Source organism: Bacillus sp. Bvel1 (genome assembly GCF_014872755.1).
GTDB classification, from domain to species: domain Bacteria; phylum Bacillota; class Bacilli; order Bacillales; family Bacillaceae; genus Bacillus; species Bacillus velezensis.
This window is the reverse complement of record NZ_JAAOBZ010000004.1, coordinates 173,015-288,357: the sequence shown is the minus strand read 5'-3', so window position 1 is coordinate 288,357 and position 115,343 is coordinate 173,015. Positions and strand designations below refer to the sequence as shown.

The 115,343-nt window shown below is 49.3% G+C and carries 95 protein-coding genes and 1 pseudogene (1 of these 96 cut by a window edge); 30 read left to right on the top strand and 66 right to left on the bottom strand.

Annotated elements, in window-relative coordinates; all coding sequences use genetic code 11:
* Positions 1 to 11: 11 nt before the first annotated feature.
* From HAP68_RS01990 to HAP68_RS01965, 6 genes are all read right to left on the bottom strand, one after another.
* A complete protein-coding gene (locus HAP68_RS01990) occupies positions 12 to 515 on the bottom strand; it encodes a D-lyxose/D-mannose family sugar isomerase (RefSeq protein WP_003156273.1) in 504 nt (167 codons plus the stop codon).
* 12 nt (positions 516 to 527) lie between these two features.
* On the bottom strand, positions 528 to 1,388 hold the full coding sequence (locus HAP68_RS01985; protein ID WP_015388697.1) for an SDR family oxidoreductase: 861 nt from the start codon (positions 1,386 to 1,388) through the stop codon (positions 528 to 530).
* Between the two features lie 158 nt (positions 1,389 to 1,546).
* Positions 1,547 to 3,061, bottom strand: coding sequence for a class I adenylate-forming enzyme family protein (locus HAP68_RS01980; RefSeq protein WP_024084895.1), 1,515 nt, complete (start codon positions 3,059 to 3,061; stop codon positions 1,547 to 1,549).
* 221 nt (positions 3,062 to 3,282) lie between these two features.
* Positions 3,283 to 5,367 carry a BglG family transcription antiterminator gene (locus HAP68_RS01975; RefSeq protein WP_003156277.1) on the bottom strand — a complete coding sequence of 695 codons (2,085 nt, stop codon included), beginning with the start codon at positions 5,365 to 5,367 and terminating at the stop codon, positions 3,283 to 3,285.
* 299 nt (positions 5,368 to 5,666) lie between these two features.
* Entirely contained in the window at positions 5,667 to 6,569 is a 903-nt protein-coding gene (locus HAP68_RS01970; protein ID WP_014304356.1) for an aldo/keto reductase, read from the bottom strand.
* A gap of 113 nt (positions 6,570 to 6,682) precedes the next feature.
* A complete protein-coding gene (locus HAP68_RS01965) occupies positions 6,683 to 8,686 on the bottom strand; it encodes a penicillin-binding transpeptidase domain-containing protein (protein ID WP_003156281.1) in 2,004 nt (667 codons plus the stop codon).
* A gap of 156 nt (positions 8,687 to 8,842) precedes the next feature.
* On the opposite strand from HAP68_RS01965, the gene HAP68_RS01960 reads away from it, so the two are divergent.
* A complete protein-coding gene (locus tag HAP68_RS01960; protein WP_003156282.1) occupies positions 8,843 to 9,163 on the top strand; it encodes an antibiotic biosynthesis monooxygenase family protein in 321 nt (106 codons plus the stop codon).
* Here HAP68_RS01960 and HAP68_RS01955 read toward each other — a convergent pair.
* The 9 genes from HAP68_RS01955 to HAP68_RS01915 all read right to left on the bottom strand — a co-directional run bounded on the left by HAP68_RS01955 (position 9,134) and on the right by HAP68_RS01915 (position 16,542).
* A complete protein-coding gene (locus HAP68_RS01955; RefSeq protein WP_369719110.1) occupies positions 9,134 to 9,349 on the bottom strand; it encodes a YczI family protein in 216 nt (71 codons plus the stop codon). The two genes, HAP68_RS01960 and HAP68_RS01955, sit on opposite strands and share 30 nt — an antisense overlap.
* Before the next feature lie 196 nt (positions 9,350 to 9,545).
* The gene (lipC, locus tag HAP68_RS01950; protein ID WP_003156284.1) at positions 9,546 to 10,187 is read right to left on the bottom strand and encodes a spore germination lipase LipC; all 642 of its coding nucleotides are present in this window, start codon (positions 10,185 to 10,187) and stop codon (positions 9,546 to 9,548) included.
* A 64-nt stretch (positions 10,188 to 10,251) separates the two neighbouring features.
* Entirely contained in the window at positions 10,252 to 11,001 is a 750-nt protein-coding gene (locus tag HAP68_RS01945; protein WP_003156285.1) for an IclR family transcriptional regulator, read from the bottom strand.
* Between the two features lie 17 nt (positions 11,002 to 11,018).
* Entirely contained in the window at positions 11,019 to 12,026 is a 1,008-nt protein-coding gene (locus tag HAP68_RS01940) for a 5-oxoprolinase subunit C family protein (protein WP_088005481.1), read from the bottom strand.
* A 2-nt stretch (positions 12,027 to 12,028) separates the two neighbouring features.
* Complete coding sequence (gene pxpB, locus HAP68_RS01935) at positions 12,029 to 12,760, bottom strand: 5-oxoprolinase subunit PxpB (protein WP_024084894.1); 732 nt, start codon at positions 12,758 to 12,760, stop codon at positions 12,029 to 12,031.
* A gap of 29 nt (positions 12,761 to 12,789) precedes the next feature.
* Entirely contained in the window at positions 12,790 to 13,584 is a 795-nt protein-coding gene (locus HAP68_RS01930) for a putative hydro-lyase (protein ID WP_024084893.1), read from the bottom strand.
* 4 nt (positions 13,585 to 13,588) lie between these two features.
* On the bottom strand, positions 13,589 to 14,803 hold the full coding sequence (locus HAP68_RS01925) for an NRAMP family divalent metal transporter (RefSeq protein ID WP_003156289.1): 1,215 nt from the start codon (positions 14,801 to 14,803) through the stop codon (positions 13,589 to 13,591).
* A 22-nt stretch (positions 14,804 to 14,825) separates the two neighbouring features.
* Positions 14,826 to 15,590, bottom strand: a complete 765-nt coding sequence (locus tag HAP68_RS01920; RefSeq protein WP_024084892.1) for a 5-oxoprolinase subunit PxpA — start codon at positions 15,588 to 15,590, stop codon at positions 14,826 to 14,828.
* A 202-nt stretch (positions 15,591 to 15,792) separates the two neighbouring features.
* Positions 15,793 to 16,542: a Cof-type HAD-IIB family hydrolase gene (locus tag HAP68_RS01915; protein WP_003156292.1), complete on the bottom strand. Its 750-nt coding sequence runs from the start codon at positions 16,540 to 16,542 to the stop codon at positions 15,793 to 15,795.
* 127 nt (positions 16,543 to 16,669) lie between these two features.
* On the opposite strand from HAP68_RS01915, the gene HAP68_RS01910 reads away from it, so the two are divergent.
* Positions 16,670 to 16,834, top strand: coding sequence for a hypothetical protein (locus tag HAP68_RS01910; RefSeq protein ID WP_003156294.1), 165 nt, complete (start codon positions 16,670 to 16,672; stop codon positions 16,832 to 16,834).
* Between the two features lie 38 nt (positions 16,835 to 16,872).
* Here HAP68_RS01910 and HAP68_RS01905 read toward each other — a convergent pair whose 3' ends face one another.
* The 5 genes from HAP68_RS01905 to HAP68_RS01885 form a co-directional block, all read right to left on the bottom strand.
* A complete protein-coding gene (locus tag HAP68_RS01905) occupies positions 16,873 to 17,268 on the bottom strand; it encodes a 3-hydroxyacyl-ACP dehydratase FabZ family protein (protein WP_003156298.1) in 396 nt (131 codons plus the stop codon).
* A 69-nt stretch (positions 17,269 to 17,337) separates the two neighbouring features.
* Positions 17,338 to 18,459: a mannitol-1-phosphate 5-dehydrogenase gene (locus HAP68_RS01900; protein WP_024084891.1), complete on the bottom strand. Its 1,122-nt coding sequence runs from the start codon at positions 18,457 to 18,459 to the stop codon at positions 17,338 to 17,340.
* A gap of 1 nt (position 18,460) precedes the next feature.
* Positions 18,461 to 18,892 (bottom strand): PTS mannitol transporter subunit IIA, encoded by a 432-nt coding sequence (locus HAP68_RS01895; RefSeq protein WP_012116817.1) that lies wholly within the window; start codon positions 18,890 to 18,892, stop codon positions 18,461 to 18,463.
* Between the two features lie 25 nt (positions 18,893 to 18,917).
* Entirely contained in the window at positions 18,918 to 20,357 is a 1,440-nt protein-coding gene (locus HAP68_RS01890; protein WP_024084890.1) for a PTS mannitol transporter subunit IIBC, read from the bottom strand.
* A 175-nt stretch (positions 20,358 to 20,532) separates the two neighbouring features.
* Positions 20,533 to 20,874 carry a hypothetical protein gene (locus HAP68_RS01885; protein WP_003156306.1) on the bottom strand — a complete coding sequence of 114 codons (342 nt, stop codon included), beginning with the start codon at positions 20,872 to 20,874 and terminating at the stop codon, positions 20,533 to 20,535.
* 176 nt (positions 20,875 to 21,050) lie between these two features.
* Here HAP68_RS01885 and HAP68_RS01880 point away from each other — a divergent pair, with 176 nt between their 5' ends.
* From HAP68_RS01880 to HAP68_RS01870, 3 genes are read left to right on the top strand one after another with little or no spacing between them, the layout of a single operon-like run.
* The gene (locus tag HAP68_RS01880) at positions 21,051 to 21,623 is read left to right on the top strand and encodes a DeoR family transcriptional regulator (protein ID WP_024084889.1); all 573 of its coding nucleotides are present in this window, start codon (positions 21,051 to 21,053) and stop codon (positions 21,621 to 21,623) included.
* Positions 21,624 to 21,655: 32 nt separating this feature from the next.
* A complete protein-coding gene (locus tag HAP68_RS01875; RefSeq protein ID WP_003156310.1) occupies positions 21,656 to 23,284 on the top strand; it encodes a copper resistance CopC/CopD family protein in 1,629 nt (542 codons plus the stop codon).
* A 12-nt stretch (positions 23,285 to 23,296) separates the two neighbouring features.
* The gene (locus tag HAP68_RS01870; RefSeq protein WP_024084888.1) at positions 23,297 to 23,908 is read left to right on the top strand and encodes a YcnI family copper-binding membrane protein; all 612 of its coding nucleotides are present in this window, start codon (positions 23,297 to 23,299) and stop codon (positions 23,906 to 23,908) included.
* Positions 23,909 to 23,953: 45 nt separating this feature from the next.
* Here HAP68_RS01870 and gdh read toward each other — a convergent pair whose 3' ends face one another.
* The 4 genes from gdh to gabT form a co-directional block, all read right to left on the bottom strand.
* On the bottom strand, positions 23,954 to 24,739 hold the full coding sequence (gene gdh, locus HAP68_RS01865; protein ID WP_003156315.1) for a glucose 1-dehydrogenase: 786 nt from the start codon (positions 24,737 to 24,739) through the stop codon (positions 23,954 to 23,956).
* A gap of 20 nt (positions 24,740 to 24,759) precedes the next feature.
* Positions 24,760 to 25,623, bottom strand: a complete 864-nt coding sequence (locus HAP68_RS01860) for a RhaT/GlcU family sugar-proton symporter (protein ID WP_003156317.1) — start codon at positions 25,621 to 25,623, stop codon at positions 24,760 to 24,762.
* Between the two features lie 154 nt (positions 25,624 to 25,777).
* Positions 25,778 to 27,166, bottom strand: a complete 1,389-nt coding sequence (gene gabD, locus HAP68_RS01855; RefSeq protein ID WP_003156319.1) for a succinate-semialdehyde dehydrogenase — start codon at positions 27,164 to 27,166, stop codon at positions 25,778 to 25,780.
* 105 nt (positions 27,167 to 27,271) lie between these two features.
* Positions 27,272 to 28,579 carry a 4-aminobutyrate--2-oxoglutarate transaminase gene (gene gabT, locus HAP68_RS01850; protein WP_003156320.1) on the bottom strand — a complete coding sequence of 436 codons (1,308 nt, stop codon included), beginning with the start codon at positions 28,577 to 28,579 and terminating at the stop codon, positions 27,272 to 27,274.
* 107 nt (positions 28,580 to 28,686) lie between these two features.
* On the opposite strand from gabT, the gene gabR reads away from it, so the two are divergent.
* On the top strand, positions 28,687 to 30,096 hold the full coding sequence (gene gabR / locus HAP68_RS01845; RefSeq protein WP_024084887.1) for a MocR-like transcriptional regulator GabR: 1,410 nt from the start codon (positions 28,687 to 28,689) through the stop codon (positions 30,094 to 30,096).
* A gap of 27 nt (positions 30,097 to 30,123) precedes the next feature.
* Here the strand turns inward: gabR and HAP68_RS01840 are convergent, their stop codons facing one another.
* A complete protein-coding gene (locus HAP68_RS01840) occupies positions 30,124 to 30,438 on the bottom strand; it encodes an ArsR/SmtB family transcription factor (protein WP_003156322.1) in 315 nt (104 codons plus the stop codon).
* A gap of 141 nt (positions 30,439 to 30,579) precedes the next feature.
* On the opposite strand from HAP68_RS01840, the gene HAP68_RS01835 reads away from it, so the two are divergent.
* The 4 genes from HAP68_RS01835 to HAP68_RS01820 all read left to right on the top strand — a co-directional run bounded on the left by HAP68_RS01835 (position 30,580) and on the right by HAP68_RS01820 (position 34,105).
* Positions 30,580 to 30,867: a putative quinol monooxygenase gene (locus HAP68_RS01835; RefSeq protein ID WP_003156323.1), complete on the top strand. Its 288-nt coding sequence runs from the start codon at positions 30,580 to 30,582 to the stop codon at positions 30,865 to 30,867.
* Between the two features lie 16 nt (positions 30,868 to 30,883).
* Positions 30,884 to 31,630: an oxygen-insensitive NADPH nitroreductase gene (gene nfsA, locus HAP68_RS01830; protein WP_003156324.1), complete on the top strand. Its 747-nt coding sequence runs from the start codon at positions 30,884 to 30,886 to the stop codon at positions 31,628 to 31,630.
* 160 nt (positions 31,631 to 31,790) lie between these two features.
* Positions 31,791 to 32,666, top strand: coding sequence for a TetR/AcrR family transcriptional regulator (locus HAP68_RS01825; protein ID WP_024084886.1), 876 nt, complete (start codon positions 31,791 to 31,793; stop codon positions 32,664 to 32,666).
* A 17-nt stretch (positions 32,667 to 32,683) separates the two neighbouring features.
* Positions 32,684 to 34,105: an MDR family MFS transporter gene (locus HAP68_RS01820; RefSeq protein WP_014304342.1), complete on the top strand. Its 1,422-nt coding sequence runs from the start codon at positions 32,684 to 32,686 to the stop codon at positions 34,103 to 34,105.
* A gap of 41 nt (positions 34,106 to 34,146) precedes the next feature.
* Here the strand turns inward: HAP68_RS01820 and HAP68_RS01815 are convergent, their stop codons facing one another.
* From HAP68_RS01815 to HAP68_RS01800, 4 genes are read right to left on the bottom strand one after another with little or no spacing between them, the layout of a single operon-like run.
* Positions 34,147 to 35,091 carry a siderophore ABC transporter substrate-binding protein gene (locus tag HAP68_RS01815; RefSeq protein ID WP_003156329.1) on the bottom strand — a complete coding sequence of 315 codons (945 nt, stop codon included), beginning with the start codon at positions 35,089 to 35,091 and terminating at the stop codon, positions 34,147 to 34,149.
* Positions 35,092 to 35,112: 21 nt separating this feature from the next.
* Positions 35,113 to 35,871 carry an iron ABC transporter ATP-binding protein gene (locus HAP68_RS01810; protein WP_003156330.1) on the bottom strand — a complete coding sequence of 253 codons (759 nt, stop codon included), beginning with the start codon at positions 35,869 to 35,871 and terminating at the stop codon, positions 35,113 to 35,115.
* On the bottom strand, positions 35,865 to 36,812 hold the full coding sequence (locus tag HAP68_RS01805) for an iron chelate uptake ABC transporter family permease subunit (RefSeq protein ID WP_003156331.1): 948 nt from the start codon (positions 36,810 to 36,812) through the stop codon (positions 35,865 to 35,867). Before HAP68_RS01805 ends, HAP68_RS01810 begins: the two co-directional genes overlap by 7 nt.
* Positions 36,802 to 37,755: an ABC transporter permease gene (locus tag HAP68_RS01800; protein ID WP_003156332.1), complete on the bottom strand. Its 954-nt coding sequence runs from the start codon at positions 37,753 to 37,755 to the stop codon at positions 36,802 to 36,804. Before HAP68_RS01800 ends, HAP68_RS01805 begins: the two co-directional genes overlap by 11 nt.
* Positions 37,756 to 38,169: 414 nt before the next feature.
* On the opposite strand from HAP68_RS01800, the gene HAP68_RS01795 reads away from it, so the two are divergent.
* Both HAP68_RS01795 and HAP68_RS01790 read left to right on the top strand, forming a co-directional pair.
* Entirely contained in the window at positions 38,170 to 39,534 is a 1,365-nt protein-coding gene (locus tag HAP68_RS01795; protein WP_003156333.1) for an aspartate kinase, read from the top strand.
* A gap of 79 nt (positions 39,535 to 39,613) precedes the next feature.
* Positions 39,614 to 39,724 carry a YjcZ family sporulation protein gene (locus HAP68_RS01790; protein WP_369719092.1) on the top strand — a complete coding sequence of 37 codons (111 nt, stop codon included), beginning with the start codon at positions 39,614 to 39,616 and terminating at the stop codon, positions 39,722 to 39,724.
* A gap of 149 nt (positions 39,725 to 39,873) precedes the next feature.
* Here the strand turns inward: HAP68_RS01790 and phrC are convergent, their stop codons facing one another.
* The 4 genes from phrC to yclJ all read right to left on the bottom strand — a co-directional run bounded on the left by phrC (position 39,874) and on the right by yclJ (position 43,381).
* On the bottom strand, positions 39,874 to 39,993 hold the full coding sequence (gene phrC, locus HAP68_RS01785) for a phosphatase RapC inhibitor PhrC (protein WP_003156334.1): 120 nt from the start codon (positions 39,991 to 39,993) through the stop codon (positions 39,874 to 39,876).
* Positions 39,977 to 41,125, bottom strand: coding sequence for a Rap family tetratricopeptide repeat protein (locus HAP68_RS01780; RefSeq protein WP_003156336.1), 1,149 nt, complete (start codon positions 41,123 to 41,125; stop codon positions 39,977 to 39,979). Before HAP68_RS01780 ends, phrC begins: the two co-directional genes overlap by 17 nt.
* A gap of 152 nt (positions 41,126 to 41,277) precedes the next feature.
* Positions 41,278 to 42,711 carry a two-component system sensor histidine kinase YclK gene (gene yclK / locus HAP68_RS01775; RefSeq protein ID WP_161625271.1) on the bottom strand — a complete coding sequence of 478 codons (1,434 nt, stop codon included), beginning with the start codon at positions 42,709 to 42,711 and terminating at the stop codon, positions 41,278 to 41,280.
* Positions 42,698 to 43,381 carry a two-component system response regulator YclJ gene (gene yclJ, locus HAP68_RS01770; protein ID WP_024084885.1) on the bottom strand — a complete coding sequence of 228 codons (684 nt, stop codon included), beginning with the start codon at positions 43,379 to 43,381 and terminating at the stop codon, positions 42,698 to 42,700. The genes yclK and yclJ overlap by 14 nt, the downstream gene beginning before the upstream one ends.
* A 212-nt stretch (positions 43,382 to 43,593) precedes the next feature.
* On the opposite strand from yclJ, the gene HAP68_RS01765 reads away from it, so the two are divergent.
* On the top strand, positions 43,594 to 45,030 hold the full coding sequence (locus tag HAP68_RS01765; RefSeq protein ID WP_024084884.1) for an ABC transporter permease: 1,437 nt from the start codon (positions 43,594 to 43,596) through the stop codon (positions 45,028 to 45,030).
* Between the two features lie 14 nt (positions 45,031 to 45,044).
* Positions 45,045 to 45,728: an ABC transporter ATP-binding protein gene (locus HAP68_RS01760; protein ID WP_015388709.1), complete on the top strand. Its 684-nt coding sequence runs from the start codon at positions 45,045 to 45,047 to the stop codon at positions 45,726 to 45,728.
* Positions 45,729 to 45,831: 103 nt separating this feature from the next.
* Here the strand turns inward: HAP68_RS01760 and HAP68_RS01755 are convergent, their stop codons facing one another.
* From HAP68_RS01755 to gerKA, 10 genes are all read right to left on the bottom strand, one after another.
* Positions 45,832 to 47,178 (bottom strand): MmgE/PrpD family protein, encoded by a 1,347-nt coding sequence (locus HAP68_RS01755; RefSeq protein ID WP_014304336.1) that lies wholly within the window; start codon positions 47,176 to 47,178, stop codon positions 45,832 to 45,834.
* Positions 47,175 to 48,326: a M20 peptidase aminoacylase family protein gene (locus tag HAP68_RS01750; RefSeq protein WP_024084883.1), complete on the bottom strand. Its 1,152-nt coding sequence runs from the start codon at positions 48,324 to 48,326 to the stop codon at positions 47,175 to 47,177. Before HAP68_RS01750 ends, HAP68_RS01755 begins: the two co-directional genes overlap by 4 nt.
* A gap of 17 nt (positions 48,327 to 48,343) precedes the next feature.
* Entirely contained in the window at positions 48,344 to 49,093 is a 750-nt protein-coding gene (locus HAP68_RS01745) for an amino acid ABC transporter ATP-binding protein (RefSeq protein ID WP_003156349.1), read from the bottom strand.
* Positions 49,094 to 49,106: 13 nt separating this feature from the next.
* Positions 49,107 to 49,781 (bottom strand): amino acid ABC transporter permease, encoded by a 675-nt coding sequence (locus HAP68_RS01740; RefSeq protein WP_003156350.1) that lies wholly within the window; start codon positions 49,779 to 49,781, stop codon positions 49,107 to 49,109.
* A 22-nt stretch (positions 49,782 to 49,803) separates the two neighbouring features.
* The gene (locus HAP68_RS01735) at positions 49,804 to 50,595 is read right to left on the bottom strand and encodes an amino acid ABC transporter substrate-binding protein (RefSeq protein WP_024084882.1); all 792 of its coding nucleotides are present in this window, start codon (positions 50,593 to 50,595) and stop codon (positions 49,804 to 49,806) included.
* A gap of 28 nt (positions 50,596 to 50,623) precedes the next feature.
* Entirely contained in the window at positions 50,624 to 51,115 is a 492-nt protein-coding gene (locus HAP68_RS01730; protein WP_015388710.1) for a GNAT family N-acetyltransferase, read from the bottom strand.
* A gap of 13 nt (positions 51,116 to 51,128) precedes the next feature.
* Positions 51,129 to 52,454 (bottom strand): LLM class flavin-dependent oxidoreductase, encoded by a 1,326-nt coding sequence (locus tag HAP68_RS01725; RefSeq protein ID WP_029326230.1) that lies wholly within the window; start codon positions 52,452 to 52,454, stop codon positions 51,129 to 51,131.
* Between the two features lie 168 nt (positions 52,455 to 52,622).
* Positions 52,623 to 53,741 carry a GerAB/ArcD/ProY family transporter gene (locus HAP68_RS01720; RefSeq protein WP_024084881.1) on the bottom strand — a complete coding sequence of 373 codons (1,119 nt, stop codon included), beginning with the start codon at positions 53,739 to 53,741 and terminating at the stop codon, positions 52,623 to 52,625.
* 24 nt (positions 53,742 to 53,765) lie between these two features.
* A complete protein-coding gene (locus HAP68_RS01715) occupies positions 53,766 to 54,992 on the bottom strand; it encodes a Ger(x)C family spore germination protein (RefSeq protein WP_003156359.1) in 1,227 nt (408 codons plus the stop codon).
* Positions 54,979 to 56,619 (bottom strand): spore germination protein GerKA, encoded by a 1,641-nt coding sequence (gene gerKA, locus HAP68_RS01710; protein ID WP_003156360.1) that lies wholly within the window; start codon positions 56,617 to 56,619, stop codon positions 54,979 to 54,981. The genes HAP68_RS01715 and gerKA overlap by 14 nt, the downstream gene beginning before the upstream one ends.
* A 121-nt stretch (positions 56,620 to 56,740) precedes the next feature.
* On the opposite strand from gerKA, the gene HAP68_RS01705 reads away from it, so the two are divergent.
* Positions 56,741 to 56,962 carry a YczF family membrane protein gene (locus tag HAP68_RS01705; RefSeq protein ID WP_003156362.1) on the top strand — a complete coding sequence of 74 codons (222 nt, stop codon included), beginning with the start codon at positions 56,741 to 56,743 and terminating at the stop codon, positions 56,960 to 56,962.
* A 92-nt stretch (positions 56,963 to 57,054) separates the two neighbouring features.
* On the opposite strand, the gene HAP68_RS01700 is transcribed toward HAP68_RS01705, so the two are convergent.
* A complete protein-coding gene (locus tag HAP68_RS01700) occupies positions 57,055 to 58,800 on the bottom strand; it encodes a right-handed parallel beta-helix repeat-containing protein (RefSeq protein ID WP_024084880.1) in 1,746 nt (581 codons plus the stop codon).
* A gap of 278 nt (positions 58,801 to 59,078) precedes the next feature.
* Here HAP68_RS01700 and HAP68_RS01695 point away from each other — a divergent pair, with 278 nt between their 5' ends.
* A complete protein-coding gene (locus tag HAP68_RS01695) occupies positions 59,079 to 60,557 on the top strand; it encodes a peptide MFS transporter (protein ID WP_003156366.1) in 1,479 nt (492 codons plus the stop codon).
* 42 nt (positions 60,558 to 60,599) lie between these two features.
* Here HAP68_RS01695 and HAP68_RS01690 read toward each other — a convergent pair whose 3' ends face one another.
* Genes HAP68_RS01690 through HAP68_RS01675 form a run of 4 tightly spaced genes read right to left on the bottom strand, consistent with a single transcriptional unit; the run spans position 60,600 to position 63,344 of the window.
* On the bottom strand, positions 60,600 to 61,061 hold the full coding sequence (locus tag HAP68_RS01690) for a hypothetical protein (RefSeq protein WP_014304330.1): 462 nt from the start codon (positions 61,059 to 61,061) through the stop codon (positions 60,600 to 60,602).
* Complete coding sequence (locus HAP68_RS01685; RefSeq protein WP_003156368.1) at positions 61,061 to 61,288, bottom strand: non-oxidative hydroxyarylic acid decarboxylases subunit D; 228 nt, start codon at positions 61,286 to 61,288, stop codon at positions 61,061 to 61,063. The genes HAP68_RS01690 and HAP68_RS01685 overlap by 1 nt, the downstream gene beginning before the upstream one ends.
* A gap of 17 nt (positions 61,289 to 61,305) precedes the next feature.
* Entirely contained in the window at positions 61,306 to 62,727 is a 1,422-nt protein-coding gene (gene bsdC / locus HAP68_RS01680; RefSeq protein WP_003156369.1) for a phenolic acid decarboxylase BsdC, read from the bottom strand.
* A gap of 2 nt (positions 62,728 to 62,729) precedes the next feature.
* Positions 62,730 to 63,344 carry a non-oxidative hydroxyarylic acid decarboxylases subunit B gene (locus HAP68_RS01675; RefSeq protein WP_088005476.1) on the bottom strand — a complete coding sequence of 205 codons (615 nt, stop codon included), beginning with the start codon at positions 63,342 to 63,344 and terminating at the stop codon, positions 62,730 to 62,732.
* A 93-nt stretch (positions 63,345 to 63,437) separates the two neighbouring features.
* On the opposite strand from HAP68_RS01675, the gene HAP68_RS01670 reads away from it, so the two are divergent.
* The 6 genes from HAP68_RS01670 to HAP68_RS01645 all read left to right on the top strand — a co-directional run bounded on the left by HAP68_RS01670 (position 63,438) and on the right by HAP68_RS01645 (position 68,184).
* Positions 63,438 to 64,310 carry a transcriptional regulator BsdA gene (locus tag HAP68_RS01670; RefSeq protein WP_003156371.1) on the top strand — a complete coding sequence of 291 codons (873 nt, stop codon included), beginning with the start codon at positions 63,438 to 63,440 and terminating at the stop codon, positions 64,308 to 64,310.
* A gap of 128 nt (positions 64,311 to 64,438) precedes the next feature.
* On the top strand, positions 64,439 to 65,236 hold the full coding sequence (gene tcyA, locus HAP68_RS01665; protein WP_024084878.1) for a cystine ABC transporter substrate-binding lipoprotein TcyA: 798 nt from the start codon (positions 64,439 to 64,441) through the stop codon (positions 65,234 to 65,236).
* Positions 65,223 to 65,927 (top strand): amino acid ABC transporter permease, encoded by a 705-nt coding sequence (locus tag HAP68_RS01660; RefSeq protein ID WP_003156375.1) that lies wholly within the window; start codon positions 65,223 to 65,225, stop codon positions 65,925 to 65,927. Before tcyA ends, HAP68_RS01660 begins: the two co-directional genes overlap by 14 nt.
* 12 nt (positions 65,928 to 65,939) lie before the next feature.
* Complete coding sequence (gene tcyC / locus HAP68_RS01655; RefSeq protein ID WP_024084877.1) at positions 65,940 to 66,683, top strand: cystine ABC transporter ATP-binding protein TcyC; 744 nt, start codon at positions 65,940 to 65,942, stop codon at positions 66,681 to 66,683.
* A gap of 116 nt (positions 66,684 to 66,799) precedes the next feature.
* A complete protein-coding gene (locus HAP68_RS01650) occupies positions 66,800 to 67,411 on the top strand; it encodes a YczE/YyaS/YitT family protein (RefSeq protein WP_440100094.1) in 612 nt (203 codons plus the stop codon).
* 98 nt (positions 67,412 to 67,509) lie between these two features.
* Positions 67,510 to 68,184, top strand: a complete 675-nt coding sequence (locus HAP68_RS01645; RefSeq protein ID WP_024084876.1) for a 4'-phosphopantetheinyl transferase family protein — start codon at positions 67,510 to 67,512, stop codon at positions 68,182 to 68,184.
* Positions 68,185 to 68,220: 36 nt separating this feature from the next.
* Here the strand turns inward: HAP68_RS01645 and HAP68_RS01640 are convergent, their stop codons facing one another.
* The 6 genes from HAP68_RS01640 to hxlR form a co-directional block, all read right to left on the bottom strand.
* The gene (locus tag HAP68_RS01640; RefSeq protein WP_024084875.1) at positions 68,221 to 69,531 is read right to left on the bottom strand and encodes an aminotransferase class I/II-fold pyridoxal phosphate-dependent enzyme; all 1,311 of its coding nucleotides are present in this window, start codon (positions 69,529 to 69,531) and stop codon (positions 68,221 to 68,223) included.
* Positions 69,532 to 69,652: 121 nt separating this feature from the next.
* Positions 69,653 to 70,384 carry a surfactin biosynthesis thioesterase SrfAD gene (gene srfAD / locus HAP68_RS01635; RefSeq protein ID WP_014304324.1) on the bottom strand — a complete coding sequence of 244 codons (732 nt, stop codon included), beginning with the start codon at positions 70,382 to 70,384 and terminating at the stop codon, positions 69,653 to 69,655.
* A 19-nt stretch (positions 70,385 to 70,403) separates the two neighbouring features.
* On the bottom strand, positions 70,404 to 74,240 hold the full coding sequence (srfAC, locus tag HAP68_RS01630; protein ID WP_024084874.1) for a surfactin non-ribosomal peptide synthetase SrfAC: 3,837 nt from the start codon (positions 74,238 to 74,240) through the stop codon (positions 70,404 to 70,406).
* A 34-nt stretch (positions 74,241 to 74,274) separates the two neighbouring features.
* Complete coding sequence (gene srfAB / locus HAP68_RS19455; protein WP_046341126.1) at positions 74,275 to 85,035, bottom strand: surfactin non-ribosomal peptide synthetase SrfAB; 10,761 nt, start codon at positions 85,033 to 85,035, stop codon at positions 74,275 to 74,277.
* A gap of 21 nt (positions 85,036 to 85,056) precedes the next feature.
* Positions 85,057 to 95,811 carry a surfactin non-ribosomal peptide synthetase SrfAA gene (gene srfAA, locus HAP68_RS01620; RefSeq protein ID WP_131241996.1) on the bottom strand — a complete coding sequence of 3,585 codons (10,755 nt, stop codon included), beginning with the start codon at positions 95,809 to 95,811 and terminating at the stop codon, positions 85,057 to 85,059.
* A 588-nt stretch (positions 95,812 to 96,399) separates the two neighbouring features.
* On the bottom strand, positions 96,400 to 96,762 hold the full coding sequence (gene hxlR, locus HAP68_RS01615) for a transcriptional activator HxlR (protein WP_014304320.1): 363 nt from the start codon (positions 96,760 to 96,762) through the stop codon (positions 96,400 to 96,402).
* A gap of 231 nt (positions 96,763 to 96,993) precedes the next feature.
* Here hxlR and hxlA point away from each other — a divergent pair, with 231 nt between their 5' ends.
* The 4 genes from hxlA to comJ all read left to right on the top strand — a co-directional run bounded on the left by hxlA (position 96,994) and on the right by comJ (position 99,399).
* Entirely contained in the window at positions 96,994 to 97,629 is a 636-nt protein-coding gene (gene hxlA, locus HAP68_RS01610) for a 3-hexulose-6-phosphate synthase (protein WP_024084873.1), read from the top strand.
* The gene (gene hxlB, locus HAP68_RS01605; RefSeq protein ID WP_003156587.1) at positions 97,626 to 98,183 is read left to right on the top strand and encodes a 6-phospho-3-hexuloisomerase; all 558 of its coding nucleotides are present in this window, start codon (positions 97,626 to 97,628) and stop codon (positions 98,181 to 98,183) included. The genes hxlA and hxlB overlap by 4 nt, the downstream gene beginning before the upstream one ends.
* 358 nt (positions 98,184 to 98,541) lie before the next feature.
* The gene (locus HAP68_RS01600; protein WP_003156588.1) at positions 98,542 to 98,979 is read left to right on the top strand and encodes a NucA/NucB deoxyribonuclease domain-containing protein; all 438 of its coding nucleotides are present in this window, start codon (positions 98,542 to 98,544) and stop codon (positions 98,977 to 98,979) included.
* Between the two features lie 21 nt (positions 98,980 to 99,000).
* On the top strand, positions 99,001 to 99,399 hold the full coding sequence (gene comJ / locus HAP68_RS01595) for a competence protein ComJ (protein WP_014304317.1): 399 nt from the start codon (positions 99,001 to 99,003) through the stop codon (positions 99,397 to 99,399).
* A gap of 40 nt (positions 99,400 to 99,439) precedes the next feature.
* Here the strand turns inward: comJ and HAP68_RS01590 are convergent.
* The 6 genes and pseudogenes from HAP68_RS01590 to HAP68_RS01565 form a co-directional block, all read right to left on the bottom strand.
* Positions 99,440 to 99,658: pseudogene (locus HAP68_RS01590) on the bottom strand (family 1 glycosylhydrolase); the annotation flags it as partial.
* 31 nt (positions 99,659 to 99,689) lie between these two features.
* Complete coding sequence (locus HAP68_RS19735; RefSeq protein ID WP_223151977.1) at positions 99,690 to 99,773, bottom strand: family 1 glycosylhydrolase; 84 nt, start codon at positions 99,771 to 99,773, stop codon at positions 99,690 to 99,692.
* Between the two features lie 103 nt (positions 99,774 to 99,876).
* On the bottom strand, positions 99,877 to 100,152 hold the full coding sequence (locus HAP68_RS01580) for a YckD family protein (protein ID WP_369719109.1): 276 nt from the start codon (positions 100,150 to 100,152) through the stop codon (positions 99,877 to 99,879).
* Between the two features lie 116 nt (positions 100,153 to 100,268).
* Entirely contained in the window at positions 100,269 to 100,703 is a 435-nt protein-coding gene (locus HAP68_RS01575) for an RDD family protein (protein WP_021494203.1), read from the bottom strand.
* A 14-nt stretch (positions 100,704 to 100,717) separates the two neighbouring features.
* Entirely contained in the window at positions 100,718 to 101,854 is a 1,137-nt protein-coding gene (locus tag HAP68_RS01570) for a zinc-dependent alcohol dehydrogenase (RefSeq protein WP_003156594.1), read from the bottom strand.
* 64 nt (positions 101,855 to 101,918) lie between these two features.
* A complete protein-coding gene (locus tag HAP68_RS01565; protein WP_024084872.1) occupies positions 101,919 to 103,121 on the bottom strand; it encodes a GTP-binding protein in 1,203 nt (400 codons plus the stop codon).
* A gap of 113 nt (positions 103,122 to 103,234) precedes the next feature.
* Between HAP68_RS01565 and HAP68_RS19440 the strand changes: the two genes are divergently transcribed.
* From HAP68_RS19440 to cobA, 4 genes are all read left to right on the top strand, one after another.
* Positions 103,235 to 103,399, top strand: coding sequence for a molybdopterin dinucleotide binding domain-containing protein (locus tag HAP68_RS19440; RefSeq protein WP_370648487.1), 165 nt, complete (start codon positions 103,235 to 103,237; stop codon positions 103,397 to 103,399).
* A gap of 118 nt (positions 103,400 to 103,517) precedes the next feature.
* Entirely contained in the window at positions 103,518 to 105,935 is a 2,418-nt protein-coding gene (gene nasD, locus HAP68_RS01560) for an NADPH-nitrite reductase (RefSeq protein WP_024084871.1), read from the top strand.
* Positions 105,936 to 105,955: 20 nt separating this feature from the next.
* Positions 105,956 to 106,276, top strand: coding sequence for a nitrite reductase small subunit NirD (nirD, locus tag HAP68_RS01555; protein ID WP_003156597.1), 321 nt, complete (start codon positions 105,956 to 105,958; stop codon positions 106,274 to 106,276).
* Positions 106,277 to 106,342: 66 nt separating this feature from the next.
* Positions 106,343 to 107,782: a uroporphyrinogen-III C-methyltransferase gene (gene cobA, locus HAP68_RS01550; RefSeq protein ID WP_024084870.1), complete on the top strand. Its 1,440-nt coding sequence runs from the start codon at positions 106,343 to 106,345 to the stop codon at positions 107,780 to 107,782.
* 54 nt (positions 107,783 to 107,836) lie between these two features.
* On the opposite strand, the gene HAP68_RS01545 is transcribed toward cobA, so the two are convergent.
* The 6 genes from HAP68_RS01545 to HAP68_RS01520 form a co-directional block, all read right to left on the bottom strand.
* On the bottom strand, positions 107,837 to 108,847 hold the full coding sequence (locus HAP68_RS01545; RefSeq protein WP_014304310.1) for an NAD(P)/FAD-dependent oxidoreductase: 1,011 nt from the start codon (positions 108,845 to 108,847) through the stop codon (positions 107,837 to 107,839).
* Between the two features lie 198 nt (positions 108,848 to 109,045).
* Positions 109,046 to 110,281: a proline utilization transcriptional regulator PutR gene (putR, locus tag HAP68_RS01540; protein WP_003156600.1), complete on the bottom strand. Its 1,236-nt coding sequence runs from the start codon at positions 110,279 to 110,281 to the stop codon at positions 109,046 to 109,048.
* 157 nt (positions 110,282 to 110,438) lie between these two features.
* The gene (gene putP, locus HAP68_RS01535) at positions 110,439 to 111,893 is read right to left on the bottom strand and encodes a sodium/proline symporter PutP (RefSeq protein WP_024084869.1); all 1,455 of its coding nucleotides are present in this window, start codon (positions 111,891 to 111,893) and stop codon (positions 110,439 to 110,441) included.
* 91 nt (positions 111,894 to 111,984) lie between these two features.
* On the bottom strand, positions 111,985 to 113,532 hold the full coding sequence (gene pruA / locus HAP68_RS01530; RefSeq protein WP_003156602.1) for an L-glutamate gamma-semialdehyde dehydrogenase: 1,548 nt from the start codon (positions 113,530 to 113,532) through the stop codon (positions 111,985 to 111,987).
* Between the two features lie 17 nt (positions 113,533 to 113,549).
* Positions 113,550 to 114,461, bottom strand: coding sequence for a proline dehydrogenase family protein (locus tag HAP68_RS01525; RefSeq protein ID WP_088037528.1), 912 nt, complete (start codon positions 114,459 to 114,461; stop codon positions 113,550 to 113,552).
* Between the two features lie 187 nt (positions 114,462 to 114,648).
* Positions 114,649 to 115,343, bottom strand: partial view of a nucleotidyltransferase domain-containing protein gene (locus HAP68_RS01520; protein WP_003156605.1) — the 3' portion only. Its footprint extends 91 nt past the window's final position; 695 of the gene's 786 nt are visible here — the last part of the coding sequence; its start codon lies beyond the right edge, outside the window; its stop codon occupies positions 114,649 to 114,651.

Sequence of the window (115,343 nt, the reverse complement as noted above, 5' to 3'; positions counted from 1 at the left end):
CAGCCTCATCCTTAAATGCGCGGGTCGGTGAAAACATCGTGATCATCCGTGCTTGTCGATGACATTTCCGTAACGACCGCCCCTTCTTCTCCCGCTTGAAACCAATGCTTCGTATCCGGCGGAATGGTGTATTGTCCGCCCGGCTCAAGCAAAATCTCATGCCAGACGGTGTAATATTCCTTGTCTTCTTCCGGCGGAAGGACGCTTGGGTTCTCTGCCTTTTCACCTTCCAAGTAGAGATACACCTTCCCCCAGCGGCAGCGGAATGTCTCTTGTTTTCCCTTCTCGCCGCCGACCGGCGGATGGCGGTGTTCCGGACACGTCTGGCGCGGGAAGAGCACCAATTCTTTCGAACAGTAGCGGTCGGTATTCACGTAAATAAACAGCTGAAGCCCGGTTTCCTCAAGCTTGCCTAAGCCGTAATCCATGATTTGAATGTCTTCGACTTCATCATCAGTCAGAACGATTCCCGCTTTTTGATAGTATGCATTCACGTCATGCTTCGATATCGTCATCGGTCAGCCTCCTTATGTGGTCACAAATCTGCCGCCGTTGACATGCAGCGTCTGTCCGGTCATATAAGAGGATTCGTCTGAGGCCAAGAGCACATAGCAGCCGACATGCTCAACAGGCTGGCCTGCCCGGCCCATCGGCGTATCCTGACCGAAGGAAGCGACTGTTTCTTCTGAGAATGTCGCCGGAATAAGCGGTGTCCAGATCGGCCCCGGCGCCACGGCGTTGACACGGATACCATCGTTGACGAGCGCTTGCGCCATGGATCTCGTAAAACCGTTAATCGCGCCTTTCGTAGCCGTGTAGTCAATCAGCTGCGGGTTGCCTGTGTAAGGATTAATGGATGTCGTATTGATGATCGCGCTGCCCGGCTTCATGTAATCAATCGCTTTTTTAGTCAAATAAAATTGTGAGTAAAAGTTTGTCTTAAAGGTTCTGTGAAGCTGCTCGCTTGTGATGTCTTTAATGCTTTCTTTCGGATGCTGTTCCGCAGCGTTATTCACGAGAATATCAAGACGCCCGAATTCTTCAACCGTTTTTTCAACGGCTTCATTGCAAAAGTCTTCCTCACCGACATCGCCGGGGATTAACAGACATTTTACGCCTTCTTCTTCCACTCGTTTTTTTGTATCTTCCGCATCATCGTGTTCATCAAAATAGACGATCGCGACATTTGCGCCTTCCTTCGCGTAAGCAACCGCAACGGCGCGTCCGATACCGCTGTCGCCCCCTGTGATGAGCGCGGTTTTCCCTTTTAATTTGTCAGCGCCTTTATATTCTTTGTATTCGTAAACAGGCGCCGGATTCATTTCGCTTTCAATGCCCGGCTGGCGGTTTTGTGATTCCGCCGGGAATTCCTTCGGATAGTTTTCCATGTCAAGTTCCTCCTTCTGGTTCGTTGTCATATTTCTTGTCTACCTCTGCTGTCTTCCGGATAAACATGATTGAGACAGTTCAAAATGTTTTCGGAGAAAAATGTTTCACATGGAACGCAAGAAAAAAACCCGGCTGGCAGCCGGGTTTTTGTTCTCTATTATGAACGTACCGCTTGTTTGCGGAGCACGTCTTTTCTCACTTTTCCAAGGTTGTTTTTCGGAAGTTCGCTGACGAACTCAATGTCCGGAATTTTAAAGGCAGCAAGACGTTCTTGAAGGAATCGGGTCACTTCTTCTTCTGTCAGGTCTTCTCTGCCGTTTGTCACGATGAACGCTTTCGGCTTTTCGCCGTAGAGCGGATCAGGGATACCGACAACCGCTGTTTCGAGAATTCCCGGCACTTGCTGAATGACTTCTTCAATCTGGTCAGGATAAATATTATCGCCGCCGTAGATGATGACATCTTTATAACGTCCGGTGATAAAGATAAATCCGTCTTCATCCACATAGCCGGAATCGCCGGTATGGAACCAGCCGTCTTTCAGCACTTTTCGTGTCGCTTCTTCGTTACCTTCGTAGCCTTTGAATAAAAACGGACTTGTCACAACGACTTCTCCGATTGAGCCTTGCGGAAGGACTTCACCTGTTTCCGGATCTACAACGCGGACGTCCACTTCTTCCATCGGTTTACCCGCGGAAGCGGCTTTATCCATTCCCATTTGCGGATTCCAAGAGCTGATGCCCCACGCTTCCGTGCTTCCGTATCCGTGCATGAGCGGGATGCCGATGTCGAGATACTGCTGGATCAGGCTGCTTGGCACCTTTGTGCCTCCCGTCATCATATAAACGATAGAAGACATGTCAGTCTGGTGCGTTTCCCATGCTTTCAGCAGGTATGTGAAATAGACTGGCAGCGCCATGATGGTTTGAATTTTTTCTTTTTCGATGAGCTTCAAGTTTTCCACAGGGTCCTGATTGTCTGTCATAATGAATGTCGTTCCGCTCATCGTGCCGACCATCTGGCAGATAATCGCGCTCGTATGGTAATTCGGATGGCATGCTAAGAAGCGGACATGCTGCATTCTCCCCGTGTAAGCCAATGTCGCGTTTACGTAGTTGTATATGCCGCCGTGAGTGATCATGCAGCGTTTCGGATTGCCGGTTGTACCTGAGGTAAACATCAGCAATGCCGTATCGTTTTCAGACACCGTTTCGACATCCGGTGTATCACCGGAGCCTGTCAATAAAGCGTCAAACTCAGGCGTTGTCTCCGCAGCTGTTCCTGTCTCGACCTTCAGTTTAAGAGAAGATACCAGCGCAGGAAGAACTTCTTCCATAATCTCTTTAAATTCAGTGCCGAAAAAGACAGCTTTCGGTTCACAGGCTGCTAAAATGCCTTTCATTTCGTAAGGTGTTAATTGCCAGCTGACCGGCACAACAACCGCGCCGATTTCGAGTGCCGCAAACATGACAATGGATGACGCGTGGCCGTTTTTGCAAAGCATCGCCACTCTGTCGCCTTTTTTTATTCCTTTATCAAGAAGCGCTTGTGCAAGCTGGTTGATTCGTTTTCGATATTCCGCGTAGGTCAGGGTATGCGCACCGCTTTTTACAGCTTCGATCTCTTCGCTATTTGAAATGTCATGCAGAATCATATGCTGTAATGTCTCCATATTTTCATCTCCCATAATCATAAATCACAAAAAACTCTGTCAGATTTTCTTCCTCACGCAACCCATTTTAAACCAAAAAATATAACTTGTAAAACAATTTTGTTTTAGAACTATTCCATTCGTGAATGATACAATAGTCCCATGTTTTTAGTTTCTTCCCTTCCCCTTACCCTCATACATGCAGAAAAAAACACACCCCATATGAGGTGTGCGCTTTCTGTTTACCGCTGTCCTTTCTCCTGAATGAAATGATAAAACAGCTTGTTTAAACGTTTGTATAAATCGGCTTCATCCTCCGTCTGGAAGGCTTTTATACTGTCTTCGGACTCGATGATGGCGGAGCTGACCGCACTTAGTATTTCCGACCCTTCAGCGGGCATATCAGCCGGCGCCATCATCACCAAAGCGCGGCCGACGGTCAGGGAATTTCCGTCCATGCCTTTGACACTGCATGGAGCTGTCAAATCATAAATTTTGAAAAAAGGCGTGACAATTTCTTCATTTTTGAGATGGTACAGCGCCATCGCCGTTCCCGGAATGCCGAGTCCGCCCTGTCGTTCACGCTCTGCAAGGCGCTGTGCGGTTTGTTTGGCATTACGGACAAATCCTTCTTGCTCAAGCATGGCAAACAAACGATTCAAAAACAGTTCGTACGCCGTGTTTGACTCAATGGATTTGATCGAAAAGTTCCGCAGCACGCTTTGGATAACCGCCGCATAATGTGCCATACGGCCGGCCGCTTCCAGCATATCAGGCGTCTCCGGCTGCTTCTCTTCTCTTTTACCGTTTCTTTTTTTGTCAAGAATCAGCGGAATTTTTCTTTTGATGTACTGCTTCACCTGATCAGCGTCTTCTTCGTTTAAAAGCGGACTGACCATGACGTAATCAATGTTTCCATACGGGATCGGAACGGTGGATACGATCATGTCATACGCGGTGATGTCTCGGTCCTTCAGTTCGATGAGGGAAGACATATCAAAGGAACGGATTTCCGGAAGCTCCTTTTTCAGTCTGGATGCGAGCATTTTGGACGACCCGATGCCGCTGGAACAGACGATCAGCGCTTTGATCTTCGCTTCTTCCCGTTTGATTTCCAGAGCGGAGCCGAAGTGAAGAACGATGAAAGCGATCTCATCATCAGAGAAAAGAAGCCCCGGAAAGAATTTTTCCATTCCTTCTTCTACGGCCATGTACAGCAGAAAGTAGTCGCGTTTAATTTGCTCGGTCATCGGGTTGTACATGTCGATATTTTCTTTCACCCGGTTGATCGCAGGCTCCAGATGGGCGATTAAACCGTCGTATAAAGAACCGTTTTCCGTCAGATCAATTTTGATTTTTTCAGAAATGAAGCCGATCAGCTGCTTCGTTTGCAAGGCCGTTTCAACTTCAATGTTTTCCGGTTTGAATTCCGTTTTGTATTGGCGGTTGGCGCTCCGCAAATGAATGGTGATATAACCGATCTCAGCTTCCGGAATTGAAACGCCGAACGCTTTTTCAAGCTCTTTTGCCATTTCCATCGCAGAGCCGTACTCCTTCGTCTGCTGCAGCGCTTTTAGTTCCGAAGCCTCCATCGTGATGGTTTCTCCGAGTCTGATTCGGTCCATCGCAAAGGTTAAATGAACCGCAAGCGCCATGTATGAGCTGTCAGATAAGGCGATCGCGATTTTTTCCTTGAGCTGAATCAAGAGCCGGTCCATTTTCAAAAGTTCCGCTTTATTTACGACCCCGAACATTTTTTCAGCATCGTCAGGTTTTCCTTTAATATTGAATTCAACCGCTTCCAAAAAGCTCTGAATATCAAGCCGGTTGACGATGAGATTGCCGACGATTTTCCGTTTCGCATTTTCCGGACCCGTCAGCTGTATGCCGAAGCCCCTTTTTCGGATCAGCGTCAAGCCGAAGGGCGCGATCCAGGTCTCCAGCTCATCCAGATCATAACTGATTGTCGCGTTTGTCACTTGCAGTTCGTTCGCCAGACTGTAGAGCTTGATCGGCTCTTGCGACTCTAATAGTGAACATAGAATTAAAAGTTTCCGCTCCTCAGCGCTGTATTCATGCTGTTCATAGGACAGGTCTGACAGGAGTTTTTGTTTGTCCTCCGGGTTTCCTACCGCTTTCAGTCCTTTGCCGGGCTGTTTATCAAGTGCCAGACCGAATGATTCCATCATCGGTTTGATTGTTTTTAACTCGCGGTGAACGGTTCTTGTGCTGACTTGTAAAGCTTCTGCCAGTTCATGCACTGTCTCGTAACGGTTCTGCAGTAATAGATGTTTCATTAATTTTTGTTCTCTCGCTGTCATATACATGAAACGCGCCTCCAGATTTTCTAGTTGTGAGAAGTATGGCATATGGGGAGTGCTGCCGGGGAAAGTGATGTAAATTATAATATAAAACGCTTTCAATGATTATTCAACCATTTTCAAATGGCAATTTGGCACTGGGCCGTGTGACAGTATTGAAAAAGAAAAATGTGTCAGATAATATGCCATGACGCTTGTTACTCTTGATCCGCACGGCTATACTTCAAAGTGACCTTACTTGTTTTTAGACATTGCACACCACATAAACAAACGCCCGGAAGATACCTTCCGGGCGTTTGTTCTGTTTATGGAATATCGCAGCCTTGGACACCGGTATAAATCCTGAACCACTGATCATGGCTGAGTTTGTACGCGGATGCACGCACCGCGGCGGAAATGCGGTTCTCTTTTCCGCTGCCGACAATCGGCATGATGTCTGCCGGGTGGGTGAACAGCCATGCGTACATGACTTCGTCAATGGAAGCGGCGCCGATTTCTTCCTGTACGGAACGAAGCGCGGCACGGATTCGGAGGTCCTTATCTGATTGTCCTGTAAAGACGCTCCCGCCCGCAAGCGGTGACCACGCCATCGGCGGAATGCGTTTTTCCAGACAGAAATCCAGCGTGCCGTCATGAATATTTTCCAGCTCGTACGCCGAGATTTCAATTTGGTTTGTGATGAGCGGATCATCCAAATAGGATTCGAGCATTCTGTACTGGTGCGCTTTAAAGTTCGATACCCCGAAATATCTGACCTTGCCCGAGCTTTTCAGCGCGTGAAACGCTTCAGCCACAGCCTCCGGGTCCATAAGCGGGTCCGGTCTGTGAATGAGCAGCACATCCAGATAATCCGTATTCAGATTCAAAAGCGACTGCTCCGCCGACGCTAAGATGTGAGACTTCGACGTATTATAATGATGCGACTTGTTTCCTGGCCGCTCCGGTGATTCAATGACAATCCCGCATTTTGTGACGATTTCGATTCGCTCCCTTATTGAAGGCGAAAGGGACAAAGCGCCGCCGAACAGCTTTTCACACGTATAACCGCCGTATATATCGGCATGATCGAAGGTGGTGATGCCTTGGCTGATACACCATTCAATCAGATTCAGCAGCTCTCCGTCTGAAACATTCCATTCGTTCAGACGCCAAAGCCCGTGTATCACTCTTGAAAATTCCAGGTCTTCAGCCAATTGAATGCGCTGCATGTGAAATCCCCCTTTTTCTTAGAGCCTCTTGTATCTCTGTTTTCAGGAATTGCCCATGCTGTTTCATTCTGCTTCGGCGGCCGATTTTCCTTTCAGCCCGCAAAAATCGTCATTTAATGATTCTGAAACTGCTTTTTCGCTTTTTCAACGACGTAATGGCTTCCGCCGCGTTTTTTGACGTCTTGAATCATCATCGCAATCAAGAGGTCTTTCTTTTTATAATCGTAACCGACAAACCAGCCGTTTTCTTTGCCGTCTTTATCTTCTTTAGACGTTTTCAGCTCGGCTGTACCGGTTTTTCCGGCTACGGTAATGCCGCTTACGGCCGGCTGATATGCAGAGCCGCGCGGATCTTCAACGACGCCTCTCAGCCCTTTCGTGATTTCTTCGGCATTGGCTTTCGACACCACTTGCTTATGCCAGATTTGCGGTGTTTTTTCTCCGTCTTTGATCAATGTCGGTTTGACGAGATTTCCGTCTGTTACAAATGCGGTATAGTCAGCCGCTAAGTGCAGCGGAGACATCAGCATCTGCCCCTGGCCGTAGCCCGTATCTCCGAGAAGGATCTCGGAATCAAGCTTGCCGTTAGCGATTGAGGACTTTTCAATCGGAAATTGGTACGGAATCTCTTCATCAAAGCCAAATGTTTTTAATCCTTTTGTAAACGCGTCCGCTCCGGCATCTATGGCATTTTGCGCAAAGTAGATGTTGTCCGATGTGATCAGCGCGTTTTCGAGATCCACTTCATTCAGGCGCTCTGATACGCGTGTGACATGGTAACCGCCCCAGCTCGAATCTTTCTGCCACTCTTTTCCGGTGATTTTTTTCTTTTCCGATGCTTTCAATGTGCCGTTTGTCAGGCCGACTGCCGCGGCAATCGGTTTAATCGTTGATCCCGGCGCATAAAGTTTGTTGAATTTCGCTGAAAACGGATTGTTTTTATCTTCATTCAGCTTTTTCCACTCTTTTCCGCTCCAGCCGAAAAGAAAGCCGTTCGGGTCATAAGACGGTGCGCTGACGAGCGCGAGTGTCTCTCCCGTTTGCGGTTCGAGGGCGACTGCCGCTCCGCTGTCATCTTTCATAGAATCATACAGCTTCGTCTGCGTTTTCATGTCAATCGTTACATGAATATCCTGCCCGCTTTCGGCTTTCTTTTCAGCAATGACCTCACCTGTTTGCGGGACGTAAATTTTCCAGCCGGTCTTGCCGCGCAGCTTGTCTTCATATACATTCTCAAGGCCGGCGATGCCGATTTTGGAAGTATCGCTGTATTGGCCGTCTTTCGCTTTTTTCAGCTGCTCCGCTGTGATGGTTTTAATATAGCCGGTCAGATGGGCCGTTTTTTCGCCGTACGGATAGTAGCGGGAGCTGACTTTCGTTTTCGTCACGCCGTCTAATGCAAGCAGGCTTTTGACCTTGCTTTCATCATCCGGTCTGATTTTTTGAATCGGGACATAGGAGTCGTCTTTTACCCAGCCCTGGTTCAGTTTGCTTTTGATATCGTCTTCAGAAAGGTCCAGTTTTTCAGACAGTTTTTTGATCACGCTGTCTTTATCCTTGCCGAGTTTTCCAGGGATAATGCCGATTTCCGGCACCTCGGTATTCACGGCGAGACCTTTTCCGTCTTTGTCGTAAATTTGTCCGCGCTTCGGTTCCTCATTTGCGATCTGCACGGTTTTGTCATCGGAAAGCTGTTTGAAAATAAAAGAAGGATTCCAGTCAATGTTCCATGATTCTCCATCGTCTGTTTTCTCTTTTTTCAGGACGGCCGTGTTTTCAAAAGCGACCTTCCCTGCTTTTGTATCCATGCTGACTTTATAATCGATGTGCTGGAGGTCATCTTTTTTCTTATCGTCTTCGTCCTGTTTTTCGGCAGTGACTTTCAGATTTTTGACCCCTGCTTGTTCATAAATGGTTTCATATCGTTTTACAAAATCCTTTTTGGATCGTTTTTTCTTTTCATCCTGGGTGAGGCTTTGGTACATCTTATCGTAATGACCGCCGTTCCAGTCTTTTACGAAATCTTTCATTCTGTCTTCGGCCGATTCCGTTTTCGAGCAGCCGATCAAACCTATGATTCCTGCGAGTAAAAGTAATAGGTATAACCCTTTTTTCACTGTCTATTCCCCTGCCTTCCAACTGTTATTTTCTCCTAAACCAAATCAGGCTGGCAAGGATTTTTTTCTCATAGCGTTTAAAATTTTTTTGTTTTTCCGGCCGTCACGGCCCATATTTTTATACAATGTATCTATTAAAAAAAGGAGGAATTTCAGATGATCAGAGAAGCAGCCATGCTGTATGTAAAAGAAGGTCTTGAGGGGGAATTCGAAGAGGCATTCCGCCGGGCGGAGCCGATTATCGCGGGCATGAAAGGTTATCTGTCCCATTCCTTGTCCAAATGTATGGAAAAGACGCATAAATATTTGCTGCTTGTGGAATGGGAGACATTAGAAGATCATACAAAAGGCTTTCGCGGATCGCCGGAATATCAGGAGTGGAAAGCCTTACTGCACCGTTTTTATTCACCATTTCCCGTTGTGGAGCATTTTCAGGATCTATCAGACTCAGATCGCGTGAAGCGTAAAACCGATTAAGGAGATCGACCATACAAAAACGGCGGTATAGATATTGAATTTCCCGGAGCCGTCGTTTTCTTTCCGTTTTTCCTCCAGCCCCTGAATGAACATGACCGCACCGAGAAATACGAGCATAACCGGCTGTATGACGGAGGTATGTTCCGCATACGTAAATGCGGCGGCCGCAAGTATAATAATCAGCATCGCGAGCGACAGTTTTAAGGCGCGCAGCAAAGCAATCCATCCTTTCTGTTATCATTTTTTGAACACAATTCTATTTCTGTCTTTATCCCCCATTATTCTAGCGTACTTTTTGCGCGGATAGAACGAAAGTCGGACAATTTTAAGTTTGTTTTAAGGAGCACGAAAAGCGCGCTCCCCATGAAAAGGAGCGCGCGGTTTATGAGCGGGCGAGGCTTCCGTATCCGAGCCCCCGCAGGACGCATGCCATGACTTCATACCCCTTGCTGTTGGGGTGTACGCGGTCATAAGAAAGATATTCATTCATTTTTCCTTTGAAAGCGCTGTGGACGTCGGCAATTTTGACGTGCGGCGCCGATGCGAGTGTGCTGAGGTGCGCATTATAAGAGGATATCCATTTTTCTGCAATGGAGATGCCCGGGAAAGGATTGTATAAATTGAAGACGCGGATCTCATAAGGAGACGGGTGCGGCCCTTTTAAGGCAGCAATCTTGGCTATCATCTTTTCAAAGTTCTCATGGCAGTGACTGGACACGCTGGTGAATACCGAAGCGTCCGATGTTTGCTGATATGCCTGAACCGAATCGATCAAATCGTTGCCGCAGCCTGTAATCGTAATCATATCAGCAGCCTGAATCCGCCTCTGAATGTACGGGAAGGACATAAGCCCGAGAATTTCTCCCGTCTCAAGGCCTGATTTGGCAAAGATGGATACGTCGGTTCTTGTCTGTAAATCTTCTGCCATCATGCGCCCGAACCGCTGGACAAAACCGGCGGAAAACGGCCCGGATCCCCTCCCCGTCGTCAAAGAATCCCCCAGCGCCGTATAAACAAGTCCCATTTACTTTCCTCCACTCGTTACTATCGATATTGTAATGTACGCGAGTGAAGAAAAATTGGCTCGGTCAATAACCTAATTTCTCAGAAATATGCTGTGCGGCGTTTTTGACCTTTTCGGTTAAATACGGCAGCCTGTCCTCTGAAAACCGGGCTTCGAAGCCGGCGATGCTGATTCCGGCAGCCACCTTACCTTCGTGATTGAAAATCGGCGCCCCGATCGCCGCCGTATAATCTTCTAATTCCGAATAGCTGATCGTATAACCTGATTGCAAGGATCTTTCAATGGAGTGAAGCAGTTCAGCCCGATCCGTCATCGTGCCTGAGGCGATTGCGGCAAGCTTTGTCTTCTGAATGTATGTGTCAATCTCCTCTTCCGGCAGAAACGATAAAATGCTTCTGGCGCACGCTCCCGCGTACAGCGGCGACCGGCGGCCGATTGCCGTATACAGGCGGACGGTTTGGGTGCCTTCAATTTTTTCGACGTAAATGGCTTCATCCCCGTCCCTCATGATCAGCTGAACGGCCTCATCCACTTCGCTGCACAGCTCTTCCATAATCGGTTTGGCTATTTTCCTGATATCCAGACGTTCAGAGACGAGCTGGCCGAATTGTAAAAAGATCAGACCAAGCTGATAACGGCCGTCCGCCGCCCGGGTGAGAAACCCTGTTTCCTCCAGTGAGCTTGCCATCCGGTGAACCGAAGTCTTCGGCATTTCCGATAGAGAAACCAGCTCATTTAAGCTCAGGCTCGGTTCAGTGAGAAACAAATGAAGCAGTTCCATTGATTTGATGACGGTTTTGTTTTTGTTTTCCATGGTCTTTAGCCCCTTTGTCAGATCAGCCATTCCATTTTGAGCCTTGCTTTCAGCTCCTTCAGCTGCTGTTCCTTCTCCAAAAGCAGCATTTCCGCTTCCTCCAGCGAAACGGCCCGGAACGTAATATGTTCCCCCGGCATCGTTTGGGCGACGAGGGGAAGATCGGCGGATATGATATGCGCCATTCGCGGATAGCCCCCCGTCGTCTGTCTGTCAGCCAGCAGAATAATCGGATTGCCGTCCGGCGGCACCTGCACCGTTCCGAACGTCACAGCCTCAGATACCATTTCCAGCGGCTCCCGCAATTCAAGCGGAGCGCCCTTCAGCCGGTAGCCCATTCGGTCGGATTGAGGCGTGACCGTATATGACTCTTGATAAAAACGTAATTTTGCTTCTTCTGTAAAAGCGTGAAATTGAGCGCCTTCAAGCACTCGTATGACCGGATTTTTTTTCAGCGGCAGAAACCCTCTGCTGCTGACAGACCAATCAGGCGCTGAGAAACCATACTGTCCGAAAGAATCGCTCAGACGGTACGCGATTGATTCCGAACATGGCGTCATACGGCCGAGCGGCAGCTCATCATCTTTTTGCAGCGCTCTTCCGCAAAAGCCGCCGATCCCCGCTCTGACATACGTGCTTTTGCTTTCCATGACGGCGGGCACGTCAAATCCCCCCGCGACGGCGAGATAAGCTCGGCTCCCCATCTTGCACGGCCCGAATGAAACGACGCTGTTTTCCTTTATCAAAACCGGTTTCCACAGAGGGGCGGGCTCCCCATTAATATGAAAGGCGAAATCCGCCCCCGTAACGGCAATAACCGCGGGTTCTGAGAACTCAAAGGAAGGCCCTGGCCCCATAAGCGTAACTTCAAGCCCCGCCTCTTTTTCTTGATTTCCGGCAAGAAGATTGGCGATGCGCAGAGAGATCGTATCCATTGCGCCGCTTCCCAGCACACCGTATTTCTGATATCCCGTCCGCCCCGTGTCCTGAACCGTCGTCAAGAGACCGGGTTTTACCACTTTCATACTCATTCGGCTCCCTCCTTGATGCGGCTGTACTCCTCTGCTGTGATCCGGACGAATTTCACCGTATCGCCCGCTCTCAATAGACTCGGCGGATGTTCTTCCGGTCTGAAAAGCCGGAGCGGGGTGCTGCCGATCAGCTGCCAGCCGCCGGGAGTGGATATCGGATACACACCGGTCTGCATTCCCGCGATTCCTACTGAACCGGCCGGGATGGACGGCCTTGGCGACGCCTTTCTCGGCGCTCTGATCCGCTCAGACATTCCTCCTAAAAACGGAAATCCCGGCGCAAATCCGAGCATATAAACGAGATATTCGCCTTCAGTATGAATGCGGATGACGTCTTCCGGGGTCAGATCGTTCATTTCAGCGACCTCTTCTAAATCGGGACCGAAATCTCCGCCGTAGCAAACGGGGATTTCCATCACCCGGCGCTCTTTTTTGCGGCCGGTCATTATATGGCTGAGACGTTCTGTCACTTCTTTCTTGACCAGGGCAAAAGGAGAGACGCCTTTTTTTATGTTTGAGACGGCAGACACGTCATAAAAGACCGTTAAGCTTGTGAATGCCGGAATACATTCAACGAAGCCCGGAAACGGCCGTTCTTCCATACAGGCTGCCGCCGCCTGCACCCGGCTGTTGACCTCTTCGCTGATGTGCCCGCCAAAGCGGATGATAACGGCGGAATCACCGTACGGCTGTATATCAAGCGCTGTATTTCCGCTATACTGCATCATTGTCATCACCTCGTTGTATTCTTTCTCACTTACAGGACAGTAAGCGATTCATTTTGTATATCGGTGATTAGCATGTGCCCCGGTGAATGTGTTATTACGATATCAGGCTTTGCTTCCATGATCACCGCCTGGGGTGTAACGCCGCAAGCCCAGAATACGGGAACCTCACCTTCCCGCACCGTTACGGCATCTCCGAAATCCGGCTGATGCAAATCGCTGATGCCGATGCTTTGCGGATTTCCGATGCGGACGGGGGCGCCGTGCACGGCGGGAAAACGTGACGTGACCTGCGCCGCGCGGACTGCCAGCCTTTCCGGAATCGGTCTCATGCTGACGACCATCTTTCCTGAAAACGGGCCCGCCGGAACACAGTCAATATTTGTTTTATACATGGGAACGTTCACGCCTTCATCGATGTGCCTGATCGGGATGTGCTGATTAATAAGGGCCTGCTCGAATGAAAAACTGCAGCCGATCAAAAACCCGACATAATTATCCTTCCAATACGGCGTAATATCCGTTACCTCTTCAGTAAGCACGCCATGCCGATAAATCCTGTATTTCGGAAAGTCCGTCCGGATATCAGCTCCCGGCGCCGCTATTGCCGGAACGGGTGAACCCGCATCCGTCACATCAAGCACCGGACAAGGCTTTTGATTGCGCTGACAGAATAAGAGAAAATCAAAGGCAAGATCCTTTTGCAAAACGACGAGATTGGCTTGTGCGTAAGAAGCGGCCAACCCCGCCGTCGGCCCGGTCATCTGCCCTTTCCTGATAAGCTGTCTGACTTCTTCGGGACTCATATCACTCATATGGTTTTTCATATCATCAGCTCCATAGCTGCGGCATTTGCGAGAATAATGTATAGATGCCCATAACCGCCATGACAACCACTACGATCGCCCCTGCAATCGTGAGCCAGATCGGATGCTTGTAATCGCCGACGATTTTTTTCTTATAGGCGCCCAACAGAATCATCGCTAATGCAAGCGGCAGAATTAAGCCGTTAAGCGAACCGACCGCGACCAGAATTTTGGCAGGCTGGCCGATCGTGACAAAAATAAGAGTGGATACGATGATAAAACCGATAATTACGCCATGTGAGTGCTTTTCGATTTTTGCCGAAAACGATTTGAAGAATGACACCGATGTATAGGCGGCGCCGATGACAGACGTGATAGCGGCAGACCACATGATGACGCCGAAAATTTTATAGCCGACATTTCCCGCCGCAAGCCGGAATACAGAAGCCGCGGGATTATCAGGATCAATGCGCAGACCCTTTGAAACGACGCCGAGCACGGCGAGAAACAGGGCAATCCGCATAACAGATGTAATCAAGACGCCTGTGACAGAGCTTTTCGTCACCTGAGGAATGACTTCCTTCCCCTGGATGCCTGAATCAAGCAAGCGATGGCCTCCGGCAAATGTAATGTATCCGCCGACCGTGCCGCCGACAAGCGTCACGATTGCCAGCACACTGATATGATCAGGCATAAAAGTTTTTACAACGGCGTGTCCGACCGGCGGACCCGTCGTTACGGCAACATACACCGTCAATACGATCATGACGATTCCGGCGATCTGCATAAAACGGTCCATGACTTTTCCGGCTTCCTTTATGACGAAAATCAGAACCGCGACCGCTGCGCTGATTAAAGCGCCGATCTCCGGTTTGATTCCGAATAATACTTGAAGACCGAGACCCGCGCCGCCGATGTTTCCGATATTAAACGCAAGTCCGCCGAGCACGACCAGAAACGCAATGGCATAACCGGCGCCCGGAAGCACCATATTGGCAATCTCTTGGCCGCGCTTTCCGGAAACCGCGATAATCCGCCATACATTGGTTTGCGCGAAAATGTCCAAAATAATAGAAATTAAAATGATAAAGCCGAAGCTTGCCGCCAATGTATTGGTAAACGTGGCCGTTTGCGTCAGAAAGCCGGGCCCGATTGATGATGTCGCCATCAAAAATGTCGCGCCTAAAAGAAGCGACCATTTGCCGGAAGCCTTTCCGGCTGTTTTTTTCTTTTGCTCCATGCTGTCTTCCTCCCTCTGCTGCTCAGTCTTTTGCAAGCGCGCTGATTTGAATGTCTGCCGCTTTTAATTCTTTTTTGATTGTTTTTGCGAATGTCAGCGCGTGGGCGCCGTCTCCGTGAATGCAGACCGTGTCCGCTTTCAGGTTTACAGCTTGTCCCTTACGTGATGTCACCGTGCTGTCTTTCACCATTTGAATCACTTGACCGACCGCTTTTTTGTCATCCTGAATCAGCGCATCCCGCTCTGAACGCGGCGTCAGCGTGCCGTCTTCCTGATAGGTGCGGTCCGCAAACACTTCGCTTGCCGTCCTCAGTCCGATTCGATCTCCCGCTTTAATCAGCTCGCTTCCGGAAAGCCCGAAAAGAATAAGCCCGGGATCAAAATGACAGACCGCCTGAGCGATGGCTTCTGACAGGCCGGGATTGACAGCGGCCATATTATATAAAGCGCCGTGCGGCTTCACATGCTGCATCTCGACACCTTCCGCTTTTAAAAACCCTGACAGCGCGCCGATTTGATACAGCGTCAGATCATACGCTTCCTCGGGCGTAATCGCGATCTGCCGCCGCCCGAATCCCTGCAGATCGAACAGCCCGGGATGAGCGCCGATTTTCACGCCTTTTTCCGCCGCAAGCGCAACCGTTTTGCGCATCACGCTGGGATCACCCGCATGAAAGCCGCAGGCGATGTTTGCAGATGTCACATAATCCAAAATCTCTTCATCCAGTCCGATTTTATAAGCACCGAAACTCTCTCCTAAATCACAATTGATGTCAATCTGAAACATAAGCTCCCTCCTGTATTGTAAACGTTTTATTTTATTATTCCGATATTTGGAACGACTATTCCGAATTGTTGGATTTCTCTTCATTATATTTAATTCTGACAAGTTTGAACATCCTTTTGTCAGAAAACCTACCATGGACCTAGTCACAAATCTGACAAAACAAAAAAAGAGAGCCTCATGCTGAGACTCTCTCTTTTTTCTATTATAACACCCAGTGGCGGATCGCTTTGGCGACCCCGTTTTCCGTGTTGACATCAGTCACCCAGTCAGCTGTTTCTTTCACGATGTCCTGCGCGTTCCCCATGGCGACGCCGACACCCGCTTTTTCGATCATGGCAATGTCATTCAGACTGTCACCCATGGCCATCACATTTTCCATCGTGAAGCCGAGTTTTTCCGATACCTTCGCCAGCGCAGCCGCTTTGTTGATACCGAGGGCATTGACTTCGATGTTGATCGGACTTGAGTTTGTGATTTCGAGCTCCTTGTATTCCTTGAGCTCTTTCAGCACCTCATTCCGCACTTCATCATCCTCGATTTCGAACCCGAACTTGAGCCACTGATGATCCGTAATCGTTTCCGGGAATTCCCCTCTCCACACTCTATCGACGGTAGAGGCCCAGAAATTCGTGTTGTGCTTATTCCTCAGATCCCATAATTTTTGAATATGATCGGTATGAAGAAGCTTGCGCTCAACCAGCTCAAAGTTGGAATCCCAGATTTCGCTGCCGTTTGCCGTGATTAAAAAGGATGACAGCTCGAGAGACTCAGCCAGTTCGCGGCAGGTCATCAGCGTGCGTCCTGTGCTGATGACGACGTGAATTCCTTTCGCCTCCGCTTCCTTGATCGCCCGCCGGTTTTCCTCCGGGATGAGCTGCTCGTCATTGAGCAGGGTTCCGTCCATATCAATCGCGATCAGTTTAATATCTGCGTCTTCTCTTTGTATCGGCATATATGTACCTCACTTTTTATATTGTAGTCGTCTCTATTTTAATACATATGACCCACAGGAACAAAAAACCGCTTCCTGCGTTTGGCGGGGCGAGCGTTGAGGAAAAGAAATATTGAGGTGATGGAGGATGAAAGAAAGAAAACAAAAGAACAAACCGAATGAAAATCCTGAACATCATGATTTAACGGATCCGATTCCGCTGGAAGAGCTGAAGGAAAACGCCAATGACGAAAAACACAAACATGACCAGAGGGACAATTCACAAAGTGAGAGAGATTATGATACAAAATAACACGCTTGTCCGAAAGCCGCCGGTGGAGGCGGCTTTTTTTACGATGGCTGGATAAATATGCTGAGCTCCGCTTCCGCCACAGGCTTCCCGGCAACGGATGCTTTCGCCCGGCCGAACACAAAACCGCGTCTGATTCGCGTGACCTCAAAAAAAAGATCCAGACGGTCTCCCGGCAAAGCGGCACCTAACCTTTCCGCTTTCTTCACCGCGGATAAGAGACCGAGACCGTCACCGCCGGTAATTCCCGCGCAAGCCGCCGTTTGGGCCATTGCTTCAACGACGAGCGAAAATGGCATCTCTCTTTGGGATTCAGTTATAAACCAGTCATTTTCACTGATGTTTTTGTAAGCAGCCGCCCATTTTCCGGCTTCACTGTTCGTCGTGCCGTCAATCAAAAGAAACGGAAAACGATGGGGCAATAGCTTCTGATTCATCACGCAGCCTCCCTTCCCTCTCATTATAACGCAAGAAAAAACCCGCGTCCCCCCGACGCGGGTTCATTTTTATTGATTGAGCTTTTTGAGCACGATGCCGTGCAGCGGTTCATGCGGCTGAATACCGCAAATGTCTTGAAGAACGCCGCTCGTGCCTTTTTCCGCGATAAGCTTTTGCAGCTCAACCGCTTCCGGATCATCCTGATAGTCAAAGCGCAGGGCGGCGGCGATACCTTCCGCCAGCGCATTCGGTTCTTTTATTTTTTTGGCCGGCCCTACTAATCTGTCATTCGCTCCGAGTTTTCTGAGCGGTGATCTGGCGACTCTTGTCACATCATCCGTGATGTATTCATTATCAAAGCGGCTGATGATTTTTTTCATGTACTGCTCGTGTTCGGATTGCTTAAAGCCGTATGCTTTCACCAAGTACTCGCCCGTTTCTGAAAGTGCATCGTACACGACACGCCGGATTTCCGGATGGCCGATGGCCTCTTTGACGGTTTTTAATCCGCGCTGATAGCCGACATACGCCGTGACGGCATGCCCGGTATTGACGGTAAACAGCTTTCTCTCAATGAAAGGCGTAAGATCATCCGTAAACAACGCGCCTTTAAGTACCGGCTGATCGCCGGCAAAGCCGGTTCTGTCTATGACCCATTCAAAAAACGGTTCTACGGATACTTTCAGCGGATCTTCATGGTGCTGAATCGGCACGATCCGATCTACCGCAGAATCCGGGAAGCCGACTGTCCGGTTCATGAGTTCCCGCTCCGCTTCCGTCAAATGTCCGAAAACTTCTTTTTTCAGAAAACTGCTGCCGCCGATCATATTTTCACAGGCAATGATATTGAGAGGCTCAGAGGACGTTCTGCGCTTCAGACCTTCCGCGATGGACGGGGCGATGAGTCTGAGAACGTTCGGGCCCACCGCCGTCGTAATGATCGACGCTTCATTAATCAGCCCGTACAGCTCTTGTTCTTGCACCGCGCTGTTGATGGCTGAAACGGGGCCGATGATTTCTGTCTGCCTGCTGCCGTCGGCAAGCTCCACGGTATATTCCTTCTTTTCATTGAGAAGGCTGACCATCGTTTCATTCACATCAGCGAAAACTACCTCATAGCCGGAATGATGGAGCAGGGCGCCGATAAAGCCCCGCCCGATGTTTCCCGCTCCGAAATGAAGGGCAATCATGTCAGTTCACCTCGCTGAAAATAGCGGCCAGTTCTTCTTCCGTCTTTGCACTGATCAGCCGTTCGATGTTTTCTTCCTCAGAGCAGATGATGGCGATGTTTGACAGGATGTCTAAGTGTTCATTGTTTTTTCCGGCAATACCGAAAACGACCTTTGCCGTATTGCCTTCACCGTATTCAACACCGTCCGGAATCTGGATGACGGAAATGCCTGAATGAAGCACCTCATCCTTTGCATCTTCCGTGCCGTGCGGGATCGCGATGAAATTCCCCATAAACGTCGATGATGTTTCTTCACGTTCGAACATTTTTTCCACATAGCCGTTCTTCACGTAGCCGTTATCAATCAATGTCTGTCCCGCGAGGCGGATGGCATCCTCCTTTGAGTTCACTGTCTGGTTCAGTTTGATGTTCGCTTTAGCCAATACTTCCATGATGAAGATCCCTCTTTCTGTTTGATTAGTTTTTAAGCTTTTCAATCAGTTCATCGTATTTCGGGCTGTTTAAGAAATTATCAACCGAAATGTGCACCGCCTGCGGCAGCTTCGCTTTCGCGCGGTCAGTCAGGTCCTTATGCGTAATGACGATATCCGCGTCATTCGGAAGATTATTGATCGACGTATTTGTCACATCAATATCCAGGTCTGCTTTTTTCACTTTGTTTCTTAAAATTGAGGCGCCCATTGCGCTCGATCCCATACCCGCGTCACATGCGAAGATAATGCGGCTGACTTGGTCAGCGGAAATATCAGCGGCGCTGTTTTCCGGCTCTTCCTCTTTGTCTGCCAATGCGGCCGCCGCTTCACTTTTCCTGCCTTTCATTTCCTGCATTTTTTCCGCCGCGGCTGTCAAATCTTCTTCGCCCGCTTTAGACGATTTCAGAATAAGCGCCGAGACGATAAACGATACGGCCGCGGCAACGATGACGCCCGCCAGCACGCCGAGATAGCTTCCTTTCGGCGTCAGCGCCAAAATGGCGATGATGCTTCCCGGAGATGATGCGGCGACAAGACCCGCGTTAAAGATCGAGAATGTGAGCAGTCCGCTCGCTCCCCCGGCGATCGCCGCGAGGATCAGCATCGGTTTCATTAAAATGTAAGGGAAATAGATTTCATGAATCCCCCCGAAGAAATGAATGATCGCCGCTCCCGGAGCTGTCGATCTTGAAGAGCCTTTCCCAAAGAACATATAGGCCAGTAAAATACCGAGTCCCGGTCCGGGGTTCGCTTCCACTAAGAACAGAATGGATTTTCCCGCTTTGGCGGCCTGCTCGATTCCGATCGGGCTTAAAATGCCGTGGTTGATCGCGTTATTCAGGAACAGGACTTTCGCCGGCTCTACGAAAACGCTTGCAATCGGCAGCAAATTCGCGTGAACAATGACTTCCACACCCGCCGCCAGCAATTTGTTAAGAGACAGGACGACCGGGCCGATCGCATAAAACGCGATAATCGTCAGCACCGCGCCGATAATTCCCGCCGTGAAGTTGTTGATCAGCATTTCAAAACCCTGTCTGACTTTATCTTTAAACAGACGGTCTAATTGTTTAATGAGATAACCGCCCAAAGGTCCCATAATCATTGCCCCTAAGAACATCGGAATGTCCGCTCCGACAATGACTCCGATGGCGGCCGTCGCTCCGACGACTCCCCCGCGGTGATCATAGATCATTTTTCCGCCCGTATATGCGATTAAAAGCGGCAGAAGATACGTAATCATCGGGCTTACCAATGTATTCAGCTGCGGATTCGGAAACCATCCCGCCGGAATAAACAGCGCGGTGATAATTCCCCATGCGATAAATGCGCCGATATTCGGCATGATCATACCGCTTAAATAACTGCCGAACCGCTGTATCTTCACTTTCATGCCAGCTTGCTGTTCTTGCTGCATGTTCATTCCCTCCCTGTTTGCCTGCCTTCAGATGAAAATAAATAAGACACGGGGTTTCTCTCTCCCCTGTGTCTTCATCATAAAACGCTTACAATCCCCATTCAATGAAAAGTAAAGAGGAGTTTGGCACAGAGACTGTGACAAATCCTTAACAAAAAAAAGACACCTCATCAAAGGTGTCTTACCGCTTTCTGTATATAATGTGTCCTTTTGTGACGACGAGCTTGGCAATGAGCCGCTCACTGACAATAAACACCGGATACGCACATACGAGCGCGAAAATGGCGGCCGGCACATACCGCGCTGCCGGAAACATCGGCATGACGGCGGTTCTGGCCATCTGCACAAGATAAATCAAAAGCACCGTGATCGCAATGGCCGCAGCCATAATCGGAGCTGATACTTTATATTCACGCAATTTCACATGGCAATGCCCGCACTGAAACTGGCACGGGATCATCGATGATCTGACCATGTCGCCTGTAATCGGCTTGCCGCAGTTCGGGCAGGTCGTTTCTTTCATGTTTATTCCTCCATTCAACTCTTCTATTATAACAGAGTCTGACTGCGTGTTTTACATTTGTGATTGTTCAACATTTTTTCACATATTTTATCATCAGGCTCTTGTGTGCATTTGTGAAAACATCTACTCTTAGAGGGAGGTTCATCACTCATTCGCATAAAAAGGAGGATGCAGAATTGCTTCCGATTCACAGACAGCAAACCTTGCTTGAATGGCTGAAAGAAGAGGGCGCGCTGAAAATCTCTGACATAAGCGAGAGATTCGGCGTCTCCGAGATGACCGTGTACAGAGACGTCAATCAGCTGGCGGATGCAAACCGGATTATCCGGACACCCGGCGGCATTACGCTCCCTCCCGCTTCAGAACGAAGCGCCAATCAATGCGGCTATTGCCTGCGGCCGATTCAGCATTCGTATTCTGTTCAGCTTATTACCGTTTCACAAACCGTTGAGCAGATGTGCTGCATTCATTGCGCGATTTTGCGGTATGAGGATAAAAAGGAAGAAGTGTCCCACGTCATTTGTAAGGATTTTCTTCTTCAGACGACGCTGACGGCCGCTTCCGCATACTTTTTAGTCCATGCCGATATTGACCTTCACTGCTGCCGGCCTCAGGCGATTCCCTTCTCAACGCTTGATTACGCAGAACGGTTTCAAAAAGGATTCGGCGGGGTCATTTGCACCTTTGACGAGGCGGCGGACATCATCTTACACGACAGGCAGAAGGGATGCACCTGCAGCAAGACATAACAACAACCAACCGGAAGGCGGTGTCATCATCCATGAGACAGAACAAACGCTGGCTCGTCTTTTTGCTGTTCCTTGTTTTGATTCCGAAAACAAGCTTCGCCCACGCCTACATCACAAACTCAAATCCGGGTGAGAACAGCGAATTAAAACAAGCGCCGAAGCAGATTGAAATTGAGTTTAATGAACAGATTGAAGAAGGCTTCCACTCCATTAAGGTCTATAATTCATCCGGCGAACGGGTTGACGCGGGCAAAACGGTGATTCAAAAAAATAATGCCCGCATCATGACCGCGGCATTGAAAAAAAATCTGCCGCATGATATTTACAGAGCGGAATGGAACGCGGTATCGGCCGACGGACATCCGGTATCCGGCGTCATCCCTTTCAGCATCGGAAAAGCCGGCGGAGAACTTCAGGAGCAGACATCATCGCAAGCGGCGCTTCATCCCGAAGCGGCCATCGACCGCGGTATTTTGTACACCGCTCTCTCCCTGTTTATCGGCACGGCTTTTTTCCATCTGTTTTGGTACAGAAATAATGAAGATTCATCAAAAGCAAAACGAACTGTAAAGCTGCTCGTGATTTCTTTATGTTTAACGGGGCTCGCGCTCGTGTGCCAGCTCCCGATCCAGACGAAAGAAAACGCGGGCGGGGCTTGGAGCGCCGCGTTTCAGCCGGACTATGTAAAAGAAACGCTTCTGAAAACGGCAGGCGGGTACGTCTGGATGATCCAGATCAGCTTATTTATCCTGCTCGCCCTGTCCATGATCCCGATGCTGAAGAAGAAAGCATTCCGGTCATTTGCGTACTGGACGGCGCCGCTGTTATTCTTCTTCGCTTCGCTTTTGGCAAAAGCATTCGCCGGGCATGCGGCCGTTATCGACGAAAAAGCGGTCGGCATCGCAATGGACTTTCTCCATTTATCGGCTGCGTCTGTATGGATGGGCGGTATCGCCGCGCTTGTGCTGCTTCTTTCATCAGAGTGGAGAAAACCCGATAAAACCATCGCTTGGGAAACGGTCAGACGGTTTTCTCCTTGGGCGTTCGCCTCTGTCGGCGTCCTGTTATTTTCAGGAGTGCTGAACGGATTTTTCATTATCCGCTCGTTCGATTCACTCTTTCACACCGCTTACGGCAAGACGCTCCTTTTGAAAATCGGACTGTTTGTCATCATGCTTGCGCTCGGCGCCGTTCACGTATGGATGACGAAGTTCAGCAGAAAAAGGAGCATCAGCGCAACGATAAAGGCCGAATGGGCACTAGGCATTGCGGTGTTATTCACAACCGCCGTCTTCACAAGCCTGCCCAGTCCGCCTCCGCCCGCGCCATTGCCTTTTAACGGCTCAGAAACGATCGGAAACGGGGAGACCCTATCCTTGCACATTACGCCGAACCAGCCGGGTAAAAATGAATTTCAAGTCATTGTCACCGATCATAACGGCAGCTTAGTAAAAGACATTCAGCAATTTACGGTCACTGTTTACCAGACGGGCTTCAGCGGCAAACAGCATGAAAGCACCTTTGATTTGAAGAAGACGAAGGAAGGCACATTCGAAGCCGCCAACCTGTCCATCACCGAAAAGGGAAACTGGAAGATCAAAGTCCACGGACTGACAAACGATTTTAACGAAATCAACCAAATATTCTCAACGACAAACTAAGGAGTGTATCTCATGTTGAAAAAAAAGGCTTTAATATTCATATCCGCCGTGACCCTGTCACTCGTCGGTTTTACGACTGCAGCAAGCGCCCACGTCTCAGTCAAACCCGCGGAATCCGCGGCCGGTTCTTGGGAAACGTACACGATGAAAGTGCCTGTGGAAAAGAATGAGCCGACAACGAAAGTCGTGCTGAAAATGCCCGCCGGCGTTGAATTTCAGCAGTATCAGCCGATTCCGGGCTGGAAAACATCCGTATCCAAACATGATGACAAAGCGGTCTCCGTCACTTGGGAAGCAAAGGACGGCGGCATTCAGCCCGGCCAATTCCAGCAGTTCACGTTCGTTGCGAAAAATCCTGAAAAGAGCGGAGATGCCGCTTGGGACGCTTACCAATATTACAAAGACGGCAGCATTGTAGAATGGACGGGTGATGAGAAAGCCGACACGCCTCACTCGATTACGAAAATCACGAAATCGGCGAGCGTGACGGATGCGCACGGAGCTGAACAGTCAAACGAAGAAAGCAAATCCGGCGTATCAGCGCTTGATATTGCAGCCATCGTTCTGTCAGCTGCGGCGATTATCCTTTCCATCGCGGCGCTTGTAAAGAAAAAACGCGTGTAAGCAAAAAGCGATCCGGCTCTAAAGAGCCTGCGATCGCTTTTTTTCTTATCCGCGGCCTGCCTGGAAAGACGGATATTTGGTCATTCCCCCGTCAGCAAACAGCGTAATCCCGGTCACATAGCTTGATTCCTTTGAAGCAAGCCAGACGGCGACAGCCGCGATTTCTTCCGGCTCACCGATATATCCCATCGGAATCATGCTTTCCACATCTTTTTTCTGAACGGGATCGGCAAATTTTTCCGCGTTGATCGGCGTATTGATGGCGCCCGGTCCGATATTGTTAACACGGATGCGCTTCGGCGCGTACTCAAGCGCCAGCGTTTCCGTCATCAATTTGATGCCGCCTTTACTCGCCGCGTAGTGGACAAACAGCGGCCACGGAATCATTTCATGTACGCTTGACATGTTAATGACGTTTCCTTGAATATCATTCTCTACGTAATATTTTATGGCTTCGCGGCTTCCTAAGAAAGCGCCGGTCAGATTGGTATTGATAACTTTGTTCCAGTCTTTAAGCGGCATTTCATGCGACTGAACCGGATTTTCCATGCCGGCGTTATTGATCATGACATCCAATGTGCCGAATTCCTTCACTGCGGTCTGCACGATGTTTTTGACATCTTCTTCTTTTGTGACGTCTCCTTGAACGATGACAGCTTCGCCTCCCGCTTTTTGAATCTCTTCTTTAACGGTTTGGGCGTCTTTTTCATTACTATAGTAGTTAACCACGACTTTCGCCTGCTCCTGTCCGAAGCGGATCGCCATCGCTTTTCCTAATCCTGATGAAGCTCCCGTAATGGCAACGACTTTTCCTTTTAAATCCGTGTACATGTTCAAACCTCCTGCATATGTTATGAATTTGATTTCGCAACGCCTAAGAATACCGCGGCTACAATGATCAGGATAATCCCGATGGCAATGGCGACCAGCTGACGCTTCGTTTTGCTCTCACGGAGAATGAAGATTCCGCCGAGCGTGCTGATGACGATCCCCATTTGAGAGAGGGAAAAACTTGTCGCAACTCCGACGCGCGGCTGTGAGATGAACAGAAACATGTTCCCGAGCGCCCAGATGATTCCCGGCAGAATGTTCTTGAGGGCGTACTTATTAAACGGTTTATGCTTGTACGTCAGGAGCAGTCCGCCGATGACCATCCCGATCGCCTGCGGCAGAAGCGCTGACCATCCGGATACACCGAACAGCCGGGCGACGACGACATAGACCAAATAGCCGAGCGTGGAGATCAGCAGGATGACAATGCCTTTTTTTAAGTTTCCCGGTTCTCCGTCCGCCCGCCCCTTTTTATCTTCTAAAGATGTGAGCACAATCCCGATGATGATAAAAATAAGGGCGAGAATACCCAGCGTAATCGCGATCGGGGTTGACCATTCTTTGAATACGATCACACCGAACAAAGAAGTCGAGACGAGCTGCATTCCCGTTGATATCGGCATCGTTTTTGAAACGCCCATCAGCTGTATGCTTTTAAGCTGATTGCTTTGGCCGAGCGACCAAAACAGCCCCGAGATGATGCCGACAATAAAAATGCGCCCGGACAGCACCGGATGGACAAACAGATACAGCACAAACGAAACGATGAGCGCCCCGATTGTCGTTCCCAGCGTCTGGCTGTAAGGCCCGCCGCCTAATTTGACGTTAAATAACACGATGCTCCCCCAAAATAAAGCCGGGAGAAGAGCCAGTAATATATCCATGATGGCGACCTTCTTTCAATCGTATTTGCTGTTATTTTGTCTGGAATCGAACCGATTATTCCCGCAATATCAAAAAAGCCTGCCGGCGATATTCACCGGCAGACCGCTCAATAAAAAAAGCCCCGCTTAGAAGCGGGGCTTTCTTTTCGGCTCATTAAAGTCCGATAGACATGTATTTGGTTTCCAGGTACGGTTCAATGCCTTCCGTACCGCCTTCACGGCCGATGCCGCTTTCTTTCATTCCTCCGAACGGCGCTTGAACCGCGGACGGACCGCCGTCATTCCAGCCGATGATGCCGTATTCAAGCTGTTCAGAAATATAGATGCCGCGGCGGTAGTTTTCTGTGAAGAAATAAGCCGCAAGCCCGAACGGCGTATCGTTCGCAAGCTTGATCGCTTCATCAATATCTGAGAACGTAACGATCGGCGCAACCGGGCCGAATGTTTCTTCATGCATGATGTTCATGGATGTATCTACATTTGAAAGCACGGTCGGCGTCACGAAATAGCATCCTTTTTCGTCGTTTTGGTCATACGTTCCGCCCGTCAGCACTTCTGCACCTTTTTCCACGGCGTCATTAATTTGGCCGACGATTTTATCGAAGCCTTTTTTGTTGATGACAGGGCCGACGTTTACGCCTTTTTCAAGACCGTTTCCGACTTTGAGTTTCGCAGCTTCTTCACTCAGTTTTTTCGCAAACTCGTCTTTCACGGATTCGTGTACGATCAGCCGGTTCGCACAGACGCAGGTTTGGCCGGCATTTCTGAATTTAGAGGCCATTGTTTGGGCTACCGCCAGATCAAGATCAGCGTCTTCATCCACGATCAGCGGCGCATGTCCGCCAAGCTCCATTGACATATGTTTTACGGTGTCGGCGCTGTTTTTCATCAGGATTTTGCCGACAGGCGTTGAGCCGGTAAAGGTAATTTTACGGATTTTCGGGCTGCTGGTGAAGACGTTTCCGATTTCGGCTCCGTCACCGATCACCACTTGCAGCACGTCCTTCGGAATTCCCGCTTCATATGCGAGACGCGCAAGGGCGTAAGCGGAAAGCGGCGTATCCTCCGCCGGTTTGATGATGAACGTACAGCCTGCCGCCAAAGCGGGCGCGGCTTTTCTTGTAATCATCGCATTCGGGAAATTCCACGGCGTGATCGCGGCTACCGGGCCGACCGCCTGACGGGTGACGACAATCCGTTTGCCCGTTGTCGGCGCAGGTACGGTTCTGCCGTAAATCCGTTTTGCTTCTTCGGCGAACCATTCAATATAGCCGGCGCCGTATAAAACTTCTCCGACCGCTTCTTCGTACGGTTTGCCGTTTTCTTTCGTAATTAATTCCGCAAGTTCTTCTTTATTTTCAACAATCAGCTCATACCATTTTCTCAAAAGTGAGGCACGTTCTCCCGCTGATGTTTTGGACCATGATTGAAACGCTTGATGTGAACGTTCAATCGCTTTTTCAACATCTTCGGCCGTCTGCTGGGGGATGCTTTCGATCGCCTCTCCCGTTGCCGGGTTGTACACTGTTAATTGTTCTGGCATATTGAACATTCCTTTCTTTCCTATAGTAAAACCATTGAATGCTTGTTGATGTATCTCACACTTTCATGATAGCAGACACATCCGGCGGGATTCCAATAATTGAACTCACAGAGCTGCTTCGATAATGGAAAGGCCTTCTTTGAGCTGCTCATCCGTCACGACAAGCGGCGTCAGGAATCGGATAATGTTGCCGTTAATGCCGGCCGTCAGCAGCAGCAGTCCGTTCTCGTTCGCCGTTTTAGCGATCGCCGCGGCTTTTGCTTTATCCGGTTCCCGCGTGTGCGGATCTTTGACAATTTCGATGGCCGCCATCGCGCCGAGTCTGCGCACTTCTCCGATGCAGGCATGCTCTTTTTTCCACTCGAGCGCTTGACGCTCGATGATCCGGCCGATCTCTTCGGAACGCTGATTCAGCCCTTCTTCTTCAATAATATCCAGGACCGCGAGCGCAGCCGCACAGCCGAGCGGGCTTCCCGCATATGTGCCACCGAGTTCCCCCGGCGCGGCGGCATCAAGCATTTCCGCCCGGCCGATGACACCGCTCAGAGGTAATCCGGCCGCAAGTGATTTGGATACGGTGATCAAATCCGGAACGGCTTCGAAATGCTCAATCGCAAAATACGTTCCCGTTCTGGCAAAACCGGTCTGAATCTCATCCGCTACAAAAACGATACCGTGTTTTTTACAAAAAGCGGCGACGTGCTGCACGAAACGTTTTGACGGAATGATGAAGCCGCCTTCTCCCTGAACCGGCTCCATTACGACACAGGCGACGGTTTCCGGTGCGACTGCGGCGATAAAGAAATCCTCGAAAGCGCTGATGATAAAGTCGTCATACTGCTCGTCGCTCATGCCGGCCGGCTTTTGATAATAGTAAGGAAACGGCGCTTGATACACCTCTGAGGCAAACGGGCCGAAACCGTATTTATAAGGCTTCACCTTGCTCGTCATGCTCATCGTCATGTTCGTGCGGCCGTGGAACCCTCTTGTAAATGACACGACAGCCTGGCGCTTCGTATATTTTCTGGCGATTTTCACGGCGTTTTCCACCGCTTCCGCCCCCGAATTGAGAAAAATCGCTTTTTTCGCATGATCTCCCGGCGCAAGGGCGCAAAGTTTTTCGGCCAGCTCAATATAAGACGGATACATCATGACGTTAAATCCCGGGTGAATCAGATCCTCCGCCTGTTTCTTCACGGCCTCCACCACTTTCGGATGAGAATGGCCGACATTCAGCGTTCCGATCGCTCCGGCAAAATCAATGAATCGTCTGCCGTCCAAATCGTACAAAAGCGCCCCTTCCCCTTTTACCGCCATGCTGCGGTTTCCGTTGCCGACCCCCTTGGAAACGAATTGATCCCGTTTTTGCTGCCACTGGGCAGTTGTCACTTCCGATGATGCTGTTCGACTCATAGATTCCATCCCCCTATATTGTTTTCTTATCATTCTGTCTTCTTTTTGGTATGATGAAAAGTACCAAAATCAATTTATCCATGGTATCAGAAAGGAGCAGGGTCTGGATGCTGACGATTTCCATTGATCATTCGGAAACGGCGGATTATATCTATCAGCAGATCTATCAGCACATAAAAGCGGCCGTTTTGAAACGCAGCCTGATGCCTCATACAAAGGTGCCGTCTAAACGGGAGCTTGCCGAGACGCTGAAGGTCAGCGTGAATTCAGTGAATTCAGCTTATCAGCAGCTGCTTTCGGAAGGTTATTTATATGCAGTCGAAAGAAAAGGCTTTTTCGTGGAGGAAATTGATACGGTTTATCATGAAGAAACCCCTTCGCTCTCATTGCCTGAAGATTTAAAAGAGCGGGAGCCGGATAAGAGCGGCTGGATTTCGTTTTCTCATATGAGCGTGGATACGGCGCATTTTCCCTTGAAAAGCTGGTTCCGCTGTGAGCATAAAGCAGCCGCCCGTTCATTTCATACACTCGGAGAACTCGTCCATCCGCAAGGCTTATATGAAGTCCGTGAAACCATTTCGCGGCTTATTTCCCTGACAAGAGGCGTTACATGCCGCCCGGAACAAATCGTGCTCGGGGCGGGCACGCAAATGCTGACGCAGCTGCTGACGGAACTGCTGCCAAAAGACGCGCTGTACGCCATGGAGAACCCGGGATATATGAGGATGTACCGGCTGCTGCAAAACCTCGGGAAAAAGGTTGCGACGATCAGCCTTGATGAAAAAGGCATGTCCATGGCTGAAATTGAAAAACGCCGGCCCTGTGTATTGATCACCACGCCTTCCCATCAATTCCCCTCAGGCGTGATCATGCCCGCTTCCCGGCGGATTCAGCTTTTAAACTGGGCAGCCGAACAGAACGGCCGCTTCATCATTGAAGATGATTATGACAGTGAATTTAAATATGACGCCGATACGATACCGGCGCTTCAAAGCCTTGACCGGTTTCAAAATGTCATCTACATGGGGACCTTTTCAAAATCCCTTTTCCCAGGTCTGCGCATCAGCTATATGGTTCTGCCGCCCGGGCTTTTGCGGACGTTCAAAGAGAGAACGTATGACCTGCATACGTGCAGCACGCTTGCCCAGCTCGCGCTGAAAGAATTTATCGACTCAGGTGAATATCAGAAACATATTAAAAAGATGAAGCAGCATTATAAGAACATGCGGGAACGCCTCATTTCGGCTTTGGAAGAAACATTCGGAGAAAGAATCAGTGTAAAGGGCGCCAATGCGGGGCTTCATTTTGTCACTGAGTTTGACTGCGCCCGTTCAGAAAAAGAGATATTGGCACGGGCGGATGCAGAACAGCTCGATCTGTTTGCGATGAGCCGGTTCCGTCTGAAAGCGGGAGGCGATTCAAATAAGCCGCAGCTCATTCTGGGGTTCGCCCGCCTGAAGGAGAGCGATATTCAAGAAGGCGTCCTCAGGCTTTACCGGGCGGTTTTCGGCGCATAAAAAAACCCCCGGAATTCGGGGACTTATTTACCAGCGGTCCGGTTCTGTCTGCAAAATCGCCTCCAGCAGGCCGGGAAACGCCGCTTGTAAATCATCTTTGCGCAGGGAATAATAACGGTGCTTCCCGTCTATGCGCACTTGGGCGATCCCCGCTTCCCGCAGCACTTTGAAGTGATGGGACAGCGTTGATTTGGCGACCCGGACATCAGCGCAGGTACCGCACGTTTTTTCTGTTGTTTCCGCCAATTGTTTGACCAGCTCTAAGCGGAGCGGATCACTCAGAGCATGAAGAACCTTTGTCAGCTGTAAGCGGTCGGTTTCAGGATGGTTTGGAATGTTCATGAGTCAAATGTAACACATAAAAGCGGCGGGTGACAATTTAGGCGGTGAGGGTTTTTCCTTTACCATTCACTGCGAAACATGTTACAGTTAGTTCGATAATATTCGAACTATAACAAATAAACCCAATCAGGAGGAATAACAATGATCGTCTTACAGGCTTACATGAAAGTAAAAGCGGATAAACGCGAGGAATTTTTAGGAGAAGCGCAATCACTTGTTCAGCATTCACGCGCGGAAGAAGGAAATGTGCAATACGATCTTTTCGAAAAAGTCGGTGAGGAAAATACATTCGTTATGCTTGAGCAATGGAAAGATGAAGAAGCGATGAAATTCCACAACGCAACTGACCATTTCCAAGGATTCGTGGCAAAAGCAAAAGAAGTGCTGAGTGCGCCGCTTGACGTCGTCCGCACAGAACTGTCAGAGTAACGAAAGGATGAATGACATGAACGAAGTCCTTCAAATATTAACAGACCACCGTTCCATCCGCAGCTACACAGATGAACCCGTATCGGATGAGCAGCTGGACCTTATCATCCAAGCAACTCAGGCAGCGCCGACTTCCATTAACGGCCAGCAATTTACCGTTATTGCGGTGAAAGATAAGGAGCGGAAGAAAAAAATATCCGAATTGGCCGGCGGCCAGCCGTGGATTGACCAAGCGCCTGTTTTCCTTTTATTCTGCGCTGATTTTAACCGCGCCAAAATTGCGCTTGAAGAATATAATGATACACCGCTTGAGATCACGAACGGTTTAGAGTCCGTTCTAGTCGGAGCCGTAGATGTCGGGATTGCGCTGGGTACGGCAACGGCTGCGGCTGAATCAATGGGACTCGGCACTGTGCCGATCGGCGCCGTGCGCGGCAAGCCTGACGAAATCATTGAATTGCTGAAACTTCCGAAATACGTTTTCCCGATTTCCGGTCTCGTCATCGGCCATCCGGCAGACCGCTCCGCGAAAAAACCGCGTCTGCCGCAAGCAGCCGTTCTGCATCATGAAACGTATCAAGAAGAAGATTTAAGAACCCATATCGAGGCCTATGACAAGCAGATGTCCGAATACATGAAAAAACGCACCGACGGACAGGAAACAAGAAACTGGTCACAAGGCATCACTTCCTACTATAAGCAGGTTTATTATCCTCACATTCGTGAAATGCTTGAAAAACAAGGATTTAAGACGGATAAATAAACGTGTCAGCCTGCCGGAACACTCCGGCAGGTTTTTTCTATTTCTCAAACAAAAGCGTTGACACTATGTAAAAATTTTTGTTAATATTTTCATCATATACTCATTGGTTTTCTGTGAACCGGTGGGTTTTCTATTGTGACGAAAGAAGGAATCTGGGCTTATGAATGATAAGAAAACGGATATTCTGCTGGCGGCAAGGAAGCTTTTTTCCGGGAAAAGCTTTTCGTCGGTCTCGATGCAGGCGATCGCAGAGGAGTGCAAAGTCTCCAAAGCATCTTTGTATAAGCTGTTTGAATCAAAGGAAGACCTGCTCCTGGAGCTGCTCGATTTTAACCAGAAACAGATGGTAGCGGCCGCTTCATTATTAAATGAAGAAACGAGCCTCTCCCCTGAGGAACGGTTTTCCAAAAAACTGATGGCTGAGCTTGAAGGCTTCAGGCGCAACCAGCAGTTTTTTAATATGCTGATGTACGGAAGCCCCTCTTCCATTAATGAGCGGGTAAAACGGCATATTCACAGGGCCCGCTCCACCTTTATCTGCTGGCATCGCGATTCACTGATTCAGACGTACGGCGAAGACATTATTCCTTATGTATGGGAGCTGGTGATCGTCCTGCAGGGGCTCCTGAGAGAATGCATCACGCTGATTAAGCTGGAAAAAGAACCGCTCGCCCTGGAGCCGCTCACGGACTTTATCATCCGCCATCTCAATCTCATCGTCGAAAACAGGAAAACCGAAACCGCTTTGCCTCAGGAGATGATTGACCTTTATACCGCCTCCGCTTCCTCATTTGAGCCGAAAGACAAAACCGTATTGCTGGCTGAAAGCCTGAAGGAACTGAAAGAAGCCGTCTCAGCCCTTCCGGAGGAAAAATATGATGCCGCAGGACTCGCTTCCGCGGCGGTTATGCTGGAGAAAGAATCAGCGGACAAACAGCCGCGGGATTTTCTTATAAAAGCGCTCATCGGTTATTTGGAGCAGGCCGGACCGCTGCACCAGCCGCTTGCAGCCGTTAAAACATTGCTCAAACTATAAAGAAAGAAGGAATCAGCTTGAATAAGAGTATTAAAACTGCACCATACAACCGCTCTGTCATTGTCGGGATTCTTTTGGCGGGAGCGTTCGTCGCCATTTTGAACCAGACACTGCTTATCACGGCGCTGCCGCACATTATGAATGACTTCAATATAGATGCCAACAAAGCGCAATGGCTGACAACGTCGTTTATGCTGACAAACGGGATTTTGATTCCGATTACCGCATTTTTAATAGAGAAATTTACGAGCCGCACCCTCCTGATTTCCGCTATGAGTATTTTCACGGCGGGCACCATTGTCGGCGCATTCGCCCCGAACTTTCCGGTGCTCTTAACGGCCCGGATTATTCAGGCGGCCGGCGCCGGAATTATGCTGCCGCTCATGCAGACGGTATTTCTCACGATTTTCCCGATGGAAAAGCGCGGCCGCGCCATGGGTATGGTCGGCTTGGTTATTTCGTTCGCGCCGGCGATCGGCCCGACGCTTTCCGGATGGGCGGTCGAAGCATTCTCTTGGCGGTCTTTGTTTTATATCATCTTCCCGATCGCAGTCATCGATTTGCTTTTAGCAATTATTCTGATGAAAAACGTCACGACATTACGAGAAACACAGATTGATATTTTATCCGTGATCTTATCGACCCTCGGATTCGGCGGGCTGCTTTACGGCTTCTCAAGCGCCGGTTCCTCAGGATGGACCAGTACTGAAGTGCTGACTTCGCTGCTTGTCGGAGCGGCCGCGCTGATTTTCTTTATCGCAAGACAGATGAAGCTCAAAAAACCGATGCTGGAATTCCGTGTGTTTTCTTTCGGGATTTTCAGCCTGACCACCCTGCTCGGAACGCTTGTTTTCGCGCTGCTGATCGGAACGGAAACCATTCTCCCGCTTTACACGCAAAAAGTCCGGGGCGTCTCCGCGTTTGATACCGGATTAATGCTTTTGCCGGGCGCGATTGTGATGGGGATGATGTCTCCGTTTATCGGCCGGGTGTTTGACAGAATCGGCGGAAAAGGCCTTGCGATGACCGGATTCTTCATCATCCTGCTCACGTCCCTGCCGTTTATGAATCTGACGGACTCGACGTCTCTCATTTGGATTGTCGTCGTTTATACCGCGCGGCTTTTGGGAACAGCCATGATTATGATGCCGGTGACGACAGCGGGAATCAACGCCCTGCCGCGCCACTTAATTCCGCACGGCACAGCCATGAACAATACCGTCCGCCAAGTCGGCGGTTCTATCGGTACGGCGCTGCTGGTTTCCGTGATGAGCAGCCAGGCCGCGCACGCCAATGCGTCAACTCCGGCAAACGCCGCCCTGCACGGCATGAATGCGGCCTTTGTCGTAGCCGCCTGCATCGCGCTGGCCGGCTTCCTCCTATCTTTTACATTGAAGAAAAAACCGCGTCAGCCCGAGCAGCAGGCCGTTACGCGGTAAACCAAAAAGAACCCGATCACGTATGTGACCGGGTTCTTTTTTTACTTCTCGATTCCGTCTTTTACTTCTTTCACCATTTGCGCCATGGATTCCAGGCCGCCTCCTGATAAATACCATGTAGCTGAATCAAGGTAGACAACATGGTTGTTTTTCACGGCTTTCACCGATTTTACATAATCATTTTCAACCACTTGTTTTGTTGAAGATTTTGTGCCGATCGCTGTTCCGCGGTCAACGACAAACATGTAATCAGGGTTTGTTTTGGCGATATATTCATAGGAAATGCTTTGTCCGTGCAGTGAGGCTTCGATGTTTTTGTCAGCCGGTTTGACGCCGAACACATCATGAATGAAGCCGTATCTTGATTTAGATCCGAACGCGCTGATTTTGCCGTCGTTCGCCATCACCACTAACCCGTTTTTATCCGTGCTGCTTGTTTTTTTCTTCAGATCGGCAATGGATTTGTCAATTTTCGCAAGCTTATCTTTCACTTCATTTTCTTTGTTGAAGATTTTGCCGATCACTTCGGTGTTTTGCTTGAATCTGTCAACGTAGTTTGTATAGTCATCATCAAGATAAATCGTCGGCGCGATTTTTGAGAACTCTTTATAAGAATCAGATTGTCTGTGGGCGATAATGATTAAATCGGGATCAATATCCGCGACTTTTTCAAAATCCGGTTCTTTTAAACCGCCGGTATTGGCGTATTTATCACTATTATATGAAGATAAGTATTTTGGAAGGTTTTGTTTCGGAAGTCCCGCCACGTGATCCTGTAAACCGAGTTCATCCATCGTATCCAGCATTCCGAAGTTGAATACGACGACTTTTTTCGGATTCTTCGGCACTTTGACTCCTTCTTTGTTCAGATCATCTTTGATTGTGATTGTTTCTTTTGATTTGCCTGATGTTTTGTCCCCGTTTCCGCATGCAGAAACAACAAAAATCGTAACTAGCGCAATGAATAGCAATGCGAATTTTTTCATGACTTTCACCTCATCTGGTTTTTAAGAAAAGTACACACCGATCCGCTGACTGTCAATCTCTTGAATCGGGATGGTCATATCATAAATATCTTCAAGCACGGAGGTTTCTATGATCTCCTCCGCCGGCCCTTCTTTGACGATCCGTCCGTTTTTCAGTGCGACGATATGGTCTGAATATACGGATGCGAAGTTGATATCGTGAATCACTACGACGACCGTTTTTCCGAAGTCTTCCACAAGCCGCTTCAACAGCTTCATCATTTCAACGGAATGCTTCATATCTAAATTGTTCAGCGGCTCATCGAGAAAAATATAGTCCGTATCCTGAGCGATGATCATCGCGATAAACGCCCTCTGACACTGGCCTCCGCTGAGCTGATCGAGGTATTTATCCTTTAAGTCATCCAGCTTCATATAACTGAGGGCCTGGTTGATATGCACCCAATCTTCATCCGTCAGTTTCCCCTGGGAATACGGAAATCTGCCGAAGCTGACCAGGTCTTTAATCGTCAGTCTGATATTGATTTGGTTCGTCTGCTTCAGGATGCTGATTTTTTTCGCCAGATCGTTGCTTTTACAGGCCCCGATCTCTTGCCCGTCGACCGTGATTTCTCCGGAATCCGTCTTAATCAGCCGGCTCATGATAGACAGCAGCGTGCTTTTTCCCGCGCCGTTCGGACCGATAAACGAGGTGAGCCTGCCCTTTTGAATGGATAGAGACGTTTTCTCAAGGACGGTTTTCCCTCCGTATTGTTTGCTTACATTTTTGACCTCTACCATGATTTATTCTCCTTTAACAGCAGATAGATAAAATAAATCCCGCCGGCAAAATTAATGATGACGCTCAGCGTCGTGGAAAACGTGAACACTTTCTCCACGACAAACTGGCCCCCGACGAGCGCGACGATGCTGATCAGGACGGAACCCGCGATTAAATACGTGTGCCTGTAGGTTTTTAAAAACTCTCTCGCCAGATTGACGACAAGCAGTCCTAAAAACATAATCGGCCCGACAAGAGCCGTAGAGACAGACACAAGAATGGCGACGACGATGAGCATCTGTTTCACAAGCTTATCGTAATCAATCCCAAGGTTGACGGCGTGCTCCCTGCCGAGCGACAGCACGTCAAAAAACCGCGTGAACCGCCAGACATAAATGCCTGTCAGAAGAAAGACAGCACCGGCAAATCCTAAAAGATCGGTGTTGATATTGTTAAAGCTGGCAAACATTTTGTCCTGAACAACCTGGAACTCATTCGGATCAATCAGCATCTGCATAAAGGATGACAGACTGTTGAACAGCGTGCCGAACACGACGCCGACAAGCAGAAGGAAAAACACGTTCCGCCCCTCGCCTTTAAACATGAGCTGATACAAAACGAGTGACAAGAGCACCATCAGCCCGACGGAGATGACGAAATTAAGATTTTTGTTCATCATGACGATATTCATTGAACCGAACAGGAACACGATGACGGTCTGAATGAGCATATACAGGGAATCGAGGCCTAAAATGCCCGGTGTCAGTATGCGGTTATTTGTAATCGTCTGGAAGATGACCGTTGAAAACGCGATCGCTCCCCCTGTGAGCATCATGGCAAGCACTTTGAAGCATCGTCTCGGCAGGGAGTATTCCCAATTGCCCAGTCCGTAGAACAGAAAGAATCCGATACATATTATGGCGAGCGCCGCCAGCAGCGTAATTTTTTTATTATGACTCATATGCTTTTCTCCTTAACAGCATATACAGGAAGATGCCGCTGCCGATAACACCGACCATCAGGCCGATGGAAATTTCGTACGGGAAGATGATCACCCTTCCCAAAATGTCGCAAAACAGCACAAAAACAGCGCCCAAGAGAGCTGTGTGAGGCAGGCTGCTCCTCAGGTTGTCCCCTTTGTAAATCGACACCATATTGGGAATGATCAAACCGAGAAACGGCAGCATCCCGACGGTCAGGATCACCAGTGAAGCGATGAGCGACACGATAATCAGACCGATATTGACGACGCGTTTGTATTTCAGGCCGAGATTGACGGAAAAGCTCTCTCCCATTCCCGCCACCGTAAATTTATCCGCATACACATAAGCGATGATCACCAGCGGGATACTCAGATATAAAAGCTCATACCGGCCTTTAACGACCAGTGAGAAATCTCCCTGCAGCCAAGATGACAGGTTTTGGATCAGGTCGTATTTATATGCGATAAACGTGGCGATTGAGCTGACGATGTTCCCAAGCATTAAACCGACGAGAGGAATAAAAATCGCATCATTGAACTTGATTCTCTCGAGGATTTTCATGAAAAGGAAATTTCCCGCCAACGCGAAAATAAAAGCGATAGACATTTTCACAAGCGGGCTCGCTGACGTAAAAAGCATTAATGAAATCAAAATTCCGAGCCTTGCCCAGTCCATCGTTCCCGCAGTCGTCGGCGATACAAATTTATTCCGGCTGATCTGCTGCATGATTAATCCGCAGATGCTCAGGCTCATGCCGGCGATGATAATGCTCACCAAACGCGGCAGCCGGCTGTCAAACAATGTACCTGCCTGTTCTTTATTTAAATGAAAAATATCCAGCGGCGACAAATCTTCTACACCGATAAATATAGAAGTACACGCCAAAACCGCCAGTAGCAAAAGTAAGTAACGTAGCTTCATGCTGCCTCCCTGCACCCATCACAAACGGTATGACTGATTGCCAAACAACTCCCATATATCCCCACTCGTAATGATTATCATTATCAACGACAACTATAATCTTATCATCTTTCCAAGCGCAGTCAATACAGTTTTGCTTTCAAAAACGGTCATCCGCGGGCCGTACACTAAATTGTCTTACAATCAGTCTATCAAGAATTTGCAGGATTTTCTATAACCTTCATTTGGCTGCTTATCATTTTTTGCACATGATGACACGCTTGCGGGAAACAAATCTGACAAACAGCGGCAAAATTCCTCCACGAAAATACAAATGTTCTCCCCACATAGAAAAAATCCTTGATTTACATGTTTGAAAGAGAGATAATAAAAATTAAATTTGTGAGAAAATTTAAATATTAGGGGATGTAAATCATGAAAGTTGTAAAATTCGGAGGCAGCTCTCTTGCGTCAGGAGCCCAGCTTGAGAAAGTGTTTCAAATCGTGACGGCTGATCCCTCGCGGAAAGCCGTCGTCGTATCGGCGCCGGGAAAACGCTTCTCGGACGATACAAAGGTGACGGATCTGTTAATCCGCTGTGCGGAGCATTATTTGCAAAATGGTGCAGCGCCCGAGCTTGCCGAACCGGTCATTGAACGGTACGCCGCCATCGCGCGTGAGCTGAACCTGGATTTCTCTATTATAGAAAGAATCCGCAGTGACCTATTCGCTCTCTTAAACAGCAGCAAAGCCAATCCCGATCAGTATATGGATGCGGTGAAAGCGAGCGGCGAGGACAACAACGCGAAGCTGATCGCGGCCTACTTCCGCCGGCAGGGCGTGAAAGCCGAATACGTAAGCCCGAAAGAAGCGGGGCTGTTTGTGACGAATGAACCCGGAAGCGCTCAGGTGCTCCCTGAGTCTTATGATCATTTGTACCGTCTGAGAAACCGTGAAGGCTTGATCATTTTTCCGGGATTTTTCGGTTACACGAAGGAGCATGAGATTGTGACGTTTTCCCGGAGCGGTTCTGATATTACCGGCTCCATTCTCGCCAGCGGCTTAAAAGCCGACCTGTACGAAAACTTTACTGATGTGGACGCCGTCTATTCCGTCAACCCGTCAATCGTGCGGCATCCGAAAGAGATTAACGAACTGACGTATCGGGAAATGCGTGAGCTCTCCTATGCCGGGTTTTCCGTTTTTCATGATGAAGCGCTGATTCCCGCTTTTCGGGCCGGCATCCCCGTTCAGATTAAGAATACGAATAATCCGGAGGCGAAAGGAACGCGCGTCGTCAGCAGCCGTGACAATACGAACGGGCCAGTCATCGGCATCGCAAGCGACACGGGCTTTTGCAGCATTTACATAAGCAAATATTTAATGAACCGGGAAATCGGTTTCGGCCGCAAAGCCCTTCACATTTTGGAGGAAGAAGGATTGACGTATGAACATGTTCCATCCGGCATTGACGACATCACGATCATCCTTCGGCACGATCAGATGGACTCAGAACTGGAACACAGGCTCGTCACCCGTCTGAAGCAGGAACTTCAAGCAGATGAAGTCACAGTCAGGCACAATCTGGCGCTGATTATGGTCGTCGGGGAAGCGATGCGCCATAATGTCGGCACAACCGCCAGGGCATCCAAAGCACTGTCCGAAGCCGGCGTCAACATCGAGATGATCAATCAGGGGTCATCGGAAGTCAGCATGATGTTCGGGGTGAAAGAAGAACAGGAAAAACAAGCGGTGCGGGCGCTGTATGACGAGTTTTTCGCCGGAGTCTTACTCCCATAGGACACCGCCTCTTTTTTCTCTTGTCCACTAATATCCCTTACAAAGCAGCTTCTTTTACATATTGTATGGTATAGACAATATGGAGGTGAAGCTCATGTCAGGATATTCTGGAATCAGCTCTTTCGCTTTGATCGTTGTTTTATTTATCCTGTTGGTTATTGTAGGTACTGCCTATGTTGGCGGTTTCTAAGCATCACTCCGTCTATATGAGGACGCTGCGGGTTTTGACCTGCGGCGTTTTCTTTTGTTTTCCGCCGCTGTCCAAGTCCGGCCGCGCAAAAAAAAGACTGCCGGGAACATTCCCGGGCAGTCTTTTCCTTTGTTCAGGTTATTTTCTTCTCACGTCATTCCTCTTTCAGCTACATGGAATTCAGCCTGATCTGTCTGGCCTGCACCTGTCACTGTAAAAATCGCGGCGGCTGCTAAACAAATAACAAACCATTTAGATTTCAATTTCATACAAACCCTCACTCCTTTGTATTTGTTTCCTTGCCTCTTCGACTTTCAGAAAATAGTCAGAAGAAATCTTAAAGCAATTTTGTTCATAGTAATATTTAGCTGCTTCTAGTGCTAAATCCTCTATATCGGCGTATAAATTTTTATCTTCCAGGTAACGGAAACATGCGCTGATTTTTTCCTCATCCGGTTTCGCCTGATACAGAGCCTGCAGCCATTCGAATTTTACCGTGTAAACGGGATCGTCTGTTTCTTTAGCATATTCATATCCCCGCTTGTGATATTCCGACGCTTTTTCTTTTTTTCCGAGTTTAAAGTAAATGAGTGTGATTAGGAAATATGCTTGAGGAAGAGAATTGACGATTCTTTGTGATTCAAATGTATCAACCGCCCGTTCAAAGTACGGAATCGCTTCGCCGATGCGGTCCTGATTGTAGTAGCACAGTCCGAGGTTATACAGCGCCCTCCCGACAAGCTGCGCTTTTTGTTCTTTTTCGGCCATTTGCAAAGCGTGCTGAAAATGTTTGGCCGCCTGTTCAAAGCGCCTTTCATCCATTAAATTGACGCCGAATACAAAATGGCATTGAATGATCCTGACGTTATATGTGTCCTGCTCTACGTAAATTTCATAAGCGTTTTTTATATGTATCAAAGAAAAATACGTTTGTTTCATATGATAATAAGCTTCGGCCACTTTAAAATAAAACTCCGCCCGTTCCACGTGGTCCGATACGAAGGCCAGTTTTTTCTCAGCTTGTTTATAATACGTAATCGCTGAGATAAATTCTCTTTTATCAAATTCAAACATGCCTTTGAAAAAGTTGACGTAATAATCGAGAAGCCCTTTGAGGCCGGCCTGGCTGTTATCAATGTTATCAAGAATTTCCGACAGGGTCGGCTGGTCTTCTATCTTCAGTTTTTCCAGCGGCTCCAAGTAGTCCAGCATCAGCTGATGGCGAAATTCCATGAGGGAATAATAAAGCACTAAGTTTGAATCAGGCTCCATACGGTCAAGCTCTTGTTTGATCTCGGCCTTCAAGATCTCCGCATCCGGCACGCTGAATGTTCTGATGTATCGATACCACTCGTTAATTTTCTGCCCGACTGCTGAAGAAGGAATTAACCCGCTCTTCATTCCTTCACCCTCCCCATCCAAGACCTGTTTACCAGTTATTTTATCACGTTTCCGTGTCTTTCCATCCCGAAAAACACGCAAACTTTGTTTCGGCAGAGCGCAATTTTCCGAGTGAAGATAAAACAGCCGGCAGCCAGACGGGACTGCCGGTTTCAAGATGATTCATGTATCGTATTCAGCGGAAGGCGGATTGTAAACGTCGTGCCTTTTCCTTTTTCGCTGGCAATATCTATCGTGCCCTTGTGCATTTCAACGAGCTGCCTGACGATGGACAGGCCGAGTCCGTATTCGCCGTATGCCGTATTCGTCCGGGACACGTCCGCCTTATAAAACCGCTCCCATATATGCTCAATTTCCTCTTTGGAGATGCCGATTCCGGTGTCTTCGATCTCAATCACCGTTTCTTTATAGCCTTCATACCCGCGCAGCGTGATGTCTCCGTTTTGCGTAAATTGAATGCTGTTTTTCGTGATATTGACGAGAATCTGGATCAGCCTGTCATAATCGGCGAACACTTTGACGCCGTCCTCCGCCTGAATCCGCAGCTGATTTTGTTTTTCCTCCGCCTGCTGATTGAGATGCTCTTTAATAATTTCAAACACCTCGATGAGCGGCAGACTGAGCTTGTCCAGTTTGATTTGCTGGGATCTGATTTTTTCATAATCCAAGTTTTCTTTCACGAGCCTGAGCATCCGCTTCGTTTCTTCACTGATCAGCGAGAAGCATTTCTCTTTATCTTTTTCCGGGATGGTGTTGCTGTTAAGCCCCTCCACAAGTCCGTTAATGGTCGTCAAAGGCGTTCTCAGCTCATGGGAGACATCGGCGATAAATTGGCGCCTCCGTTTTTCCAGGCGGTCAATCTGCTCTCTCGATTGCTTCAGATTTTTGGCCATGATGTTGAAATCGGACGCCAGCATGCCGATTTCATCGCCGCCGCTGTTCTTGAGCGAAATATCGTAATCCCCGGATGCCACTTTTCCGGTCGCATCCCGCAATGTCTGAATCCGCTTAACGTGAAATTTAGATAAAAGCCAGCTCAGCAGAATCGTGATGATAAGGGTGCTGATAATCGCGTAAATCATATAGCGGTTGACCTGGCTGATCATCTGCTCGACCCCTCTGACGGGAGACACGAGCAGCACCGCGCCTTTAAATTGATCGTTGATCAAAAGCGGTTTTGCGACAAGCGATACTTCCAAGCCCTCCGTATTAAAACGGTTCATCTCCGCTCTGATCTGAACGGTTTTCCCTTGCTTCAGCATGTGCCACTCCTTACTTTTGAGCTTCTCGCGCGGCGGCATATCGTCAGGAAAAAAGTAAGGCCGCTGATGTTCATCAAAAATAATAAACCTGGTCTCGCGCGTTTTTAACATGTCCTGATACGGATACAGGCGGCGCAGATCAAGATCGCGTCCGTTCAGCTCACTTGTGATCTGCTGGGCGTAAGAAGACAGCTCATCCACTTTATTTTGATACGCAAAATCTTTCACAAAGTGCGAAAACAGGGAAATGATAATGAAAAAGGCCAAAATCAAAATGCTGACATGGCTTAACAGCAGCTGATATAAGTATTTAATCCTCATCAAATTTGTATCCTACCCCCCACACCGTGTATAAAAACGGTTTTTCCTCACTGGACAGTTTTTTGCGCAGCCGTTTAATATGAACATCAACCGTACGTTCATCGCCGTAAAATTGATAGCCCCACACCTGCTCAAGCAGCTGCTCTCTCGAAAAGACCTGGCGCGGATTTTGTGCGAGATAAAAGAGCAGATCGAATTCCTTCGGCGTCAGATTCTCGACAGGCTTTCCATGCAGAAACACTTCCCGCGTCTTCTTATTGATTGAAAAACACGCCGTTTCGATCAAGTCGCCGCTTTTTACGGCCTGCCCCGTCGCCCGGTATCTTCTGATCACCGCTTTAATCCGCGCTACTAGCGTCAGCGGGCTGAACGGCTTGGTGACATAGTCGTCGGCTCCCATTTCAAACCCGATCACCTGATCAGACTCCGTGTCCTTTGCGGTCAGCATAATAATCGGCACACTGCTCGTCTCTCTTATTTTCCGGCAGATCGTCACTCCGTCCATAGATGGAAGCATAATATCCAGAATGACCAAATCCCAGTCCTCTTCCGTGAACCGCTGATAGCCTTCCACTCCGTCATGGACAAATTCGGCTTCAAATCCTTCTTTAAAAAAGAACATTTCCGTCATGGTGCATACGCTTATATTGTCTTCTATCATTAATATCTTCATTGGGTCCTCCGTTTATCTTGACGCTTTTACTTATAATAGCACCATTTTACCCGGATATTTTCGCGTTTCACAATTGTTAGTTTTTATTTCATCACCCGGAAATAGTTTGTTCATATTTTTTTCATACATTTCTCCTACTATATACATATCGGATAACCGGTTCTAAAGAAGGCTGGTTTTACAAGATCTGACACCCACACGGAGGAACAGACATGAACTTTATAAAAAGAGCCTTTTGGAGCATGAAGGCAAAAAAGGGAAAAACGTTTTTGCAGCTGGTTGTGTTTTCAGTGATTTGCATTTTTGTCCTGTCCGGTCTTACGATCCAGTCAGCGGCGAAGAAATCAAGCGAACTGGCAAGGCAGCAGCTCGGCGGGAGCGTCACACTCCAGGCTGACCGCCAAAAGCAAATGGCGCAGCAGCAAAAAGACGGTGAAAAGAGGACGTTTGAATCAACGCCGATTTCCGTCTCGGATGCCAAGAAACTTACATCTTTACAGCACGTTAAAAATTACAACTTCCTCACGACAGCATCAGCAAACGCAGAAAGCTTTGACGCGATAAAAAGCTCAGGCGAATCAGCCGATAACAGTTCCGGCGGAAGCCGTTTTCAAGGCGGCGGAAGACAGATGATTTCAGCGGATATTTCGGTCGAAGGCGTGCTCTCTACGGCGCTGCTTGATGATTTCACAGGCGGGAGCTCAAAAATCACTGAAGGCCGCGCCATCACAAAAACAGATGCGGACGCAAAAGTCGCAGTGATCAATGAAACGCTGGCAGATCAAAACAAGCTGAAGGTCGGCGGCTCCATTACAGTTTCCTCAGCAGCGGATGATTCTGTGAGTACGAAGCTTAAAATTGTGGGAATCTATAAAACAACATCATCAGGAGACGATCAGGCAGAGCATTTTTCATTCTTAAATCCTGACAATAAAATCTATACGCCTTACACCGCAGCTGCGGCGTTAAAAGGGTCTGATAACAAAAACAGAATCAGCTCAGCCGTTTATTATATGGATGATGCAAAATATATTGACTCATTCGTTGCCGCTGCGAAAAAAACATCTATAGATGATAAAACCTACACGCTGACGACAAATGATCAGGTGTATCAGCAAATGGCCGGCCCGATTGAAAATGTCGCGTCATTTTCTAAAAACGTGGTGTACCTTGTATCCATCGCGGGCGCGGTCATTCTCGGATTGATCGTGATGATGTCGATCAGGGAACGCAAGTATGAAATGGGTGTCTTGATGGCGATCGGCGAAAAGCGCTGGAAGCTCATCGGACAATTCTTAACGGAAATTCTGATTGTCGCGGTTATCGCCATCGGGATCGCATCCGTCACGGGCAGCCTTGTGGCGAATCAGCTCGGAAATCAGCTTCTTTCCCAGCAGGTCAGCTCAGCCGATGATTCCCAGCAGCAAACAAGCGGCTGGGGCGGAGGAGAAATGCCGCGGGGAGACGGCATGTTCGGTCAGCATTCATCCGGTGCAGATGTCATCAGTACAATGCAGGTAAACGTTTCGCTGAATGACCTTCTGATTCTCGGCGGGATCGGCGTCGCAATTGCCGTCACCGCCACATTACTGCCGTCTGTATCAGTCATGCGGCTTCACCCTAAAACAATCCTGACCAAGCAGGAATAAGAGGAGGCAGCATAATGAGCCTATTAACCTTTCAACAGACCGGCTACTGGTACCAAGATAAATCACAGCCGCTGTTTCAGGATATAACGATCAGCTTTGAAAAAGGGAAGTTTTATACAATTGCCGGCGCCTCCGGAACGGGAAAAACCACGTTTCTGTCTCTGGCGGGCGGCCTTGACACACCTAAAGAGGGAAGCATCCTTTATAACGGAGAAGACATCTCCAAAATCGGATTAACCAAATTCAGAAATCAATATGTCTCTATCGTCTTTCAATCTCATCATCTGATCCCGTATATGACGGCGCTCCAGAACGTCACAACCGCGATGGAGATTACCGGATCTAAGGAGAACAACAAAGATGCGTCCGCGCTCAGCATGCTGGATAAAGTCGGCATCACCGAACAGCAGGCCCGTCAGCGGGTGCTGACATTAAGCGGCGGACAGCAGCAGCGCGTTTCAATTGCGCGGGCTTTCTGCTGTGACACGGATCTGATTTGCGCGGATGAGCCGACGGGAAACCTCGACGAGGATACGTCAAAGGAAATCGTCCGGCTCTTTCAGGATCTGGCGCATAAAGACGGCAAATGCGTCATCATGGTTACGCACGACGAACAAATTGCCAAAGTGTCTGATATCAACATCCGCTTATCAAGAGGAAGTTTCACGGTCAAAGAAAACGGCACGGCCGTTTCCTGATACCGCGCCCCTGCCAGCGCAGACAGGGGCGCACCCTATATCCCCCTATTCAATAGAAGTGAACGTAAAAAGAGCCAGGGCTGCATCCCCTCGCTCTTTTTATTTATATCAGCTGTAAATAACGGTCAATATTTGATTGTCCGGCTGCTTTGATCAATTCTTCCGCCTTTTTCTCTTCTCCCGGCAAAGCGAGCCGGAGCTTGTCTTCAATGTCTTTTTCAGAAAGACCGTTTCCCGGCGCTCCCCTCGGACAGTCGATACGTGCTTCATAGACATGACCGCCGGAAACCGTGACCCGTACAATTGTAAAACGGCCCTTCGGAACGGCGTTGTCAGCCGGCTGAATTTGGTCATCGCAGCTGCGGTGAATCCGCTCAAATCCTTTTTGAAGGGATTGCGGAATCGGCTCGGATGTGAAATGTTCAACTGAAAAATCCTTACCGTGCAAAGCTAAGGTGATCACATATTCTACGCTGAACCGACCCGCTTCGCCTGTTTTCGGACGCCGTTCTGTCAATGCGGCGTCCCCGCCCGGCGGATAAATCACGTCAATCCGTTCCGTTTGGCCGAAAGTGAGACCATGTTCGGCCTTCAGCTTGAGAATGGCGTCCGCCGCATGATGGGCCGCCGAGCAAAACGGATAAACCTTAAACCAAAGTCCCGGACTCACGATCCGCCAAGGGTTTCCCCACCCGTTTACAAGCAGGGTTTCTGCCCGTTCAAGATCGCCGTACAGTCCGAAAAAACCTTTCTCCCCGTCGAGCGCATGAGCTGAGCCGCCGAAACCGGCCTTTGCAAGCTTTACGGCGAACACGCCGGCTTGAGCGGCCAGGCCGGCGTGGAGCGGCTTCATTTCTGTCCCGAATTGCACTCTCATGCCTCCGGAACGGGCAGCCGCAAACCCGATTGCTTTCTGTAATTGGGTTTGATTCAGATTCTCTGCGAATCCGACGGCGCATGCGGCCGCAATGGCACCTAACGTTCCTGTATTGTGCCAGCCTTTCTCGTAATGATCCCTTCCAGCTGACTCGCCGAGCCGCGCCATCACTTCGATTCCCGTCACATAAGCACCGAGAAAACGGCTCTTGTCTATCCGGCCGGCTGATGCGGCTGCAATCAAAGCCGGGAGGATGACCGCGCTCGGATGTCCTCTTACATCAGAATGAACATCGTCAAAATCAAGCGCATGTGCGATGAAGCCGTTAATGAGCGCGGATTGGGACGGCGTGGTTTTTTGATTTCTGCCGATAAGCGGCGCTATCGGCATCCCGCCTTCTTCTTCGGCCAGTTTTACCAGCTTTTCAACTCCTGTATCCCGTCTCCCCGCAAAAGCAGCCGCTGTAAAATCAAGCAGTCCTTTGCGCGCTTCTTTCATCGCTTCGGCGGATGTTTCCGGCACAGACGACATGACGGCCTGAGCAAGTCCGGCCGTCAGATTTTCCGTATTCATTCCGTCTGCTCCAATACATTGACGGCAAGCCGGGCGAAAAACTCAGCCGCTTTCGGAAGCGCTTTTTCGTCGAGTGTAAAGGCTGGATGGTGCCATTCTTCTGTTCCGTTTGTTCCCATCCAGACGAAGAAGCCGGGGATTTTTTCTTGATATAACGCGAAGTCTTCGCCGCCGGGCGACTGTTCTGCCCGAACGGTTTGAAGTCCGAGGCTTTCAGCAGTTTGTTCCGCCGCCTGTATGAATCGGGCGTCGTTCATCACTGACGGCAGGTAAGGAAACCAGCGGAAGTCAGCCTCTGCCCCGAATCCGGCCGCGATTCCTTCAGCAACCCGCTTCATATGTTTCGGAACAGCGTCCCGCGCTTCTTTTTGAAACGTCCGGACGGTTCCTTCCATTTCAACATGGTCCGGAATGACATTCCAAGAACTGCCCCCCTGAACTCTTGTGATGCTGACGACGGCATTGTGAAGCGAGCTGATGTTTCTGCTGACAATCGATTGCAGGCCGCCGATGATCTGCCCTGCCGCCTGAATCGGGTCAATGCTGTTGTCGGGGATTCCGGCGTGGCCGCCTTTTCCTTTCACGGTGATTTCAAAGCGGTCGACACTCGCCATAAGCGGGCCTTCTTTCAGACCGACCGTGCCGACGGGGAGGTCAGGTTTGTTATGCATGCCGAATATCGCCGATACACCGTCAAGCGCGCCGGCTTCAATGACCTGTCTTGCTCCGGCGGCGATTTCTTCCGCGGGCTGAAAAATAAACCGCACCGTTCCTTTCAGCTCATGCTTTCTCTCATTTAATAAGAAAGCCGTGCCGAGGATAGATGCCGTATGGAAATCATGGCCGCATGCGTGCATCACGCCGCTGTTGCGCGAAGCAAACGGAAGGTTTGTTTTCTCTTCGATCGGCAGTGCGTCGATGTCCGCTCTGACGGCGATGACGGGGCCGCTTTTATCTCCTTTGATTTCAGCGATCACTCCGGTTTGCAGTTTCGGCACATCAAGAACCGTGATTCCTTCTTCCTCCAGCCAGCGGCGGATTTTATTCGTCGTTTCGAATTCCTCGCCTGACAGCTCAGGGTGTTCATGAAGGTCGCGGCGGATATTGATTAAACGTTTGTTTAATGATTCATACGTTTCATTTGCCATTTCTTCTTCTTCCCTTCTTAGACAAGTTCGGCAGGCTCTCCCACTTGCTTAATGAATTTTTTCGTCCGTTCGTTCTGCGGATTGTCAAACAGCTCCTCCGGCGTTCCCTGTTCGATGATGCGTCCGTCCGCCATAAAAATAACTTTGTCGGCTACTTCACGCGCAAAAGCCATCTCATGCGTGACGATGATCATGGTTGTCTGTTTTTCGGCAATTGATTTGATGACTTGGAGCACCCCGGCTACAAGCTCAGGGTCAAGGGCTGAAGTCGGTTCATCCAGTAAAATCGCGTGAGGATCAACGGCCAAGGCTCTCGCAATCCCGATCCGCTGCTGCTGCCCGCCTGACATCGTAATTGGGTAGCTGTCCGCTTTGTGTTCTAAACCGACTTGCCGCAGCAGGTCCATACCGATCTGTTCCGCTTCTTTTTTCGGTTTCTTTTGCGCGGTGATCAGCGCCTCTGTCACATTTTGCAGGGCGGTTTTGTTTTTGAACAGGTTGTAATTCTGAAACACCATCGCCGTCTGCTGGCGAAGCTTGTGTACGTCTTTGCGCGAATAGGACGCTGCATTCAGCTTTGCATCGCCGATTTCAATGATGCCGTCATCCGGGCGCTCCAGCAGATTCAGACAGCGGAGGAGCGTTGATTTTCCCGAGCCTGACGGGCCGATGATGGCCGTGACTTCGCCGCTTTTGATCTCAAGATCGATCCCGTCAAGTACGGTAAGGTCTTTAAATGCTTTTCGAATATGTCTGACTTGTATCATCCTGAGCCTCCTCCTATGTGCGATAAGGCTTGCTGATCGCCCGTTCGAGCAGATCCTGCAGCACACTGTAAATAATCGTAAGAATCCAGTACATGACCGCGACGGCTAAATACGTCTCAAAATATTTGAGGTTGCCTGATGCGTACATTTTTCCTTGGGCGAACATCTCCATCACACCTAATGTAAAAGCGAGCGATGTTTCTTTTAACAGGCCGATAAACGTATTTCCCGTCGCGGGAAGCGCGTTTCTGACGGCTTGCGGGAAAATGATCCGTCTGTACGCCTGGGATTTTGTCATTCCGACAGACAGACAGGCTTCAAGCTGCCCCTCATCGACTGAGTTGAGCGCCGCGCGGAATATTTCAGCCAGGTAGGCGGCATTCTTCAGGCTTAGCCCGATAATCGCCGCAGTTAACGCCGTCATCTTGCTCATCCCGGGAAAGAGCTGAGGCAGGCCGTAATAAATTAAGAAAAGCTGCACGAGCGTCGGCACGCCCCGGAAAAATGAAATATACACCTTTGACAGCTGGTGAAGCACAGGAATACGATTTTTTGTGATAAGCGCTAATATAAGGCCGCCGATCACGGCAAATACCATGGCCGCGACGGCCATTAGTAATGTGATCGGCAAGGCTTCGATTAACGCGGGAAAAGCTGAAAACATAAATCCCCAATCAATGCTGTTCATTCTCGATTTTCACCGCCGTTTCTTATTGCTTTGCTTCCTTTGTGATATCTTCGTTAAAGTACTTTTCAGACAGCTTTTTCAGCGTGCCGTCTTTCCGCAGGTCTTCAATGGCTTTGTTTACTTTTTTGCGGATTTTATCGTGAGCCGCATCTTTCGCAAACGGGAAAGCGACTTTTTCATAGACAATCGGGTCTCCTGCTAATTTCAGAGGCAGACCGGTCTTTTTGATCTGGGCGATCAGGACGCTGCGGCTGTTTACATAGGCGTCAACCCGTCCGTAAGCCACGTCTTTCAGCGTGCCTTCTTGTGTTTCATATGTTTTTATGTTGATTTTTTTATCCGGGTCCTTGCTCTCAAGGTTTTTCGCGTGGTTTGAGCCCAGAACGGCCGCCACTGTTTTTCCTTTCAGATCATTGACTGATTTGATGTCTTTGTTATCGTTTTTGACGACGATTTGAGTGCCCGCATACGAATACGGTTCTGTGAAGTTATACGTTTTCTTGCGTTCGTCCGTGACAGCGACCTGGTTTGAAATGGTGTCGAGTTTGCCGGTCTGGAGCTCGCCCATCAGTCCGCTGAACTCAAGCAGCTTCCAGTCCAGTTTCATGTTGATTTTTTTCGCTACGGCTTCCATGACATCCACGTCAAAGCCTGTCAGTTTGCCGTTTTCTTTATATGCGAACGGATAGCTTTGTCCCGTGGCGCCGACATGCAGCACGTTATCGCCGCCTTCGCTTTCTTTTCCGTTTCCGCATGCTGTTAAGACCGCCAAAAGCGCGGCAGACAGCAGCAAAGCCCATGTTTTCTTCTTCATTGAAATCCCGCCTTTTCCTATTAAAATGTTAATCCTGCAATTGTTTTTTTAAATAGATGGTGATGTGGCCTTTTCCTAAATCCTTTTCGCCTGCGCGGACGTAGCCTTTCCGCTCGTACATGCCGATCAGCCACGGATGCTTGTCCGCTGTGCCCAGTGACACGAAAGGCGCTTTTAATGTATCGCGGAGCACTGTGTTCTCCAGCCACTCCAGCATGTCTGAGCCCGTCCCTTTTTTTCCGGTTTCAGGATCGACGGCGAACCACCAAATATGAGGGACACCGTACGGCCCGGGATTCGGCCCCCACGGCATCCGCAGAGAAATCGTCGCCAGAATCCGTCCGTCTTCCTCCAAAACGTAACAGGCGTTTTTCTGTATGTTAGTTAATACGAGTTCTTTATCCGCCGTGGCAGCGGCAAAATTGATGCCGAGCTTGCGGATCGGTTCATACGCCCGCAGTGTCAGTGAAAGCAGCTCATCAGCGTCTGCCTCCGTTGCGAGCCGGTATTGTCTTGACATGATGAGCCCTCCTTTAGTCGGCATATCGGTTTGCCGGTTTTTCCAGTCCGAAATGTTCTCTGAGCGTCGTTCCTTCATACTCTTTTCTGAACACGCCCCGTTCTTGTAAAATCGGAATCACTTTGTCTACAAAAAGAGTGAGACCTTCAGGCAAAAGCGGCGGCATGATGTTGAAGCCGTCACAAGCTTGTTTTCCGACCCATTCTTCCATCTTATCGGCAAGCTGTTCAGGCGTTCCGACAAAGATATGATGGCCTCTTGAACCCGCCACATATTTGTACAGCTCGCGGATGGTCATGTTATCGCGTTTGGCCATCTCCTGAACGAGCTTGAACCGGCTTTTAACGGCATTCGACGCATCCGCATCCAATTCAGGCAGCGGGCCGTCAAGCGGGCAGGCGGAAAGGTCGACGCCGCCCAGATAGTTTTGCAGAATGTTCAGGCCGACAGACGGAATGATGAGATCTTGGAGCTCTTCATATTTTGCCTGCGCTTCTTCCTCGGTATCGGCGATAACGGGAAAGATCCCCGGCATGATCGCGATTTTTTCAGGATCACGGCCGAAAGAAGCCGCTTGTTCTTTAATAGATTGATAGAATTCCTGCGCGGACTCCAAATGATTTTGCGCGGTGAAAATGACCTCCGCCGTTTTGGCGGCCAGCGCTTTTCCGTCTCCTGATGATCCGGCCTGAATAATGACCGGGCGCCCTTGAGGTGTGCGGGCGACATTTAACGGCCCTCTCACGGAGAAATATGTTCCTTTATGGTTCAATTCATGCATTTTGTCTTTATCGAAAAATGCTCCTGATTCTTTGTCACGGATAAAGGCGTCTTCCTCCCACGAATCCCATAATCCTTTGACGACTTCAACGAATTCTTCCGCGCGCTGATATCTGAGATGGTGCTCAAGATGCTTTTCGCCGCTGAAATTAAGCGCGGTCGATTCAATCGAAGATGTGACGACATTCCAGCCCGCGCGGCCGTTGGAAAGATGATCAAGCGATGCAAATTGTCTCGCGATATGGAACGGTTCGCTGTATGTGGTAGACGCGGTCGCCGTCAGACCGATGCGGGATGTGACCTGAGCGAGCGCCGACAGCAGCGTAAACGGCTCAAAGCGCGTCAGCACATTCGGATGTGATTTGCCGTCTATTGATAAACTGTCCGCCAAAAACAGCATGTCCAATTTCCCCCGCTCAGCTGTTTTCGCCAGTTCTTTGAAATAATCCAAATTCATGCTCGCGTCCGCCGGTGCCTGAGGATGTCTCCAAGAAGCGACATGATGGCCGGTGCCCGCGAGAAACACACCGAGTTTGATTTCTTTTTTCTTTGTCATGATGGATCTCCTTCTATTCTGAAATACGGTTCGGAAAATATTAACACTACTAAACCTATATTTCCTAGTAATTTTATAAGAATAAATCAAAATGTACAATTGTCAGGCAAGTTTGTCAATGCATTAAGACAAAAATCATGATTTTAAAAATAACCCGGCGCATCGGCCGGGTTATTTCTTCGAAACTGTATAGACGCTCCCTTTGACCTTTTTCTTAATAACGGCAATGATAAGCAGCAAAACGGGGAACAGCACTTGAAACGGAAGATGAATATAGATCGGCACAATGTTTAAGCCTTCATTCATGTGTTCCGAAAAATTGCTTGCGATGCTGATGGAGAGAATCAGCACCCCCAATCCGACCGGAAAGGCCAGCTGAGACGGATTTTTTTCTTTAAACAGCGTGGACACACCCACGACAACCGCATATGTAAAAAGGCTGACTTTGAAAAAACCGCCGATGACGAGCACGAGCATGAAAAAGACATCCAGCCGGTCTAAAAACTCTTCTACTTTAATCGTCTGTATGGTGCTCAGCAGCGGAAATTGAGAGCGGAGCATTAAGTTGACGTCCAGCACACAAATATTAATCGCCACTGACATCGCCAAAAACAGCCCGCTGATGATAATCGCCAGAAATCCGGTTTTCTTCACCTTTTTCCGATCTTTTAAATAAGGGAAAATCATGACAAACACGATTAATTCACCGAACGGGATGAACATCGTCTGTTTAAACACGGAATAAATGACCGTTCCTGCACCCTCCGCTAAAACGGGCTGGAGAAATCTGAGGTTTATCGTGCCTGAGCTGATAATGAGGATCAGCCCGACGGCTGTCAGAAAATACATAATGCCAAACAGCAGCTCGCCGGCTCTCGCTATCACTTCAATACCCTTTCTGACCGCAAATATCGCGGCGATCATCAGCATGGCATTCACAATTAAAAGCGGCGTGTCCTGGTAGGCGAAGGTGACAAGCATTTCGCCAAAATCCCGCAATACGCGGGCCGCGATATAAGAAAAATAGAGAATATAAAGAAGCGAGACCGCCCAGCTCAGATGTCTGCCGATCAGTTCGTTCATGTAATCTCTCGGAGAAGACTCAGGAAAAAATTGATACAGCGCCTGATAAACGTAGAAAAGTCCGAGACCGATAACGCACCCGAGAAGCACGGACAGCCATGCATCCCGCCCGGCCATCGTGCCTGGCGGGATCAATAACGAACTGCCCAATTCAAACAAAATGATCATAATAAACAGCTGACGCGTGCCGATTTTCGCATTTTCCATACGCTTCGCTCCTTTCTCCTCAAATCAATCATGCTCAAGCTTGTCTGAGAGAGGATTATTCCGCAAGCCCGTTCTTCTGATAATGACTTCCGTTTTGACATCTACGGGGAGATTGGGGAAATATTCTTCATCCCACTTCCCTTTGAACTTTTTCCATTTGTCCGGATGCTTCCGATAGATCAGGTCTCCGAAGCCGACGAAGTCATTCTTACGGGCTTTTATATCTTCAATTGATTTGGTGATATCTTTGTCAAGCTGCACGCTGAGCGCCTTTTGCATCGTCATCAGCACTTGCGGATCAGACAGATGGAAAGGGTATCTGACAGCGTCCACCAGCCCCTCGACCTGAGCATGCACGTGAATATGCGGTTTTCCGTTCGGAAAAGTGGCCGTCACCTTTGTATTCTGGCGGGTGACCTGCAGACTGATTGCGTGCTTCACATTCTTCCAATCCGCATTGATGAACGTATGCTTGATCCTATTGAGCAGCCATACAGCCCCCACACTGTCGTCATCCTCAATCCAGTAATCCAGCCTCCCATCCTTTTTGAACACCGCCAGTCCGTCCGCTGACAGCACTGCTTTCGGTTCAGTCGTCTGCGTATTTTCCATCGTAGGACCGGCTTTATCGTCTCCGTGCATTTCATAACCCGGAATAAACGGCGACCCGGCCGGAGAAGCGAGATCAATCAGAACGTCCTGAAGGCTGGTTTTAATGACTCTGCCGTATTGTTCCTGCGTGAAGCTGAGCGTCTTGTTCACTTTATTGGAAGGGATTTTATCAATCGGCGTCAGCACTTTAATAATGTCTTCAGCCTTGCAATTATGCGCGATCACCGCGGTTGCGGTCGTCCTGAATTCGGTGTCGCGGTCAAGATTGTCCAGAATAAAACTGAGCCCTTCCTCTTTCGCCAGCTTTTCACTGAACACCACGAGATTCGTATGCGCAAAATAGAGCCTTCTGGACACTTTCATCGAGCCTTTTCTCAAAGCTTCCGTCATATTGTCTCCGGACACCGAATAGACGGAAACCGGAGGCCGGTCTCCCGCTCCGCCGCCCTGCAGACCGCCGGCCACGTTTCCCGGATTGATAATTTGCAAGTGAAGGACGTATTTTCCCGTTTCGGTCCGGTCAATACCGATGGCGGAGATCACAGCCAAATCAGTCAGCTCCCTTTTATCCCAGCATCCGGATACAAACATAAGGGAAACCATCGTACAAAGGATAAGTATCCATTTACGTCTTTTCATTACCGTCGCCCTCTTCTACATCTTTATTAACCATTCCTCTGGATGTCTCCGGTTTCGGTCTTTGATGTTCCCCTTGGCGCCTGTTGTTTTCCTGCACGAGCAGTTCCGGCCTTTTTTCATCTGCCCATAACGGAGCGCGGAGGATGGAATCCTTCAGCCCGCCCGGGGTCAAAGGAGCGAGCGGGGACATATACGGAAAACCGAATGAACGCAGGCCGCACAGATGGACGAACATCATGATAATGCCCAGAATCAGCCCGTAAAATCCCATGACCGCCGCTGACAGAATAAAGAGAAACCGGATCAGCCGCGCGGATATCGCCATGTCAAAAGCCGGGGTCGCAAAGCTGGCAATCGCCGTCAGCGCGACGACGATAACCATGGCCGGGGAGACGATGCCGGCCTGTACGGCGGCCTGGCCGATGACAAGCGCTCCGACTATGGAAACGGCGGAGCCGACAACTCTCGGAAGCCGGACACCCGCCTCCCTGAGAATCTCAAAAGCCACTTCCATCGTCAGCGCTTCAATCACGGCCGGGAACGGCACCGTCTCCCGCTGAGCCGCGATGACAATCAGCAGCTGCGTCGGAATCATTTCCTGGTGAAAGGTCGTCGCCGCCACATAAATCCCCGGCGCCACCAGTGAAATGAAGAAAATCAAAACCCGCAGCACCCTGATGCTTGTGGCGATATCAAATCGTGAATAATAATCCTCAACGGATTGAAAAAATTGAATAAATAAGGCCGGCGCGATGAGAACGAACGGCGTTCCGTCCACGATAATCGCAAATCGTCCTTCCAGCAGATTCCCCGCCACGACGTCCGGCCGCTCCGTATGATATACGGTGGGGAACACAGAAAACGGCGCGTCTTCAATGAGCTGTTCAATGTAGCCGGATTCCAGAATGCTGTCGATGTCAATGTGCTTCAGCCGCTTGCGGACTTCCTTAATCAGCTTTTTATCGCAAATTCCGTTAATATACATCAGCGCGACATCCGTATTCGTTTCGTGTCCGATCTCCATTTTTTCAACCCACACATCAGGCGTTTTTACATACCTGCGGATCATGGAAATATTGGTTTGCAGAGATTCAGTGAATCCCTGGCGCGGGCCGCGGAAAGAGACCTGAGTGCTCGGCTCTTGAATGGACCGGTGCTCTCCCCCTTCCGTGCTGGCGATCAGCGCCTTGTCAGCCCCGTCGACAAAAATGAGCGTGCTGCCCGCCACCAGCCCGGCATAAAGGCTTTTCCATTTTTCTTCCTCTTTCACCCCGCCGATCGCAAGCGTTTTATCGTATATCAGGCAGACCGCTTGTTCCGGCTGAACGGACGGGATGTCGATTAAATCCTCCAGAAGGGATTGGCTGACAAGCTGTTCGTCTACCAAACCGGCGATATACACGATTGCGGCCGGAAGCTCTTCTTTTCCGATTTTCAGCCGGCGGATGACGACATCGGCACTGTTGCCGAACCTCTCAGACAGCTTCTTCATATTTTGCTTTAAGCTGAGGGAGATCGGCTCATCCCGCTCTTTGTCCGGCTGGCTGTCCGCTTCTTTTCTGCCTTCATTGTCACGGTCGTTTTGATCGGCTTTTTTTTGTTTCCTCTGCTTAAAAAATGGCGGCATATCGCAAAAAACCTTTCCTCGTTTTTTTCATATTCTTCCTGTACGGCAAAAGATTATGCACGGCGGAAAGTCTGTATAAGTTCTGCGTAATCGAAAAGGATAAAAAGGGAGAGTGATGCGCATGAAAATATTAGGGGTTTCATTCTTTTTGCTGACTGCCTGTCTGATCATTTCAGTAACGGTGGATATGCTGCAAGGTTTCAGTTTCTATGGAGCGGTTCAAAACAACCTGTCCGCTTTTAAATTGACCACCTTCTCAGAATGGCTGATGCTGTTTTTATTCGCCCTCTTTTTAATCAGAGAAATGATCGCTTTATATAAATCAGGTAAAAAAGATGCCTGACAGGCGCAAGGCTGTATTGTGTCAAAAAAGAACACATTCCTCCTTCTCTCGGAGTTCATGTGTTCTTTTTATTTTTCCGGCGCAGATTGTTCTCAGATGACGATATTTCCGCTTTCCGTATCTGTCGCGTGCTTCACAATGACGCCTTTGATAATGCGGTTGCCGATGATTTTAGTACTTGCGGAGGAGCTGGTTTGGATGGCGGAAGCAGAAGCGGCGGATAGGTTGTTGATGGTATTGCCCGAAACGAGGGAATTGGAGGCTCCGTTCAGATAGATGCCGATCGGGCTGCCCGCTGTTCGGTTGATCGTGAGCGTATTGTCTATGACTTCATGCGTGCCTGAGTTCAGATACACGGTAACGATAAGCGGTGATGATTCAAAGCGGTTGCTGATGACAGAGGTTCCCGAGGATGTTGAACTGAATACGGGATAGTTTTTATAGTTCTTAAAGAGATTGCCTTTGATGACAGCCCCGGCGTCATTTGTCACAGATACGGCATAGGACTCCGCGGCGCCCTGATACGCATTCGGAAGGAGCGTATTTCCTTCAATAACGGCATTTCCGCCTGTGACCCATATGCCCCGGCTGAACGATTTCAGCACATTTTGTTTTACAATGATACTGCCGGCCGACATGCTGATTCCGTCTGTCACCTGATTCAGAGTGTTATTCGTAAAGACGGCGTTCTCCGAAAGCGTCGCCCGCATCCCCGTGCTTCGTCTCGTTTCGGAACGTCCGTTTTCAATGACATTGCCGTCAACGGTCACATCTTCTGCCTGATAGACGGAAATGCCCGTATTTTCAAATTGATTAATTTTGTTGTGGGTGACGAGGACGCTTTTTCCCCTTACATCTATTCCGGTGGAAAACCCGGTAATCAGATTGTTGGAAATGACGGCACTGCTGCTGTCCTGTCCTTGTGACACACCTTGTCCGGCGACTGCGGTCCTTGAGCCGCCGTCTGACCGAAAGAAGACATTCCCCGTAATGACGGTATGCGCCCCATACCCGTAGCTGATTGTGTTATCGGAATGATTTCCTTCAATTAACACATTATATCCGTTAAAATTGGTGACTGAGCTTGCGGCGTTTCCGGAAAAGAAGTTGTTGCGGATCGTAATATGAAGAGCTTCTTCATAATCAATATCGCCTTCTCCGTACGATTCAATATCGATTCCGAATTTCGGAGCCGTTCCGTTCCCTTGCCCGGCGTCTTCAATCACGCATTCTTCCACCGTAACGGTATTGCAGCCGGTGATTGAAATGTTGTTCCGCCTTGACTGCCTGATCTCACAGCGGCGGATGGTCACCTGTTCTGAAGTTTCGTAATCACTGTTTGTTTTTAACCCGAGCGGGCTGACAATTATACCGTCTCCCGTAAAATCTGAAATCTTCACATTTTCGATCAGCACATTGCTGCTGCCTTCAATACAGATTCCAAACCCCCATTCATGGGTCGACCGCAAAGGGACATTGGTATACGTGTGTTCATCCCGTTCCCCGATGATCCGGCCGCCGGTGATGGTGACATTTTCACGCCTGCCTATATAGAAAGCCGAGTAGCCCCAGGAGCTGTTCGGCGCCACTTTAATCGTGCATTCCGGATCTAAAACGATGGTGAGATGGCTCGGCACGTTAATCCCGGCGTTCCGAAACGGCTGGCTTTTGTCCCCGCCAAGCGTGCCGTTGATTTTATACGTTCCGGGCGGAAAAAACACCGTATGACAGCCTTCGCTGACGGCTCTGGCCAAGCATTGGTTGATGGCGCCCGTCACATCGGTTTTTCCGTCTGCCGCCACACCGCAATCCGTAATATCCAATATACGATTCGGCAAGTGATAATCTCCTCCTTCCTCTCTTATTGTCATCTTATTCCGCCATATCCCGCTCCGCCTGTACATACTTTAAATTTTATTAAAAAAGTTTATAAAGATAGTTTAGTCAGATAATATAACAAAATAAGTCATTGGAATCAGGAAAATTCGTCTATATTCACCGTTTTAATATCTTTTCATTCTGGAATTTTTTGAATTCAGTATAAATTATATTGACACAAGTATTATATAAGAATATGATTTTTGTAATACACTTTTTTAAGAAAGGGTTGGCTCAGGTGGCATCTATTGATAAGGAATCTATAACAGAAACTGTGCCGCAACGAGGCTTTTTCGGTCATCCCCGCGGCTTGTTCACACTGTTTTTTACCGAATTTTGGGAGCGTTTCTCCTACTATGGTATGAGAGCCATATTGCTTTACTATTTATACACGGAAGTCGCTCATGGCGGTCTCGGCTTTGATAAAACGACCGCAGTTGCCATCATGTCCATATACGGATCTCTCGTATATATGTCGAGCGTCATCGGCGGATGGCTGGCCGACCGGGTATTCGGCACGGCAAACACCGTATTTTACGGCGGAATTTTAATTATGTTCGGGCACATCGCTCTTGCCTTCCCCGGCAGCACGGCGGCGTTTTTTACCAGCATGGCTCTGATCATTATCGGAACCGGCCTGCTTAAACCAAACGTATCCAGCGTTGTCGGAGATTTATATACGAAGGAAGACGAGCGCCGCGACTCAGGTTTCAGCATCTTTTACATGGGGATCAACCTCGGCGGATTGCTTGCGCCGCTAATTGTCGGAACACTCGGACAGAAATACAACTACCACTTAGGCTTCGGATGCGCCGCGGCCGGTATGTTCCTCGGACTGATTGTTTTCGCTCTTACGAGAAAGAAATACCTCGGCAAAGCAGGCTCCAATGTACCGAATCCGATTTCTAAATCATCAGTGATCGGCACGGGAATCGGAGTGGTCATCGCAGCAGCCGTTATTATTGTTCTGATTCAAACCGGCTGGCTGACGATCCAGCGTGTGATTGACACCGTCAGTATCCTCGGCATTGTCATTCCGGTTATTTACTTTATCGTGATGTTCACAAGCAAAAAAGCGACGAAAACGGAAAAATCACGGCTTGCGGCTTATGTTCCGCTGTTTATTGCAGCGGCAATGTTCTGGGCGATTCAGGAGCAGGGCGCGACGATTCTAGCTTTATATGCGGATCAGCGCACGAGACTTTCCTTTGCGGGCATGCATCTTGAGTCTTCATGGTTCCAGTCTCTGAACCCGTTATTCATCGTTATTTTCGCGCCGGTGTTCGCGTGGATCTGGATGAAGCTCGGCAAACGCCAGCCTTCAACACCGATTAAATTCGCGATCGGCATTATCCTTGCCGGATTATCATTTTTAGTCATGGTGCTTCCGGTTATGGGCGGAAGCGGCGAGCTTGTGAGCCCGCTTTGGCTTGTGCTCAGCTTCCTTTTGGTTGTGCTTGGTGAGCTTTGCCTTTCACCGGTCGGTTTATCCGTCACAACGAAACTTGCGCCTGCAGCTTTCTCAGCGCAGACGATGAGTATGTGGTTTTTAACAAACGCCTGCGGTCAAGCCCTGAACGCAAAAGTAGTCGGTTTGTTTGATAAGATTTCTGAAGCGGCCTACTTCGGCTCAATCGGGCTTGTTTCGATCATTCTCGGTATTATTTTAATTCTTCTGTCTCCCGTCATTAAACGGGCGATGAAAGGCGTACAATAAAAGAGAAGCCTGCGGAATCGTCCGCAGGCTTTTTTTGTGCGTCTATCGTTTTAACTCCTCAAGTGTTTCTCTCCATCTCTTCAGGACATCTTCCGGTTCGTGGAGCTGGATGGCCGGTCCTGATGTCAGATCCGCGTATTTCGCCCGATCTTCCTTGACGGTGATCACGCGGCAGCTGAACCGTTCCCGCTCGTGTTTCGCCTCTTTCAGCGGCGGAAGCGCCTTACATTCCAATGTGACGTAATATGCGGCTCCTCCGTGCCAGGCGATGAAAAGAGCTTGTCCCGAATGCAGCAGGCTTTTTACGGTCGTCGTGTTTTTCCATAAGGCGAGCCGGAGATTTGTTCTGCTCACGGCCGCGATTTCACCGGCGCTGATCATGGCCGCGTGCGGACGGCCTTCTTTTGTCACGGATTGGAGCACAAATGCGTCGTGCTGCTTTTTTTCAAGCTCCGTTCCGTCTAAAAGCGTGTAAAGCGCCTCCGGCAAGTGCTCCGTCAGCATTACGCTTTTCTTTCCGGGACAGCGGGAACATGTGTGGCCGTCTCTGTTTCTTTCGGATCGATTTTAAATGCCGGGTTGAATGCCGCCGGATTCGTGATGCTTTCCGGTTCACAGGATCTCCATGTAAAAAAGCAGGTTTGGCATTGGTATATTTCCCAAGCGCCTTTGACCGGCGATTGGCTGACGGTTTCTCCTTTTTGCGATTCACAGCGCGGGCATGTTTTCATAGTAAACTCATCCTTTCTTATTGATTCATTAAGTCCATCAGTTTTTGTTCCCACTCTTTCGTTGTCAGCGGGGAATCAAGCGGCTGCGAATAATGGCCTCTTGTTTCCGGCGCGACAGGCGTCGTGGCGTCAAGAATCATTTTGTGTGTCATCCCTGCCGGATCAGACCCCGGGTCAAGCGGAAGGACGGACAGATCAGGAATGATGACTGCATCGTGTTTCGGATGCATTTTCGTTGAGAGCGCCCACATGACTTGCGGCAGGTTAAACGGATCGACATCCTCATCCACGACAATGACCATTTTGCAGTAGCCGAGTCCGTGCGGCGTCGTCAGGGCGCGCATGCCGACGGCCTTGGCAAATCCGCCGTAGCGCGTTTTCGTGGAGATAATGGCGATCAGCCCGTGCGTATACATCGCATTCACGGCGACGATTTCGTTCGGATAGGCTTCCTTCAGCTGCTGGTAAAGCGGCACGCACGTATTAATGCCGATCATATAATCGCACTCCGTCCACGGCATGCCTAAGTATAAATGTTCAAAAATCGGATTGTTTCTATGATATACCCGTTTGATTTTGATCACCGGCATGCTGCGGCCGCCTGAATAATGGCCCGTGAACTCACCGAAAGGTCCTTCGTATTCCCGTTCTCCCGCAAGGATCTCTCCTTCCAGAACGACTTCAGCGCCCCAAGGGATGTCTAAATCAGACAATTTAGATTTAACGATTCTGTAGGGCTCCCCTTGAATCGCGCCGGCCATTTCATACTCGGATTGATCGTATAACAGCGGAGTTGATGCAGCCGTCGTAATCACCGGCTCACAGCCGAGCGCGATCGTAACAGGAAGATTCACGCCACGTTCTTCAGCTTGGCGAAGATGAATCGCAATATCATGCTGAGGCACGGGCTGAATGCCGAGGCGGTCTTTTCCCTTTACCTGCATTCTGTAAATACCGACATTCTGCTTGCCGAAATTGTCCGGATCTTCAAGATCGCGGGAAATGACGCACGCTTTATCCAAATAGTAGCCGCCGTCCCCCTGGTTGATTCTGAATAGCGGAAGGATGTCAAATAGATTGATATCTTCCGTTATTTCATTTTCATGAAACGGCGCGGTTTCTTCCCGTTTGACCGGCACCGGAAATGCATCGTACCGTTTGGCAAACTCAAAGAATTGTTCTTTAACAGGCGTATCTTTCGGCATGCCGAGCATCATCGCGTGATTCGGCCACGAGCCGATGACATTCAGAGCCACCTGCGCATCGTGATGTCCGTAAATATTGTTAAACAAAAGCGCAGGGGTTTTATCCCCGAGATTGCTGGCTGCACGCGCGGCGGCGCCCAGGTCCGGCTCCGGTTTTACCTCTTCGTTGACGGTTAAGAGCTGCCCTTCTTTTTCAAGAGCGGCGAGAAATTCCCTAAAATCCTGATAGGCCATTATCAGATTCCTCCTTTTTGTTTTTCAATTCCGTACCACCGTTTCGCTTCCGGCAGACGGATGCCGAACTGATCGAGCGTCCGGAACACAATATGGTCTATCAATTCATCCATGTCAGCCGGCTTGTTATAGAATGCCGGCATCGGCGGAAGAATGACGGAACCCATTTTTGTAAGCGCTAGCATATTTTCTAAATGGATTTGGCTGAGCGGCGTTTCTCTTGTCAGCAGCACAAGTTTTTTCCGCTCCTTCAGGATGACGTCAGCCGCCCTTGTCAGCAGATTGTCAGCCATTCCGGTGCGGATGCTTGCCAGTGATTTCATGCTGCACGGAGCGATGATCATCCCGTCCGTTTCAAACGAACCGCTTGAAATCGCCGCTGCCTGGTCTTTGTGAGAATACGTATAGGATGCGAGTTTCTCGACATCTTTTAACGTATAATCGGTTTCATGTGTAATGGTGACATTTGCCCAAGGAGACACGACAAGATGGGTTTCGATCTCCGCGGCTTTTAAATATTCTAAAAGCCTGATCCCGAATATGGCTCCCGTTGCCCCGGTCATTCCGATGACGAGCTTCATATTGACCCCTCCTTTACGCTTGAAATGTGGTGTCAAATCCATCATACTCCTGATATATCCATATGAAAAATATTCGTTAAATCTATGTATCATACCTTAAAGGTATAAAAGAAAGGAGCGAGCGTTCTCATGGATATTCGGCAATTGCGTTATTTCATCACCATTGCCCAAGAGCAGAAAATCACGACGGCCGCCAAAAAGCTCCATATGGCACAGCCGCCTTTGAGCCGACAGTTGAAACAGCTCGAAGAAGAATTGGGCGTCATTCTGTTTGACCGCAATAAAAAGAAACAAATGACCCTCACATATGAAGGAAACGTCTTTTTGAAAAGAGCGAAAGAGATTCTTCATAAGTTTGAGGACGCTATAATCGAGGTACAAGAGCTGAAGGAGGAGGTGGCCGGGACACTTGCCGTCGGGTCAACCATTTACTGCGCAGCGCTCATGCTTGAGAAAGTGTCACAGATGAAAGAGCGGTTTCCGCATCTCACCTTTAACATTTGGGAAGATGAACCCGTCTCACTGCTCGAGCTTCTGGAAACCCGGCAGATTGACGCCGCCGTCACCACCACCTTGATTAAAAACGACGGCATTGAATCGAAGGAGCTTGAAGACATTCCGTGTGTATTGGTGCTGTCCGAGCATTCAAAACGACTGTGCGGAGAAACGATTAAACTGAATGACATCGCCTCTTTGCCTCTGATCCTTTTGCGCACCGTCAATGGAAGAGGTGTGTATGACCAAGTCCTCCAAGTTTGTGAACAGTACGGTCTCGACCTCCAGGTTGTTTGTGAATGCCATGACTCCGCGACGCTCTTGAGCCTTGTATCATCAGGATTCGGCGCCACAATTCTGCCTTTGACGATGATTCCCGTCCATATGCGCTCGCATGTCAAAACGGTTATCATCGAAGACAACCCGTTTGTCATGACACCGGCCGTCATCTGGAGAAAAGACAGCTACCTGCCGAAGCCTGTCAGACAGTTTTTGGAATTATTTTGATCCGGAACACGATGAATTCCCGCTTATGAAAACCAATTACTTGACTCATACTAAAAAAAAGTTATCCTTTACAATTGGGAGCTATTTTTTCTCAATAAAACTACTCAGAAAAGTGGGGAATAAAGAAGATGAAAAAAGCATTATTCGCTTTGTTCATGATGGTCAGCATCGCAATGCTTGCAGCCTGCGGAAACTCACAGGACGGCGGATCTAAGTCAAAAGACGGCGATCTTTGGGCTTCTGTCAAGAAAAAAGGCGTACTGACCGTCGGTACAGAAGGAACGTACGAACCGTTTACCTTCCATGATAAAAAGACTGACAAACTGACCGGATATGATGTTGAAGTGATTCAAGAAGTCGCGAAACGCCTCGGTCTGAAAGCTGACTTTAAAGAAACACAATGGGACAGCATGTTTGCCGGTTTAAACGCGAAACGGTTTGACGTCGTCGCCAACCAAGTCGGCAAAACAGGCCGTGAGAACCAATATGATTTTTCTGATAAATACACAACGTCAAATGCAGTCGTCGTGACGAAAAAAGACAGCACGATTGCGAAAGAGGCTGATGTCAAAGGAAAAACAGCGGCTCAGTCATTAACAAGCAATTACAATAAATTAGCGAAAGAAGCCGGCGCGAAAATTGAAGGCGTTGAAGGCATGGCGCAATCCCTTCAGCTCATTCAGCAGGGCCGCGCTGATCTGACTTACAACGATAAGCTTGCCGTACTGAACTACTTAAAAACGTCCGGCAATAAAAACGTGAAAATCGCGTTTGAAGCAGGCCAGCCGCAGCAGACATATTTCGCATTCCGAAAAGGAAGCGGCGAACTTGTGACTCACGTCAACAAAGCGTTAAAAGAAATGAAAGAGGACGGGACTCTTTCTAAAATAGCGAAAAAATGGTTCGGCGAAGATGTTTCTAAGTAACATGCCGGAACCCGTGATTGCAACAGCCATTCCGTGGGATTTGGTGCAGCAGTCATTCTGGCCGATTCTTTCCGGGGGAATCTATTACTCGATTCCCCTTACCATTCTTTCCTTTATTTTCGGAATGATCATCGCGCTGATTACGGCGCTCGCCAGAATGTCAAATATGAAACCATTGAGATGGGTGTTCAGCGTATACGTATCAGCGGTGCGCGGCACTCCTCTTCTCGTTCAATTGTTCATCATTTTTTATCTGTTCCCGACATTTAATATTACGCTGGACCCTTTCCCAAGCGCAGTCATCGCGTTTTCATTAAACGTGGGCGCCTATGCTTCTGAAATCATCCGGGCATCTATTTCATCCGTGCCGAAAGGGCAATGGGAAGCCGGTTATACGATCGGCATGACCTATCGCAAGACATTATTCCGCGTGATCCTGCCGCAGGCGTTTCGCGTGTCCATTCCGCCATTATCAAATACATTTATCAGCCTGATCAAGGATACATCTCTCGCGTCACAGATTCTCGTCGCGGAGCTGTTCAGAAAAGCGCAGGAAATCGGCGCGCAAAACCTTGATCAAATCTTGGTCATCTATATTGAAGCTGCCTTTATCTATTGGATCATCTGCTTCTTGCTGTCAATCGTACAGCATGTGATCGAACGGCGTCTCGACCGTTATGTGGCCAAATAAGGAGGTTTCGATATGCTTTCCGTCAAAGGATTAAATAAATCATTCGGACAGAATGAAATTTTAAAAAAGATAGATATGGAGATAGAAAAAGGGAAAGTCATCGCCATTCTGGGACCGTCCGGTTCAGGAAAAACGACGCTTCTGCGCTGTCTGAACGCGCTTGAGATCCCCAATCGCGGCGAGCTGGCATTCTCCGATTTTTCAATAGATTTCTCCAAAAAAGTGAAGCAGGCTGATATTCTCCGCCTCCGCCGCAAATCAGGCATGGTCTTTCAGGCGTATCATCTGTTTCCTCACCGCACGGCGCTTGAAAACGTCATGGAAGGACCCGTTCAAGTGCAAAAGCGCGACAAGGAGCAAGTCAGAAAAGAAGCGATAGAGCTTCTGGAAAAAGTCGGACTGAAAGACAAAATGAATTTATATCCGTTCCAGCTTTCCGGCGGTCAGCAGCAGCGGGTCGGCATCGCCCGCGCGCTTGCGATTCAGCCCGAGCTGATGCTGTTTGACGAACCGACGTCAGCACTTGATCCGGAGCTGGTCGGCGAGGTGCTCAAAGTGATTAAGGATCTGGCGAACGAAGGCTGGACGATGGTCGTCGTCACCCATGAAATCAAATTCGCGCAGGAAGTGGCCGATGAAGTCATCTTCATTGACGGCGGCGTCATTGTGGAACAAGGACCGCCGGCCCAGATTTTTTCCGCGCCGAAAGAAGAACGCACGCAGCGGTTTTTAAATCGTATACTGAATCCTTTGTAGGAGCCGGAGAAGAAGCGAAACACTGATTTCGCTTCTTCTTTTTTTGGGCGGTTATGCTACAATGACAATTAATGAATGTTATGAAAGAAGGGACCTCTTTGAAGCGGGAATTCTTGATGCGCTGGACGTTTTATTTTGCCGGTCTGTTGATTTTGTCTTTCGGGGTATCGTTAACCATTAAAGGAAAAGCTCTCGGCATCAGCCCTTGGGATGCCTTTCATTATGGGCTTTTTCAGCATTTCGGGCTATCTGTCGGCCAATGGTCCATCTTGGTCGGCGCGGTCATCGTGGCTTTAACCTGCCTGTTCACGAGGACACTCCCGAAAATCGGCGCTATCTTAAACATGGTGCTGATGGGAATGTTTATTGATTTCTTCTCGTTTCTGCTTCCTGAGGCGCACGCTTTTTCCTTAGCGGCCGTGTTTTTTTCTATCGGATTGCTGCTGATCGGCTGCGGCGTCGGTATTTACGTATCAGCAGGGCTCGGCGCGGGCCCCCGGGACTCTCTGATGATGCTGATATCTGAAAAAACGGGCTGGAACGTGCAATGGGTGCGGAACGGCATTGAGCTGACGATTCTTGCCGCAGCCTGGGTGATGGGCGGACCGATCGGCGCCGGAACCATTATTACGGCTGTTTTGACGGGGCTGATTCTGCGTTTTTCTTTGCCGCAGTCCTCTAAACTGTTAACATACGCGATCTCCGGGCGGGCAACGTCCGTTCATTAAAAACAAAGCCGAAACGGTTTTGTTTTTTTATTTTCGGACAGCTTTCGTCTGATATGGTAGGATGGTTTTGACAATATTTTCAGACGGAGGATCTGGACATGAAGATTTACGGAGTATATATGGACCGCCCGCTTTCTGCAGGGGAAGAGGATCGGATGATGGCGGCCGTGTCCGCCGAAAAGCGGGAAAAATGCCGGCGCTTTTACCATAAGGAGGATGCTCACCGCACCTTGATCGGCGACATGCTGATCCGCACCGCTGCGGCGAAGGCTTACGGACTTGATCCGGCCGGGATTTCATTCAGCGTCCAGGAATACGGAAAGCCGTACATCCCCGCGCTTCCGGACATGCACTTTAACATTTCCCACTCCGGGCGCTGGATCGTGTGTGCCGTTGATTCAAAACCGATCGGCATAGATATTGAAAAAATGAAGCCCGGCACGATTGATATCGCCAAACGTTTTTTTTCGCCGACGGAATACAGTGATCTGCAAGCGAAACACCCCGATCAGCAGACCGATTATTTTTACCACCTGTGGTCGATGAAAGAAAGCTTTATCAAGCAGGCCGGAAAAGGGCTTTCCCTTCCGCTTGATTCATTCAGCGTCCGCCTCAAAGACGACGGCCATGTGTCCATTGAGCTCCCGGACGGACATGAACCTTGTTTCATCCGCACATATGATGCGGACGAGGAATATAAGCTGGCCGTTTGTGCGGCGCATCCCGATTTTTGTGACGGGATTGAGATGAAAACGTATGAAGAGCTGCTGTAAGCATAGAAAAAGGAGGGTATCCCCCTCCTTTTTTTGTCAGCCTGATATTTCCGCCTGTTTCTGCAGCTGCTTTGCTTCTTGATAAATTTCTTCGAACAGATCCGCGATGTATTCTTCTTCAACACATGAAAATGCGATTCGCAAATCGGTTTCATTAATGGATATCGTCCCGATTCCTCTCTTTTCAAGCAATGACACTCTTAATTCACCGGCGTTTATGTCTCTCAGCCGGACACACATGAAATAACCCGAGTTAAACGGATAAGGCGTCCATACGTCTTCATAGTGCTTGTTTTCTGCAAGAACGGCTTTCACTTTGTCAGCCCGTTTTTTCATGATATTATATTTCAGCGATTTTTCTTTCTCGTATTCCGGTGACTGCATCGCCCGCAGCATAAACGTTTGGGACGGATGCGGGGCGCTTGAAATCGTTCCCCTGATAATCCCTTTTGTTTTTTCCTCGAGCACGCGCAGCGCTTTTTCGCTTTTTGTGCTGTACGTAATAAAACCGACGCGGAAGCCCCACGCATAATTTTCCTTCGTCGCGCCGTCTATTTTTACGCAAAGCACCCGGTCGTGCACTTGGGCGAGTTTGCTGAAGATGGATTCCTGAATGGCCGTTTCATCGTAAAACAGATTGTAATACGCATCGTCTACGAGCACGACAATCTCTTTGCCGGCCTCCGCCGCCTCCAGGATCACACTGACGATTTCTGACGCTTCCTCTTCCCCCGGCGTATAGCCTGTCGGATTATTCGGGAAATTCAGCACGACAATCGCCTTTTCTTCCTGCTTTTTCAGCAGCTCGGACAGCCCCGCCGCATTAAAACGCCCATCCTGCTGAAAAAGCGGGTACGTCTCAATGGATGCCTTGCGCCGGACACCGAAAATAAAATTGTAATTTCCCCAATATTTATCCGGCAGAAGCAGCGCATCCCCTTCATTGACGAACAAGTCGGCGGCAATGCTCAGCCCGTGTGTTAAAGCGTTTGTCACGATCGGCGTGCTGATGTCTTTGCCGGCTAATGAAGGATTTTCGAGACGCATTTTTTTCAGCCATTCCTGTCTGAGCGGCTCTTTTCCCTGCGGCGGAGCATAATCGTAGATATCATCGGGGTTATAGGCGGACAGTGTCTCTTGAATATGGGAAAAGTGCATGGACTCGCCTTGTGAGGTGGCAATCCCGATCGTGGCATTATACTTTCCGGCCTTGGCTTTCGCTTCCGCCGATTGTGTCAGCACCCCTTTCGGATAAAACAACTCTCTGCCCAAATCAGAAAGCATATGAAGCACGTGCGGGTTTTCTTCAGATAATGTTCTGTTCAGCTCTTTTGCTGCATCATTCATGTACGACAATCCCTTCAAAATTATATTCCATCAAATCATAACATAAAATTTTTGATAAATGAGAAAACTCACGGGCAGATTTTGTTACAAAAAACAGACAGCGAATGCTGTCTGTCATATCCTATAACAATTGGCCTGCAGTGCTCCTGTTAATAATCTCATATATTCGTTCCGCCACTTTTTCAGTTTCACTTAATATGAACATGTGGCCGTCCGAAAACTCATGAAATACGGGATTGTCGGCCCATTTTTTCCATCCGTCCGCATCTTTGATACATTTTTTATCTTTCCGCCCGTTAAAAATATGGACGGGTGATTGAATCATGTGAGAATCAGACGGACGGAAGCTTTCAAGCGCGCGGTAGTCGGACCTGAAAGAAGGCAGGAAAAATGACATGACCTCCTTATTCTCCACTAACTCCTGCGGCATTCCGCCCAGCTCGATAATATGGGCGAGAAATTTTTCATCATCAAGATGAGACACTTTTTTCCTTTCAACATGCGGCGGCTGAATGGCTGAGATGATCACGGCCTGCGGGTAAATCCCCTCCCGCTCAAGCTTTTGCGCCAGCCTGAAAGCGACCATGCCTCCCATACTGTGGCCGAACAGGACAAACGGGCGGTCAGGATGGAGATTCAACTCCTGCTTGTATAAACTGACAAGCTGTTCAAAATCCTCAACGGCGGACATTTGATTTGTTCCGTGTCCCGGCGGTTCCGCGGCAAGCATCTCACACTCACCTTGAAGATAGGTGTGGAGCGGGCGGAATGATGCGGAATAGCCTCCTGCGAACGGAAAACAGATAAGCTGCGTTTTTTCCGTGGTATCGAACGATTTAAAGAGCTGGACCATTGGCGGGCTTCCTCCTTTTCTATCGTGAAGCTGTCAGCTTCGGATGTTCCTTCCTTAGGAATTCGAGCAAATATGCCGCATTCCTTTCGAGACATTCTCCCTGTAGCATTTCTGCGTGACTGCCGCAGCCTTTTTTCACACGGTATTCACCTGTCGTGGCTTCCTCCCACGAAGCGAGCCACGGCGGCATCGCAAAGTCCGGTTCTGACGTTAATAGATCTATATCCGCATTGACCGTGCCGGTGCTGACGGTATGCACGAAATAAGAATAAAACGCGTTTGTTTTTTTGGCGAGACCTTCTTTGACGGCTTCGTCATTCAGCGCTTCGTTATCCCGGTTTACCTTCATCAGCGCCTGGACATCGCTTTCTACGGTGCGGCCTTCCAAGTCGCTGACGCCTTGTTTTTTATAGGAATCAACCATGATCAGCCGCTCCACTTTACGTCCTTCGGCTTCAAGCCGTTTGGCCGTTTCAAAGGCGAGCGTGCAGCCTGCCGAGTATCCGAACAGCTTGACCGGTCCTTCCGGCTGGAGCTGATTGATCAGCTCTGTGTAGCGTTCGATGCGGTTGTCTTCCTCGATAAAATCAAACGCACAGATTCTATAGCCGGACAGCTGTTTTGCCAGCGGCTGGTACATCAGCCCGTAACCGAGAACCGGCGGGAACGCAAACAGTGTGTCAGACTGATTTTTATTCATGATGGTGAGATCTTTCATTCCTTTTTCTTCACCGTGAAGCAGATAACCGGCAATGTCTGCGATTGTCGTCGCTTCGAATAACAGCTGCACCGGGATGTCCGTACCGAGCTCTTTTTTAATGCGCGACGCTGCCGTCATCGCTTTTAAGGAATGGCCTCCGAGCGCGAAGAAATCATCATGAATCCCGATCTGCTGTCTGCCGAGAATCTCGGACCAGATGTGTGCAATCGTTTCTTCCGTCGCGTTTCGAGGCCCGATCCATTCTTTCGCCGCCTGAGCCTGATCCGGTTTCGGCAGCTGCCGTTTATTGACCTTCCCGTTTGTCGTTAAAGGAAGCTCTTCTAAGAAAGTAAAGGTTTGCGGCACCATGTAAGCAGGAAGCTGTTTTTTCAAGTGCCTCTTTACGTCTTCAGCTGAAAGCGGCGTCCGGTTCACGAGATAGGCGTTGATTGATGCATCTCCGGACTCATGGCGGTCTGCAACAACGACCGCATCTTTCACACCCGGGTATTCCTGCAGCTGCTTTTCGATTTCTTCAAGTTCAATCCGGTGACCGCGTATTTTGACCTGGTCGTCAATACGCCCGGCGTATTCAATCGTTCCATCCGGCAGCCAGCGTGCTAAATCCCCTGTGCGGTAAAGCGTTTCTCCCGGCTTGAACGGATTTGGGATAAATGTTTGCTTCGTCAGGTCGTGACGGTTCAGATACCCTTTTGATACACCCATTCCGCTGATGCACAGTTCACCGACAGCTCCGAACGGCTGAAGCTGGTTTTGCCCGTTAAGAATATAAATACTTGCATTGCTGATCGGCTTTCCGATCGGCAATGAGGAAATGGAATCCGGTATATCATGCACGACGTGAGCTGTCGCAAACACCGTTCCCTCAGTCGGCCCGTAGCAATTAATCAGCTTGCCAGGCCCCATGATCTCAAGCGCCTTTCTGACGTGAGGCACAGACGCGCGCTCACCCCCGAATAACACACAGCGGAGCCCCTTCAGCCACTCCTCTCCCGCATCGGTGAGAAGATTAAAAAGTGCGGTTGTCGCAAACATGACATTGACATTCTCCTGCCGGATCAGATCAGTGAGCCGTTCTGTATCAAGCAGTGTATGTTCATCTGCGATAATGAGCCGTGCCGCATTCAGTATTGATGCGTAGAAATCAAAAGTAAATGCGTCAAAGGCATAATTCGAAACAGATAAGAACGTATCTTGTTCAGAAAATGCCATGTAGTCTACATGCTTGACCAATCCTTGTATATTGGCATGAGTGGTGATATTGCCCTTCGGCTTTCCGGTTGTGCCGGACGTATACATAATATACGCCGGATCATCGGGATCAATTGCGGCTGCAGGATCGCTTGCCTGTTCCTCAAACCGTGCTTGATCATCGATGATGAGTGTTGTTCCTGTATACGGCAGCTGAGCCGCTTTTTCTTTCATCTCCTGATGTGTCAGCAGACAGGCAGCCGCACTGTCAGTCAGCATATACGAGATTCGGTCCTCCGGCAGCTTCGGATCAACCGGCAGATAAGCCGCTCCCGCTTTTAATACGCCGAGAATGCCGATCACCAGTTCAAGCGAGCGCTTCGTGTACAACGCGACAACGGTGTCTTTACCCGCACCTTGTTTTTGCAAACGGCGCGCAAGACGGTTCGCTTCCTCATCTAATTCGCGATAGGAAAGAGTCTGGCCGGAATACGTAAGCGCCGGTGCATCAGGATTTACATTCACCGCTTCCTTGAACCAATCCGTCAGAGGCTTCGCCTGATGAGTCTCAGCCGGCGGGTTTAAGCCGGTAAGCAGAAGCTCTCTTTCCTTTTCATCAACAAGTCTGATCGTATTGACAGGGTGATCCGGCTTCTGGATGAGCTGCTGAATCGCTGTGAGAAGCTGAGATTTTAAGCGCAGGATAAACGCCTCATCAAACACATTCCCGTTATAGGCAAGCTTAATCAGCATCTCATCACCTGGAGAAGCCATCAGGTTGAGATCATAATTCGATTTCTCAAAAACATGGACGTCCTCCATATCAAAGCCGTTTTCACTGTTTTCTTCATTTTTTGCATCCTGAAGCGGATAATTTTCAAACACAATGATATGATCAATCAGCTTTGGCTGATCGGCCTGGCTTTGGATGTCATAGAGCGGCACATATTGATGAGGCTCAGACTGCAGCGATTGCTCCTGCAGCTGCTTGAGCAAGCCGTTAAATGTAGTATCCTCAGACAGCTTCACCCGCCTCGGAACAGCATTGATAAACAGCCCGACCATATGTTCAACGCCTTTGATTTCTGCGGGACGCCCGGAAACGACTGTGCCGAAGATCAAATCGCCGGACTGCTGGTAGCGGCTGATTAATACACTCCAAACCGCCTGCAGCGCCGTACTCAAAGTGGTATGCTGCGATTTTGCAAGCTCGGTAAATGCTTTTGTTTCCGCCTCCGGCAGTGAGAAGAGCAGCTCTTTCGGCTCATAGCCGTTCTCTTGTTTCTTTCTTTGCTCCGCAAATGTCGTTTGTCCTTCAAAATCTTCTAAGTACCCGCGCCAGTAATGCAGTGATGCTTGTTTATCCTGCTTTTCAAGCCACTTGATATAGTCTTTATACGGTTTGACCGGCGGCAGGCTGTACGGCTTTTGTTCTCGCAGGGCATTGTATACCTTAAACAGATCCTGCACGACGATGCCGAAGCACCAGCCGTCCAAAATGATGTGGTGGTAGCTCCACACCCATTCAAAGCTTTCTTCCGATTTTTTAAAGATGGCTGCCCGCATCGGAATATCCCGCGTCAAATCAAAGCCCTTGATCTTATCCTGTTCTTTGTATTCATTAATTTTGGATGCTTGCTCGCTGCCCGTTAAGTGTGTCAGATCGATTTCTTCTATCTGAAACTGCCGTTTTTTCAATACGACTTGGACCGGCCTTTTTACTTTTTCGTGAATGAACACGGTACGAAATACATCGTACCGGTCCATGATCACATTCATGCTTTCTTCAAGGCATTTGATATTCAAGCTGCCTTTTACTCTCATTGTCATTTGTTCGATGTAAAAGCTTTGGCCGGGATTCAGGAGAGTATGAAACAGCATTCCCTCCTGCATCGGCGACAAATAATACATGTCCTGAACTTGATCTTTTTTGAACTGGCTCATCTGCTCCGCTCCCCCCTTCTGTTAACTGTTTTTGTCACGTTAAATTCTCCTCAAGCATGTCAAAGATGTCTCCCATTTCATCCATCTCAAGATCCTGCGCGCTGAAATCGCTCGGCGTAAATTCTTTCTCCTCTTTGGCCGTGCAATGGCGGATGATCATTAAAAGATTGTCTTTAAACCGCTGCATCTGTGTTTCGACGGTGCTTCTTTCATATTCTTCCTGATTGTATGAGCAGGAAATGACGAAGCGGCCGCCTGTAACCATCCCGCTGAAGCTCAGTGCGTATAACGCCTCTGACTCTTCGCTGACTTGACGTCCCATATCATATGGAGACGGCTCAAACCATTCCGTTTTCACTTCATTGTCAAACTGCCCCAAGTAGTTAAAACTGATTTCAGGCGCGGCGCCTTTTTCTGTTTCATCGGATGACAGATACCGGAGAATCCCGTATCCTACACCTTTAGCTGGAACGCGCCGCACTGTCTCTTTTACCGTTTTAATGACGGAAGAGACGCCGTCTTCCTTGCTGATCTGCAGAATCAACGGATATTGGGCCGTAAACCAGCCGACCGTCCGTGAAATATTGACATTCGGTATGATTTCTTCCCGGCCGTGTCCTTCTAAGTTGATGCCGACTTTGCCGTTTTCCGTCCATTCACCGATCGTTAAGCCGAGCGCGCTGAGCAGAATGTCGTTGATTTCCGTTCCGTACGGATGATGAACATCTGTCAGCAGCTGTGCTGTTTCTTCCTCAGTCAATTCACATTTCACGGCCGCCGTATGTTTGACGAGCCGTTTGTCCGGATCATGGTCTTTCGGCAGCGGCCGCAGTTCTTCCGCATCTGCCTGCGCCCAATAATCCGCCTGCTTTTTCAGCTCTTCTGATTGCGCAAACGTGTTCAGCGCCTCCGCCCAATCTTTAAAGGAGTGGGTTTTTTGCGGGAGGACGATGCTGTTTTGCTGCTGCGCCTGTTTATAACCTGAAGCGAAATCCTCCAGCAGAATTCTCCATGAAACCCCGTCCACGACGAGATGGTGAACCGCGATTAACAGATGATCGCCTTGTTCTGTCCGGTATTGCTCCGCTTTTAACAGCGGGCCGTTCTCCAGATCAAGACTGCCCTGAAGATGATCGGCAAGCCGCTGAATCTGGCTTTTCAGCATATCCTCGTCCGTTCCGTACAGATCAACGATTTCAAAGCTTGCCTTGCATTCTGTGACAGGGAGGTATGTCTGAATGATGCCTTCCCTTTCTTCACGGTAAACCATGCGGAGCGCATCATGGTGTTCAATCAATGCTTGCAGGGTTTTTTCCACCAGGTCCGGATCAAAGCCGTCTTTCGCGTGAAGCATGACGGATTGGTTCCAGTGGTGTTTGTCCGTGAAGTTTTTCTCAAAGAACCAGCGCTGGATCGGCGTTAACTCCGCTTCGCCTTCGACAGGTCCCTGGTCGGCCTGCTTGCCTTCCGTCCGCTCCACATAGGAGACGAGCTCTTCGATGGTCGGGTGCTGGAAGAGATCCTTCATTTCCAGCTTGTAGCCGTGCTGGTTCAGGCGGCTCGCCATTTGGATGCCTTTGATCGAGTCGCCGCCGAGGGTGAAGAAATTATCGCTTACGCCGATCTGATCAAGACCGAGCACTTCCTCCCAAATGTCGGAAAGCAGCGTCTCCATCTCCGTTTCCGGCGCTTTGTAAGCGGCGCTTCCCGCTTCAATGTCCGGTTCCGGCAGGGCTTTTTTGTCAATCTTTCCGTTTGCGGTGACCGGAAGCTCATCCATCTCCACCCAGAACGCCGGCACCATGTAGTCAGGCAGCGTGTCTTTCAGCGCGGCTTTGAGCGCTTCAATATCGTCCTGCTGAGGCGCGACATAGGCGCAAAGCGCGGTATTGCCCGCTTTGTCTTCCACCGCCGTCACCGCTGCGTCATGAACGTCCGCAAGCTGGGCGAGGCGGACTTCGATTTCTGAAAGCTCGATCCGGTAGCCCCGCACTTTGACCTGCTGGTCAATACGCCCGATGTATTCGATGCCGCTCTGCGCGTTCCATTTGACGAGGTCGCCGGTCCGGTACATGCGCTCGCCGGGCACGAACGGATCTGCGGTAAACCGCTTCGCCGTTTCTTCCTCACGGTTCAGGTATCCGCGTGCCAGACCGCGGCCGGCCACGCACAATTCACCGGCAATGCCTTCCGGCTGCACCTGATCGCCGTCGCCGAGAATATAAGCTCTCGTATTGGCAATCGCCCGTCCGATCGAAAGCGATCCTTCCTCAGGATTGATGACGCCGCTTGTCGCGACGACGGTGTTTTCCGTCGGGCCGTAGTTGTTGACGATCGTGTACGGCTGTTTCACCGCCCGCTTCAGCTTGTCGCCGCCGACGAGAAGCATGCGGAGAGAGGTATTTTCCAGCTCCATAAATTGTTCGGCCAGCTGCGTCGGCAGGAAAGTGATGGTCACGCCGTGCTCCTCGAAATAGTGATTTAAGCGGGTGATATCCAGCCGGATCGCTTCGTCAATGACGTGAAGCTCCGCGCCGATGGTCCATGTCGGGAACATCTCCCAGATGGAGGCGTCAAAACCGAAGCCCGCGTATTTGGCGCTTTTATCATCCGCCGTCATGGCGAATGCGTCGTGATGCCAGAAGCACAGGTTCACCAGCGCATGGTGTTCGACCATGACACCCTTCGGCTGTCCGGTCGTTCCTGACGTGTAAATCATATAAGCGAGATGATCCGCCGTTGTTTCAGTCTGCGGGTTCGCTTCATCGTTTTCATCAAGCGGCAGGCTCAGAATGGAGCGTCCGCCGTCAAGCAGGATCGTTTCTCCTGTGTAGCCATCCGGCACGTCCAGCGCTTCCTGTGTGAGAAGAAGCTTGGCGCCGCTGTCCTGCAGAATGTAGCTGATCCGCTCTTGTGGGTAGTCGGGGTCAATCGGCACAAATGCCGCGCCCGCTTTCAGGACGCCGAGTACGCCCGCGGCCATTTCCAAGGACGGTTTCGTCAAAATGCCGACACGTTCGTCAGCCGTGACGCCGCAGTCTATGAGAATGCGCGCGATCCGGTTCGCCCTTGCGTTCAGCTCGCCGTACGTCCATTTCGCGCCGTTATATGCCGCGGCCGGCCGGTTCGCGTAGCGGGCGGCTGTTTCTTCAAAGAGACGGTGAACCGTTTTGTCCTGCGGCACAGAGAGTGTTTTTCCTTTCCATGCGTCAAGGAGGGCTTGTTTTTCAGCATCGCTGATCAGTGAAATCTCAGGCAGCTTTCTGTCCGGGCTTTCCGCCGCTTGCTTCAGAATCCGCAGGAACCCGGCGCTCCACTTTTCAATGGTTTCTTTTTTAAACAGATCAGTCGCATATTCAAACTGAAGGCCGAGACCTTCTTGATCCGTAAAGCCGCCGAGTGTCAGATCGAATTTCGCCGTGCCTTGGTTTGACTCATACGGAGTGATGCGCAGGTTCTCCAGTTCCAGTGTTTCTTTATCCGGATCTTCTGTCGTCACCATCACCTGGAACAGCGGGTTGCGGCTCATATCTCTCGGCAGGTCAAGCTTTCCGATCAGATCCTCAAACGGATAATCCTGATGCGCCAGCGCGTCGAGATTGGTTTGTTTCACCCGTTCGAGCAGCCCGGCGAAGGTCTGCTCTTTTTGCGTTTCATTGCGAAGCGCAAGCGTATTGACAAACATCCCCGGCATTTCCTGAACTTCGGCGCTCGTTCTTCCCGCGGTCACCGAACCGATAATGATATCGCGCTGTCCCGTGATTTTGCTCAAAAAGACATGGAACGCGGCGTGAAGCACCATATGAAGAGTCGCTCCCGATGATTCCATTAATTCACGCACCGCTTTTTCCGTCTCACGCCCCGCTCTGAAACGGACGGATTGTCCTTTAAAACTTTGAACCGGCGGACGCGGAAAATCGGTCGGCAGATTCAATTCAGGAAGCTCGCCGGAAAATGCCGAGAGCCAATAACGCTCATGGTCTTTCATCCGTTCGGCCTGCCCGGGTTCATTCTGCCAGACGGCGAAGTCTTTATAGTGCAGGTTCGGCGACGGCAGACTTCCGCCTTTGTAAAGGTGAGCGAGCTCTTTGACCAGCATGCTCCTGGACACGCCGTCGGCAATGATATGATGCATATCCAGCAGCAGCAGGTGTTTCTTTTCATTCAGTCTGACAAGAGCGGCCCGAATGAGCGGAGCCGCGCTCAGATCAAACGGCTTAATGAATGCCTGAATGATAAGATCCGCCTTCTCCTCGTCCGCTGCTTCAAAGATGTGCAGGTCAATGTCAGCCTGTTCTGCGATCTGCTGCATCGGCTGGCCTTTTTGATCGATAAAGGACGTCCGCAAAGATTCGTGGCGGTTGATCATCTGATTGAGCGCTTTCTGAAGCCTTGAAATATTGACTTCTCCTTCCATCAGAAGAACGGACGGCATATTATAGCTGATTGTCTCCCGATCAAGCTGGTTCAGAACGTACATCCGTTTTTGGGCGGATGATAACGGGTACGCGTCTGCACTGTCTGCCGGTGTGATCATCCGATATCCCTCAGATACCGCCGATTTTTCGATATATGCGGCAAGCAGGCGGACAGTCGGCTGTTCGAACAGCGCTTTTAACGGAACCGTTTTGTCCAGTTCAGCCTGAATATTGGCGAGGAGCATCATTCCTTTTAAAGAGTGCCCGCCGTAATCGAAGAAATTATCGTCGATGCCGAGCGTATCCGTACCGAGTGTCTGTTTCCAAATGCGGCACAGCTTTTCCTCCAATTCCGTTTCCGGCAAGGCTGAAGCAATTTGCGCCGTTTGGCTGACGCCCGGTTTCGGGAGGGCGTTTTTATCGGTTTTTCCGTTGGCTGTGAGCGGAATGCGGTCTACCTGTACGAAATAGGCCGGAATCATATGAGACGGCAGTGTTTCGGAAAGCCGTTTGCGAAGCTCAGAGCCTTTCAGCTCGCTGTCGGCTTTATAGTACGCGCACAGTTCCGGCAGCCCGCCTTCGCTGACTGCGAGAACGACCGCCTCCTGAATGCCGTTTACGCTTAACAGCACGGTTTCAACCTCTTTTAATTCAATGCGGTAGCCCCGGATTTTCACCTGATCATCCGCACGGCCGATAAATTCAATCGTCCCGTCAGGAAGCCTGCGGACGATATCTCCCGTTTTGTACATCAGGCTGTCCGGTGAAAAAGGATTTGAGAGAAATTTCTCCGCCGTCAGCTGCGGACGGTGAAGATATCCTCTGGCAAGCCCCTTCCCGGTAATATAAAGCTCGCCGCTTGCGCCCGGAGGAACGAGCTGCATTGCACCGTCCAATACAAGCGCGCCGGTATTTGCGATCGGGCGGCCGATGACGGGACGCTGCTCATATTGATCAAGACGCTCCATATTGATCCGTTCCGCAATGGCGCCGATCGTCGTTTCCGTCGGCCCGTAGTGATTGATGAAGTCGGTATGGGCGTATACGGCATGAAACTTGCGGACATCGGACGTGATGATCTTTTCTCCGCCGAGCACCACTAAACGAAGCGGGCTGAAACGGCGTTCTGACGTAAAACGGGCTGTGTTGACGATCATATGGAACAATGACGGCGTCAGTTTCATATACGTAATGCCGTTTTTCTGTATAAACTCACCAAGCTGATCAGGTGCGGTGTACGTCTCTTTCGGCACAATGTGCAGCTCTCCGCCCGCCTGAAGAATCGGGAATATGGCCGTATAGCCGAGATCAAATGCATAAGAAGACAGCAGCACGGATTTGTCAGCTTCGGTCAAACCGGCTTCACGGCTGAACCATGTGACATAATTGATTAGATTGCGGTGCTCCAGCTGGACGCCTTTCGGTTTGCCCGTTGTTCCCGAGGTATAAATGATATAGGCAAGCCGGTCGGCGCCGGGCTCCGTTTCAAGCCGGTCGGCGCTTTCGTTCTGCCATTCTCCGTCTTCCATTACGACCGTTTTTCCTTTATAAACGGCGGCCGCGGTCATGTTTCTCTCATTGACGACCAGAAGCTTCGTTCCGCTGTCTTCGAGAGAGTAGCGGATTCTCTCTTCAGGAGTCTCCGGATCAATCGGGAGAAATGCCGCTCCGGCTTTCATGACGCCGAGAATCGCGGTAATCAAGTCGGCCGAACGATCCATCATAATGGCCACGATGTCCTCACTGCCCGTTCCGCAAGCCTGAAGGTGTCGGGCAAACCGGTTCGAGCGTTCATCAAGCTCACGATATGTCAGACTTGTTCCGCCCGCAACCGCCGTGAGATCAGGCGTTTTTTGCGCTTGCCGTTCAAACAGCGAAACAAAAGTGCCCTCAGGCAGATCCGCTTCCGTCCGTTTTTCATCAGAAAGGAGCGCTTCCCGCTCAGGAGCGGACAGCAGGCTTGCGTCGGCCAGCTGAATATCCGGATTTTCGGCGCAGGCTTTAATCAGATTGACAAAATGAGCGCTCCAGCGGCGGATGGTTTCGTCCGCAAATAAGGCTTTCGCGTAATCAAAGCTCAATCCGACCTCTTCTCCGCGCTCAGCCGCTTCTAAGGAAAGATCAAATTTAGCGACATGATGATGCATGGAGTAAGAAGAAATCTCCAAATCTCCGAGCCGCAGGGCCGGGATCTCCATGTTCTGCATATTAAATAACACGCTGAACAGCGGACTCCGGCTTGTGTCCCTCGTTAACGGCAGTTTTTCAATTAATTCTTCAAGCGGATAGCTTTGATGCTCAAAAGCTTGAAGGCTCGCCGTTTTCACTTCATCCAGAAATTGCTTGAACGTTTTTTTGCCGGCAGGATGCGACCGAAGCGCAACTGTGTTGACAAACATGCCCGGCACGTCTTGGAGATCAGGATGCTGTCTTCCGGCCGCCGGAGACCCGACTATGATGTCTTCCTGCCCCGAATATTTGGACAGCAGCACTTGAAAAGCGGCTAACAAGAACATGTACATCGTCGTATCCGTATCAGCCAGCAGCTTCTTAATCTGCGCCGTCACCTGTTTATCAAGCCCGAAGATGACGCGTTCCCCTTCAAAACTGCGCTCGGCAGGACGCGGGAAATCAAGCGGCAGATCCAGCACCGGCAGATCGCCTTTGAACGTATCAAGCCAGTAAGCTTCGTGCTGATCAAGATTTGCTTTTTCACGCTGCCAGACTGAAAAATCCTTATAATGAATCTTTGGCAGCTCAAGCTCCGTGCCTTGATAAAGCTTCGCAAGATCACCGATGAAAATGCCCATTGAGCTCCCGTCCGTAATAATGTGGTGCATGTCAATCAGCAGAAGATGCCGGTCTTCTTCAAGCCGGATCAGCTTCGAACGGACCAGCGGCGCACGATTGAGCGCAAACGGCCTGATAAAGGCTTTTGTCAGCTCTTCTGCATCTTCTTCCCGGCCCTCGGCGGTTTCAAGCTCAAACGACACATTTTTATGAATGGTCTGCACGACTTCTCCATCTGCCATGTCAAACGACGTACGCAGTGTCTCATGACGGTTGATTAATGCCTGCATGGCCTCTTCAAGACGGTTTTTGTCTACTGATCCTTCCAGCAGAAGTACAGCAGGGACGTTGTAGCTCGTGCTGGCCTGTCCGAGCTGATTAAGGATATACATCCTGCGCTGTGCTGAGGAAACAGGATAATGCTTCTGATAAGGCGCTTGTCGGATCGGTTCAAACTGCTGTTCCTCCTCGCTCTCATTCTCCAAATAATGCGCAAGCTCCTGAATGGTCGGCTTTTCAAATAACACTTTAATCGGCACTTCTTTTTGAAAGTGCTCCTGGATTTTAGCGGTCATCATCATAGCTTTTAAAGAATGTCCGCCAATCGTGAAGAAATTGTCAGTCACACCCGCTTTTACACCGAGAATGCCTTCCCAAATGTCCGCGAGTTTCTGCTCCGCTTCCGTTTTCGGCGCTTCGTATTCTTTTTGAACGGCTTCAGCCTGAGGCTCAGGCAGCGCTTTTTTATCAATCTTTCCGTTCGCCGTCAGCGGAAACTGATTCATCTGGATGAAGTGCGCGGGAATCATGTATTCCGGAAGTGATTCCGAAAGCGTTTTGCGCAGGTCTTCCGGCGAAAGGGCTTGGTCTGCGGTAAAGTAAGCGCAGATTTCATTTTCATCCGCTTTATTTTTCCGGATCACAGCCGCAGACTCCGTCACATTCTCCGCCTGGCTGATTTTCGCCTCAATTTCGCCGAGCTCGATTCTGAAACCGCGGACCTTTACTTGGTTGTCAATTCTGCCGAGAAACTCGATCGTGCCGTCCGGAAGCCACTTCGCCAAGTCCCCCGTCCGGTATATCATTTCATCCGGTCTGAACGGATCGCGGACAAACTGCTTCTCCGTTAATTCAGGCAGATTCACATAGCCTCTTGCCACTCCGCTTCCGCCGACGCACAGCTCCCCGGGCGCGCCGATCGGCTGGAGGTTGCGGTTTTCGTCCATAATGTACGCAGTGGAATTTCCGATCGGCTTCCCGATCGGGATCGAACCGTCGTAGTCCTGATCAATGAGAAAACTCGTCGAAAACGTCGTATTCTCCGTCGGCCCGTAGCCGTTCCAAAGCGACAGCTCCGGTGATGCCTTCCTCACTTTGCTGACGATATGCGGCACAAGCGCGTCACCGCCGATGATGAGGTGCCGGAGCGTGTTAAACATGCCCGCATCCTTTTGGGCAAGCTGATTAAACAGCGGAGACGTCAGCCACATGGTCGTGATCCGCTGCTCTTTCAGAAATTGGGCGAATCGTCCGGCGTCAAGCAGTGTCTCTTTTTTCACCGGGTGCAACGCGGCTCCGTTCAGCAATGCGCCGAAGACTTCGAAGGTTCCGGCATCAAAGCTGACGGCTCCCGTTTGCGCCATCCGGTCTTCTTCATGAACCGGCACGTAATTCGAATGTTTGACGAGCCTGATGATATTTCTGTGTTCAATCATGACGCCTTTCGGTTTTCCTGTCGATCCGGATGTATACATGATATACGCCAAGTCGTTGCCGCCGGCCGGGAGATTCAAGTCTGTTCCGCTTACCGTTTCATCCGCGCTTTCATTCAGCATGACAATCGGGACTTGCAATGTGCCCGCTTGTTCTTGATAGTCCTGAACTGTCAGCACGAGCCGAATCGAGCTGTCTGCCGCCATAAAGCGGAGACGGTCCTCCGGAAAAGCCGGATCAATCGGCACATAGGCGCCGCCTGCTTTTAGGACGGCAAGCATTCCGATAACGGTTTCCGCAGACCGGTCGTTCATAATAGCGGCGGTCCGGCCTTTTTCCAGCCCGCTCTTCACAAGGTGTCTCGCCAGGCGGTTGGCCGCTTCGTTCACTTCACGGTAGGTCCATTCGCGTCCCTCTTCTTTTATCGCGATGCTTGCAGGCGTCCGGTTTGCCTGTGCTTCAAACAAACGGTGAACGGCCTCCTCTTCCGGAAGCGCCGTTTTCGTATCATTGAATATCTCAACAATCTGCCGCTCTTCTTCGCCTGAAACAAGGCCGAGTTCCCGCACGGGCGCGTCAGGCGTTCCGACCGCCGCTTTCATCATGCGGGTCAGATGGTGCGCCGTTCGTTCGATGGCATCGTGTGCGAAAGCCGCTCCGTTGTATTTGATTTTGACAGTCCACGTTTTTCCCGGATACACGATGAGATTGAAATCAAAGCTCGTCTGCTCAAAAGCATGTTCAACTTTAATGGAAAAGCCGAGTCTTTCCTCCATGCCCCCGTTTTCCAGCTCTTTGTCCAGCGGATAGTTTTCAAACGCGACCAAATGATTCAAGAGGCTGCCGTCCAGAGCGGAGCGCTTTTGAATGTCATAGAGCGGCACATAATCATAGCGCTCGGCTTCCACGGCGTTTTTCTGAACTGCCGCCATCACGTCAGAAAAGGCTGCATCTTTGTCAATCTTGATTCTGACAGGAATCGTATTGATGAACAGCCCCGCCATCGTTTCAATGCCGTTGATTTCTGAAGGACGGCCTGATACGACGGTGCCGAACACCACATCGTCTGTATAGTTGTATTTGCTGAGCACCGCACCCCAAACGGCCTGAAACAGGTTAGGCCCCGTGACTTGATGCCGGTTGGCGGTCTGCTGAATCTGCGCGACCAGCTCTTCATCCCAGACAAAAGAATATTCTTCATTTTGGTAGTCTTTCTTTTCTGGTGCCAGACGGCCCGGGAGCAGGCTCGGCTGTTCGAAATCCGCCAGGCGGCTGCTCCAATATTGTTCCGCCTCCTCATAATCCCTGCCTCCGAGCCATTTGATATAGTCAGAGTAAGGTTTGCCCTGGCTTCCCCCGGCGGGCCGGCCGGCACGAAGCGCTTCATAGTTTTGAAACAGGCTTTTCATCAAAACGCCCATACTCCAGCCGTCCATGACGATATGATGATTGCTCCAGACGAGATACAGTTCCTTCTCACTGAGCCTGAACACCGCCGCTTTAAAGAGAATATCCTTCGCCAGATGAAAGCCCTGCTGCTGCACATCGCGTTTATAGCGTTCAATATATTCGGTTTGGCGCGCTTCATCTAATTGACTGATATCTTCATAGTGCACCTTCGTCTTCCGCTCTGCTAATACGACTTGGCGCGGTTTTTGAAGCTGCTGGTGCACGAATACCGTACGCAGGATGTCATATGTCCGAATCAGCTCATTGACGCTTTTTTCAAAAAGCTCAAGCTGAAAGCTTCCGTGAATCCTAAGCTCTAATTGTGTGAAGTAGGAGGAAGAATGCGGATCAAGCAGCGCATGATACAGCATTCCCTCCTGCATCGGTGTGAGTGCATACACCTTTTGAATCGATTTTTTGCTCATATGTCACCTCTGTCTTTTCTGTTAGAGAATTTCCATTAATTTATCAAGTTCATCAAGCGTCAGATCATCATCGCCAAGATCGCTAGGCGTAAGCTCAGATCCGTCTTGGGCCAGGCAGTGATCTATGATTTTCAAGAGGTGCCCTTTAAAGCTGTCACTGAACGATTGAATGGTTTTTTCATGAAATTCGAGAGAATGATAGGCAAACGTCATCGTCATCTGCCCATTTTCTATAAATCCGACAATATCAAGCGCATTCGGCTTCTCTGTGTCAGGGCTCAGCGATTGTCCTGACGGCATCCCGGATCTTGTAAATAAGCCGGAATCCGACATCTCATTAAACTGGCCTAAGTAGTTAAAGCTGATATCCGGATCAATCTCAAATGAAAGATTCTCTTTATGCTCAGGCGCCGTTACATAACGCAGAATGCCGTAGCCGACTCCTTTGTTCGGGATGTGTCTGATGTCTTCTTTCATTTGTTTCAGCTGATATGAAAGATCGTCGGCGTGCTTCATCTCAAGGATCATCGGATACATGCTCGTAAACCATCCGACCGTCCGGGTGATATTCAGGCCGTCAAGAATGTCTTCGCGCCCGTGGCCTTCCAAATGAACGCCGATCGTGTCTTCACCCGTCCACTCTTTCAGCGCCAGTCCGAGCGCCGTGAGCAGGATGTCGTTCATTTCCGTATGGTAGGCTTCATGTACGTTTGTCGTCAGCTGTTCAGTTTGTTCAGGCGTCAGAGAGAAACTGACCGTTCTCGTATGTCTCATGCGCTGATCGCCAGACTGCCTGTCTTTCGGAAGCTGAGTGCATACCTCTTTCTCCTCAAGCTCCCTCCAGTAATCCGCTTCTTTCAGAAACGCCTTCGTATTTGCGTATTCTTTGATTCTCTCAGCAAATTCGGCGAATGAATGTGTTTTCGGAGGCAGCGCCGGTTCATTGCCTTGCTTCAGCTGCGTATAAACGGACGTGAAGTCCTCCAGTAAAATCCGCCAAGATACACCATCCACGACTAAGTGATGGATTGCGAGAAGAAGGTGGTCTCCATCTTCAGCCCGGAAGAGCCCGGCCTTCAGCAGATGTCCTGTTTCCAGTGAAATACTGCTTTGAAGACGGTCTGCTTCCCGTTCGATACGGTCCTCATGGTCTTCAGCAGGTCCGTTCAGCTCAAAGACGTTCAGTTCAACAGACGCATCCTCAAGCCCTCTGTAATACGGTTTTTGTTCACGATAAATCATCCGGAGCGCATCATGGTGCACCGTCAGGACATGTAATGTTTTTTCTGTTATCTCCGGATCAAAGCCGTCTTTCGCATGAAGCATGACGGATTGGTTCCAGTGGTGTTTGTCCGTGAAGTTTTTCTCAAAGAACCAGCGCTGGATCGGCGTTAACTCCGCTTCGCCTTCGACAGGTCCCTGGTCGGCCTGCTTGCCTTCCGTCCGCTCCACATAGGAGACGAGCTCTTCGATGGTCGGGTGCTGGAAGAGATCCTTCATTTCCAGCTTGTAGCCGTGCTGGTTCAGGCGGCTCGCCATTTGGATGCCTTTGATCGAGTCGCCGCCGAGGGTGAAGAAATTATCGCTTACGCCGATCTGATCAAGACCGAGCACTTCCTCCCAAATGTCGGAAAGCAGCGTCTCCATCTCCGTTTCCGGCGCTTTGTAAGCGGCGCTTCCCGCTTCAATGTCCGGTTCCGGCAGGGCTTTTTTGTCAATCTTTCCGTTTGCGGTGACCGGAAGCTCATCCATCTCCACCCAGAACGCCGGCACCATGTAGTCAGGCAGCGTGTCTTTCAGCGCGGCTTTGAGCGCTTCAATATCGTCCTGCTGAGGCGCGACATAGGCGCAAAGCGCGGTATTGCCCGCTTTGTCTTCCACCGCCGTCACCGCTGCGTCATGAACGTCCGCAAGCTGGGCGAGGCGGACTTCGATTTCTGAAAGCTCGATCCGGTAGCCCCGCACTTTGACCTGCTGGTCAATACGCCCGATGTATTCGATGCCGCTCTGCGCGTTCCATTTGACGAGGTCGCCGGTCCGGTACATGCGCTCGCCGGGCACGAACGGATCTGCGGTAAACCGCTTCGCCGTTTCTTCCTCACGGTTCAGGTATCCGCGTGCCAGACCGCGGCCGGCCACGCACAATTCACCGGCAATGCCTTCCGGCTGCACCTGATCGCCGTCGCCGAGAATATAAGCTCTCGTATTGGCAATCGCCCGTCCGATCGAAAGCGATCCTTCCTCAGGATTGATGACGCCGCTTGTCGCGACGACGGTGTTTTCCGTCGGGCCGTAGTTGTTGACGATCGTGTACGGCTGTTTCACCGCCCGCTTCAGCTTGTCGCCGCCGACGAGAAGCATGCGGAGAGAGGTATTTTCCAGCTCCATAAATTGTTCGGCCAGCTGCGTCGGCAGGAAAGTGATGGTCACGCCGTGCTCCTCGAAATAGTGATTTAAGCGGGTGATATCCAGCCGGATCGCTTCGTCAATGACGTGAAGCTCCGCGCCGATGGTCCATGTCGGGAACATCTCCCAGATGGAGGCGTCAAAACCGAAGCCCGCGTATTTGGCGCTTTTATCATCCGCCGTCATGGCGAATGCGTCGTGATGCCAGAAGCACAGGTTCACCAGCGCATGGTGTTCGACCATGACACCCTTCGGCTGTCCGGTCGTTCCTGACGTGTAAATCATATAAGCGAGATGATCCGCCGTTGTTTCAGTCTGCGGGTTCGCTTCATCGTTTTCATCAAGCGGCAGGCTCAGAATGGAGCGTCCGCCGTCAAGCAGGATCGTTTCTCCTGTGTAGCCATCCGGCACGTCCAGCGCTTCCTGTGTGAGAAGAAGCTTGGCGCCGCTGTCCTGCAGAATGTAGCTGATCCGCTCTTGTGGGTAGTCGGGGTCAATCGGCACAAATGCCGCGCCCGCTTTCAGGACGCCGAGTACGCCCGCGGCCATTTCCAAGGACGGTTTCGTCAAAATGCCGACACGTTCGTCAGCCGTGACGCCGCAGTCTATGAGAATGCGCGCGATCCGGTTCGCCCTTGCGTTCAGCTCGCCGTACGTCCATTTCGCGCCGTTATATGCCGCGGCCGGCCGGTTCGCGTAGCGGGCGGCTGTTTCTTCAAAGAGACGGTGAACCGTTTTGTCCTGCGGCACAGAGAGTGTTTTTCCTTTCCATGCATTGAGGAGGGCTTGTTTTTCTGTTTCATTCACCAAGGAAAGCTCAGAAAGCTTCGCAGCCGGATTTTCCGTTGCGGCTTTTAACAGTTGAAGCCAATAATGCTTCCACGTCTCTGCCGTTTCCGGTTTAAACAGCGCGGTGTTATATTCAAGCACAAACGTTAAGCCTTCGTCTGTGTCCTCAGCCGTCACCGTCAGGTCAAACTTGGCTGTTTTTCTGTCAAACGGGTGGTGCTTCAGCTCAATTCCTTCCATGACCAGATCTTCAGCATTTGCATTTTGCATTGAGAATACCGCATCAAACAGCGGATTTCGGCTCGTATCACGCTGCACCTCAACCTTTTGCAGAAGGTCTTCAAGCGGATAATCCTGCGCGTCAAATGCATGTAAAGCGGTTTGTTTCACTTCTTTAAGATAATCCGTGAACGTTTTGTCCGCTTCCGGATACGTACGAAGCGCGAGTGTATTCACAAAAACACCGATGACGTTTGCGAGATCCGCATGTGACCGTCCCGCAACCGGCGAGCCGACAATGATGTCATGCTGTCCGCTCAGTTTTGAGAGAAAGGCGCTGTACGACGCCAGGAGCACCATGTACATGGTAGAATCCGTTTGTTTCGCAAGACTGCGAAGAGCCGACGTCTGTTCCTCAGTCAGAGAAAAGACCAGCTTGTCTCCTTCAAAGGTTTGCACGGCCGGACGGCTGTAATCAGCCGGCAGCGTCAATACCGGAAGCTCGCCGTCAAGCTCCCGAAGCCAATGCTCCTCCTGCTTGCGGTACTGCTCTGATTGAATAAATTTCTGCTGCCATACCGCATAGTCTTTATAATGAATCCGCAGCGGCTCAAGCGTTTCGCCGCCATACAAGCGGGACAGTTCATCTATCAGCACGCCGACTGAAGCGCCGTCCGAAATGATATGGTGCATATCAAACAGCAGCAGGTGGTCATGTTCAGCCAGCTTGACCAGCCCCGTTCTGACGAGAGGAAGCTGATCCAGACGGAACGGCCGGATAAAGCTCTGAATAATCCGTTCAGCATCTTCTTCAGAGGCTTCATAATATTCCATGTCGATATAAGCTTCCGCCCATATACGCTGAACCGTTTCTCCATCCTTTATGTCAAATGTCGTTCTGAAGGCTTCATGGCGTTCTGTCAGCTGTTTCATGACGGATTTCAGCTTTTCTGCATCAAGCTTTCCTTTTAAACGGAGCACAGACGGCATGTTATAGCTTGTTTCAGCGCCTTCCAGCTGCTGAAGCACGAACATCCGCTTCTGCGGTGAAGAAACCGGATACGTTTCCCGCTCGGCAGCCGGTGCGATGCTCTCAGCCGCCTTCCGCTCAGCCCCTTCAATCAGCTGCGCGAGCCCCGCAGCCGTCGGAGAAGTGAACAGATCCTTTAAGGTAAGCTGCACGCCGAATGTCTTCTGGATAAGGGCCAGCAGTTTCATCCCCGCTAACGAGTGGCCCCCGATCTCAAAGAACTGATCATGGACGCCGACCCGTTCCATTTGCAGCACCTCAGCCCAAATATCCGCCAGTTTTTGTTCTGTTTCATTGCGCGGCGCCGTATATGACACGGCATTCGCTGCGGTCACATCCGGCATCGGCAGCGCCCGCCTGTCGATTTTTCCGTTCCCTGTAAGAGGCAGTTCATCCAATTGAATAAAGACGGACGGAATCATATAAGCCGGAAGATCCTTCGCCGTATGCTCCCTCAGCTCCCGGGAAGATATTTCCCTGAGGCCGACAAAATACGCGCAAAGAAGTTTGTCACCCGCGCCCTGATCCACAGCGAGCACTATGCATTCCTGAATCTGATCATGGCTTTGAAGCTGATGCTCAATTTCGCCAAGCTCAATCCGCTGACCGCGGATTTTCACCTGATGGTCGATGCGTCCGATAAACTCGATATCGCCATTCGGAAGCCATCTGGCCAAGTCGCCCGTTTTATACATCCGTTCACCTTCCTTAAACGGATGCTTTACAAATTTTTCTTCCGTCAGTTCAGGACGGTTGTAGTAGCCTTCTACGAGACCTTCCCCGCTGACGCACAGCTCTCCCGCGATACCCGCCGGCTGAATGCGTCCGGCTGAGTTCATAATAAAGACTTCCGTATTGCTGACCGGTTTACCGATCGGAACGGAGAGCGTATCCTCTTCAATGACATCCACCGGATGGTATGTCGCAAACACCGTGCTTTCCGACGGACCGTACATATGAAGCAGTCTTCCTTTCCCGACTGCCGCCAGCGCCTTTTTGACATGTTCTACAGACGCTCTTTCGCCCCCGAACATGATTTTCCGAAGCGTCGTCAGACAGGACGGCTCCATATCAACAAGCAGGTGGAACAGGGCCGTCGTAATCATCAGAATGCTGACGTTCTCCCGTTTGATCACACGGGACAGGCGCGACATGTCCAGCACCGTATCTTTCGGGACGATCACAAGCTTTGCACCGTTTAACAGCGAACCGAACATATCAAACATAAAAGCGTCAAAGACGTAGTTTGACAGACCGAGCACTGTGTCCTCTTCAGAAACGGTCAAATAGTTCGTGTTTTTTACCGTCCGCAAAATGTTGGCATGTGTGACGATGTTTCCTTTCGGCGTTCCCGTCGTGCCTGATGTATACGTGAGATTGGCAATCGTTTTGGAATCAAACGGCAATGCTGGATTGCGAGAGTCCTTTTCATAGCTCGCCTCATCATCAGCAAGCACAATGACGCCTTGAAAACCGGCCTTTTCCGCAAGCGGCTTGAGGCTTTGCTGAGTCAGGAGCACATTCGCCCCGCTGTCGCGGAAGAAATGCTGAATCCGCTGAACCGGATGCTCAGGATCAATCGGCACATAGGCGGACCCCGCTTTTAACACAGCCATAATGGAAACAATCATGTCCATTGACCGTTCACATAAAACAGCCGCGGTTTCCCCGCCGCCTCCGACCGAAAGAATATGCCGCGCAAGCCTGTTGGCGCGTTCATTCAGCTGCTGATACGACAGAGTATCCCCTTCGAACTGAAGAGCTGTCCGGTCAGGGTTCTTTCGGGCCTGTTCTTCAAAGATCTGCACGATCGTTTGCTCTTTCGGGTATGCCGTGCGCTCCGGATTGAACCGCTGTAATTGGTTCAAAGCCTCCCGTTCAGAAAGCAGATCATATTCGCTGATTTTCGCATCCGGATGAGCTGCCGCACTCTCCAGCAGACGGACATAGTGCGCAAGCATGCGATCCGCAGTTGAGCGCTTAAACAGCTTCGTGCAATAATCCAAATCGAGCGCAATGCCTTCCGCTGTTTCCCGGGCCTGCATTGTCAGATCGAATTTGGCGATATTGAAGTTGGTTTCATGAAGAGACAGCGTCAGGTTGCCGATCTCCGGAATTCCGTCCGAAGCATTTTGCAGACTGAACATCGTGTCAAATATCGGATGCCTGCTCATGTCCCGGGGCACGTTCAGCTCCTCGGTCAGCCACTCAAACGGATAATCCTGATGGGAAAACGCGTCCAGCACCTGTTTGCGCACATGACCTAACAAGCCGGCAAATGTCTGATCCTGCTTCACGGAGCTTCGCAGCGCAAGCGTGTTGACAAACATCCCGATAAGCCCCTCGGTATCAGAGTGATTTCTTCCCGCTGACGGTGTTCCCACGATGATGTCTTCCTGTCCCGAATACTTAGAAAGCAGCGTATAGTATGCCGATAACAGCACCATGTAAAGAGTGGCTCCGTTTTTCTCGGCAAGCTTCTGCAGCCGTTCCCGCAGCATTTTCGGCAGCTTGGCGGACACGCGGTCACCTTCAAAGCTTTGCACCTGCGGCCGCGGATAATCAGGGAGCAGCTGAAGCACCGGCAGTTCGCCGCTGAGGACTTCTTTCCAGTACGCCCGCTCCTTCTTGTAGCCTTCTTTCGCCCGTTCCGCCTGCCATACGGCATAATCTTTATATTGAATGCGCAATTCAGGCAGCTGATTTCCGCCGTAGATGTCAGCCAGTTCCTTCAGCATGATGGAAATAGACACCCCGTCAGAAATCAGGTGATGCATATCAAACAGCAGCATATGGCGATTGTGACCGAGCGTTTGCAGGCCGATTCTGAACAGCGGCGCCTCAGATAAATCAAAACGGCGCACAAAGTCCTTCATGACCTGTTCATTCGTTCTTCCGCGCGCTTCGATCATTTCAATATGAAACGGAACATGTTCGTGAACCACCTGTCTCGGCGTGCCGTCCTCCGATTGAAACGATGTTCTCAGCGCTTCATGCCTGCTGATTAAGGCAGAAAATGCACGCTCGAGCTTTTCAAGGTCTAAAGCGCCCTCAATCACGGCCGCAGCCGGCATGTTATATCCGACTCCCGCATCTTCAAATTGGCTCGCGATATAAGTCCGCTGCTGAGCGAGCGAAAGCGGATAGCTCGCCTGCTTCTCAGCCGGCTCAATCGCCCTGAATGCCGGTCCTTCGTTTCGGTTTTCCGCATAATCGGCAAGCGCCGCAATCGTCGGATGCTCAAACAAGTATTGCAGCGGAATTTCAACGCCCATTTGCTTATGAATTTTCGTCAGAAGCGTCATTGCCTTTAATGAATGACCGCCTGACTCGAAGAAATGATCATAAATACCCGCCTTGTCCATTCCGAGGACTTCCTGCCAGATGACGGTGAGCGTTTCCTCCGTTTCGTTTCTCGGCGCCGCATATTCGGATGAGCTGACAGCCTGCACATCAAGCGCAAACAGCTTTTTGCGGTCCGCCTTCCCGCTCGGCGTGAGCGGAATTTCGTCCGTTTTTGTAAAGTAAGCGGGCACCATGTAATCAGGAAGGTGCTTGGACACATACTCCCTGTACTCGGCAGGGTGAAACTCGGTTCCTTTTTCCTGAACGATATATGCGCAAACATCTAAGCTGCCCTGCTGATCCGGCCGTGCCAGCACGACGGCCTGCGCCGCCCCCGGAGCTTTTCTGAGCACCGTTTCAATTTCTCCCAGCTCAATACGGTAGCCGCGGACTTTCACCTGATCATCTTCACGTCCGATATATTCGATCGTCCCGTCCGGCAGCCAGCGCGCCATATCACCCGTGCGGTACATGCGGCCGCTTCCGTTAAACGGATCTTGCAAAAACTTCTCTGCGGTCAAATCCGGAAGATTTAAATAGCCGCGGCCTACACCGTCACCCGCGATATACAGCTCACCGGCCGTGCCGTCGGGCTGAAGCCTCTGGTGCTTATCCAATATATACAGACGGGCGTTGCCGAGCGGTTTTCCGATCGGAACGTACGCCGCCTGTTGATTCATTCCGTTATCGGCTGACACCTGATGCACGGACGCATCTACGCACGTTTCTGTCGGCCCGTAGACATTCGTCAGACGCGGCGCCCTGCCCGATTGATGAAAGAGGTTCATCAGCTGTTCAGCAACAGCGGCGGACAGGCCCTCTCCCCCAATGAGCATGTGGCGCAATTCAATTCCGCTGACATCTCCCGCCGCAACCATCATCTGCAGATGCGCAGGGGTTCCGTCAGTGGCTTCAATCCGGTTTTGACGATAATAGTCCAGCAGTGCCGAGCCATTCGTTACAGTCGTTTTCGGCACGATATAAAGCGTCTGTCCCAAAAGAAGCGAGGCAAAAATCTGTTTGACGGACGCATCAAAATGAAACGGAGCCAAAAGCGCCATTCTTAATGTCTGCTCACCGCATTGATAAATCTCCTGCTGCAGTGATTGCACCAGATGATGAACTTGCCGGTGCTCAATCATCACGCCTTTCGGCCGCCCCGTTGTACCTGACGTGTAGATGATGTAAGCCAGCCGGTCTGATTGTGTACTGACACCGTCCGCAGCCGTTTCAAACTGAACAGCCTCGTCAAAATCAATCCGTTCGGCATCCGCTGCAGGCGCCTGTATTCCGGCCTCTGTCAGAACAGCCTTCGCTCCGCTGTCCTCCAAAATGTACTGAATCCGATCCGCCGGAAAGTCAGGATCTATCGGCACATAGGCGCCGCCCGCTTTCAAAATTCCCAATATTGCCGCAATAACACGCTCAGAACGGCCAAGCAGCACCGCGACAGGAGAATCGGCTGATATCCCGGCTTTAAGAAGGCGTCCGGCAATTCGGCCTGACTGTTCATGCAATGTGCGATAGGACAATGTTCGGCCTTCATACACCACCGCCGGTTTGTCAGACAGTGACTTCACTTTCTCTTCAAACAGCCCCGGTATCGTCATCTCCCCGCGGTAATTCACCGGATTACCGGAGGCCCGTGTCAGCAGCCGCTCTTTCTCGGATTCAGAAAGAAGAGTAAGCTCATCAATTATGCGATCAGGAGATGAAATCGCATCTTCAATCAGCGTGATCAAACGTTCAGAAACAGATACAATCTCCTCTCCCTTGAATATGTCGCTGCGATAGTCAAAATCAATCGTCAATTTCCCAGTGTCCCATCGTTCCTTCACATGAATCGAAATATCATTTGTACCGCTTCCGCTGAAAATAGGGTCTGTCAGGAAGGACAGATTCTCTTTTTTCTGCCACTGCATCACCTGGTACTCCAGAGCCACCGTAAACAATCTGCTCAGCGAACTTTTCGAAGCGCGCAAATCATTGACAAGCAGGTTATACGGATACTTTTGGTGGCGGAGAATTTTCATCAGATCCTTCATCCGGCCTTTAACGAATTCCAAGAACGACTGTCCTCCGTCAACGCTTGTCCGCACAGGAACCGTAGATACGAACATCCCGAGCATCTGCTTTTCTTTCGCATTCGTCCGGTTTCCCATAAACGTACCCGTGACAACGTCATCCCGGCCGGTCACTTTGTAGAGATAAGTGATCAAAGCTGATTGGAACAGAGATAGTACGCTGACTTTATGCTCCTCGCAGAATGAATGAATGCGGCCGTATAAGTCGTGAGGAATTTCTTGAGAAAACCGTTTCGCATCAAGACCCGCATCTGTCCGGCTCCGTTTCAGGGACACAAGCTCCGGCACGGTCTCAAACTGCCCGTTCCAAAAATCCCGATCCTTTTTAAACCGCTTCGACTGCACATATTCCTGCTCAGTCAGCACATGCTCGATAAAGGAAGGAATCTCCGTCTGTTCCATACTTGCTCCGCCCGAAAGCTCCAAATAAATATCAGTAATCGCATTGCCCAGAATCGTCATGGAAATCCCGTCCGAAATAATGTGATGCACATTAACGTAAAACCAGACCTCATTTTCGCTGATGGTATACACAGAAAAACGGAATAAATCCTGATCATATAACGCCAGAGGCTTGCCAGCTTCGTCACGTCCCCATTTTGACAGCTCTTCCGCAGAGCAGCCGGCTTGCCTGATGTCTGTATGTTCGATAGTCAGCGGACGGTATTCGCTCACATATTGAACGGGCTCCCCCTCATCATCAAGCCGCAGACGGATTCTCATCGACTCATACCGCCGGACGAATTCCTGTATCGCTTTCTCAACGTAATGAGCCTGTACGCCGTCATCAGAAATGAGTTTCCCGAACCCGGCAAGATTTGAAATACTTGTGTTCGGATAGAATTTTTCTGTATACCAGATACGTTTTTGAGCATTTGTTAAAGGATAAAAAGTTATTTCCATATGTGTGCGCCTCCCCTTTTTAAGATAAAATTGTCAATTCTCCCTTAGAAACAGCCTCCCTCAATGTCCCTAACTCATTATCAAGCCAAAAGAACCACTTACCTCCAAAACGATCCCGATTCAATCACCGCCGAAATCCGCAATCCACTCACCCGCACAGTCCGAAATGCGGCTCAAATTTATGAGAAATCAAGACAAGAATCCAATGTTTGTAAGCAACAGGGTTTACCTATTTCTTCATGAATTACTATATATCTACTTACGTTCACTTTATATGAAATTATTGTTTTTATCACCGAAAAATGGGTGAAAAGTTTCATTCGGCACACCGAAAAAAATTCCGACAATTCCAGAGGGTATTTTGCGGCATCCCGCAATTTATTTTTAAAAATATTATTTATGTAAAATTAAAAATCTTTAAACTATAGTATAAATCTCTCGAATATCCAGTTATGGCAGAATGAAAATAGTTTTCATATATGAGCTGATGGGGAAAAAACAGCGCAAGAACCGAAACAGGAGATTTAATCGTTCGCAATATGATTTCATTAAACCGCAAAAAAAGCACTCTATTTTACATAGAGCGCTTCAAAAAGATTCCTTTATTGCAGTTTTATCAATGTTGATTAATTCCATATATTCTTTTCCCCACTTATACATGGCGTCCAAAATCGGCATAAGGGTCTCTCCTTGCTCCGTTAATGAGTACTCCACTTTCGGAGGGACGACAGGGTAAACTTCCCTGTGAACGATCAGATCCTGCTCCAGCTCCCTGAGCTGATTCACAAGAATTTTGTGCGTAATATCCGGAATTAAAGCTTTCAGCTCATTAAACCGCTTTGTTCCTTCTTTTCCCAGGTGCCACATAATCAGCATTTTCCACTTCCCGCCTATCACGGCAAGCGTCAATTCCTTTTCGCAATTAAACGTTTTCTCATCCATTCGGCTCACGGGCCATTCTCCTTCCTCTTACTTTTTGTACGTTCATCATCTATTCATACACGCTTACTTTTTTACACAACTTTCATCAGTTTATACTACCACGCAGTTTTGCTGAAACAAAGCGCATTGCCTGCGGGGACAGTATCCTCAAAGTAACTATTAGACTTCAAAGTGCGTACTTCTCAACATGCGGGGCACTCTATAGAATGTAAATACATGAAAAAGAGGAGTGGATATAAAGTGGAATTACAGCTGGCATTAGACTTAGTGAGTATCCCGGAAGCAATTGAACTTGTGAAAGAGGTCGAACAATATATAGATGTTGTAGAAATCGGCACTCCCGTTGTCATTAATGAAGGCCTGAAAGCCGTACAGGAAATGAAATCAGCCTTTCCTCACCTGAAAGTGCTTGCCGATCTTAAAATCATGGATGCAGGCGGCTACGAGATCATGAAAGCGGCAGAAGCGGGCGCCGACATCATCACCGTTTTAGGAGCGACAGACGACTCAACGATCAAAGGGGCGGTTGCCGAAGCAAAAAAACAGCAGAAAAAAATTCTCGTCGACATGATTAACGTAAAAAACCTTGAAACACGGGCAAAAGAAATTGACCAACTCGGTGTTGATTATATTTGTGTTCACACAGGTTATGATCTTCAAGCAGAAGGAAAGAATTCATTCGAGGAACTGACGGCGATTAAAAAAGCGGTCAAGAGCGCTAAAACCGCAATTGCCGGAGGCATTAAACTTGATACGCTTCCTGAAGCCATCAAACAAAACCCAGATTTAATCATTGTCGGCGGAGGCATTACGGGAGCTGACAATAAAGCGGATGCTGCTGCTAAAATGAAACAGCTGATTTCACAAGGATCATGAAAACGACTGAATACTTACATGAAATACTCCATGAAATATCCCGCACCGCAGCATTAATAGCCGACAGTGAAGCTGACAAGCTTGCAGATCAGATTTTATCGGCAGATCAAATCTTCACGTCCGGAGCGGGGCGTTCCGGCTTTATGGCTAAAGCGTTCGCCATGAGGATGATGCACATCGGCCTGAACGCTTACATCGTCGGTGAGACGCTTACCCCTCCCCTCCAAGAAGGCGGTCTCGTCATCATCGGCTCAGGCTCAGGCGAAACAAAAAGTCTGCTTCATACAGCTGAAAAAGCCAAAAGCCTTAACGGCATCATCACTGCATTAACGATTAACCCCGATTCAAGTCTCGGCAAACTTGCGGATCTTACGATAACGATTCCCGGCTCTCCTAAGGAAGAGACCGGCGGAGACAGAAAGACGATTCAGCCGATGGGTTCTTTATTCGAACAAACTCTTCTGCTGTTTTACGATGCGGTTATTCTAAAAATCATGGAGAAAAAAGAACTGAATTCAGCAGACATGTTTACAAAGCATGCGAATCTGGAATGATTTACTGACGGCCTTCTTATCAGATGGCCGTCTTTTTATCGTCTTGTTGCGCACGGTCATGCAGGCCAAGGTTTTCGGGTCGGACACTCGCAGACGAAGATATCCTGCCGGTGAGCTTATCGCTATAATAAGTCAATTGACGATACGGCCGCAACCGTTCATTTCTGAATAGGGAAACGGCAAAAAACACTTTCTGATCGGATATTTAATGAATAAAATTGATTTGTGCGGATGGTTTTACAGATATTCAGCTGAATTGCGGCTGAGAAATATATTTTAACAGCTTTACAGCCGGCCGATTCTGCTTTATTCTTGGACCAGCTTTACAGCAATTTAAAACTGGAGGTGATTGATACTCTTGAAAACATTAAAAGCACTGCTGCTTGTTCTTATCATCATTGCCGGAGCAGTCGCGGCCCTGATCAAGGGTGATCTTTTCTCAGATAACGAGCAGACCGTTCAGAAGAGTGATTACGACAAAGTAATCCTATTTCCGTCCGATCGATATCCGGAAACAGCAAAGCATATTAAGGACGCGATAAAAGAAGGGCATTCCAGCATATGCACCATTGACAGAGACGGAGTACATAAGCGGCGTGAGCAATCTCTTAAACATGTGCCTGTCAAAACGGGATACGATAGGGATGAATGGCCGATGGCGGTTTGTAAACAGGGCGGAAACAATGCCTCCGTAGAATATATTTCTCCGGCAGACAACCGCGGAGCCGGCTCTTGGGTCGGACACCAGCTTACCAATGATCCCGACGGAACGAGAGTATTATTTAAAATCAAGTAAAAAAACAGGAGGAACAGCGCATTGAATAAATCATGGAAACCGCAAGAACTGGCCATTTCTTATCATCAATTTACAATCTTCCAAAAAGATTCAGAACCGCCTGTTATCGATTGGACCGATGAAGCCATTGAAAAAGGATATGCGGAAGCTGACGGAGCTGTTTCATTCGAAGCAAGGAGAAATACGAGGGCATTTATCGTCTTCAGGCTTAACACAAGTGAACCGGTACTATCCTATGAGAAAAAAGCGACTGTTCCCTTTGAGGCTGTAAAAGATGGAATTGAGATTGAAAGCGTGATGTCAAAGCGGCTTTTCTTTAATATTCCGAAAGGCCGATACAGCCTTACCTGTTATTCAGTGCCTGCCGAAATATCCGATCTTCATGCGGATACGTATATTATTGATGCAGACGCAATGTAAAAGAAATCCCTGAGAGAATCATATTTCTCTCAGGGAACTTTTATAAACTTTTACCGTTTGTTTCAATTACATTCTGGTACCAATAAAAACTGTTTTCCTGATCCGTTTCAAGTCTTTTTCATCTTCTTCATCTCGATTGATATACACAAAACCGTAGCGTTTTTGATAGCCGTTCAGCCAGCTTAAACAGATCCGTGAATGACCAGCTGCAGCAGCCGATGAGATGAACTCCGTCACTAATAGCCTCTCTGCACAGTTCACCCATACTGAAGGTCCTTTACCGTCTTATTCTAAGCTCCTTCAACCTGATAGGCAGCCGAAGCTGACCCCCATAGAAATGTATCAGGGAACAGACCCTGTTTTTTATGTATCATGTGTTTCATCCTCCTGATGCATATGATATTGATATCATACGTTTTGAAACGCATTTCAGAGCAATCCCGATAAAAACAAAAAAGCATCCGGCTTGCCGGATGCTTAAGAATGATGATGCCGCTTTTCCAATTTATGAGGCGGAGGCTTCGGGACAAAGCCATTTTGTTTCATCATATTAAAGCGCCTGTCCATATGCTGTTTAATATGTTCTGCTTTTTCTTTCGGCAGGACCCCGTACTCAACATATTTGGATATGACATGTTTGCGTTTTTCGAGCACTTCTTTTTCAAGTGATTCAATTTCTTTTTTCTGCTGTTCCGTGAGTGACATTGTTGAAGGCATTTTTGTTTCGGCGTGTGCCGGCATTGTGAAAACCATTGCTGTAATGAAAAACGCAGCTAAAGACAATGCAGCTTTTTTCATGACTCTTTCCTCCTTTAACGTTTGTTATATGTTGCTCCCTCATCCATTTTTTATGCAAAAAAAGAGCGAAATTATTCGCTCTTTTCAATCGATTCGTCCGGCAGTGCGTATGTGACATACGTTCCCGCTACAAAATCGTGGATTGACCGTTTGTCTTCTCTCATTCCGACCATGAATGCGCTCACGATCACACCGATTCCAAACGTCACGCCATATATCAGGCCGCCCACAAGCACTCTCAAAATCATAGTAAGAAAGCCTACCTGGGTTCCGTCTTTTTTGACGATGCGGATACCGCAGATCTTTTTGCCGATAACATAGCCGTTCCAGTATACAGGGAGCAAAATTCCATAAAGAGTCAAAATGATGCTGATCATTGCGCTCTCATTCGGGTCTTTTCCTGTTGCCAGCATAAAAATAATCGCCAAAGGCACTGAAGTAATTAAATAGTCGAGTACAACGGCTCCCAATCTGATCCAAAATCCCGCCGGTCTGTAAATATTCATCATGTTTCCCCTCGCTATGGCTTCAAAATCACTTTAATGTTGCCATCTTCTTTTTTGTCAAATATATCATATGCAGCAGGAGCTTCCGCAAGACTCATTTTGTGTGTAATGATATCCGTCGGATCAATTTCATTTTGTTCAATCATTTGATACAGCATCGGCATCAGATGAATAACGGGTGCCTGGCCCATTTTTAAAGAAACGTTGCGTGTAAAAAAATCACCGAGCGGAAAGCCGTCCGCTTCAGAAATGTATGCGCCCGTGAGCTGCACGGTTCCGAACTTCTTAACGGCTTCTGATGCTGTAAGAATCGGGCTGATCGTTCCGAACTGATTCGGTTTTTGCTCTGCTTTTTCTTTTGAAAGCGGCGTGCCGTCCATTCCGACACAATCAATCACTACATCCGCGCCCCCTGACGTTTGTTCGTGCAGCAGTTTCCCGATCTCATCATGTTCTGAAAAATTGAAGGTCTCTGCTCCGTTTATGCGTCTCGCATGTTCAAGGCGATGCGGGACTTGATCAACTGCGATAACCCGTTTAGCTCCTTTTTTCCAGGCGAATTTTTGCGCCATTAAGCCGATCGGACCTGATCCCAAAATAACGACTGTATCTCCTTTTTTCACTCCGCTGTGCTGAACGCTCCAAAAGGCGGTCGGCATGACATCTGACAGAAGCAGCACCTGCTCATCTTCAAGCTCACTGTCTGCCGGAACCAGAAAAGAAGAGAAATCAGCAAAAGGAACACGTAAATATTCAGCCTGCCCGCCGGGATAATTACCGTTAAACTCCGAAAAACCGAATAAACCGCCGGCATCTGTATGAGGATTTGGGTTTGATTCATCACACTGGCTTTCCATCTGGTGCTTGCAGTAATGACATTCTCCGCAGCCGATGTTAAAAGGAATCACGACCCGGTCGCCTTTTTTCAGCTTTTTGACTTGACTGCCCGTTTCTTCAACGATTCCCATCGGCTCATGCCCGACAATATAACCCGGATCGGCGGGTATTCCGTTTTTATATAAATGAAGGTCTGAACCGCATATCCCGGTTGCGGTGATTCGAACGATGACATCTCTCTCATCTTGAATGGCGGGTGCCGGGACTTCTTTCACTTCCATATGTTCTTTTCCTTGGTATGTCAATGCTTTCACACTTGGTCAGCTCCTTTTTCATCACTCCTTCCCTTTTCACCTGCTTCTAAACTTGGCCGGTATGTTATTCGGCCCGCTGAATATCCCATTGAAAAGGATCTTCAAGCTGCGACCAGTCGGAATCGAACTCAGACGGCGTGAGCAGGCACTGATCCAATTCCTTTGTAATGGCGGCTTCATCTAAATCTGTTCCGATAAACACCAAGTTCGTATGACGATCTCCGAATTGGTCGTCCCAATCTTCCAGAATCTCCGGTTCCTGCTTTTTGATCTGCTCCTGCTCAAGTTTCGGCATTGCCGCCACCCAATAAGAAACAGGCTCAATCGAAACCGCCGGACCCGCCTGAGACATCAGCAGCGCAAGGCTGTTGCGGGTTGCGCACCAAACAATTCCTTTTGCGCGCACAATGTTGTCAGGCATTGATTGATGCAGCCAGCTGTCAAAACGAACGGTATGAAACGGCAGACGCCGCGAGTACACAAACGAAGTGATGCCGTACTCTTCCGTTTCCGGAGTGTGCGCTTCATGACCTGCCGTCAGTTCCTTTATCCATCCTGCTGATGAACTCGCTTCCTCAAACTCAAATAAACCGGTATTCAATATGCATTCGGCGGGCACTTCTCCGCGAACGGACCGGATCAGTCTGGCACGGGGCTGTAATGCGCGAAGAACCGTTTCCAGCTGTTCAAGCTCTTTTTCGCCCACCATGTCGCATTTATTTAAAATGAGCACATCACAAAACTCAATTTGGTCAATTAATAAATCGGCAATCTCCCGTTCATCCTCTTCTCCCGCCGCTTCCTTCCGGTCAAGAAGGCTGTCACCGGACTGGAAATCATGCCAGAAGCGGTTTGCATCCACCACGGTCACCATTGTGTCCAGCCTGCAGAATGTTGTCAGATCAATGCCCATTTCTTCATCTATATAAGAAAATGTCTGGGCAACGGGAATCGGTTCGCTGATCCCTGTTGATTCAATGACAATATAATCAAACCTGCCGTCTTTCGCGAGTTTCTCAACTTCGACTAATAAATCTTCACGCAGCGTGCAGCAGATACAGCCGTTGGATAATTCTACTAGTTCCTCATCCGTCCTTGACAAACCGCCTCCCTGCTTCACCAAGCCCGCGTCTATATTTACTTCGCTCATGTCATTGACGATGACGGCAATTTTTAAACCGTTGCGGTTTTGTAAAATATGATTCAAAACGGTCGTCTTTCCGGCACCAAGATAGCCGCTCAATACTGTAACCGGAATTTTTTTCATATCAATAGCCCCCTGATAAAATAGAATGATTACGATTTATATCTCGCAACTGCCTTATTTTCATCATGATGTACATAGTTTTAAATCGTAATCGTTACTATTTATTTTGATGTATTCTCCGTTTAAAATCAAGTAAAAGTCAGACACATCACACGTTGTTTGTCCCCATCCATTGGTCTGACACGCAAAACGTCAACGATTTAATTGGTGAAGCCTTGGATCCGGACTGTAAAATGCCCGGTTTTAAGATGTGTGCGGTACGAATCAGCCCTATCTAATTTTCATAAAATTTTTAGATTTTTTCGTATTTTTTGTTACATTTCATAACATGCATCTTAAATATTTGTTTTTGCTGTGCTACGCTGAAAAAAACAAAGATAAGGAGCGGATCATCTGATGGGAAAAAAACAGCTAGTCCTTGTTGGAAATGGAATGGCCGGGGTAAGAGCGATTGAAGAAATACTGCGTGTTTCAAAAGACGAATTTGAGATTACAATATTCGGGGCCGAACCTCATCCCAACTATAACCGAATCCTTCTGTCAAAAGTGCTGCAAGGCGATACCGACATTCAAGACATTACGTTAAACGATTGGAACTGGTACAAAGAAAACAACATTCAGCTGTATACCGGTGAAACAGTCATCAAAGTCGACACGGAAAACCAAACCGTCATCACCGATGCAGACAGAATCCAGCCTTACGATGAACTCATCCTGGCGACAGGCTCTGTCCCTTTTATCCTTCCGATTCCGGGCGCAGACAAACAAGGCGTCACGGCATTCCGAGACATAAAAGATACCGACACGATGCTCGCCGCGTCAAAACAATATAAAAAAGCAGCCGTCATCGGCGGAGGACTGCTGGGTTTGGAAGCCGCGCGCGGACTGCTGAATCTCGGCATGGACGTGTCTGTCATCCACCTCGCCCCATTCCTGATGGAGCGCCAGCTTGACGCAGCGGCGGGACGCCTGCTGCAAAACGAGTTAGAAAAACAAGGCATGACCTTTTTCCTTGAAAAACAAACCGAAGAAATTCTCGGTACTGACCGTGTCGAAGGCGTACGCTTTAAAGACGGCACAAGCATCAAAGCTGATCTGGTCGTCATGGCGGTCGGCATCCGCCCGAATACACAGCTTGGCACAGAAAGCGGCATCCCGGTAAACCGCGGAATCATTGTCAACGATTATATGCAGACTGAAATTCCGCACATTTACGCGGTCGGTGAATGTGCCGAGCACCGCGGAATCGCATACGGTCTTGTGGCGCCGCTCTATGAACAGGCAAAAGTGCTGGCCAAACATATTTGCGGCATTGAAACAAAACCGTACGAAGGCTCCGTTCTCTCCACTCAATTAAAGGTATCAGGCGTCGAGGTCTTCTCTGCCGGCGACTTTGATGAATCAGAGGACAAAAAGGCAATAAAAGTGTTCGATGAACAGGACGGCATTTATAAAAAAATCGTCCTGAGGGGCAATCAAATTGTCGGCGCTGTTTTGTTCGGAGACAGCAGCGAAGGCAACCGCCTGTTTTCTATGATTCAAAAAGAAGCAGATATCTCTGAAACCTCCAAAATATCAATCTTACAGCCTCTTGATCAGGAAGCAGGCGCAAGCATGACCGCGGCGATGAGCGACGATGAAATCATCTGCGGCTGCAACGGCGTTTCAAAAGGTGCGATTATTCAAGCCATTCAGGAAAAAGGCTGCACATCAACGGACGAAATCAAAGCATGCACCGGGGCATCCCGTTCCTGCGGAGGCTGTAAACCGCTCGTAGAAGACATTCTTCAATATACACTGGGCTCAGAATTTGACTCATCCGCGCAAAAAGAAGCGATTTGCGGCTGCACCTCACTGTCGAGAGATGAAGTCGTAGAAGAAATCAAAGCCAAAGGGCTCTCACATACAAGAGAAATCATGAACGTGCTCGGCTGGAAAACGCCGGAAGGCTGCTCCAAATGCCGGCCTGCCCTCAACTACTACTTAGGCATGATTAATCCGGCTGCATACGAGGATGACAGAACATCCCGTTTTGTGAACGAACGGATGCACGCCAATATTCAAAAAGACGGAACATACTCAGTCGTTCCCCGGATGTACGGGGGCGTAACCAACTCTCAAGATCTCCGCAAGATCGCCGATGTCGTCGACAAATATGAGATCCCGCTCGTTAAAATGACCGGCGGCCAACGAATTGATCTCATCGGCGTTAAAAAAGAAGATCTGCCGAAAGTATGGGCCGAGCTTGATATGCCGTCAGGCTACGCGTACGGAAAAACACTCCGCACGGTAAAAACGTGCGTAGGCGAACAATTCTGCCGCTTCGGCACACAAGACTCCATGGCACTGGGTATTGCGCTTGAGAAAAAATTCGAAGGGCTCAATACGCCTCATAAGGTTAAAATGGCCGTGTCCGCCTGCCCGCGGAACTGTGCGGAATCAGGCATTAAGGACCTTGGCGTTGTCGGCATCGACGGAGGCTGGGAGCTTTATGTCGGCGGAAACGGCGGAACCCATTTGCGCGCCGGTGATTTGCTGATGAAAGTAAAAACGAATGAAGAAGTCTTAGAATACGCGGGTGCTTACCTTCAGTACTACAGAGAAACGGCAAACTATCTGGAGCGGACATCCGCATGGCTTGAGCGCGTCGGTTTATCTCATGTCCAATCCGTATTAAACGATCCGGAAAAACGGCAGGAGCTCAACGACAGAATGAATGAGACACTCTCTGTCCACAAAGATCCGTGGCAATACTTCCTTAAAGATAAAAAAGCTTCTAAAGATCTATTCGAAAATGTCGTCACGACTTCATAAAACAGTAAGGGGGAACGGACATGGTTAATAAAGATATGACAAAGGTTTGCATAGGCAATGTAAACGAATTACCCGAGGAGTTAGGAAAAACCGTATATATAGAAGATAAAGAGCTTGCCGTATTTAAGCTTTCTGACGGGAGCGTCCGCGCCGTCGAAAACCGCTGTCCTCATAAAGGGGGCGTCCTGGCTGAAGGCATCGTCAGCGGAGAATACGTCTTCTGCCCGATGCATGACTGGAAAATTTCCTTAGAAGACGGAAAAGTCCAAGAGCCGGATCATGGCTGTGTCAAAACATACGAAACACTGATCGAAGGAGAGAATGTATACCTCCTGTATTGATCAAAGACCGGATCACTTTTCCAAGTGGTCCTTCATTTTTTAAATTGCTGAAGGGATGACGCCATCATGAAAAACGGAATCGTATACTTTGTCGGTGCCGGACCAGGAGACCCGGGGCTGATCACCGTAAAAGGAAAACAGGCTCTGGAGAAAGCGGATATCATTTTGTATGACCGGCTCGCAAACCCAAAGTTTCTAGAATACGCCTCACCGGACTGCCGGTTCATTTATTGCGGAAAGCTGCCCGACCGCCATTTTATGAAACAGTCTGAGATAAATGCCCTGCTGATAGAAAAAGCGGCGGAGGGCTACACCGTCGTCCGCTTGAAAGGCGGAGATCCAAGTGTGTTCGGCAGGGTCGGCGAAGAAGCAGAGGCGCTTCATCAGCATGGCATCCGCTACGAAATGGTGCCCGGCATCACCTCGGGAATTGCAGCGCCGCTGTATGCGGGAGTCCCCGTCACCCATCGTGATTTCGCTTCGTCCTTCGCGATGATCACCGCTCATGATACATCATTGCACGGCAGGCCGAATCTCGACTGGGAAGGGCTTGCCCGAAGCGTTCAAACGCTTGTGTTTTACATGGGCGTTAAAAATCTGTCATTTATATGCAGGAAGCTTATGGAGTACGGAAAATCCCCTTCCGTTCCCGTACTTGTCATTCAATGGGGGACGTGGGGGCGGCAGCGGAGCGTTAAAGGAACGCTTCAGGATATCCATGAAAAAGTTCAAAGCCAAAACATCACCAACCCTGCCATTATCGTCATCGGTGATATTGTCAATTTTCAAACACACAGCTGGTTTGAAAGCAAACCGTTCATCGGACGGCATATCATGGTGGTCACTCATGGGGATGATGAACATACATTGACAGACAAGCTGCGCGAGTATGGCGCCGATGTTATTGAATGGCCGAAGCGGATCGTTAAAAAAATGCCCGCAAACGAAAACATCCTGAAACAGATCAGCACCTTTGAACAACTATTTTTCACATCACGCCTTGCGGTATGCGAATTCTTTGACACACTGGCTTTCAAGCAGATCGACATCCGCCGGGTGACCGCATGCCTGAATGCAGCGACCGAAGCCGCAAAGACGGAACTGACAAAACGGGGCTTTCTCCTATCCGAATGGCAAAATGTTTCTCCGCATTCTCTCATTGTAGGGAGCCGTCAAGCAGCAGAAAACTTGCCAGACTCAAAAACATGCCCGTTTTATATCACCCATGAACATATCGCGGATGAGCGATTCACTTCCATGATCGAACGCACGATCAGTGAGTCACCTCTGCAAATGATTATCTGTACGGGCAAAGAATCCGCTCAGCATTTGATCAGCGCCGGAAAACAAATCGGCATATCACCGAACCCGAGAGGAAACCGCCCTCCCGTCATCTGCATGGGCAAAGACGTCCCCGCCGGCTGCGGGTTTACCGCCGTGAAAAATCAGGAACAGTTATTTGCGTTTATACGAAATGAAATGAAAGACATGCCCGTTCACAGCTGATACGCCGGAATGCTTTTCTGACCCCCGGGCCCAGCATCGGGGGTCAGCCCTTTTTTATTGTGTCACCAATTTTTTATGATGAGTCGAATACATCGCCATCTGATCCGCCTGCGGGTCCAAATAGGCTTTGGCGCTGTTCACTGCGGTCGGGCCCTCCGTGAAACCGCCGGCAATCAGTCTGAGCTTGCTTTCATAATGGGCGGCGTCACCGGCGACAAACACGCCCGGAAGATTCGTGCGCATATGCCTGTCAGCTTTAATCCTGCCTTCTTCTATCTCAAGCCCCCAGTCCTTCATCGGACCGAGATCAATTTTAAACCCGTGGTTGATAATGAGCTCATCAAGCTTGATGACTTCAGAAAGTCCGGACTCAGTTTGGCAAACGGTGACGCTCTCGATCCGTTCCCCGGTGCCGTTGAGATGCTTCAGACGATACGGCGCAAGCACCCGCACGGAAGACCGCTTCATTTTCGCCACGCTGCTTTCCAAACCGCCAAACTCCTCACGGCGGTGCAAGACGGTAACAGACGCCGCAATCGGTTCCAGCTCATTCGCCCAGTCAACCGCGGTATCTCCCCCTCCGGAAATCACGACATGCTTATCTCGAAACGCATCAAGCTTCTCCACCTTATAATGAAGGTTCTTTCCTGAATAACGGCTCGCATCCGCGCTGTCAAGTTCATTGACCTCAAGCGTCCCCATGCCGACGGCCAAAATCACCGTGCGCGTATAGTGCTTTTCCCCTTCGGAACTTTCCAGCACAATGGTTCCGTCTTCCAGCCGTTCAAATCCGGCCACCCGCTGATTCAACACGATATCCGGCTCAAATGTCGCCGCCTGCTCCTTCAGCTGCTTAATCAGCTGTTCCCCGGCAATCCCGGGTATTCCGCCGATATCACGGATGATTTTTTCAGGAAAAAACATAGACACCTTTCCCCCGAGCCGCGGCAAAAACTCGATCACTTTCGTTTTCAGCTCCCGCATCCCGCAATAAAAAGCCGCAAACAGGCCGATCGGGCCTCCGCCTATAATCGTGACGTCGTACACCTCATGATTTTCCGCCATCGTTCTGCCTCCCGTTTATATCTATACTTCATACTTTTTTAATTGAGAATCAATATCAATGAAAGTATAACATATATTGAGGAGCAGTGTTTATTCATTTCTCATCTTGAGGGAAAGGAGTGATTCAGAAGTGAGGTTCTGAGATTGATAAGCGGGAAGGTATTAAAACTGAAACCAGTACGGCGACTGGTTTCTTTTTTATCTCTTTTTCATCAGCATGATATCGAGATACAGCTGGCACCTTGTCCTGAAGTCGTTTAAATTAATTGATGTCATGTCAAGAATCTGTTTGATGCGGTAGTTCAATGTGTTTTGATGAATAAAAAGCTGTTCTGCGGCTGGTTTTGTTTTGCAGTTATTGAGGAGATAGATTTCTAACGTTTTCAGCAGTTCGGTGCTGCTTTCTCTGTCTTTGGCTTTTAATAACGCTAAATCATCGTTTACATATTCCAGTGAGGCGTTTTTTTCTTCGATGCTTTCAAGATAGCGGTAAATCCCGAGCTTACTGTATTCGTACGGGATATTTTCCTGGTTTCCGGTAATTTCGGCAGCCTTTATGACTTCAAGGGCTTCTATATAACTTTTGCCGAGCTTCAGGATGCTGCTGTATTCATTGCCGATTCCGATATAGATGGGAGTGGGGATCTTCTGAAAGTGAAAATGAGTCAGCAGTTTGTGGATGAATTCAGATGCTGCCGAAGTGCCGGAGCTTTTTTGCGAGAAGCTTGCGACGACGATGACAATATTGGAATCAATGGTTAAGACGTGGCTGACTTTATCCCGCAAATTCAAGTACGATTTGATATTTTCCTTTACATCTTCGACTGCCTCCCCATCCCCATTCGCTGCGTGCAGGACGACTACCGAAAAAACCGACGGCAGCACGGCGTTCATCTTTTCCGCTTCCCGCCTGAACTCCTTTTCAGAGGAGAATTGCTGAAAGATCGCCCGTTTCACCAGGTCTTCCGCTCTCTCTTCTTTTTCCTGTTTCAGCCGGTTCGTTTTGTAGATGATTTTTCCGACATGGAATGAAGTTTCATATAAAAAATCAAGCTCCTCGTCCGTCAAGTTTCGGTCGAGCTCCTGAATCCAGATGTAGCCCATCACTTCCCCTTTATGTTTTGCGCTTACAACCACTCTCTGATTCAGTCCGATACTGTCTATTTTTTCGACACGGAACGGTTCAGGAACGGTTTTCAGCTTTTCGATCACCCCGTCCTTCAGAAACCTTTCAAAAATCTGCACGGGGCATTTTTTTGAGAATATCGTCTGCTGGTTGGCGGAGTCGAAGTGATTAATGTAATAAGAATTATAGGCAAGCAAAAAGAAATCCGCGCTTTCCAGAATAACGGGCTTCTGCAATTCATAACTGATGAAATCAATTAATTTATCAATGTCCGTAAATGAAAAAACTCTCTCTAAAAGCTCTTCCATACCTATTTCTCCTATGCTCTTTTTATCTTTATCATACTCTGAGGGGTGACTTTTTGTATAGAAAAAAATTCATATACTCCCAAAACGGAATGATCCGAAAGCCTGTATCGTGAAAAGAGGAAAAAGGGCGGTCCCTTCTTCCTCTCGTTCCTTGCTTTTATTGAGAAAGTGTATCACGGTAGTCATGAAACTGATCTGTGACATCTTTTGACGGAGCCTGTGTCAATAAGCTGACGACAAATACAGCGGCAAGGCTTACAGCAAAGCCCGGAATGATTTCGTACAAAAAGTCTGAAAGACCGGCATTCGCCCAAATGATTACGGTAATCGCTCCCGCAATCATGCCGGCGAGTGCCCCCCATTTCGTCATCCGTTTCCAAAATAAACTGAGCAGTACGACCGGCCCGAATGAAGCGCCGAATCCCGCCCATGCATAGCTGACAAGACCAAGTATCGTGTTGTTTTTCTCCCAGGCGAGCACCAAAGCGATGATTGACACCGCAAGCACTGCCATTCTCCCCAGAAATACGAGTTCCTTATCAGAAGCTGAACGCCTGAACATGGACTTATACAAATCCTCTACTAAAGAACTGGACGTAACGAGCAGCTGAGACGAAATCGTACTCATAATGGCCGCTAAAATCGCAGAAATGAGAAATCCCGTAATAATCGGGTGGAACAGAATGCTGCCGAGCTGAATAAAAATGGTTTCCGGATCAGCCAGCTTCAACCCGCGCTGGTGGTAATACGCGATTCCCGCAAGACCCGTAAACAGCGCGCCGAGTGCAGACAAAATCATCCATCCCATTCCGATCCGTCTGGCGCGTTTGATCTCTTTCACGGATGTGATCGCCATAAAACGCACAATAATATGCGGCTGCCCGAAATAGCCGAGCCCCCACGCAAATAAAGAAATAATGCCGAGGACGGTCGTCCCTTTGAACATATTAAACAGTTCCGGGTTGACGGAACGGATATCGGCAACGGTTTCCCCCGGGCCGCCCGTATGGAAAATCGTCACAATCGGCACAAGAATAAGCGCCGCAAACATAATGATCCCTTGAACAAAGTCCGTCCAGCTTACCGCCAAAAAGCCCCCGAACAAGGTGTAGGCGACAACGACGCCTGTCACGACCCACAGTCCCGTGTGGTAATTCAACCCTAAAATGCTGTTGAATAAGACACCTCCGGACACCATGCCGGATGATACGTAAAAAGTGAAAAAGACGAGAATGACGAGACCCGAAAACAGTCTGAGAAGCTTCGTATGATCACCGAAACGGTTTTCAAGGAAACCCGGAATGGTGATGGAATTCCCCGCTTTTTCGGTATACGTTCTCAGTCTCGGCGCGACGAAAAGCCAGTTCGCCCACGCCCCGAGCACAAGTCCGATTACAATCCAAGCGCCGCTTAATCCCGTTGAGAACATGGCGCCCGGAAGCCCCATCAAGAGCCATCCGCTCATATCCGCCGCTCCCGCGCTGAGCGCTGTGACGGCAGGGCCTAAAGAACGCCCCCCGAGCATGTAATCCGTCAGATTTGACGTCCGTCTGTAGGCGAAATAACCGATAAACAGCATGCCCGCCATATAAATACAAATGGAAATAATCAACTGAATGTTTGCTATGGCATTTCCTCCTCCGCTTTATATGTTTATGGTGAAATGGACACCCCCCGCGAGGAGGATGCCCATTCAGTCCCTCTTAAAACATTTCACTGATTGTTTTCGCCTGCATGTGGAGGGCCAAATAATCCGGGCCGCCCGCTTTTGAATCAGTGCCGGACATTTTGAAGCCTCCGAACGGATGGTAGCCGACAATCGCTCCCGTACAATTGCGGTTGAAGTACAGGTTGCCGACATGGAATTCCTGTTTCGCCCGTTCAATATGTTTGCGGTTATTTGTAATGACCGCGCCTGTCAAACCGTATTCAGTATTGTTGGCCACTTCCAGTGCTTCATCAAAGTTTGATACTTTAGAAAACGCCACGACCGGCCCGAAGATTTCTTCCTGCATGAGTCTGGCTTTCGGATCAAGGTCAGCGAAGATCGTCGGCTTGATAAAGTAGCCTTTTGAATCATCTCCGGTGCCGCCGCTTACTAAACGGCCTTCTTCTTTTCCGATTTCGATGTAGCTCATGATCTTGTCGTAAGAACCTTGGTCGATGACAGGTCCCATATACACGTCAGCGCTGTCAGGGCTTGCCGTCACTTTTGATTCAGTGATTTCGATGACGCGCTCTAATACTTGATCATACACTTTTTCATGGACAACTGCACGTGAACCTGCAGAACATTTTTGTCCAGCGAAGCCGAATGCTGATGTAAAGATGGATTGAGCCGCCAATTCAATGTCCGCGTCCTCATCGACAACAACCGTATCTTTACCGCCCATTTCAGCGATAACACGCTTTAAGTGCTGCTGGCCCGGCTGCACTTTCGCCGCGCGTTCGAAAATTCTCGTACCGACTTCACGTGATCCCGTAAACGTAATGATGCTTGTTTTCGGGTGATCGACGAGATAGTCTCCCACTTCCGCTCCGCTTCCCGGCACAAAGTTGACAACGCCCTTCGGAAGGCCTGATTCCTCAAGCACTTCTACGAACTTCGCCGCGATGACCGGTGTCGCGCTTGCCGGTTTAAGAACGACCGTGTTGCCCGTTACGATCGGTGCCACCGTCGTTCCCGCCATAATCGCAAAGAGGAAGTTCCATGGCGGAATGACGACCGTTACGCCGGTCGGTGTGTAGACATATTGGTTCTTCTCGCCTTCGCGGCTGTTGACCGGCTTGCCTTTTGCCAATTCAACCATCTGGCGCGCGTAGTATTCCATAAAGTCGATGGCTTCCGCCGTATCCGCATCAGCTTCGTTCCAAGGCTTTCCCGCTTCCTTGACGAGCAGGGCGGAGAATTCGTGCTTTCTGCGGCGGACTTTGGCAGCCGCGCGGAACAAAACGGCCGCTCTTTCTTCAGGGGATGTGTATCTCCACTCTTCGAACGCTTTCGCAGCCGCTTCAATCGCCTGCTCAGCGTGCTCCTGGGACGCCTTTGACACTTTTCCGACGACTTCTTCTTTGTCTGCAGGGTTAATGGATACGATTTTCGCTTCCGTCTCTACCTTTTCACCGTTGATGACGAGCGGATAATCTTTTCCCAGATACTCATTTACCGTCGCAAGCGCTTTCTTAAATTCTTCAACGTTCGATTGATCTTGGAAATTCGTGAATGGTTCGTGTTTATAAGGTGTAGTCATTGTCATCTCTCCCTTTTTTACTTCTTAGTCATTCCTTTAAAGGCGAATGCGATGTTTGAGGGGCGTTCGGCGAGCCGTCTCATGAAATAGCCGTACCAGTCATCCCCGTAAGGCAGGTAGACTCTCATGCGGTATCCTTCTTCCACCAGGCTGAGCTGGGTTTGCGAGCGCATGCCGTACAGCATCTGAAACTCAAAACGGTCGTTTGGAATGCCGTGCTCTTCGGCAAGCTGTTTTGTAAACTCGATCATTTTGTCATCATGCGTGGCGACTGCCGTATAATGTCCTTTTAAAAGCTGTTTGCGGATGAGTCTTTTATAATTTTCATCGACGTCGCTTTTTTCAGGATAGGCCACCTTTTCCGATTCTTTATAGGCTCCTTTGACAAGCCGCAGAAACGGATTCAGCGGGCTGAGGTCATCAAGATCCTTCTCCGTTCTGTACAGATAAGCCTGCACCACGGTGCTTACATATTCATACCGGCTCCGGAAGTCTTTAAAGATATCCAGCGTTTTCTGGCATCTCGTTTCATCTTCCATGTCAATCGTCACCATGACTTTATGTTTTTCAGCCGTCTGGAGGATTTTCGTCATATTTTCATAGACGAGATCGAGATCTATATCAAGACCTAAAGACGTCATTTTTAATGACACTTGGGAATTCAGCTGTTCATCAGCAATTAAGGCGATGGTCTGCATGCACTCCTCGGTGCGTTCTTTCGCGACGTCACCGCTGTTGACAAATTCCCCCAAATGATCGACAGTAACTGACAGCCCCTGGCTGTTCAAATGTCGGATTGTCGGGATAGAACTGCGGAAATCCATTCCTCCGATGATTTTGCCGGCTGCCACACGGCTTCCCCAGCTTCGCGCCATCTTATTGAGAAAGCTGCTCTTGGATAAAAATAAGAAAAAATCTCTTGTAATCACTTCCAACCTTAACACCCCGCAATCTAAGAAGTATTTGTATGAGTCTATTGTAAATGGACAAAACATCCTCTCACAATATTCTAAAAATACAAAGATTCTGATAAATTTTTGTGGTTTTACCACAATCAGCTTCTTAGATAGCAGGCGGATTATGCCGAAAAAAGGCGGACGGAAATGACGGCAATCGTCAATTTCCGCCTTTTTCCCCCCACGCCTCTTCGACGGTCTGAATCAATAGCTGATTCAGTTCCTCCGTTATGTCAGGTTTCGGTGTTTTGATCGTTTTGACATAGTGCCCGATGCGTTCTATTTCTTCTTCTATAAAACCGTGAATGATCGTATTTCTCGGTTCCGGAGCCAGCTCCTGACCGCTTTTTTTCCTTGTAAGCAGTGTATTGATTTCAGAAATGAGCGCTTCATCCGTCAATAAGGCATCGGCCAGTACGGGAAATGACATCGGCGGTACGGAGCCGAACGTTTCAATCCATCTGCAGGCAAGGAGAGGACGCAAAACATAAAAATACTTTTTAATCTTCACTTCACTGCCCTGCAATTCCGTTTTTTCATTCCGTTTTGCCATATTGAGATAATGATAAATGCCGGCTTCAGGCGAAAAGGCGCGGATTTTCAGTTTTCGAAGCTTTTCAGCCGCTGAGAAAGCTTCATAATAGATCATCTCAGAAGAGAGCCATTCCAAAAGAGGCGGATTTGATTTTTTAAAAAGCCGCAGCGCTTTTCTCAGTTCCCAGCCGCTGATGTCAAGCATGTCATGAATCGGCTCTTCTATGACATCCCTATGCGGTTCGATCGAAAAGTACCATTCTTTTTTCGGCACATAGAGAAACCGCACATCGTAGTCGCTGTCGCTTGACGGAAATCCCC

What these genes read in the sequence shown, in the direction of transcription:
- HAP68_RS01990 (WP_003156273.1), bottom strand. Translation starts at nt 515, where the DNA reads ATGACGATATCGAAGCATGACGTGAATGCATACTATCAAAAAGCGGGA.
- HAP68_RS01985 (WP_015388697.1), bottom strand. Translation starts at nt 1,388, where the DNA reads ATGGAAAACTATCCGAAGGAATTCCCGGCGGAATCACAAAACCGCCAG.
- HAP68_RS01980 (WP_024084895.1), bottom strand. Translation starts at nt 3,061, where the DNA reads ATGGAGACATTACAGCATATGATTCTGCATGACATTTCAAATAGCGAA.
- HAP68_RS01975 (WP_003156277.1), bottom strand. Translation starts at nt 5,367, where the DNA reads ATGTATATGACAGCGAGAGAACAAAAATTAATGAAACATCTATTACTG.
- HAP68_RS01970 (WP_014304356.1), bottom strand. Translation starts at nt 6,569, where the DNA reads ATGCAGCGCATTCAATTGGCTGAAGACCTGGAATTTTCAAGAGTGATA.
- HAP68_RS01960 (WP_003156282.1), top strand. Translation starts at nt 8,843, where the DNA reads ATGATCAGAGAAGCAGCCATGCTGTATGTAAAAGAAGGTCTTGAGGGG.
- HAP68_RS01955 (WP_369719110.1), bottom strand. Translation starts at nt 9,349, where the DNA reads ATGCTGATTATTATACTTGCGGCCGCCGCATTTACGTATGCGGAACAT.
- lipC (WP_003156284.1), bottom strand. Translation starts at nt 10,187, where the DNA reads ATGGGACTTGTTTATACGGCGCTGGGGGATTCTTTGACGACGGGGAGG.
- HAP68_RS01945 (WP_003156285.1), bottom strand. Translation starts at nt 11,001, where the DNA reads ATGGAAAACAAAAACAAAACCGTCATCAAATCAATGGAACTGCTTCAT.
- HAP68_RS01940 (WP_088005481.1), bottom strand. Translation starts at nt 12,026, where the DNA reads ATGAAAGTGGTAAAACCCGGTCTCTTGACGACGGTTCAGGACACGGGG.
- pxpB (WP_024084894.1), bottom strand. Translation starts at nt 12,760, where the DNA reads ATGATGCAGTATAGCGGAAATACAGCGCTTGATATACAGCCGTACGGT.
- HAP68_RS01930 (WP_024084893.1), bottom strand. Translation starts at nt 13,584, where the DNA reads ATGAAAAACCATATGAGTGATATGAGTCCCGAAGAAGTCAGACAGCTT.
- HAP68_RS01925 (WP_003156289.1), bottom strand. Translation starts at nt 14,803, where the DNA reads ATGGAGCAAAAGAAAAAAACAGCCGGAAAGGCTTCCGGCAAATGGTCG.
- HAP68_RS01920 (WP_024084892.1), bottom strand. Translation starts at nt 15,590, where the DNA reads ATGTTTCAGATTGACATCAATTGTGATTTAGGAGAGAGTTTCGGTGCT.
- HAP68_RS01915 (WP_003156292.1), bottom strand. Translation starts at nt 16,542, where the DNA reads ATGCCGATACAAAGAGAAGACGCAGATATTAAACTGATCGCGATTGAT.
- HAP68_RS01910 (WP_003156294.1), top strand. Translation starts at nt 16,670, where the DNA reads ATGAAAGAAAGAAAACAAAAGAACAAACCGAATGAAAATCCTGAACAT.
- HAP68_RS01905 (WP_003156298.1), bottom strand. Translation starts at nt 17,268, where the DNA reads ATGAATCAGAAGCTATTGCCCCATCGTTTTCCGTTTCTTTTGATTGAC.
- HAP68_RS01900 (WP_024084891.1), bottom strand. Translation starts at nt 18,459, where the DNA reads ATGATTGCCCTTCATTTCGGAGCGGGAAACATCGGGCGGGGCTTTATC.
- HAP68_RS01895 (WP_012116817.1), bottom strand. Translation starts at nt 18,892, where the DNA reads ATGGAAGTATTGGCTAAAGCGAACATCAAACTGAACCAGACAGTGAAC.
- HAP68_RS01890 (WP_024084890.1), bottom strand. Translation starts at nt 20,357, where the DNA reads ATGAACATGCAGCAAGAACAGCAAGCTGGCATGAAAGTGAAGATACAG.
- HAP68_RS01885 (WP_003156306.1), bottom strand. Translation starts at nt 20,874, where the DNA reads ATGAAAGAAACGACCTGCCCGAACTGCGGCAAGCCGATTACAGGCGAC.
- HAP68_RS01875 (WP_003156310.1), top strand. Translation starts at nt 21,656, where the DNA reads ATGAGACAGAACAAACGCTGGCTCGTCTTTTTGCTGTTCCTTGTTTTG.
- HAP68_RS01870 (WP_024084888.1), top strand. Translation starts at nt 23,297, where the DNA reads ATGTTGAAAAAAAAGGCTTTAATATTCATATCCGCCGTGACCCTGTCA.
- gdh (WP_003156315.1), bottom strand. Translation starts at nt 24,739, where the DNA reads ATGTACACGGATTTAAAAGGAAAAGTCGTTGCCATTACGGGAGCTTCA.
- HAP68_RS01860 (WP_003156317.1), bottom strand. Translation starts at nt 25,623, where the DNA reads ATGGATATATTACTGGCTCTTCTCCCGGCTTTATTTTGGGGGAGCATC.
- gabD (WP_003156319.1), bottom strand. Translation starts at nt 27,166, where the DNA reads ATGCCAGAACAATTAACAGTGTACAACCCGGCAACGGGAGAGGCGATC.
- gabT (WP_003156320.1), bottom strand. Translation starts at nt 28,579, where the DNA reads ATGAGTCGAACAGCATCATCGGAAGTGACAACTGCCCAGTGGCAGCAA.
- gabR (WP_024084887.1), top strand. Translation starts at nt 28,687, where the DNA reads ATGCTGACGATTTCCATTGATCATTCGGAAACGGCGGATTATATCTAT.
- HAP68_RS01840 (WP_003156322.1), bottom strand. Translation starts at nt 30,438, where the DNA reads ATGAACATTCCAAACCATCCTGAAACCGACCGCTTACAGCTGACAAAG.
- HAP68_RS01835 (WP_003156323.1), top strand. Translation starts at nt 30,580, where the DNA reads ATGATCGTCTTACAGGCTTACATGAAAGTAAAAGCGGATAAACGCGAG.
- nfsA (WP_003156324.1), top strand. Translation starts at nt 30,884, where the DNA reads ATGAACGAAGTCCTTCAAATATTAACAGACCACCGTTCCATCCGCAGC.
- HAP68_RS01825 (WP_024084886.1), top strand. Translation starts at nt 31,791, where the DNA reads ATGAATGATAAGAAAACGGATATTCTGCTGGCGGCAAGGAAGCTTTTT.
- HAP68_RS01815 (WP_003156329.1), bottom strand. Translation starts at nt 35,091, where the DNA reads ATGAAAAAATTCGCATTGCTATTCATTGCGCTAGTTACGATTTTTGTT.
- HAP68_RS01810 (WP_003156330.1), bottom strand. Translation starts at nt 35,871, where the DNA reads ATGGTAGAGGTCAAAAATGTAAGCAAACAATACGGAGGGAAAACCGTC.
- HAP68_RS01805 (WP_003156331.1), bottom strand. Translation starts at nt 36,812, where the DNA reads ATGAGTCATAATAAAAAAATTACGCTGCTGGCGGCGCTCGCCATAATA.
- HAP68_RS01800 (WP_003156332.1), bottom strand. Translation starts at nt 37,755, where the DNA reads ATGAAGCTACGTTACTTACTTTTGCTACTGGCGGTTTTGGCGTGTACT.
- HAP68_RS01795 (WP_003156333.1), top strand. Translation starts at nt 38,170, where the DNA reads ATGAAAGTTGTAAAATTCGGAGGCAGCTCTCTTGCGTCAGGAGCCCAG.
- HAP68_RS01790 (WP_369719092.1), top strand. Translation starts at nt 39,614, where the DNA reads ATGGAGGTGAAGCTCATGTCAGGATATTCTGGAATCAGCTCTTTCGCT.
- phrC (WP_003156334.1), bottom strand. Translation starts at nt 39,993, where the DNA reads ATGAAATTGAAATCTAAATGGTTTGTTATTTGTTTAGCAGCCGCCGCG.
- HAP68_RS01780 (WP_003156336.1), bottom strand. Translation starts at nt 41,125, where the DNA reads ATGAAGAGCGGGTTAATTCCTTCTTCAGCAGTCGGGCAGAAAATTAAC.
- yclJ (WP_024084885.1), bottom strand. Translation starts at nt 43,381, where the DNA reads ATGAAGATATTAATGATAGAAGACAATATAAGCGTATGCACCATGACG.
- HAP68_RS01765 (WP_024084884.1), top strand. Translation starts at nt 43,594, where the DNA reads ATGAACTTTATAAAAAGAGCCTTTTGGAGCATGAAGGCAAAAAAGGGA.
- HAP68_RS01760 (WP_015388709.1), top strand. Translation starts at nt 45,045, where the DNA reads ATGAGCCTATTAACCTTTCAACAGACCGGCTACTGGTACCAAGATAAA.
- HAP68_RS01755 (WP_014304336.1), bottom strand. Translation starts at nt 47,178, where the DNA reads ATGAATACGGAAAATCTGACGGCCGGACTTGCTCAGGCCGTCATGTCG.
- HAP68_RS01750 (WP_024084883.1), bottom strand. Translation starts at nt 48,326, where the DNA reads ATGGCAAATGAAACGTATGAATCATTAAACAAACGTTTAATCAATATC.
- HAP68_RS01745 (WP_003156349.1), bottom strand. Translation starts at nt 49,093, where the DNA reads ATGATACAAGTCAGACATATTCGAAAAGCATTTAAAGACCTTACCGTA.
- HAP68_RS01740 (WP_003156350.1), bottom strand. Translation starts at nt 49,781, where the DNA reads ATGAACAGCATTGATTGGGGATTTATGTTTTCAGCTTTTCCCGCGTTA.
- HAP68_RS01735 (WP_024084882.1), bottom strand. Translation starts at nt 50,595, where the DNA reads ATGAAGAAGAAAACATGGGCTTTGCTGCTGTCTGCCGCGCTTTTGGCG.
- HAP68_RS01730 (WP_015388710.1), bottom strand. Translation starts at nt 51,115, where the DNA reads ATGTCAAGACAATACCGGCTCGCAACGGAGGCAGACGCTGATGAGCTG.
- HAP68_RS01720 (WP_024084881.1), bottom strand. Translation starts at nt 53,741, where the DNA reads ATGGAAAATGCGAAAATCGGCACGCGTCAGCTGTTTATTATGATCATT.
- HAP68_RS01715 (WP_003156359.1), bottom strand. Translation starts at nt 54,992, where the DNA reads ATGAAAAGACGTAAATGGATACTTATCCTTTGTACGATGGTTTCCCTT.
- gerKA (WP_003156360.1), bottom strand. Translation starts at nt 56,619, where the DNA reads ATGCCGCCATTTTTTAAGCAGAGGAAACAAAAAAAAGCCGATCAAAAC.
- HAP68_RS01705 (WP_003156362.1), top strand. Translation starts at nt 56,741, where the DNA reads ATGAAAATATTAGGGGTTTCATTCTTTTTGCTGACTGCCTGTCTGATC.
- HAP68_RS01690 (WP_014304330.1), bottom strand. Translation starts at nt 61,061, where the DNA reads ATGCTGACGGAGCACTTGCCGGAGGCGCTTTACACGCTTTTAGACGGA.
- HAP68_RS01685 (WP_003156368.1), bottom strand. Translation starts at nt 61,288, where the DNA reads ATGAAAACATGCCCGCGCTGTGAATCGCAAAAAGGAGAAACCGTCAGC.
- bsdC (WP_003156369.1), bottom strand. Translation starts at nt 62,727, where the DNA reads ATGGCCTATCAGGATTTTAGGGAATTTCTCGCCGCTCTTGAAAAAGAA.
- HAP68_RS01670 (WP_003156371.1), top strand. Translation starts at nt 63,438, where the DNA reads ATGGATATTCGGCAATTGCGTTATTTCATCACCATTGCCCAAGAGCAG.
- tcyA (WP_024084878.1), top strand. Translation starts at nt 64,439, where the DNA reads ATGAAAAAAGCATTATTCGCTTTGTTCATGATGGTCAGCATCGCAATG.
- HAP68_RS01660 (WP_003156375.1), top strand. Translation starts at nt 65,223, where the DNA reads ATGTTTCTAAGTAACATGCCGGAACCCGTGATTGCAACAGCCATTCCG.
- tcyC (WP_024084877.1), top strand. Translation starts at nt 65,940, where the DNA reads ATGCTTTCCGTCAAAGGATTAAATAAATCATTCGGACAGAATGAAATT.
- HAP68_RS01650 (WP_440100094.1), top strand. Translation starts at nt 66,800, where the DNA reads ATGCGCTGGACGTTTTATTTTGCCGGTCTGTTGATTTTGTCTTTCGGG.
- HAP68_RS01645 (WP_024084876.1), top strand. Translation starts at nt 67,510, where the DNA reads ATGAAGATTTACGGAGTATATATGGACCGCCCGCTTTCTGCAGGGGAA.
- HAP68_RS01640 (WP_024084875.1), bottom strand. Translation starts at nt 69,531, where the DNA reads ATGAATGATGCAGCAAAAGAGCTGAACAGAACATTATCTGAAGAAAAC.
- srfAD (WP_014304324.1), bottom strand. Translation starts at nt 70,384, where the DNA reads ATGGTCCAGCTCTTTAAATCGTTCGATACCACGGAAAAAACGCAGCTT.
- srfAC (WP_024084874.1), bottom strand. Translation starts at nt 74,240, where the DNA reads ATGAGCCAGTTCAAAAAAGATCAAGTTCAGGACATGTATTATTTGTCG.
- srfAB (WP_046341126.1), bottom strand. Translation starts at nt 85,035, where the DNA reads ATGAGCAAAAAATCGATTCAAAAGGTGTATGCACTCACACCGATGCAG.
- srfAA (WP_131241996.1), bottom strand. Translation starts at nt 95,811, where the DNA reads ATGGAAATAACTTTTTATCCTTTAACAAATGCTCAAAAACGTATCTGG.
- hxlB (WP_003156587.1), top strand. Translation starts at nt 97,626, where the DNA reads ATGAAAACGACTGAATACTTACATGAAATACTCCATGAAATATCCCGC.
- HAP68_RS19735 (WP_223151977.1), bottom strand. Translation starts at nt 99,773, where the DNA reads ATGATACATAAAAAACAGGGTCTGTTCCCTGATACATTTCTATGGGGG.
- HAP68_RS01580 (WP_369719109.1), bottom strand. Translation starts at nt 100,152, where the DNA reads ATGGTTTTCACAATGCCGGCACACGCCGAAACAAAAATGCCTTCAACA.
- HAP68_RS01575 (WP_021494203.1), bottom strand. Translation starts at nt 100,703, where the DNA reads ATGAATATTTACAGACCGGCGGGATTTTGGATCAGATTGGGAGCCGTT.
- HAP68_RS01565 (WP_024084872.1), bottom strand. Translation starts at nt 103,121, where the DNA reads ATGAAAAAAATTCCGGTTACAGTATTGAGCGGCTATCTTGGTGCCGGA.
- nasD (WP_024084871.1), top strand. Translation starts at nt 103,518, where the DNA reads ATGGGAAAAAAACAGCTAGTCCTTGTTGGAAATGGAATGGCCGGGGTA.
- nirD (WP_003156597.1), top strand. Translation starts at nt 105,956, where the DNA reads ATGGTTAATAAAGATATGACAAAGGTTTGCATAGGCAATGTAAACGAA.
- cobA (WP_024084870.1), top strand. Translation starts at nt 106,343, where the DNA reads ATGAAAAACGGAATCGTATACTTTGTCGGTGCCGGACCAGGAGACCCG.
- HAP68_RS01545 (WP_014304310.1), bottom strand. Translation starts at nt 108,847, where the DNA reads ATGGCGGAAAATCATGAGGTGTACGACGTCACGATTATAGGCGGAGGC.
- putR (WP_003156600.1), bottom strand. Translation starts at nt 110,281, where the DNA reads ATGGAAGAGCTTTTAGAGAGAGTTTTTTCATTTACGGACATTGATAAA.
- pruA (WP_003156602.1), bottom strand. Translation starts at nt 113,532, where the DNA reads ATGACTACACCTTATAAACACGAACCATTCACGAATTTCCAAGATCAA.